Origin of the sequence: Halomicronema sp. CCY15110, from assembly GCF_016888165.1 — a bacterium.
Taxonomy (GTDB): Bacteria; Cyanobacteriota; Cyanobacteriia; order Phormidesmidales; family Phormidesmidaceae; genus Halomicronema.
This window is the reverse complement of the sequence record NZ_JACSWC010000320.1, coordinates 1-90,120: the sequence shown is the minus strand read 5'-3', so window position 1 is coordinate 90,120 and position 90,120 is coordinate 1. Positions and strand designations below refer to the sequence as shown.

General features: G+C 53.7%; 77 protein-coding genes and 1 pseudogene. 38 read left to right on the top strand and 40 right to left on the bottom strand.

Translation table 11 applies throughout. From position 1 onward, the window contains the following. Positions 1 to 105: 105 nt before the first annotated feature. Together JUK32_RS15375 and JUK32_RS15370 are read right to left on the bottom strand one after the other, a co-directional pair. Positions 106 to 426 carry a DUF1825 family protein gene (locus JUK32_RS15375; RefSeq protein ID WP_204139736.1) on the bottom strand — a complete coding sequence of 107 codons (321 nt, stop codon included), beginning with the start codon at positions 424 to 426 and terminating at the stop codon, positions 106 to 108. Positions 427 to 625: 199 nt separating this feature from the next. Continuing rightward, entirely contained in the window at positions 626 to 1,609 is a 984-nt protein-coding gene (locus JUK32_RS15370; RefSeq protein ID WP_204139735.1) for a J domain-containing protein, read from the bottom strand. 428 nt (positions 1,610 to 2,037) lie between these two features. Here JUK32_RS15370 and JUK32_RS15365 point away from each other — a divergent pair, with 428 nt between their 5' ends. Further along, a complete protein-coding gene (locus JUK32_RS15365) occupies positions 2,038 to 2,451 on the top strand; it encodes a hypothetical protein (RefSeq protein WP_204139734.1) in 414 nt (137 codons plus the stop codon). A 32-nt stretch (positions 2,452 to 2,483) separates the two neighbouring features. Continuing rightward, positions 2,484 to 3,044, top strand: coding sequence for a DUF655 domain-containing protein (locus tag JUK32_RS15360; protein WP_239112695.1), 561 nt, complete (start codon positions 2,484 to 2,486; stop codon positions 3,042 to 3,044). Positions 3,045 to 3,059: 15 nt separating this feature from the next. On the opposite strand, the gene mrdA is transcribed toward JUK32_RS15360, so the two are convergent. Then, positions 3,060 to 4,847, bottom strand: a complete 1,788-nt coding sequence (gene mrdA, locus JUK32_RS15355) for a penicillin-binding protein 2 (protein WP_204139733.1) — start codon at positions 4,845 to 4,847, stop codon at positions 3,060 to 3,062. 265 nt (positions 4,848 to 5,112) lie between these two features. Here mrdA and JUK32_RS15350 point away from each other — a divergent pair, with 265 nt between their 5' ends. The 7 genes from JUK32_RS15350 (at position 5,113) to JUK32_RS15320 (ending at position 13,988) form a co-directional block, all read left to right on the top strand. Beyond that, positions 5,113 to 6,237, top strand: a complete 1,125-nt coding sequence (locus tag JUK32_RS15350) for an ABC transporter ATP-binding protein (protein ID WP_204139732.1) — start codon at positions 5,113 to 5,115, stop codon at positions 6,235 to 6,237. Positions 6,238 to 6,381: 144 nt separating this feature from the next. Continuing rightward, positions 6,382 to 7,554: a PotD/PotF family extracellular solute-binding protein gene (locus JUK32_RS15345; protein ID WP_204139731.1), complete on the top strand. Its 1,173-nt coding sequence runs from the start codon at positions 6,382 to 6,384 to the stop codon at positions 7,552 to 7,554. An 11-nt stretch (positions 7,555 to 7,565) separates the two neighbouring features. After that, entirely contained in the window at positions 7,566 to 8,516 is a 951-nt protein-coding gene (locus JUK32_RS15340) for an ABC transporter permease (RefSeq protein ID WP_204139730.1), read from the top strand. Between the two features lie 12 nt (positions 8,517 to 8,528). Next, positions 8,529 to 9,335 carry an ABC transporter permease gene (locus JUK32_RS15335; protein WP_239112694.1) on the top strand — a complete coding sequence of 269 codons (807 nt, stop codon included), beginning with the start codon at positions 8,529 to 8,531 and terminating at the stop codon, positions 9,333 to 9,335. Positions 9,336 to 9,421: 86 nt separating this feature from the next. Next, positions 9,422 to 10,660: a circadian clock protein LdpA gene (gene ldpA / locus JUK32_RS15330; RefSeq protein WP_204139729.1), complete on the top strand. Its 1,239-nt coding sequence runs from the start codon at positions 9,422 to 9,424 to the stop codon at positions 10,658 to 10,660. Between the two features lie 35 nt (positions 10,661 to 10,695). Beyond that, positions 10,696 to 12,531, top strand: a complete 1,836-nt coding sequence (locus JUK32_RS15325) for a R3H domain-containing nucleic acid-binding protein (RefSeq protein ID WP_204139728.1) — start codon at positions 10,696 to 10,698, stop codon at positions 12,529 to 12,531. Between the two features lie 251 nt (positions 12,532 to 12,782). Then, positions 12,783 to 13,988 carry a tetratricopeptide repeat protein gene (locus JUK32_RS15320; protein ID WP_204139727.1) on the top strand — a complete coding sequence of 402 codons (1,206 nt, stop codon included), beginning with the start codon at positions 12,783 to 12,785 and terminating at the stop codon, positions 13,986 to 13,988. 216 nt (positions 13,989 to 14,204) lie between these two features. Here the strand turns inward: JUK32_RS15320 and JUK32_RS15315 are convergent, their stop codons facing one another. The 6 genes from JUK32_RS15315 to infC form a co-directional block, all read right to left on the bottom strand. Further along, on the bottom strand, positions 14,205 to 16,115 hold the full coding sequence (locus JUK32_RS15315) for an SLC13 family permease (protein ID WP_204139726.1): 1,911 nt from the start codon (positions 16,113 to 16,115) through the stop codon (positions 14,205 to 14,207). Between the two features lie 705 nt (positions 16,116 to 16,820). After that, positions 16,821 to 18,119 (bottom strand): hypothetical protein, encoded by a 1,299-nt coding sequence (locus JUK32_RS15310; RefSeq protein WP_204139725.1) that lies wholly within the window; start codon positions 18,117 to 18,119, stop codon positions 16,821 to 16,823. A 169-nt stretch (positions 18,120 to 18,288) separates the two neighbouring features. Continuing rightward, the gene (locus JUK32_RS15305) at positions 18,289 to 19,656 is read right to left on the bottom strand and encodes a cytochrome P450 (RefSeq protein WP_204139724.1); all 1,368 of its coding nucleotides are present in this window, start codon (positions 19,654 to 19,656) and stop codon (positions 18,289 to 18,291) included. A gap of 55 nt (positions 19,657 to 19,711) precedes the next feature. Continuing rightward, positions 19,712 to 20,617 (bottom strand): alpha/beta fold hydrolase, encoded by a 906-nt coding sequence (locus tag JUK32_RS15300; RefSeq protein ID WP_204139723.1) that lies wholly within the window; start codon positions 20,615 to 20,617, stop codon positions 19,712 to 19,714. Positions 20,618 to 20,673: 56 nt separating this feature from the next. Further along, positions 20,674 to 23,649 (bottom strand): HEAT repeat domain-containing protein, encoded by a 2,976-nt coding sequence (locus JUK32_RS15295; protein ID WP_204139722.1) that lies wholly within the window; start codon positions 23,647 to 23,649, stop codon positions 20,674 to 20,676. A gap of 55 nt (positions 23,650 to 23,704) precedes the next feature. Then, positions 23,705 to 24,229, bottom strand: coding sequence for a translation initiation factor IF-3 (gene infC, locus JUK32_RS15290; protein WP_239112700.1), 525 nt, complete (start codon positions 24,227 to 24,229; stop codon positions 23,705 to 23,707). Positions 24,230 to 24,732: 503 nt separating this feature from the next. Here infC and ilvN point away from each other — a divergent pair. After that, entirely contained in the window at positions 24,733 to 25,254 is a 522-nt protein-coding gene (gene ilvN, locus JUK32_RS15285; protein WP_204139721.1) for an acetolactate synthase small subunit, read from the top strand. Between the two features lie 15 nt (positions 25,255 to 25,269). On the opposite strand, the gene JUK32_RS15280 is transcribed toward ilvN, so the two are convergent. The 6 genes from JUK32_RS15280 to JUK32_RS15255 all read right to left on the bottom strand — a co-directional run bounded on the left by JUK32_RS15280 (position 25,270) and on the right by JUK32_RS15255 (position 29,715). Continuing rightward, complete coding sequence (locus tag JUK32_RS15280) at positions 25,270 to 26,475, bottom strand: class I SAM-dependent methyltransferase (protein WP_239112692.1); 1,206 nt, start codon at positions 26,473 to 26,475, stop codon at positions 25,270 to 25,272. A 9-nt stretch (positions 26,476 to 26,484) separates the two neighbouring features. Beyond that, positions 26,485 to 27,354 carry a tetratricopeptide repeat protein gene (locus tag JUK32_RS15275; RefSeq protein ID WP_309224554.1) on the bottom strand — a complete coding sequence of 290 codons (870 nt, stop codon included), beginning with the start codon at positions 27,352 to 27,354 and terminating at the stop codon, positions 26,485 to 26,487. A 94-nt stretch (positions 27,355 to 27,448) separates the two neighbouring features. After that, entirely contained in the window at positions 27,449 to 28,210 is a 762-nt protein-coding gene (locus tag JUK32_RS15270) for a MinD/ParA family protein (RefSeq protein ID WP_204139720.1), read from the bottom strand. A gap of 371 nt (positions 28,211 to 28,581) precedes the next feature. Next, the gene (locus tag JUK32_RS15265) at positions 28,582 to 28,887 is read right to left on the bottom strand and encodes a DUF2973 domain-containing protein (RefSeq protein WP_204139719.1); all 306 of its coding nucleotides are present in this window, start codon (positions 28,885 to 28,887) and stop codon (positions 28,582 to 28,584) included. 195 nt (positions 28,888 to 29,082) lie between these two features. Beyond that, positions 29,083 to 29,424 carry a DUF2605 family protein gene (locus JUK32_RS15260; protein ID WP_204139718.1) on the bottom strand — a complete coding sequence of 114 codons (342 nt, stop codon included), beginning with the start codon at positions 29,422 to 29,424 and terminating at the stop codon, positions 29,083 to 29,085. A gap of 45 nt (positions 29,425 to 29,469) precedes the next feature. After that, positions 29,470 to 29,715 carry a TIGR02450 family Trp-rich protein gene (locus tag JUK32_RS15255; RefSeq protein ID WP_204139717.1) on the bottom strand — a complete coding sequence of 82 codons (246 nt, stop codon included), beginning with the start codon at positions 29,713 to 29,715 and terminating at the stop codon, positions 29,470 to 29,472. 205 nt (positions 29,716 to 29,920) lie between these two features. On the opposite strand from JUK32_RS15255, the gene JUK32_RS15250 reads away from it, so the two are divergent. Then, a complete protein-coding gene (locus JUK32_RS15250) occupies positions 29,921 to 30,676 on the top strand; it encodes a DUF429 domain-containing protein (RefSeq protein WP_204139716.1) in 756 nt (251 codons plus the stop codon). Between the two features lie 19 nt (positions 30,677 to 30,695). Here JUK32_RS15250 and JUK32_RS15245 read toward each other — a convergent pair whose 3' ends face one another. The 5 genes from JUK32_RS15245 to JUK32_RS15225 all read right to left on the bottom strand — a co-directional run bounded on the left by JUK32_RS15245 (position 30,696) and on the right by JUK32_RS15225 (position 36,677). After that, positions 30,696 to 31,901, bottom strand: coding sequence for a glutathione S-transferase family protein (locus JUK32_RS15245; RefSeq protein WP_204139715.1), 1,206 nt, complete (start codon positions 31,899 to 31,901; stop codon positions 30,696 to 30,698). A gap of 82 nt (positions 31,902 to 31,983) precedes the next feature. Then, positions 31,984 to 33,549 carry a glycosyltransferase family 39 protein gene (locus JUK32_RS15240; RefSeq protein WP_204139714.1) on the bottom strand — a complete coding sequence of 522 codons (1,566 nt, stop codon included), beginning with the start codon at positions 33,547 to 33,549 and terminating at the stop codon, positions 31,984 to 31,986. After that, a complete protein-coding gene (locus JUK32_RS15235; protein WP_239112691.1) occupies positions 33,530 to 34,777 on the bottom strand; it encodes a hypothetical protein in 1,248 nt (415 codons plus the stop codon). Before JUK32_RS15235 ends, JUK32_RS15240 begins: the two co-directional genes overlap by 20 nt. A 306-nt stretch (positions 34,778 to 35,083) precedes the next feature. Beyond that, entirely contained in the window at positions 35,084 to 35,845 is a 762-nt protein-coding gene (locus JUK32_RS15230; RefSeq protein WP_204139712.1) for a phycobilisome rod-core linker polypeptide, read from the bottom strand. Between the two features lie 226 nt (positions 35,846 to 36,071). Continuing rightward, positions 36,072 to 36,677 (bottom strand): phycobiliprotein lyase, encoded by a 606-nt coding sequence (locus JUK32_RS15225; RefSeq protein ID WP_204139711.1) that lies wholly within the window; start codon positions 36,675 to 36,677, stop codon positions 36,072 to 36,074. 82 nt (positions 36,678 to 36,759) lie between these two features. On the opposite strand from JUK32_RS15225, the gene JUK32_RS15220 reads away from it, so the two are divergent. Then, the gene (locus JUK32_RS15220) at positions 36,760 to 38,670 is read left to right on the top strand and encodes a mechanosensitive ion channel family protein (protein ID WP_204139710.1); all 1,911 of its coding nucleotides are present in this window, start codon (positions 36,760 to 36,762) and stop codon (positions 38,668 to 38,670) included. A 29-nt stretch (positions 38,671 to 38,699) separates the two neighbouring features. Beyond that, complete coding sequence (locus JUK32_RS15215) at positions 38,700 to 39,638, top strand: alpha/beta fold hydrolase (protein WP_204139709.1); 939 nt, start codon at positions 38,700 to 38,702, stop codon at positions 39,636 to 39,638. Positions 39,639 to 39,679: 41 nt separating this feature from the next. Here JUK32_RS15215 and JUK32_RS15210 read toward each other — a convergent pair whose 3' ends face one another. From JUK32_RS15210 to JUK32_RS15200, 3 genes are read right to left on the bottom strand one after another with little or no spacing between them, the layout of a single operon-like run. Beyond that, positions 39,680 to 40,810, bottom strand: coding sequence for a serine/threonine-protein kinase (locus JUK32_RS15210; protein ID WP_239112688.1), 1,131 nt, complete (start codon positions 40,808 to 40,810; stop codon positions 39,680 to 39,682). 51 nt (positions 40,811 to 40,861) lie between these two features. Beyond that, complete coding sequence (locus JUK32_RS15205; protein ID WP_204139708.1) at positions 40,862 to 42,004, bottom strand: cell wall metabolism sensor histidine kinase WalK; 1,143 nt, start codon at positions 42,002 to 42,004, stop codon at positions 40,862 to 40,864. Next, positions 42,001 to 42,714 carry a response regulator transcription factor gene (locus tag JUK32_RS15200; RefSeq protein ID WP_204139707.1) on the bottom strand — a complete coding sequence of 238 codons (714 nt, stop codon included), beginning with the start codon at positions 42,712 to 42,714 and terminating at the stop codon, positions 42,001 to 42,003. Before JUK32_RS15200 ends, JUK32_RS15205 begins: the two co-directional genes overlap by 4 nt. Before the next feature lie 128 nt (positions 42,715 to 42,842). Between JUK32_RS15200 and tsaA the strand changes: the two genes are divergently transcribed. The 3 genes from tsaA (at position 42,843) to JUK32_RS15185 (ending at position 45,156) form a co-directional block, all read left to right on the top strand. Beyond that, positions 42,843 to 43,427, top strand: a complete 585-nt coding sequence (tsaA, locus tag JUK32_RS15195) for a tRNA (N6-threonylcarbamoyladenosine(37)-N6)-methyltransferase TrmO (protein WP_204139706.1) — start codon at positions 42,843 to 42,845, stop codon at positions 43,425 to 43,427. Positions 43,428 to 43,670: 243 nt separating this feature from the next. Further along, positions 43,671 to 44,162, top strand: a complete 492-nt coding sequence (locus JUK32_RS15190; RefSeq protein ID WP_309224553.1) for a CGLD27 family protein — start codon at positions 43,671 to 43,673, stop codon at positions 44,160 to 44,162. 40 nt (positions 44,163 to 44,202) lie between these two features. Beyond that, positions 44,203 to 45,156, top strand: a complete 954-nt coding sequence (locus JUK32_RS15185; RefSeq protein ID WP_204139705.1) for an asparaginase — start codon at positions 44,203 to 44,205, stop codon at positions 45,154 to 45,156. A 251-nt stretch (positions 45,157 to 45,407) separates the two neighbouring features. Here JUK32_RS15185 and JUK32_RS15180 read toward each other — a convergent pair. Further along, a pseudogene (locus JUK32_RS15180) lies at positions 45,408 to 46,201 on the bottom strand (IS5 family transposase). Positions 46,202 to 46,929: 728 nt separating this feature from the next. Here JUK32_RS15180 and JUK32_RS15175 point away from each other — a divergent pair. Together JUK32_RS15175 and hetR are read left to right on the top strand one after the other, a co-directional pair. Beyond that, complete coding sequence (locus JUK32_RS15175; RefSeq protein ID WP_204139704.1) at positions 46,930 to 47,868, top strand: hypothetical protein; 939 nt, start codon at positions 46,930 to 46,932, stop codon at positions 47,866 to 47,868. Between the two features lie 603 nt (positions 47,869 to 48,471). Beyond that, positions 48,472 to 49,392, top strand: coding sequence for a heterocyst differentiation control protein (gene hetR / locus JUK32_RS15170; RefSeq protein ID WP_204139703.1), 921 nt, complete (start codon positions 48,472 to 48,474; stop codon positions 49,390 to 49,392). Between the two features lie 95 nt (positions 49,393 to 49,487). Here hetR and JUK32_RS15165 read toward each other — a convergent pair whose 3' ends face one another. From JUK32_RS15165 to JUK32_RS15150, 4 genes are read right to left on the bottom strand one after another with little or no spacing between them, the layout of a single operon-like run. Beyond that, positions 49,488 to 51,569 (bottom strand): NACHT domain-containing NTPase, encoded by a 2,082-nt coding sequence (locus tag JUK32_RS15165; protein ID WP_204139702.1) that lies wholly within the window; start codon positions 51,567 to 51,569, stop codon positions 49,488 to 49,490. Positions 51,570 to 51,613: 44 nt separating this feature from the next. Beyond that, entirely contained in the window at positions 51,614 to 52,267 is a 654-nt protein-coding gene (gene sepF / locus JUK32_RS15160; protein ID WP_204139701.1) for a cell division protein SepF, read from the bottom strand. Between the two features lie 39 nt (positions 52,268 to 52,306). Then, positions 52,307 to 52,774, bottom strand: coding sequence for a hypothetical protein (locus JUK32_RS15155; RefSeq protein ID WP_204139700.1), 468 nt, complete (start codon positions 52,772 to 52,774; stop codon positions 52,307 to 52,309). Between the two features lie 35 nt (positions 52,775 to 52,809). After that, positions 52,810 to 53,376 carry a hypothetical protein gene (locus JUK32_RS15150; protein WP_204139699.1) on the bottom strand — a complete coding sequence of 189 codons (567 nt, stop codon included), beginning with the start codon at positions 53,374 to 53,376 and terminating at the stop codon, positions 52,810 to 52,812. A gap of 185 nt (positions 53,377 to 53,561) precedes the next feature. On the opposite strand from JUK32_RS15150, the gene JUK32_RS15145 reads away from it, so the two are divergent. After that, the gene (locus JUK32_RS15145) at positions 53,562 to 54,203 is read left to right on the top strand and encodes a helix-turn-helix transcriptional regulator (RefSeq protein ID WP_309224552.1); all 642 of its coding nucleotides are present in this window, start codon (positions 53,562 to 53,564) and stop codon (positions 54,201 to 54,203) included. Here JUK32_RS15145 and JUK32_RS15140 read toward each other — a convergent pair. Then, positions 54,193 to 55,230 carry a hypothetical protein gene (locus JUK32_RS15140; protein WP_204139698.1) on the bottom strand — a complete coding sequence of 346 codons (1,038 nt, stop codon included), beginning with the start codon at positions 55,228 to 55,230 and terminating at the stop codon, positions 54,193 to 54,195. The genes JUK32_RS15145 and JUK32_RS15140 overlap by 11 nt on opposite strands. A 1,173-nt stretch (positions 55,231 to 56,403) precedes the next feature. Between JUK32_RS15140 and JUK32_RS15135 the strand changes: the two genes are divergently transcribed. Both JUK32_RS15135 and JUK32_RS15130 read left to right on the top strand, forming a co-directional pair. Then, positions 56,404 to 57,870: a sodium:alanine symporter family protein gene (locus JUK32_RS15135; RefSeq protein ID WP_239112686.1), complete on the top strand. Its 1,467-nt coding sequence runs from the start codon at positions 56,404 to 56,406 to the stop codon at positions 57,868 to 57,870. A gap of 299 nt (positions 57,871 to 58,169) precedes the next feature. Continuing rightward, positions 58,170 to 61,811 carry an EAL domain-containing protein gene (locus JUK32_RS15130; RefSeq protein ID WP_204139697.1) on the top strand — a complete coding sequence of 1,214 codons (3,642 nt, stop codon included), beginning with the start codon at positions 58,170 to 58,172 and terminating at the stop codon, positions 61,809 to 61,811. Positions 61,812 to 61,834: 23 nt separating this feature from the next. On the opposite strand, the gene JUK32_RS15125 is transcribed toward JUK32_RS15130, so the two are convergent. From JUK32_RS15125 to JUK32_RS15115, 3 genes are all read right to left on the bottom strand, one after another. Further along, positions 61,835 to 62,386, bottom strand: a complete 552-nt coding sequence (locus tag JUK32_RS15125; protein ID WP_204139696.1) for an NUDIX hydrolase — start codon at positions 62,384 to 62,386, stop codon at positions 61,835 to 61,837. 77 nt (positions 62,387 to 62,463) lie between these two features. Next, positions 62,464 to 63,006: a 2-amino-4-hydroxy-6-hydroxymethyldihydropteridine diphosphokinase gene (gene folK / locus JUK32_RS15120; protein WP_309224551.1), complete on the bottom strand. Its 543-nt coding sequence runs from the start codon at positions 63,004 to 63,006 to the stop codon at positions 62,464 to 62,466. 142 nt (positions 63,007 to 63,148) lie between these two features. Then, positions 63,149 to 63,592, bottom strand: coding sequence for a hypothetical protein (locus JUK32_RS15115; RefSeq protein ID WP_204139695.1), 444 nt, complete (start codon positions 63,590 to 63,592; stop codon positions 63,149 to 63,151). Positions 63,593 to 63,731: 139 nt separating this feature from the next. On the opposite strand from JUK32_RS15115, the gene pyrE reads away from it, so the two are divergent. Together pyrE and JUK32_RS15105 are read left to right on the top strand one after the other, a co-directional pair. Next, on the top strand, positions 63,732 to 64,349 hold the full coding sequence (gene pyrE / locus JUK32_RS15110; RefSeq protein ID WP_204139694.1) for an orotate phosphoribosyltransferase: 618 nt from the start codon (positions 63,732 to 63,734) through the stop codon (positions 64,347 to 64,349). Between the two features lie 127 nt (positions 64,350 to 64,476). Beyond that, positions 64,477 to 65,361 carry an EamA family transporter gene (locus JUK32_RS15105; protein WP_239112685.1) on the top strand — a complete coding sequence of 295 codons (885 nt, stop codon included), beginning with the start codon at positions 64,477 to 64,479 and terminating at the stop codon, positions 65,359 to 65,361. A gap of 20 nt (positions 65,362 to 65,381) precedes the next feature. Here JUK32_RS15105 and JUK32_RS15100 read toward each other — a convergent pair whose 3' ends face one another. Continuing rightward, on the bottom strand, positions 65,382 to 66,005 hold the full coding sequence (locus JUK32_RS15100) for a hypothetical protein (protein WP_204139693.1): 624 nt from the start codon (positions 66,003 to 66,005) through the stop codon (positions 65,382 to 65,384). A 147-nt stretch (positions 66,006 to 66,152) separates the two neighbouring features. Between JUK32_RS15100 and JUK32_RS15095 the strand changes: the two genes are divergently transcribed. Then, the gene (locus JUK32_RS15095; RefSeq protein ID WP_204139692.1) at positions 66,153 to 67,664 is read left to right on the top strand and encodes a UbiD family decarboxylase; all 1,512 of its coding nucleotides are present in this window, start codon (positions 66,153 to 66,155) and stop codon (positions 67,662 to 67,664) included. Positions 67,665 to 67,935: 271 nt separating this feature from the next. Here JUK32_RS15095 and JUK32_RS15090 read toward each other — a convergent pair whose 3' ends face one another. Both JUK32_RS15090 and JUK32_RS15085 read right to left on the bottom strand, forming a co-directional pair. Next, positions 67,936 to 69,114 (bottom strand): citrate synthase, encoded by a 1,179-nt coding sequence (locus JUK32_RS15090; RefSeq protein WP_204139691.1) that lies wholly within the window; start codon positions 69,112 to 69,114, stop codon positions 67,936 to 67,938. 423 nt (positions 69,115 to 69,537) lie between these two features. Continuing rightward, positions 69,538 to 71,529: a caspase family protein gene (locus tag JUK32_RS15085; protein ID WP_204139690.1), complete on the bottom strand. Its 1,992-nt coding sequence runs from the start codon at positions 71,527 to 71,529 to the stop codon at positions 69,538 to 69,540. Between the two features lie 292 nt (positions 71,530 to 71,821). On the opposite strand from JUK32_RS15085, the gene JUK32_RS15080 reads away from it, so the two are divergent. The 5 genes from JUK32_RS15080 (at position 71,822) to JUK32_RS15060 (ending at position 77,084) form a co-directional block, all read left to right on the top strand. Next, entirely contained in the window at positions 71,822 to 72,250 is a 429-nt protein-coding gene (locus JUK32_RS15080; RefSeq protein ID WP_204139689.1) for a hypothetical protein, read from the top strand. A 465-nt stretch (positions 72,251 to 72,715) separates the two neighbouring features. Further along, complete coding sequence (locus JUK32_RS15075) at positions 72,716 to 72,883, top strand: hypothetical protein (RefSeq protein WP_204139688.1); 168 nt, start codon at positions 72,716 to 72,718, stop codon at positions 72,881 to 72,883. A gap of 506 nt (positions 72,884 to 73,389) precedes the next feature. Then, the gene (gpmI, locus tag JUK32_RS15070; protein WP_204139687.1) at positions 73,390 to 74,991 is read left to right on the top strand and encodes a 2,3-bisphosphoglycerate-independent phosphoglycerate mutase; all 1,602 of its coding nucleotides are present in this window, start codon (positions 73,390 to 73,392) and stop codon (positions 74,989 to 74,991) included. A gap of 117 nt (positions 74,992 to 75,108) precedes the next feature. Next, positions 75,109 to 75,351: a preprotein translocase subunit SecG gene (gene secG / locus JUK32_RS15065; protein ID WP_204139686.1), complete on the top strand. Its 243-nt coding sequence runs from the start codon at positions 75,109 to 75,111 to the stop codon at positions 75,349 to 75,351. Between the two features lie 257 nt (positions 75,352 to 75,608). Next, the gene (locus tag JUK32_RS15060) at positions 75,609 to 77,084 is read left to right on the top strand and encodes a CoA-acylating methylmalonate-semialdehyde dehydrogenase (RefSeq protein ID WP_204139685.1); all 1,476 of its coding nucleotides are present in this window, start codon (positions 75,609 to 75,611) and stop codon (positions 77,082 to 77,084) included. A gap of 47 nt (positions 77,085 to 77,131) precedes the next feature. Here the strand turns inward: JUK32_RS15060 and JUK32_RS15055 are convergent, their stop codons facing one another. The 4 genes from JUK32_RS15055 to JUK32_RS15040 all read right to left on the bottom strand — a co-directional run bounded on the left by JUK32_RS15055 (position 77,132) and on the right by JUK32_RS15040 (position 82,304). Further along, positions 77,132 to 77,578, bottom strand: coding sequence for a ubiquinol-cytochrome c reductase iron-sulfur subunit (locus JUK32_RS15055; RefSeq protein ID WP_204139684.1), 447 nt, complete (start codon positions 77,576 to 77,578; stop codon positions 77,132 to 77,134). A 294-nt stretch (positions 77,579 to 77,872) separates the two neighbouring features. After that, complete coding sequence (locus JUK32_RS15050; protein WP_204139683.1) at positions 77,873 to 78,328, bottom strand: ubiquinol-cytochrome c reductase iron-sulfur subunit; 456 nt, start codon at positions 78,326 to 78,328, stop codon at positions 77,873 to 77,875. 177 nt (positions 78,329 to 78,505) lie between these two features. Then, the gene (locus tag JUK32_RS15045; protein WP_204139682.1) at positions 78,506 to 80,200 is read right to left on the bottom strand and encodes a cytochrome c biogenesis protein; all 1,695 of its coding nucleotides are present in this window, start codon (positions 80,198 to 80,200) and stop codon (positions 78,506 to 78,508) included. Positions 80,201 to 80,384: 184 nt separating this feature from the next. Continuing rightward, complete coding sequence (locus JUK32_RS15040; protein ID WP_239112684.1) at positions 80,385 to 82,304, bottom strand: cytochrome c biogenesis protein ResB; 1,920 nt, start codon at positions 82,302 to 82,304, stop codon at positions 80,385 to 80,387. Between the two features lie 699 nt (positions 82,305 to 83,003). Between JUK32_RS15040 and JUK32_RS15035 the strand changes: the two genes are divergently transcribed. The 9 genes from JUK32_RS15035 (at position 83,004) to JUK32_RS14995 (ending at position 89,528) form a co-directional block, all read left to right on the top strand. Next, on the top strand, positions 83,004 to 84,005 hold the full coding sequence (locus tag JUK32_RS15035) for a globin family protein (RefSeq protein ID WP_204139681.1): 1,002 nt from the start codon (positions 83,004 to 83,006) through the stop codon (positions 84,003 to 84,005). Between the two features lie 27 nt (positions 84,006 to 84,032). Beyond that, positions 84,033 to 84,677 (top strand): cytochrome c3 family protein, encoded by a 645-nt coding sequence (locus JUK32_RS15030; RefSeq protein WP_204139680.1) that lies wholly within the window; start codon positions 84,033 to 84,035, stop codon positions 84,675 to 84,677. Beyond that, positions 84,674 to 85,486, top strand: coding sequence for a hypothetical protein (locus tag JUK32_RS15025; RefSeq protein ID WP_204139679.1), 813 nt, complete (start codon positions 84,674 to 84,676; stop codon positions 85,484 to 85,486). Before JUK32_RS15030 ends, JUK32_RS15025 begins: the two co-directional genes overlap by 4 nt. 113 nt (positions 85,487 to 85,599) lie before the next feature. Beyond that, entirely contained in the window at positions 85,600 to 86,253 is a 654-nt protein-coding gene (locus tag JUK32_RS15020) for a DUF3365 domain-containing protein (RefSeq protein ID WP_204139678.1), read from the top strand. Positions 86,254 to 86,705: 452 nt separating this feature from the next. After that, positions 86,706 to 87,437 (top strand): hypothetical protein, encoded by a 732-nt coding sequence (locus tag JUK32_RS15015; protein ID WP_239112683.1) that lies wholly within the window; start codon positions 86,706 to 86,708, stop codon positions 87,435 to 87,437. Positions 87,438 to 87,660: 223 nt separating this feature from the next. Then, the gene (locus JUK32_RS15010) at positions 87,661 to 88,140 is read left to right on the top strand and encodes a thioredoxin domain-containing protein (protein ID WP_204139677.1); all 480 of its coding nucleotides are present in this window, start codon (positions 87,661 to 87,663) and stop codon (positions 88,138 to 88,140) included. A 55-nt stretch (positions 88,141 to 88,195) separates the two neighbouring features. Beyond that, positions 88,196 to 88,414 carry a hypothetical protein gene (locus JUK32_RS15005; protein WP_204139676.1) on the top strand — a complete coding sequence of 73 codons (219 nt, stop codon included), beginning with the start codon at positions 88,196 to 88,198 and terminating at the stop codon, positions 88,412 to 88,414. A 5-nt stretch (positions 88,415 to 88,419) separates the two neighbouring features. Then, entirely contained in the window at positions 88,420 to 88,638 is a 219-nt protein-coding gene (locus JUK32_RS15000) for a hypothetical protein (RefSeq protein WP_204139675.1), read from the top strand. Positions 88,639 to 88,649: 11 nt separating this feature from the next. Continuing rightward, positions 88,650 to 89,528: a ChaN family lipoprotein gene (locus JUK32_RS14995; RefSeq protein ID WP_204139674.1), complete on the top strand. Its 879-nt coding sequence runs from the start codon at positions 88,650 to 88,652 to the stop codon at positions 89,526 to 89,528. Positions 89,529 to 89,717: 189 nt separating this feature from the next. Here the strand turns inward: JUK32_RS14995 and JUK32_RS14990 are convergent, their stop codons facing one another. After that, positions 89,718 to 90,035, bottom strand: coding sequence for a pentapeptide repeat-containing protein (locus JUK32_RS14990; protein WP_204139673.1), 318 nt, complete (start codon positions 90,033 to 90,035; stop codon positions 89,718 to 89,720). Positions 90,036 to 90,120: the final 85 nt, after the last annotated feature.

The following is a 90,120-nucleotide window of genomic DNA, read 5'->3' as shown; positions in this document are numbered from 1 at the left end:
CAACTCTCGATACTGGTAGGTTGAGCGAAGTCGAAACCGGATTGAACGGGTACTTTATTTAGTTGCAGATCCCTAAGCCTCTCAAACAAGCCGCAAGCAGCCGCGTTAATAATCACCAATTTCTGATTTCATTCGCTCTAGGGTCAGGTGCATTTGGTCAAACATTTGCTGCGGGGTCATCCCGGCTTGACCGAGTTGAGTTTTGAGCTGTTCCACAGTCATTTTTGCCATGAAATCGTCAGACAGCTCAAATCGCTTCATAAAAATGCGATAGCGCTCTAAAACGTCTTCCATTTGCTGGATATAAAGCTTCTTGCCTTCCCGGTCAAATTTGCCGTAGCGGCCACCCATTTCCACCAGGTTTTGGTAGTCCTGAAACAAGGACATCGCTTCCTGCTGGACAATCTCGGAGTCAAAAATTCCCATCACACTTACTAATCAAGTATTCGAACAAGCAATCAAACCCAAGGGCCTTATCGCTAATTTTGAGAAACACTAAATCGATGCCATCTATCGTAGCCATCATGACGTCGTTAACGTAGCGACGGCAGCTTAGTGGGGTACTAAACCAAGCGACACTATGACTGTAAGAGACGCCGAAACCTTCAGCAAAGGGTAGAAAACCCTACTTCTTTGACCGTTTGGAGGAAAACACGCTGAACAAGCCGCCCTTCTTGGCTTGTCCACTAGACTTAGCCGGGCTCTTACCGTGTCCATTAGGGCTCGCATGACCGTTATTCGCCGTGGTCGGCGTTGGCATGGTGATGTCTAGCTGCTTGGCGTATTTCTGGGCGATGCGGTTTTGGGCATCTAGCTTGAGGGCTTGGCGGATATGGACCTTGGCCATGCCGGTCATTTTTTGCAGAAGATAGGCTTGTCCCAACATTGTGTGGTAGTTGCTGTTAGTGGGTTCAATGCGAACGGCGTCGCGCAATTCTTGTACCGCTTCCGCGTAGGATTTGCTCGCGATGTAAGTTTTGGCCCGCGCTACATGGCGTTGACCGTAATCAACTTGTGTTTTCTCCGGCGTTGGAGAAGCCGACTGCTGAGTTGTGACAGAGGTGGGAGCGGCGGCCGACTGACTGGTTGCTGACATCAGACCAGTCCGCTTTTCGCGAATGACCAGATCGCCCATCTTGCGCCGCAAGTACACCAGGTTTAGTTCGGCGATCGCATCGGTTTGGGACGCAAAATGCTCTGTCGATGAATATTGCTCATCCGAGAGTTCCGTCAGCGCCTTTTCATAAAAAAGGTCAACCTCAGCTTCGTTGACGTGCAGCAATTGTTTAGACTGCGCAACTTTGGTGGTCAGTTTGTTTTCCCGAGTGAGTCGTCGCACCTTGAACCGCAGCGTCGCTAGTACTTCGGCCCGCCCTTTGTCTTGTTTGAGACGTTGATAAGCGGGGTTGACTAAGCGAGTGATCACGCTGTTGGTAAACTCGCGATCGGCTGCTTCAGCGCCCATTTGCTGGTCAGGGTGGAGGCGTTTGGCTACCTGACGATATCGCTTAGAAATGCGTCGCTCGTCTGCCGTGACGGCCACACCCAAAATGGCGTAAGGATCGGAGAACTGTTTGAGCCAATCAGGCGAGAAAGCCGGAGATGTCATGCAAACCGTACAAAAAGGGGGCAATCAAAGCAGCAAAGTGCCAACATTAGCGACCGGGAAGTTGCACACGAACAGGGGACTGAGCTGGAATTCTCTAGCCATGACTAGATTAACGCTTTGAGTGAGTGATGTTGACTTTTATATGTCGTTAATGAAGCAGTTGCGGCTATTAGTTAAGGGATGGTTAGACGCTTGAACTGCTGTTCGAGCAACCACTCACCGGGGGGCGCAGTCTGAGATTGCACTCCAGGCCTCTACGCTGACCCGACAGTAGCAGAGATTTTGCCTCATGGTGACGAAGCTTTTACCCATCACTTAGGGACACGGTGGCCCACCCTGTGACCACAGGGGAAGGCTGGTGATGTTTAAGGAGTCTCAACTCATTCTTCTTGCGCTACAGTAGGCTGACAGGAAGGTTTGAGGTCGGCATGGTTGGTCATCCCACGGCACCACCCCCGGTCAGCGGCAAAGCGCAGTCTCCCCAGCAATGGAAAATTGCGGCTGCTTTAGCCTTTGCGGGCGCGTTAAGTCCTTTGCCGATCCCGGTTTCGGGACTGCACAAGTTTTATTTGAGACAGCCAGTCTGGGGTGGCATTTATCTGTTGCTCGGGTGGACGGGCATTCCTCGGATTGCCTGTGCAGTGGAGGGGGTCTGGCTGCTAGTGCGATCGCAAAACGACACCCCGGCTCGCGATACCGTCTACGAAAGTGTGGCTGTCTCTGAGCAGACTCAGGCGATCGCGACAGCCCTGCGGGAACTCGAAAAATTGCGCCAAGAAGGACTCATTTCTGAACAAGAGTTTGAGCAAAACCGTCGGACTTTGCTAACTAAGCTGAGCTAAGCTAACCTACTTTCCCTGCCAGCGCTATCCCCATGAGTCGTTTTCCCTCGTCGTCTTCGTCGTCCCGCCCACGACTCCAGCGCTGGGCCAATCATTTTCATCCACTGAAGGCCAAATTGCGGCAAGATCCGATGTTACGGTTAGCGACCCTGGCGGATGTCGTGGTGGCGGCTGACCTCGGCGTTCGCATTGATGCCAACCAGGCAACCGTTGATGACTGGTTGCGGCTCCCTGGGCTGTCTATTCATCAGGCCCGCACGTTGGTCAAGCTAAGTCATAGCGGTGTGGTGTTTTACTCGCTGGATGATGTAGCGGCAGCGCTTGGTTTAGCGGTGCCACAGTTAGCCGCACTGGAGCCCATTTTGCAATTCTGCTTTTACGATGCGGCCAGTCCGATTGCCACGCTGCCCCCCTCGCTAAATCAGGCCACGATCGCTCAACTGCTGGCCTTACCGGGGCTGTCCAGTGCCATGGCCGAACGCATTTTGAATGAACGCCAGCGATCGCCCTTCACCAGTTGGAGTGACGTGCATCATCGCCTGCGGCTCACCGCCGAACAAACGAGCCAATGGATACATTACCTGCGGATTTGAGGGAGGCGCTAGCAATTACTTCTGCCAGTCTTTGTAGTAACCTTCCAGTACCTGTTTCACCATCGGGGCCGCGACCGCACCGCCGCCGCCGCCCGAGTTTTCTCCAAAGGCCACGACCAAAATTTCCGGATTATCGGCGGGGGCATAGGCCCCAAACCAGGTGTGGTTTTCATAGGGGTCAGCCTCTGCCGTCCCCGTCTTCCCCGCGATCGGGGGCACATTGGGCAAGTTCAACGCTTGGGCGGTCCCGGCGGTAATCACTTGGCGTAAACCGTCTTGCAAAATTTTGACCGTCGCGGGCTGTAGTCCCATCGGTTCCCGCCAGTCATCAGGGGTGCGACTGTCTTTGAGTAAGTGGGGGGTGACTAAGTAGCCACCGTTGGCTGGCACCGCAAACATGACCGCCACCTGGAGGGGGGACGTTTGCAAAAAGCCCTGGCCAATAGACATGTTGATGGTGTCGCCGACAAACCACTCATAGCCAATGACTTCCCGCTTCCAAGCATCATCTGGCACGAGGCCAGCACTTTCCTCCGAGCCGAGTTCAATCCCGGTTTTGCTGCCAAACCCAAACCGCCGCGTCCACTGGATCAGCGTTTCTCCACCGATACGGCGACCGATTTGATAGAAAAAGGTGTCGCTGCTCATCGCCATCGCCCCACGAAATCCCAAGGGGCCAAAACCGACGTTATTCCAATCATGAAAGGCGATGCCGCCAATGGTAATGGCTCCATAGGTCGGCAAAATGGTTTCGTGGGCAAAGGCTCCTGATTCGATGCCCGCAGCAGTGGTCACGATTTTGAAGGTGCTAGCGGGGGGAAACCCTTGCAGAGCCCGATTGACAAAGGGATAGCGTTGGCCTTGCAGTTGCGCCCATTGGGCATCGGTAATGTTGGTGGTGAAAATATTGGGGTCAAAGGTGGGGCGACTGACCATAGCGAGGATTTCGCCTGATTTGGGCTCGATCGCGACGATCGCTCCTTGTGTGTCTCCCAGGGCTTGTTCGACCAGCTTTTGCAATTCAATATCGATCGTCAGCTGCACGTCATTGCCCGAGACGGCGGGTTTGTCACCTAATACGCTGATGACGCGACCAGAGCTATCGACTTCGACTTGTTGCCCGCCCCATTCTCCCTGCAACATCGACTCAAAGGCGGCCTCGGACCCCATTTGGCCAATGATGTCGCCCAGGCGATAATCCGCATATTTAGGACTATCCAACTCTTCTTGGGTAATCTCGCCGGTGTAGCCCAAGACGTGAGCCGCCAAGTCACCGTTGGGATAGTTGCGTACAGCTTCCGCTTCCAGACGTACACCGGGTAATTCCTGGCTGAATTCGGCGATCGCCGTCGCTTGAGCCGGACTAATGCCCCGGGCGATGGTAATGGCCTCGATCGATTCGTATCCGGCTTGTTCGAGCCGTTGTTGCAGGTCTTCGGGCGGCACCTTGAGAATTTCCGAGAGGCGAGCAATCACCGTGGGCCATTCAGACTGGGGCAGGGCGATTGGCCAGATGGAAATGGCATGGGACAACCGGCTACTCGCGAGAATCTTGCCGTTGCGATCGAGCAATGCGCCCCGAGCGGGACGCTTGGGCACTAATCGAATGCGGTTCGTTTCGGCCCGTTGGCGGTTGAGCGGCCCTTCCACGAGCTGTAGCTGAGCCAGCCGTGTCCCCACTGCGCCAAACAACACGCCAGTGACGGCTAGCATCACCACCACCGCCTGAAAGTGCTTGCCAACAGTGCGATCGCTCTCTTTACCGAGTCGTAATTGAAACCGAGAAGGAAACTCTAGCGTCATCGTTCAGCTCTCGTTATCCTGGGCCGGAGATGCCATATCAACGTCTCAACTAGGATAGCGGGCTATCCTGAGTTTTAGGGTTTCCCCCTCGATCAGTGCCCACCGCGCCCAGCCGCGTCAAAGAAAACTTTGTCAAACTTCGTCTAACTGCCTTATAACAGTTTCAAACTACATATCATGATGCTGGCCGAGAATTTGCCGGGCATGCTGATATGAAGCAATACATTTTTCCGGATACTCTACTGCTGTTCAGGGGATCACCTTTATGTCACAGACAGTCTCTCCCGCGATATCTCAGTCTGCTGATCGGCGAGTGGCAGATGTTGAACTTTGTCAGGTATCAAAGTCTTTTGGAGAAGACACTGCGGTCAACACGATTGATCTGACCATTCAAGAAGGTGAATTTTTCAGTATTTTAGGCCCTTCAGGCTGTGGCAAAACGACGACGCTACGCCTCATTGCGGGATTTGAGCAGCCCACCACCGGGAAGATCATCATTCAAGGGCAAGAGATGAGTCGGACGCCGGCCCATCGGCGTTCCGTCAATACGGTCTTTCAGAGCTACGCCTTGTTTAACCACATGACCGTCAAAGACAACATTGCCTTTGGCTTGCGGATTAAAGGGATGGGGCGATCGCCAATGCAGCAGCGGGTCGCCGATGCCCTCCGCCTCGTCAAAATGGAAGCCTTTAGTAACCGCTATCCGGCACAACTGTCGGGCGGACAAAAACAGCGGGTCGCGTTAGCTCGCGCCTTGGTCAACCGTCCCGCCGTCATGTTATTGGATGAGCCCCTGGGGGCTCTGGATCTCAAGCTGCGTAAAGAAATGCAGGTAGAACTCAGCAACCTACATCAGCAACTCGGCATCACCTTTGTGATGGTGACCCACGATCAAGAAGAGGCCTTATCGCTGTCTGACCGCATCGCCGTGATGAATGATGGCAACATCGAACAAATCGGCTCTCCTAAAGAGATTTACGATCATCCCACGACGCCCTTTGTGGCTGACTTTATTGGCGACACGAATCTGCTGAAAGGAGTAGTGGCATTTGCCGATCACCACCTGCTGAAAATTCAAACCCCAGAGGGCACCACTGTCTTAGCGCAGCCTTCGGCAAATATGCCCGCCGACTTAAAGACTGCGGTGGTGAGTGTACGCCCGGAAAAAATTCATCTCAGCCAAGAACCGCCGCCGGATGAAGGAAACTGCTATTCTGGCTACGTCAAACATGTCATGTATCTGGGGACGCATTTGCATTGTGTGGTGCAGCTCCAAACCGGGGAATGCCTGACTGTGATGCAGCCCAGCCGAACCGGGCTCTCTTGGGCCTCAACGACGCCGATCTATGCCTCTTGGTTGCCCACCGATTGTCTAGCGCTGGCCGCTTGACAGGCCTCCCAATCAGGCAAAGTGTTGTCCGTTAAACAAAGTCAAAGGCCAGTGTCTAATAGTTTTGTTGAATAACTTTGTTTTGTCGAACAATTTTTAAGTTATGCAACCCCCAGCCGTTTAACTTCTGTGAGGAATTCTGCTATGCCCCGCAAGCGCTCTCTTTACTTGCCATCGTCGTCACGACGCCTCGGTTCCACTCGCCGACGGTTTTTACAGGGGTCAGCCGCCGCGATCGCTGGTGTCACGTTGTCTAATTGCCGCCAAAACCTGTCTAATCAAGCTGCTCCCGAAGCAGATCCGGCTGCCACCACCCCGGAAGAAGGCGGTGCTAGCGGTGGTGACAGCGGTGTCCTCCACGTTTACACGTGGGCTGATTACACCAGTGACGAAATGGTCAACGCCTTTACTGAAAAGACAGGCATTGAGGTCATTGTCGATATTTACGACTCCAATGAAACCATGCTGGCCAAGATGCAAGCGGGTGGGGGCGATGCCTACAGCATCATCTATCCATCGGACTACATGGTGCAGCAGATGATCGAGCTCAATATGCTCACCAAGATCGACAAAGAGCGCGTCACTGGCCTCGAAAATATTTTTGATAAGTGGCAAGATCCCGTGTACGACCCGGGCAACAGCTTTAGTACCCCCTTTGCCTGGGGCACTACGGGGCTGCTTTATAACACCGATATCCTTACCGACACGCCGACGGATTGGGATTATCTCTGGGAGAATAGCTCAGCTTTGTCGAAGCGCATGACGCTGCTAAACGATGTGCGCGAGACCATGGGGATGGTCCTCAAGTCCCTTGGGTATTCCTACAACTCCACCAATCCGGCGGAAATCGAAGAGGCTTACGAGCGACTGATCGAAATCAAGCCCGACCTGGCCTCTTTCATGTCTTTTGGCTATGAGGATGGCTTGCTGAGTGGCGACTTAGCTGTGGTGATGGCCTACTCCGTCGATGCCCTGTCCAGTATTGCCGAAGACGATACGCTGAACTACGTCATTCCTGAGAGTGGATCTTCGGTGTGGACAGATACGCTGGTCATCCCGACCACCGCGCCTAATGTGGATGCTGCTTACGAGTGGCTCAACTTCAACCTGGATCCGGCGATCGCCCAACTCAACACGGAAACCCTGTTCAACGCGACCCCGAACAAAGTGGCTTACGAAAATCTATCGGATGAGTTCAAGAACGACGAAAAACTCTTCCCGCCGGAAGATCTGCTGGCCAAGTGTGAAGGGATCGCCCCGGTTGGCGACGCCGCCGCAGTTTTTGACGAGTTTTGGACTCGCGCTACCAGCGCTTAGGAATTACAGCCATGAGTGCATCGCTGAGCAAGAGCCGATTGCAAGGACTAGGGACGACGATTCGCCATCGCTGCCAGCAGTTGCTGGGGCCGCTCGCGCTGTTGGGGCCAGCCGGAATCTGGCTCTTGCTCTTTTTAGTGCTGCCGACCTTACTGATTCTGGACATTAGCTTGGTACCAGACTTGCGGCCCGAAGACGTGGGCGGAGCCTATGGTTTAGGCAACTATTCCCGCGTTTTCAATCCCTTTGATCCGCGTTTTGACTCGGTTTATCTCCAGGTCATTTGGCGGTCAGTCTATTACGCGACGGTTTCAACGATCGCTTGCCTGGTGCTGGGTTTCCCCGTCGCTTATTGGCTGGCGATTATGGCTCCTCGCCGCTGGCGCAACTTTCTGGTCGTGGCGTTCATTTTGCCCCTGTGGACGTCGTCGTTACTGCGCTCCTACGCTTGGATTAGCATCCTGCGGCCCACGGGGTTGCTAAACACGTTTATTACCTGGCTGAGCGATTTGATTCCCGGTGTGGATTTGCCCACCCAGAATTGGCTGTATTCATCAGCGGCGGTGTTTGTGGGGCTGACGTACAACTTTTTGCCCTACATGGTGCTGATTTTGTACGCTTCGTTGGAAAAACTCGACATTTCTCTGTTGGAAGCCGCCGCCGACTTGGGCGCTAATCCCCGCCAAACCTTTTGGAAAGTGACGGTGCCCCAGACGTTACCGGGCATTGCGGCGGGCTGTTTGCTCGTCTTTATCACCAGCATGGGGGATTTTGTGGTGCCCACATTGTTAGGAGGCGCATCCAGCATGACCATTTCGCGGCTGATTTATAACCAATTTTTAGGCATTACCCGCAACTGGGGCTTAGGGTCTGCCTTGAGTATGATCTTGATTTTGGCCGTGAGTCTGGCGATCGCCCTCTTGCTGAAATATGGCGATCGCGACTCCGTGAAGGAAGCGTAGAGGAGCAAACACATGTCATTTCTAGGCGGCCTCAGTCTTCCCAAAACCTGGCAGGGTTGGCTCACCATCGTCCTGTTTGGCTTTATGTACGGCCCGATTATGGTGCTGGGTATTTACAGCTTCAATGATTCGCGGCGCTACACTTCGGTGTGGCAAGGGTTTAGCCTGCGGTGGTACGAAAGCCTGTTTCAAGACGCCCGGATCTTCCGCGCCTTGCAAGACACCTTGTTTGTCGCCATCGTAGCTGTGGCCATTTCCTCTGTGCTCGGCACCCTGATGGCGATCGGCCTGTGCAAGTATTACTTCCCCGGCAAGGGCATTTATCGAGGGGCGTCCTATCTGCCCCTGATCATTCCGGATATTTCCATCGCGGTGGCCACGCTCGTCTTTCTCGCCTCGATGGCTATTCCCCTCAGCATTTGGACGATTGTGGCCGCCCACATGGTATTTTGCCTGGCCTACATTGCCGTCGTCGTGTCCAGTCGCCTGGGCAGTCTCGACCCCAATCTAGAGGAAGCGGCCCTGGATTTGGGAGCCACTCCCACCCAAGCCCTCATCAAAGTACTGTTGCCGCAGCTCATGCCGGCGATCGTGGCGGGTTGCTTGTTGGCCTTTGTGCTCAGTATTGATGATTTGCTGATTTCTAGCTTTACGGCAGGGGGGGGAGCCAATCCCCTGCCCCTCGAAATTTTCAGCCGTATTCGCAACGGGGTCAAGCCTGATATGAACGCCCTGAGTGTGTTGCTGATTTTGGCCTCGGGCATGATTGCCGCCTTGGCTGAATACCTGCGCTACAAGAGTTCTACGTTAGATCGTTAGTCGGCATTGGTTGGGGATAGTACAAATAAACTTGAGAAATTTGCCAGAATCTCGTAATTTCGAACAGAAACGTTTAGCATGAAAGGGTGAAAAAGACCCATCCTTCTCTAATTTCTTTGCAGGCCGGTCGCTGGTTCAAACTCATTGGAGGAGCCAGTTATCAACACCTTCCTGCCATTCGCAATTTGGCCCTGGCTTATACTCTCGCGGGTGCTGATTGCATTGATGTCGCTGCGGATCCTGCTGTGGTTAGCGCGGTTAAAGAGTCGTTTCACGTCGTTTCGCAGCTGCCGCAAATTTCTAAAGGGGCGGAATTTCCCGCCCACAGAACTTCCTCTGAACTGCCGTTGCTGATGGTGAGCTTTAGCGATGGCGAGGATCCCCATTTTCGGAAGGCAGAGTTTGATCCCACTCGCTGTCCCCCCGACTGTTCGCGCCCCTGTGAAGCCATTTGTCCGGCAGCGGCGATCGCTTTCACCGCAGACACTGCTGGCGTCATTGCCGAGCGGTGCTACGGCTGCGGTCGTTGTTTACCCGTTTGCCCCATTCAGCAGATTGAAACGGTGACGCGGGCAACGGCGGTCGAGGCGATCGCCGCGACTTTACTAGAGCAAGTGGACGCGATCGAGATTCACACTCAGGTCGGCCGCTATGACGAGTTCATGTCGCTGTGGATGGTGTTGCAACCGCACCTGCATCACTTGTCCGTCGTTTCCATTAGTTGCCCTGAGCAAGCCGGGGTGATCGACTATCTGTGGCAACTTTATGAAGGCATCCAGCCGCTGCCGCTACCCCTCATCTGGCAAACCGATGGTCGGCCCATGAGTGGAGATATTGGCCGAGGCACGACCCACGCCACCCTGCGCTATGCCCGGCGAATGTTGCAATCGGGGCCACCCGGATATGTCCAACTGGCCGGGGGCACCAATGCCCACACCGCCGAGAAATTTCAAACCCTGGCCCGTGAAATGTCCCCGGTGAGCGCGACTGATGTCGCCGCTTGGCCGCTGACTGCGGCCGCTTTGCATTCTACCTTGGGCGGCGTGGCTTTCGGAAGTTTTGCCCGTCGATTGTTAAGTTCCGTATTGGCTGAGTGGTCCACTGAGCCGCTGTTTGCATCTGCCGTTCACCTTGAAGAGAGGCCGTCGTGTCATGATTCCGATTCCCTGGCGAGTTCGCTTTTGTCCCTACAGCAAGCGGTGCAGCTGGCTGCCAGCCTAGTCGCTCCCATCAAAGGAGCCGCTGGCAACGCATCGCCTTGGCCCTCTGATCAAGCGGGCGATCGCGCCAATGTTCTGGCTACCCCGGCGGAGCCACGACTGTAATTCCCCCATCGTAGAGTAGAGTTTTTTGTTAGGCTATGGCCCTTCACAACGACACCCCGTCTGTTGATTCTGCCCCAGTTGCTCCCAATCCGGTTTCTGGGCAAGCGTCTACTGCTCAAGCCGCTGTGTACGACGACCTCCAAGCCCTGTTGTCGATGTTGCCGCCTGATACGGCAGCGCAAATTCAGCGTCACGAACAAGCCGACCAACTAATCGAGGTAATTCTCGATTTGGGACGACGGCCCGAGGCCCGGTTTTTATCCGGAGCCGAATATCTCTCTGAACAAGTCGTGACGAAAGACGATTTGCAGCATTGCGTTGATCGGGTCGGGTACTTTGGCGGCGATAACCGCGCAGGTATCGAAAAAACGCTGCATCGCATCAGTGCCATGCGCAATCGTTCCGGTGATGTCATTGGCCTCACCTGTCGAGTGGGGCGGGCGGTCTTTGGCACTATCGGCTTGATTCAAGATTTGGTCGAGCGCGGCCAGTCAATTTTGATGCTGGGCCGTCCTGGCGTGGGCAAAACCACCGCCCTGCGGGAAATTGCCCGGGTGTTGGCCGACGACCTTGAGCGCCGCGTCGTGATTATTGACACCTCCAACGAAATTGCGGGTGATGGTGACATTCCGCATCCGGCCATTGGGCGCGCGCGGCGGATGCAGGTAGCCAAGCCAGAACTGCAACACCAGGTGATGATTGAAGCGGTAGAAAACCACATGCCCGAAGTCATCGTGATTGATGAAATCGGCACGGAATTGGAAGCGACCGCTGCCCGCACTATTGCCGAACGTGGGGTGCAGCTAGTCGGCACGGCCCACGGTAACCAGCTCGAAAACTTGATAAAAAATCCGACCCTGTCTGATCTGGTTGGGGGCATTCAGTCGGTCACGTTGGGGGATGACGAAGCCCGGCGACGGCGCAGCCAAAAGAGCGTGCTGGAACGTAAGGCTCCCCCAACTTTCGACATTGCGGTGGAAATGCTGGAACGGCAGCGCTGGGTCATTCACGAAGATGTGGCGGTGACCGTGGATTCGCTGCTGCGGGGGCAACAACCTGCCATCCAAACCCGCAGTGTGGATGCCGCCGGTGAGGTGGTGGTCACCAACGAGGCGGCCAAACTTAAGACGGCTCCCCTCAAAGGGCGATCGCCCAGTAGAGCCCAGCTGCAAGCGGGCGGTTGGCGAGCGTCAGGCCGCATGGTGCCGCCCCAACGTGGCACGGTTGAGCGGTTGCCCGTGAGCGCCGAGCAGCAAAGCTTTGAGGCGATGCTCGATCGCTCGCTGAACGAAGACGAGATGGTCTACGCAGCGGCGGGTGAATCCTTAGCGCTAGCGCCTGAGCCGACCGTTGGCCCCAATGGCGAAGATATTTTGCGGGTCTATTCCTACGGCATCAGCAAGCATCACCTGGATCAAGTGATTGCCACGCTGCGATTGCCCGTTGTGCTGACGAAAGATCTCGATGGTGCGGATGCGGTGCTGGCGTTGCGATCGCACGTCAAACACCATTCCAAACTGCGCCATATTGCGAAGGTGCGCGAATTGCCGATTCATACGGTCAAGTCCAACAGCATGCCGCAGATTGTGCGGACGTTACAGCGCATGTTGGATATAGATGACGGCAGCGTTCACGCCATGCCAAATCTCAGCCTGTTCTCGCCCAACGAAGATGCTGACGAGTTGGAAGCGCTAGAAGAAGCTCGCCTTGCCGTGGAACAAATTGTGATTCCCAAGGGTCAACCTGTCGAGTTGCTGCCGCGATCGGCCCGCATTCGCAAAATGCAGCACGAGTTGGCTGAGCATTATCGCCTCAAGTCTTCCAGCTTTGGCGATGAACCGAATCGGCGGCTGCGGATTTATCCCGCGTGAGGGGATTCTGGACGCATTATGCGTCCCGGTAAATGAACCGTAGCCTCCTCATCGCATCGTTCTCGCCAATCTTGCTGGTAGGTTGGAACGTAGACCACAACGGTCGGGGAGGCATGGGGATCGTTTCCCATAGCGACGGCTAGATCGTCGATCGCTTTAAGCTAGAATTTACGATGGACTTTTGGCCTTGGTATCACCTGAGACTAAAAGTCGGCAACAGGCAACGAATTGAGCATGACGGAGGCCAATTAATGGTGACTTTTCGGTGGTTTGCACTGTGCTTGTCGAGTGCGGTTTGCGGGGCGATGGCGAGCAGTGCCGCGGCGGCGATCGCCCCAGCGAGTTCCATCATTGAAACCTCGTCCTCCTTACCGTTAGTTTCAACACCGCTGGTGGCAACCGTCCCCCCGGTTGAACTGGCCCAAACTCGCAGCGCTAATCTTTCGGATGCGGAACAAGAAGCCTTGGATGAACTGCTCACCGAAGGGCAGGACAAAGTTGAAGCCGAGGACTATGCCGCCGCGATCGCCCTTTATCGAGAGGCGACTCGCATTGATCCCAGTAATGCCCGACTGTATTCTGGCATCGGCTATTTATATATGCAGCAGGGTGAGTACGCCGCCGCCATTGAGCCCTATCAGCAGGCGATCACCCTGGAGCCGGATAACCTGCCGTTTCGCTATGGTCTCGCTTATGCCTATGTGCAATTAGCGGACTACGAGAACGCGATCGCCACTTACGAGACTATTACGACCCTGGCCCCCTCCGAAGCCGATGCCTATTTGGGGTTGGGCAATATCTTCATTACCCTCGAAGACTATGATGCGGCTTTAGACACTTACGAACGTCTGGCGCGCCGTGCTCCGGGGAATGCCAATGCCTATGAAGCCCTCGGCACCCTTTATTTAATTCAAGCAAACTACGCGGCGGCACAATCGGCGTTTGAACGTGCCGTCCGGGCCGATGGTAACCGCAGTGAGCCATACGTGGGGTTAGCCGAAACGCAGCTGGCCCTCGGTAACTCTCAAGCCGCTTTTCAGAACCTCGAAAACGCCGTCAGGCTCGATCGTAATAATCCTCAAGCCAACTTTCTGCTGGGCGAACTGTCGATGGAAATTGGCGATGAAGCCGCTGCCTACAGCTACTATCGGCGCGCGGTCGATGCCGATCCGGAATTGATTCCGGCCCAGGCGGCAGTGGGTGCTTTTCACCTGAGAGAAGGTGTCTATCTCCAGGCCATCAGAGCCTATCGTCAAGTCCTCCGTGTTTTTCCCAACAATCCTGGAGCGCATTACAATTTGGGGCTGGCGCTCTGGGCCGAGGGCCTGGAAAAACAGGCCTTGTCTTCTATCAATCTGGCTCGTCGCCTTTATGAAGCAGATGAAGACTTTGATTCAGTGGAACGAGTTGATGAGTTATTACAACTTTGGAATGCCGCCGAAGAAGAAGCCCCGTAGGGGGTCGGCGAAAAATGACATCTAAGCCTCCCCTTGGCCAGGCTGCCGCTTGTACATAAGTTTCGGACTGCCTGCTGCCAGCGGTTTAGGGGGCGCATGCAGCCTGTCGAGGTATCAATCGAGATGTGTATAAGCCGTAGCCTTGGGAGGAAGAGAAGCTGCAGGCGGTGAGGTGGGGCAAAATGTTAAAACTCCACTTCTGAAACTGGATGAAGTTTAAAAGGGATAGATTTGCGGGGCTAAATACACGGTGATTCCCCAAAACAACAGATTTAAGGGAATCCCAATCCGCATGAAATCGGTGAACTTATACCCGCCAGGGCCGTACACCATCAAATTGGTTTGGTAGCCAATGGGCGTCGAAAAACTAGCCGAAGCTGCCACCATAATGGCAATCACGAAAGGCATATAGCTGACTCCTAAGCTATTTGCCACGGACAGGGCAATGGGGAACATCAGTGCGGCGGCGGCATTGTTGGTAATCATTTCGGTCAGCAGCGTAGTGATGCCATAAATCACGGCAAGGGCTACCAGGGGTTGATTGCCGGCAATTCCCAAAAAGCTAGTGGCGATCGCTTCTGCTGCCCCCGTCACTTGCATCGCCTCGCTAATGCCCAAAGCCGCCCCGATCACCAGCAGCACCGACCATTCAATACTTTGCAGCGCTCGTGTGGGGGCACAGCACCCGGTGAGCAGCATCAACATGGCTGCTAACACCGCCGCTTTTAACATGCTGAGCCACCCCACCCCAGCTAAGACCACCATCAGCAATAAAATGGCCAGTGCGATCGGGGCTTTTTCATGACGGAGTGGCTCCGAATCAGGCAAATCACTGACTAAATAAAAATCATTAGACATGCGTTGCCGTTCGATGAAGCGGGGGTGCGTTTCGAGTAAGAGCGTATCGCCCGGTCGCAGGCGAATATCACCGATTTTGCCCTGCACGCGATCGCCATTGCGGGCCACCGCCAACACCACCGCATCGTAACGGGAGCGAAATTGTCCTTCGCGAATGGTTTTGCCCACGAGCGAGCAAGTGTGAGACACCACCGCTTCAATCAAACGCCGCTCGGTGCGGGGAGTGTCTAGCTTAAAGACCTGATCAGTCGCTGGGGCCAAGCCGCGCAACCGATGTAAGTCTAAAATCGAATCGACGATGCCGACAAAGATCAGTTGATCATGTTCCCGTAGGATCTCACGGGGGCTGACCGCCGGTAAAATTTGCTGCCCGCGAGCGATTTCAGCCAAATAGAGCCCTGGCAAATGGCGTAACCCGGCTTGTTCCACAGTTTTGCCCGCCAGGGGGCTGCGCGGTGCCACCACCATTTCTACGGTGTATTGCCGCACATCGCTCAAATCGCCCATCGCTGGTTTACGGTTGGGCAGCAGCCAGCGTTGCCCAAAAAACAGAAAGCACAACCCCGCGATCGCACAGGGCAGTCCGACTGGCGTCAGGTCAAAAATTCGTAAGCCGGGATGGTCGGTCGCTTCGACCAATAAGCCGCTGACGACCAAATTGGTGCTGGTCCCAATCAAGGTACACAGACCGCCAAAAATCGATGCATAACTGAGGGGAATCATCAACTTTGAGGGACTGATCCGCAGTTTGCGACACCAATCGTTTACCACAGGAATAAACATCGCCACCACGGGCGTGTTGTTCAAAAAGGCACTCAGCACCATGATCGGTACGGTGAGGCGGACAAATGTGGTTGTACGCCGTTTGGGCAGGCCGAGCACTTGTTGAGAAATCCACGCCAGCGCGCCGGTTTGCTGCAATCCTGTCACCACAAAATACAGCACGGCCACGGTGATCATGCCGTCATTACTAAACCCCTTTAACGCTTCAGTGGTGGACAATACGCCACTGACATAGAGCACCGCCACCGCCCCCAAGAAGACAATCTCGGCGGGCAACGCGGTGATGGCATTGAGGACAAAAGCTGAAGCCGTGACGAGCAAGGTCAGCCAACCGGGCCACCCCAAACTCATCAACGGCGCATCCTGCGCGAGATATTGCAGGGTCGCGATCGCCAGTCCACCGATCAAGCCCAAAGCTAAGCAAATCAAGGCTTGCCGTTGTCGCCGTCGCGTCCACCAATATCGAAACGTTTGTTCTAATTGCATGAATTGTTTTGTACTACAGCCGTCGTTTGAGCGTTGCCAGCACAGCCATAAGACCTGAATGGGATGGCCTGTTCTCCCTGGGGAGCACCGACGCCATCAGTGAATTCCCGTACCGATAGTTATGCCCAAAACTTAAGCAAGGCGACCAGCAATTAACTTAAATAAATCCATGCTGATCCTATTTCAAAATGTCATGAAATGCGCTCAAGAAGTAGTTTTCTTAAAATGGTTGATACCTGTGCTGACATGTCTAGAGCCTAGTTCAAGCTGCAAGCCTGAATATCAGGAAGGCAATTTTAAACAAACCGTAAAGTGATGGGATCGCAAGCTGTTGGGCGACCTAAACCTTGGCGGTGCAATGTCTATCGGGCAGATTTAAGTCATTCGGTGGAGATGATTGGTTCCAGTAAAATATGTTTTTTGGTACCAGCATCAAACCATAAATCAGAGTGACCTAAGTTGGATTTTTCCCTGGCTCGCGGCTCAGATACTCAACCGAAACTATGGATGGAATTGCTCGCTGGGGCGGTGGCTGAGGCAGGGTCGGCGCAAAATATAGCTGAAAACACGGAAAGTTGATGCCGTCGGTCCCCCACCCGGTCTAGCCTCGGAGCAACCTTGCCTCATGCGTCTTTCGTCGAGTTGCTGGACTGCTGTGTCTGGATCGTTTTTGGGACCGGAGGGTGGCGTAGTCGTGGGCGGCGATTATTCTTCTGTTGTCTGGTTCGCAGGCGTTGCGAGTACGTCCCAAGGAATACTGTCGTCTTCGGAGGCTCGGATGGCAACTTGGGCCGCACCGACTCGGTTAAGATGGCTCGGATCCGCAAAGAACAGGTTTTGTCCGGGCCATTCATTCAGCAAATCGACCACGACAAAGTCGCCATTTTGGGCTTCTTGCTGGAGAAACTGCTGAAACTGTTGCTCATATCCCGATCGCGTTTCATCTAAATAATCGTCGCTGAGGGGCAGGTTGATAAACACGAGGGGAATGCTGTTGCTGCGGGCAAAAGCCGCGATCGCTCGGGTAGAAACGGCTTGTACCCCCTCTAAATTGAAGTTGAGGTAGGCGTCGTCATATGCGCCCGGCACGCGGGGAAAGCTCTGATAGTAACTGTCAGGATTGAACACGTCATTCACGGCTAAAAAGCCATATCCATTGATACTGCTGACGGGCATGGCCTGGGTTTTATCGCGAGTGGTATTGGCGGTATTGAGGGTTGCCGCGAGGGGAGTCTCGGACGCAAAGGTGGGGCGATCGCCTGCTTGCACAGCGGCAAATCCCGGCGACTCTAGGATTTGGGCAAAGGTGCGATCGAAGCGACCGCTGTTGAAAGAGCGCGACCCACCCGCCCAAATGATCATTTTGGGCATCTGCTCTGGGGTCAATAAATAGCGCAGGATAAAGCTCACCACTTGAGCTGTCGCACCATTCACGGCAAAGTTATACACCTTGAGGTTGGTATAGCCTTGTTGGGCTAACCGCTGCTCCAAAATTTGAGGATTCAGTCCCTGCAACGCCCGAGAGCTGCCGATGATCAGGATGTCGGGGTTATCGAAGGTGGCAATGTAGGACAAGTAGAGCGCCAACTGTTCGTCCAAAACGCGATTGCCCAACGGCGGAAAAACGGCCAGGCGCGCCGACTCTTCGACCCGCTGCAGCGCGATCGCTTGGTTGGCCAAATATTCGCGGGTCTTACGCTGGGCAAACAGCCACTCGGGGCTGTCGGTAGAGATGGCTTGTAATGCCTGAATGGCCTCCGACCAAGCCGTGGCCACGGCGCTCCATTCGCTGGCAGTGTTGGCAGACTGGGCCAGTTGTGCCGCCGTTGTCGCCGCCTCAAACGCTTGTGATAACAGAGCTTTTGACGACTCTGCCTGAGTCGGTTTAGCCTCCGCTAGCGTCGCTGGCGCTGATAATGGCGTCCTGACCGCGCGATCGCTCGTCGTGGAAACCGTTGCGGAACAAGCGAGTCCGGTCAACCCGCCCCACGTGATCGCACTCACTACGATCCATCCCCACTGTCGTTTGACCTGATGCATGGCACCGCCCGGATAATTCGCCTGCTACTGTGTCCAGTATCAAACAAGATCTGGTGAGTCGGCAGCAAAAAGTGAAATTCGGTGAAAAATAAATGGTCTAGACCAGAAATCGGTGGATGACGTCAGTTAGCCATTAAAGGGCCACGGGAGCGGGGACTGAACGAGGCCCCTGATAAATCATTTCCACCCCGTTTTTCATCCCCAAGGTGACGCCGCGACGCTCTGGGATGGCGGGGCGATCGCTCACGAGCTCAAAGTCGTAGTGCGTCAACAACGTGCCGAGGATGATTTTGAGCTCATACATAGCCAGGGCATAGCCAATGCACCGCCGCGCGCCGCCGCCAAAGGGCATAAATTCAAAGGCGGAATATTGTCGTTCGAGAAACCGTTCGGGGCGAAACTCGGATGGTTGGGGATACAAGTCTTCGCGGTGGTGCAGCAGGTAAATGCAGCCGACCAACAGGGTGCCGGGATCAATCGCGTGCCCCATTAGTTCAAGGGGCTGTTGGGCGACCCGCGCAAAGGTCAGCATCGCCACAGGATAAATCCGCAGGGTTTCATGGCAGACGGCTTCTAAATAAGGCAACTTGGTGAGCGCCATAGCGTCGTCGTTGGCCCCAGCAATGGCAATCTCGTCGCGAATTTTTGCCCGAATGTTGGGCTGATAGTGAGCCCAATGCAGGCCCCACGCGATCGCGGTGGCAGTGGTTTCGTGTCCGGCCACCAACAGCGTCATCAATTCATCGTGCAACTCGGCATCCGACAGCCCCTGCCCCGCTTCATCCTGCGCCATGATCAGCAGCGACAGCACATCCTGATGGCTGGCATCGACCGAGGCCCGGCGATCGCGAATCTCGGCATAGAGCAATTCATCAATTTCCGCTGTCAGACGGGCAATTTTGGCCCCAGGACTCCAGCTGCCATAGTTCTTTCTCAACACCGGAAAAAACACGACTGTCGAAGCGAGGGGCTTACTGACCATATCGAGCCGTTCGGCTAATAAACTTTCTAAGCGCCGACAGCGATCGCCTTCATGCAGGCCAAACACCGCTTGCAAAATTACTCGCATGGTCATTTTCTGAATGAGCTGTCGGGCTTGTAGAGCTTGGCCACGTTGTAGCTCGGCCATCACCTCTAGGGTAATTTGGCGAATCAGGTCGGCATATACCTTCAGTCGTTCGCCATGAAAGGGCGGCATGATCAGCTTGCGCCGTTGGCGATGTTGGTGACCCGAAAGCAAGATGACCGAGTGCTCTCCTAGCAGTGGCTTGAGGATGTTGTTGGTTTCGCCGGGGGCACTAATGGCGGCTCCCATGTCTTGACTGAGTACCGTTTTTATTGCTTCAGGATGATTCAGAAACACCCACTCCAGCACCCCCCAGCGAGCAAAAAATAAGTCGCCGTAGCGCCGATAGTTAGTCTCCATATAGTCCAATGGCCGAAAAATCCAATTGGCTAACTGCGCGTAGGGATAGGTTTGAGTAATGGGGACGGTGTTCATGGGGCGATAGATATGACAGTTATCCACAGCCTATAAGGTGTATTGCCTAACCGGGCTAGGGTGTAGTATTTTTTCCCAACTCGGCGGCGATCGCGGCGTTAAAAGTCTCCGGCTCCACGAGATGGGGCCAATGGTTGCCGGGAATCGTTTGCACTTCTAAATTGCTCAGGTATTGGTGATAAGGGCGCGTTTGCCAGGCCATGCGGTTTAGCCCTTGCTGCGGCAATAACAGGGTCGTCGGGGTCGCCAACGGCTCCGTCAACCCGGCGGTTTGCAAAATGTCGTCAAAGACGCCGTTGCGGGCGGCGATCGCAAACTTACTCCGCCATTGCCCATCCGTCTGCTGCGCCATCCCAGCGTGAAAAATGGCTTGCTGTTGGGCACTCCAGCCCCGATATTGCTTCAGTCCCTGGGCCACCGCCTGAGCTTGCTCCCGATCAGCAAACGGCCCCATCACCTTGAGGAAAGGCAACGTGCGATACAAGATGGGAAACGTAGGGCGAAAGGCAACGGGCAGGCGATTTACAAAAAAGGGATCGACCAGGATGAGGTGGCGCAAGCGCTGGGGATATTGCCGCGCCCACCACAGTGCCACTTTGGCCGCCCAAGAATGCGCGATGACCGTCGCGGTATTTAGCGGTAGCTGCACACAAAACTGCTCCAGATCATCGGCGATGAACCGAGCACCATAGGCCGAGGCCGGGGGCTTGCTGCTGTCACCGTGGCCCCTCAAATCAGGCGCGAGGCAACGGTAGCGATCGCCCAAATGCTGTGCCAAACTTTGCCACACCAAACTGTGATCCGCTAGACCGTGCAGCATCACCACAGGGAGCCCCTCCCCGGCTTCGCGATAAGCCAAAGTCAGGTCAGTGCTTAACTTCAGGTGTTGAATCGGAAACGATGCCTGGTTCAGTGGCACGCGCGGCGGCTCCTGCTCTCTACGCTCAGGTTGAACATTCATGCCCCAGCCTCTCGGTGCTGTTTGGCCTTTGGGCTCTCGGCTGAAATCAGTGGGCCTCAATCCACCTGTAATTCTGCCATCAGTTCTTTAACCTGATTGCTCACCAGTTCATTGGGGTCTTGGCGCATGACCGGCAGCAGCTCTCGCAACACTCGCGGCGAAGCCACCTGCAAATAGGACAGCACCGCTTCGCGGACAAAGCCCGTGGGATGCCTGAGACAGGCGACGGTATTTTCCGCACTCAGGCTCCAGCGTTGGGCCCGGGCCAAGTGGAAACAGCAGGCCAACGCCCAATCCGACAGAAAATAGCGCAAATCGAGGAGATAGCGCAGGCGATCGCTGGGCTGCATCTGCCGATAGACAAACAGATTACTCTCTCGCAGCACGTCCACTTTTTCGCCCCAATTCCGCCGATCCAAAATGGTCAAAATCGCCCGTTTGCTGGGAATGTCGAGGGTGTTATCCAAAATCTCGATGCCCCGCGCTTGGTTCGAAACACTGCCCCCCTGCCAACTCACTTGGGCCGCCTGAATCGCCCCTGGTGGCGAAATGAACCGCAACAGCATAAAAATGCGTTCTATCGCGTCCTTTTGCAACTCTTCCAGCGCCCGCTGTAACAGATTGGCCTCGCGCCCAGGGAGGACGGCATCCTCCAGATCGAGCAAGGCTCCACAGATTTGACCAATAAACGTCAGTTCCTGATTGATCAAATCTTCCACCCCGTCGCGCCCAAAGCGGTCTAACGCGGCGTCGATGCCCTGGTTACGCTTGAAGCCCGTCTCTTGCACCATGCGCAACAAAATCCGCAGCAGGGTGCGGCGGGTGCTCCCCCAACTGGTGATCAGATTTTGCAGCAGACAGTCGATCGCGGCATCGCTGCCCATGTTGCCAATCGCCTGCCAGGCTTGGTTGCGCAAACTATCGGGCCGATAGGGATCCAGCGCTACCTCTGCCAACATGTCCAAAGCGTCATTGCCGAGGCGGGTCAGGGCTTGGCTGGCTGCTTCCCGGGTCGATTTGTACTGCAATGCTTTCATCAAAGACGGATAGTATTCCTCCAGGTTGGTGGCCGCGATCGCCTCCAACAGCGCTCGTCTCACCCGCAGCGACTCATCCTGCAACAGATTGGGAATATAGAGTCGTAATGATTGTAAATAATCCGCTTCCCCCAGAGCGCGACATCCCATCACCCGCTCGCGCTCGTGCTCATGGGTCAGCATTTGGCGCAGGGTGTTCACGGCCTCATTCTTTTCGCGGGCGTTACCATGCTTCAGCATTAGCGAAGCCGCCGTCCCCCGCACCACCGGGTCAACGTCCGAGCTGAGATAAGACTGCAAACGCTCGATCGCTGGACTGTCGTCGGTAATCCAGATATACCGCAGCGCCAGCGCTAGAATTTCCGGTGGCTGCTCAGTCTTCAGCAATTCCCTGACGGTTTCGGCATACTCGCTTCCCGGATACTCCAGCATGGCCTCCAAGCTTTGCTTGCGCAGTGACAGGGGCAATGTCATCAGCCGGGGGGCCAATACCTCCCCCACACTTTGCGGATCCAGTTGGGAAAGGAGTTCAATGCAGGAGCGCTTTTCAGCTTCCGAGCCGGGCTTCTCTAACTGCTCGACAAAGGCTTTACGCAATGCCCGCAGGTTGGCCTCACTGCCGCTGAGCAAGCCCCGCTGGGCGCTTTTGACCAGGAGTTCTAAATATTGCGATCGCAAAAACAAAATCGCAATCAACCAGACCCCCGCTAAGAACGCAATCACCCCCAAAAAGAACTGCGCCTGCAACAGTTGACTCTCAAACCCGAGAAAATCGGCCCAGGCAATCACAAACAAAATAAACACGCCCGTGCCCCCCATTGCCAGCGGCTCAGCGATGCCCCCCACAAGCGATTGAAAAAGGGTGCGCTCACTGTCAGGAATCGGTTGGAACAACACCGGGCGCGTACTGGCAACCAGCGTGTAACGCAGCCACTCATCGAAAAATTTCAAGACGACGAGGCCCAAAAATAGTGCCGTGCCCCCCAACAGGCCAGGAAAGCTGCCAATCATCGTCATGAGGCTGATGCCAATAATCACCACGGGCAGTAGTGACAGCACCGCAAATACCCCCTGACGCTCAATCAGACGGCTAGAGGTAAACCACTGGGTTAAGAGTTCAATCAGGCCCAGCAAACCACTGAAAATCCCTAAAAAGGCGGCAATCTCATCCACTTCCAGATTGAGTTCGAGCTGCGTCAGGTATTCAAACTCGATTAAATACATAACGATTTGAGCCAGCACAAAAAAGCTGAACAGCATCACCACATATTGGCGAATGGTGCCGCGCGATCGCTGCGCTTTATGGTCATCTTGGCCAGCTTCTGCCTGTTGCTGTAGCGAATCTGGAAAGGCGTGCTCATAGTTGCGGCTAATCAGCCACAACACCCCAGAACCGGCCAGCATGATCAAAAATGCCAGCACCAGCACATTTTGCAAGCCGACAAAACTAACCAGGAAAAACACCGAAAACCCGCTCAGGACATCGGCCACCAAGTTGCCACTACTCACCAGCGGAAAGGTGCGCTTAATTTCTCGAATGTTGAACAGCTGATTCGCCGTGATGGAAACGTTGAGGTCATTCAGGCCGTAAATGGCTTCTGTCCACAAGCGCATTGCGAAAATGGTGATCGGCAACAGCGGCTCAAAAGCCAAGCCCCAACGAAATAGCAGCACCGGCCCAGCCATCAACACCGCAATGACCACAATGACCCAACGCAGGGGAAAGAACTTTTGCAGCCAGGAATAAATGACGCTGAGTCCAAACCCGACCCCCGCGCTAAAGATGTAAATCCACGGCAGCGAGTCTGGGCCGTAAGTATCTAAAAACAACGCCGCCGAACTGACTTCTAACCACAAAATCCCCATGGAGGTAGCGGTATAGAACGCGAACATCAAAAAAGTCCGCTTAGTCTCGTTGGGGCGCAGATTAATAATACGCAGCAGCTGTTGCTGCCACTGAGGCAGAGACGGTGAAGCAGTCCGGCTCGATTTCATATGCTAAATGCAGGGAACAGTCGGATCGCGATCGCCAATCCAGTTAGCTAAACGGCTACTTTTTCGGCGACAACAGCATCATCATATTCCGACCTTCCCGTTTTGGAGCCTGTTGCATTTCACCCACTTCGCCCAAATCATTAGCCATGCGGCGCAGCAGCTTTTCGGCCAAGTCTGAATGCTGAATCTCGCGTCCCCGAAACATCACGGTAGCTTTGACTTTGTCGCCAGACTTCAGAAAGCGATGGGCATTTTTGACGCGCACGTTGTAGTCGTGATCGTCAATTTTGTAACGCATCTTAACTTCTTTGACTTCGGCGTTATGCTGACGCTTCTTGGCTTCCCGAGCGCGCTTTTCTTGTTCAAACTTGTATTTGCCATAGTTGATGATGCGACAAACCGGAGGATTGGCTTTATCACTCACTAACACCAAGTCCAGATCCTGCTCTTCGGCCATCCGAAGCGCTTCATTCGGAGCCATAATGCCCAGCTGATCGCCATCGGCTCCAATCAGGCGAATCTCAGGGAAACGGATATTCTCGTTAATGGGCGGTAAGTTTCGAGGATTTCGGCTTCGCATGCGCGGCAAAGAATAAATAAAGAGAACAGAAGTCGTGAACTCAAAATTGATCGTTCTATAGCCTAATCGCTGTTTTTGATTTCGTCTAGAGGGAAAAATCCCCATAGCAATCAACTTCAGCACTCGATGGCAGAAACATCTTTACCGATACTAAGGGCGGAGCCCGAATCTGCACATCTATTCATTGCGAAGTCCGACAAAATGTTTACATATGCTACGTCCCTGGCGAGTGACTGGCAGGAGTCGGTTACCAGTGGTTAGCGATCGTGGCACTCTCCAACCACTGATGGCCTGGGGTGAGCGCTTCATCGATCCGCCTACTCAGCTGTCTAATACCGTCAGAAACACTTCCGCCCTCTTGCTCGAGCGTTCACGGCCAAGACGGGGCGAAGTATTTATATAACCCCCAAATTTCTGCTTAACAAAAGGCAGTCGTCAGGCTAGGATCATCTCTTGTCTTACAAACGCTACCGGCCTGTAGCAGCGGGTTTGTCGCCAACATCATGAAACATACATTGTCAGTTTTAGTCGAAGACGAGGCGGGGGTTTTGACTCGCATTGCGGGACTATTTGCCCGACGTGGCTTCAATATTGAGAGTTTGGCAGTCGGCCCGGCAGAGCAGATGGGCGTCTCTCGCATCACGATGATGGTGCCCGGCGATGATCAAATTATTGAGCAAATTACGAAACAGCTCTACAAACTGATCAATGTGCTCAAGGTGCAAGACATTACTGAGGTGCCCTGTGTTGAGCGGGAGTTGATGCTCATCAAGGTCAACGCTACGAGTGTCAACCGCTCAGAAATTTTGGAGTTGGTGCAAATCTTTCGGGCGCGAGTGGTCGATGTTTCGGAAGATGCTCTGACGGTGGAAGTGGTGGGCGACCCTGGCAAGATGGTGGCAATCGTACAGGTGTTGAGCCGATTTGGCCTGCGGGAAATTGCCCGCACGGGCAAGATCGCCCTGACTCGCGAGTCGGGGGTGAACACAGAATATCTCAAGTCTTTGCAGAGTAAGTTGCAGTAGCGATCGCTCTCGCCCTTACCTCAGCGGCGGCAGCGTGAGTCCTTTCAAGGTTTGCTGCTCAGGAGTTGTCAGCCCTTTGCCTTGAATCAACACGTTGAATTTGCCGACTCCCAGCGGATTCATCAATTGATGCAGCGCCTCCCGTCGTTGGAGGGCGTATCGCACCGCTTGGGGAGACGACGACTCAATTTGCATGAGTTGATTTAAGCGATCGCCCAGCCCTAACGCCATCAAAAATAATTCCTGTGGCACCTGTCCCAGATTACTTAATCCGGCGCGATCTCCCTGCCGTGCTAAGGCGGTGAAATCGACCTGGGCGGTGATGTCTTGCTGGCCGATATTAATGAGCGGGTCGTTGTGGTGGGCGTGTTGGTAATAGCATTGCAGCGTGCCTTGCGATCGCGCGGGGCTGTAGTAGCGTTCGGCTGAGTAACCATAATCAATTGTCAGGACATAACCCTGGTGGAGCTTGGTGGCCACTTGCTTCAGCCACTCCAAAGCAGCCAGGTTAACTTCTGTGGTGTAACCATCAGGATAGGTGTCCAGCGTAGGGACTGTTCCGACCCATGCAAAATAGGTGCTGAGTGCTGGTTGCGAGAGCGGCCCCAAGACTGTAACGAAAGGCTGATCGGTGCCCTCGCGATAGGTGATGTACTGTTCTTGCCAGCCGGTTGGCGTAAGGGTGACTCGATGCACGGGCAAGGCATCCACCAGTTCATTCGAAAAGCAGCAGCCAGTCACCGACGCCGCTGGCATATCTGTTAACTTGCGCCAATCAATGGGCACTGCTGCGGCTTGCCAGCGCGCTAGGCGGGCTTGCTGCACTTGACGCAGGGCCTCTGAGGTTTCGACCAGCGTGTAGTGAACAGCCGCAAAACAGTTGGGATATTGCCGCTGCAGATAAGTCAGGATGGTGTTAGCGAGCAGTCCTTGCCCTGGCCCCATCTCCACCAGATGAAACGGTTCAGGCTGACCGAGGTGGTGCCACATCTCCACCCATTGCTCGGCCAGGAGCTCCCCAAAATCTGGCCCCAAATGCACGGAGGTGGCAAAGTCGCCGCCCATGCCTAAAGGCTCGGTCTTGCTGGTGTAGTAACCATGCTCAGGATGATAGAGGGCCAGCGCCATAAAGTCGGCAAAGGGGATCTGCTGTTGGGGCGATCGCTGAATGCGATCGCGAATTACCGCACAGAGTTCGGGCTTACCCAGGGAGACGGCCATGGTCACAGGCTAAAGCTGCGCCAAGACAGCTTGTACGTCTGGATGGTTGAAAAAAGCGTCCGTGTCAGCAATCAGCTTGGGTCCCCACAGGTTATCCACTAAGAACTGCACATCGGCATAGCGACTGTCTTTTTCCAGCGCTGGAATGCCGATCGCTAGCGCTGCGGCGACATCCCCTTGGGCAAACTTGGCCACCGCGATCGCCAGCTCCGGCTCGGGTTCCATCGGCGCAATTTCCAGGGATTCTTCCCAGCGAGCGATCGCCGATTCCACCTTGTCCTGCTCGTACTCCACCAGGCCAATGTTGTTGACCGACGGCCAAAACTCAGGGTCCAAACCCACCGAGCGCTCGTATTGCGCGATCGCCGTATCAAAATCATTCAGCTTGAAATAGGTGTTGCCTAAATCAAAGAGCGCTCCGGGATTATCGGGCTCAATCGCTAAGCCTGATTCCAGAAAATCCGACGCCTTTTCATAATCACCTTTCCGAAAATGCGCCGTCCCCAGGGCAAAAAGTACCGCCGTATTATCAGCTTCTAAAATTTTGGCTCGACTAAGGGCAGCGATCGCCTCATCAAACTCTTCGACTTGCAGATAGAGGCTGCCCAAGAGACCCCACACGGCAGCACTGGTCGGCACTAGTTGAGCGGCCAGTTGAGCCTGTGCCAGGGCCAACTCATATTGCTGCAGCTGGGCTAATTGGGCGGCCTCTTGGGCCAAAGCCAACCCCTGCTCCTCTAGGCGCTCAGCCTCTAAGGGCAAGACATAAGGTAAAAGAGCCTGCGCCCGGACGGGCACCGCCACTGTCCAGAGCCCAACCGCCGTCAATGCAGAGAGTAAAGATGTCCGTATCAGCACAATGAGTCCTTGAATTCGCACCTAGCGCTTGCCATTTGTCAGCTTAGCTTATCCGATTACTTTCGCCATTGAGCGATCGCTCAAGGTAAATAGCGGAGCGGCGACTACCAGCTCCCTACTCAAGTAGCAACTCAGCAATGTCGGTATAAATCTGAGTCAGCGGATGATCGGGAAACCGGAGGCTAAAAATATCACTACTGCCCAGCTGCATCATCTCTTCCGTCAGCGGCACCACCGATGCCACCGGAGCACCATAAGTTTCTTCCACTTCCTTCTTTAAGGCGACAAAGTCAAAAGAAGACAGCGCCTTATTGACCAGCAGCAGCATTTTGGGCACTTCTAGCCGTCGAGCAATATCGACCGTGACGGCAGTGCCCTGAAAATCTTGGCGATCAGGACGCAATATCAACAATAAGATGTCCGAAATAGTAATGGATAGCAGCGTCTCTTCGTTCAGACCCGGATGGGTGTCGATAAACAGATAGTCTAAATTGAGCTGCTGAATTAACCCCTGGAAGCCATCGTTCAGTAGCCCGACATCATAGCCTTCACGTAGCACCCGAGCAATTTCCCCTGCCTTCAGACTGGAGGGAATTAAATAAATTGCGCTATTGCTGCCGCCCTGACCTTGAAGCTTATGGGTCACGTCATAGGCGGCATCTTCCACCGCACAGCGCCCCCATAAATAGTCATTGAGGGCCAAATTCATGTCACTTTCGTCAAAGCCAAACAACACATGAATCCCAGGAGACTGAATGTCAGTATCCACAATGCCGACTCGCTTGCCAGTGCGGGCCACGGAGGCAGCTAGATTCGCCGTTGTATTTGACTTGCCGGTGCCTCCTCGAAAGGAGTGGACAGACACCACCTTGACCATATGCCTACCTTCCAGGGTTATCGCGCTACTCTATCGTCACTCAAAAACTTAAGCATATCGGGAGTCACAGCGGTCATGCCTCAGTACTCTTGAAGCTTACCGTGTTTGATCGACGTCACATTGCTGTAGATGTGCCAGTTGTATCTGTGATAAGTGTATGGGAATCCTTCGGTTTATCTTGAAAATTAAGTGCCGAAATTCACAGTCATACCGTGACGCTTTGCAACGCTGAAGCGTTATCCCTTGCTGCTGTAGACCATTCAACTGTCGGCAGCAGAGCGAGTGATACACCGACTCAATATTGTTGCATCACTCAAATTCAGATTAGCTGAATTGCTTTGAGATGACGTAGCGCGCTTCTGTGCCAAGGGTTATACATCATCATCGGCAGTGTTCTCAGAACTGCCTTCATAAAGGGCATCTAACTGCTCTCGGGCATCTTCTAAGGAGATGGATTTCATCACCAATAAGGGTTCATCCAAAACTCGTCCGGTGTTGTCCAGCATTTCAGGGTGAGGGGCTGAGCGCATGCCATCGTTCTCGGGAACATTGCCAAAGCCCCGGTTGCGAGGGGCACGACGGGCGTCGGTGCCAAACATGATGATGTTGCGGATCAAGTTACTGACAGCCAACACCGATAGAACTGCGAATGCAATGATGTAAAGAGCGTGCAGCATGATTTCTGTGAGGTGGCTCCTAAAGGCTTTGATAAGGGTGGACAAATACCAGCGTGATTGCGGGCGATTCGTCTTCTGTACTCAGTGTATCGAAGGTCGAGGGTGATTTTCAGACGATCGCCGAAAACCTTGATGCTTGTTGTCACTCGTTGAGCAACAAATGCTTGTGATCCTGGTCTTGGTCAATGACATCAATTAATTTGAGTCTGGGCTGTCTGCATTGTGCTCTCGGATAAAGCGTGATGTCTGCCAGCATTTACTCACCAGCTGATGCCACTGCCCCACCACCGCCATATCGACGCCAGCGCGACCATCAGTCGCTAACAGCAGCGTCTTGGCGGTGGCGACCGCCTGTTGCGCCGTAGCCAACTCTTGTTCTAAGGTTTGGCGATCGCTGGCGGCCAAACAATTCGCTCGGGAAGACTTTAACAGCGTTTGAGTTTCGCCAAACCAGTACTGAAAGTCTGCCAGCAAAGGTTCTAAAACTGCCTGGACGATGGGTTGGTCGGGTTGGTTGGAAGGCTCAGTTGCTGACATCGTGACTCGTAATCTCAAAGCACCTATTGTCAGCGTAACAATCTTTTACCGTTGACTGCTTTGCTGCTCTTGCAGCGATTGCCAGCCCGCTTGCCAGGCGTGGCGATTTTTCAGTCCCTTCGCATTAATCCAAAATCGTACGTCGGGATCACACGCCGCCACCATCTCCGCGAACACTATGCCGTGCTCATTTTTGCGAGTCACCACGCGAAAGTGTCGCCAACCAAAGGTCTTTTCCTGGGCTGTCCATTTCGACCCTATAAGGTGTGGGTACTTTTGCTTTTTGGCCATTATTTAAGATGCCCTATGGTCTGCGATCGCTCTCCATGTATGATTCCAAAATATCAGCGATCGGGGTTGCCGATCTCATCAGCCGAGTGAGTGAGGTTGCCGATATCCGTAAATCTGGAAGCTGCTCCAAAGCCTCTGACCCGTCGCCATCGTCCACAATACAAGGGTCAATAGTCGAGCTGATCGGGTGAACCCAAGGTGCATCATGTATTTTGTCGGGATTGATTTGGGTTGGCAGTCTGGCGGCAGTGGCGTGTGTCTGCTGCAAGCGCAGCAGGAAAGACTACAGTTGCTGAGTTTCCATCACTGCGACAGCCGAGCAGCAGTGTTGACATTGTTGGATCAGCTCATTTCGCCGACGGCACCCGCGTTGATTGCCGTCGATGCCCCCACCCTGATTCCGAATGAAACCGGGATGCGGGAATGCGATCGCCTCGCTCACCGATATTTTGGCAAGTATGACGCGGGCTGTTATCCCGCCAACCGGGGACGCCCCTTTGCCCCCGCCTTACTAGAATTTGGCCTGGAGCTGGAATCCCGAGGCTTTCGTCACGCGCCGCAGATCATGCCCCAACAAGCCGGGCGTTACCAAATTGAGCTGTTTCCCCATCCCGCCACGATCCATTTATTTCGGCTGTCCAAAATTTTGAAATATAAAAAAGGACGTATTGCCGAGCGCCGACAAGCCCTCGCCCAATTGCGTACCTTGCAACTAGACCGGCTTGCCAAGCTGACACCCAGCCTGGCGCTGCGGGATAGTGATCTCCCCAAGTTGCCCACGGGTGGCAAAGCCCTGAAGGCGGCTGAAGATCAGCTAGATAGCCTGACCTGTGCCTATGCCGGAGCCCATTGGTGGTGGTGGGGTTTGGCGCGCAACTGGGTGCTGGGGGATGCTGCTGGCGGCTACATTGTGGTGCCGGCTCCGTATCCCGATCAAGTGGCTCCTGCACTTGGTGAATAACCCGATTGGCGGATTACCGTTAAACCGGGGCAAATTCCACCGGGTTTTGGTCGCGACGATGGCGTACGGGAATCGCTGGCCCCTGCCGGTCACCGACCAGTGCTGCGGTCTGTTCCAATGACGCTCGGAGCCGCTTGGCCGCGTAGATTGACATGTCACGGGGCACATTGATGCGATCGCGCAAATATCGCAGGCCCACGTCCGTTCCCTTGGGGGGCGGGCAAGATTCTCCAGTCATCAAATGTGTGAGGGCGCAGCGTAGCGCTTCATCAAAGCGTTGGTCGCGCGCTGGGTTTACCCGAATAAGGTTGCTCCGGTGCTGCAAAACTCGCTGTAACGCCTCAGCTCGCGACGTTTTCGGTTCAGGATAGCGGACATCCGGCAGGCCCAACCAAGGCCCCTGGTCAACTTGTTGCTGGTGACGACGCGCCTCGGGCGTTCCGTTCTCGTAGCAGCCCCCCATTTGTGGCGGCAAATCGTGGACGTGGGTATGGAAGTCGCTTTGGGTACCCCGATAGGTTGAACGGCTTTCTAACCCATCAAACCAATCCGACAAGCGTGGGTTGACCTCTCGCAGAGAGTAGCCTTTGTAGTAATAGAGGCTGGCGTTCATCCGCTCGACATAGGGCACAAAAATGATGTCAGCGGCGCTGAAGGTGTCAAGGAAAAATGGCCCTGGCGTTTGGCTGAGGGCGGCTTCTACCTCTTCCACCACGCGCAGGAACTGTTCGCGGTGATAGTCTTCTTCGCGCGGCGATCGCGCCGGATAGCACAGCCACCCGCACCAAGCCTGGAACAGTAACCGTTCCAGCTTACGCAGTGGCATCACCTGGGGAGATTGTAAGCCCCACGCCACGGGGCCAAAGGCTCGTTCCAACGCCATCAAAATGTCGTCGCTCTCAGTGATTAACTGACCATCGAGCTCCAGCGCGGGCAGCATCCCCGAAGGCACTTTGCGCTTATACCAGGCTTCTTTTTGCCCGTAGCAAAACATCGTGATCTTGTCGATGCGGTAGGGAATCCGCTGCTCTTCTAGCCAGAGCCAAACTTTTTGACAGTAGGGACACCAAGCATGATTATCGCGGTACAGCGTGACCCGAACATCCGCTTCCGAATGTCCAAAAAGGCGAAGTTTAGCTTGGGCATTGGTGGGGCCGTTGACGCGGTCGATCTCAAAGTCAGTGAGCGATTCAAGGTCTTGCCAACTCATGCACTGGATAGTCATAAAATCAAGCCTGGATAGAATGGGCAACTCCTTTACTTAATTTAACGCTTTGTTAGTCACCGTTGAATCAGCACGCGATCATTCAACGGCGATCGCTCGACTCGCAACTGACCCAAAACAGTCCGCCGGGAACGGGTAAGGCTTCAGGTTCACAGGCAAAGTGATTGAGCAGTTGCTCAGTGGGTTCAAACAGCAGCACTGTTTTGCTAAAAGTCGGCACTAGAGGCAGTTCAGGGGGCTGGGTCACCACCCAGGTCGTTGCGGGGGCCAAGTAATGGCTGAGCGAAATCACATTCCCTAGCGTGGTGCCTTGGGCCTGAGTCAAGATCGCTGGCTGCGGCCACTCATTAATGGCCGCAGCGATAGTGCGATTGTGATAGTTAAAGCCTTTGCTCCACCAAGTCGGTGCTTGGGCCATGGCCCACGAACTGGTAAACCCCATGCCTAAAAGTAACGCCACGCCCACAATAGCCAGCTGGCGGCGGTGCCGATATTGCCGTCCCAACCACCCCGCTACCGCCACCAGTGTGCCGACCAGTGCGGGCATAAAGTAGCGGGTGTGGCTGGACAGCACGCTGCCCCGTACCCAATCGCCCCCGATCAGGGCTGCCGTCGGCACTAACACCAGCGCCAGCACTAACAAACTAGACTCCTTGGGCAAATCTTTGGATAAAGAGAGCAAGATTCCCACCAATAGCAGCAGTAAAACGGGTGGCACCAGCCAAGAATAAGGATGCTCTAGCGGCAAATTCGGGTCGATAAATACTGATGCGAAGTGTAAGCCCCAAAGTTTGCTCATGACGTCGATGGGGTAACTCACTGCTGTGGTCCAATCTGTAGCTGATTGCCACGCTTGGCGATCACGCCACATTACTAGCAACCATGGTGAAAAGAGCCCTCCCGCCGCCGCGATCGCGATCGCCAGTTTGCGCCATTGGTGTTGAGACAGGGCTAACAGACCGTAAACCCCATGGGCCAGAACGATGAGTAGAGATAGGACTGATGTGTAAAATGTCAGGCTTAGGCATCCGGCATAGAGGCCCCAAGCCCGCCAATGGTGCAATCGCACGGCCCGGCGCAAGGCCCAAGTCGCGAGTACGGTGACCAATGACCACAGGGCGTACTGGCGCGCCTCTTGGGCATAGAGCAGATGCACGGGCGAGGCGGCCCACAATAAGGGCGCTATGATCGCGGCTTCCCAGACGGCAAAGAGTTCCCAGGCCAAAGCTGGCAAGGCGAAGAAGGTAATCGTGCTCGCCAGAACTGACAAGCTCCGGAAGGCCGTGACTGAAGTGCCAAAGACGTTAACCCACAGCCAGCAGAGCAGATAAAACAGGGGTGGATGTTCGGGATGGTCGATGAGCGATCGCCAAGTATTGGCAAATGTACTGCCCGGGGCAAAGGTCTGATATTGCAGAACGGTGCTAGTAGTGGTCGGCTCACCACTAAACAGTTGGGCCTCCACTTGTTCGCCGAGGTGTCCGGTCACCCGCAAAGCGGTGAAGACCTCATCGTGCCAAAACACCATTCGGTCTAACTGCCACCACCGCAAAGCTAAACCGATTAAAAGACAGAGCGCGATCGCCCCGAACCAAGGCGATCGCGCTTTCCATAATTGCTGTTTCAGCTTATGCGAAAGAATAGCCAAACTTGCCAAAATTGGTCAGCAGGGCAATGTTGGTATGCTCCAGCGTATTGACTAGCCAGGGCACGTCTTTACAAACGTACTTTTCGTGATGGTTAAACAAAACAGTTAACCGATTTTCTAGCCAGGGCTTCACCGCAGAGCAAAACAACACTACGCGCAAGAGCAATCCAACCGTCAAAGTCTGGCCAGCGTCATGGAGTAACTGCCAAAAGCGGCGAAAGACCGGCTGCTGACGCCCCTGGACGACGAGGAAATTGAGCAACTTTTGACAGGTCGTGATCACAATAAAGTCCGTCAGTCGCTGATCATCAAAATCACTCAGCGTCTCGCGCAGATACTGCCGCAGCGATCGCCGAAAATGGTTATTCACATACCGGGGATCAGCGTCTGCCAGCGGCGACAGTAAGTACTCCAAAAACTCTTCTTTGAAATCGCGGAAAGAGCGCACGGTTTTGCTGTAAGTACGAAACATCTGGGCTAAATCGCGATGGCTGCGATTTCCCTCGACCTTGCCGGTGTAATAGCTCAAGGCTTGAGCAAACTCATCTGAAGGCAATTGCGTTGGGTTTTGCACCGTTTTGCTGCCCTCCCGCTTTTGTTGGTCGCAGTAACGCGCGAGTTGCACCCCTAGCTTGGCCTCAGCTTCCTGTCGCAGCTTGCCGACCTGATTTTTCTGCTGCTGGTCGCTATCTTTCGTTAACAAACTGCTGTCATACAAAAAGGGATAACGCTTGAGCTGCTTGCCTACCGGCTGCTCGTCAATGGCGATCGGCGCGCCTGCGGCTGGGTCGTCGATTAAGTTGGCAAACCGTCGTAGGGCATCGTACTGCTCAGTTTGTGTAAAGAGACGACTCAGCTTACGGATGGTTTGGGTTTCAGCCATGGCGGCTGGAGTCGTCGGTACTTGCTCAAACATCTGCACTAAAGCTGGCACCGCCCAGTGATTACGTGGGTCAGTTGACCAGGGATTGGCGAGCGTATAGCTACAGCGGTTCAGCGTGTACTTAAACTCGCGTTCTGCATAGGGGCGATGGGCCAGTTCCACAACGATGTCCCAAATCGTTTCATCCGGGCAATAGTCCGCCTGAATGAACAATTGATGGAACTGTTGCAAAACCTCATCGGCATCTTGCTGCTGACGACATTGCTGCAAGAAACGATAAAGACGATTCTCAAGCTCAGCGGTGGAGGCATTTTGGTGGCTAGACCACGATTCGTAGGAATCCATAGGGCTCATGCTGGCAGACTACCCAATTTAGCGACGGGGACAGCGATCAAGCGACTAGCTAAAACTGCAATTAAATATATGCAACGATATGCGTTGCCTGCAGATTACCCGCAAAACCTTAAATCAGCAGATAAATGCAGACACTTTTCCGGCTGTCTACCGCCAATCATATCTGCAAGGTGGGCGCACGTCTGCTGCTTGTGACCATAACTGACTCTAGAACTGTGCAATGGGGATTGCAAAAAAGCACAAAAAAAGGGGGCAAACGCCCCCCAAACGAGTTCCCTTGAAGCAAATCTAGAGAGGCTAAGAAGCCACCTTGCGGTAAGGCACCGCAGTTGCAATGTTGATGTCGGCGGTAGTCACCCGAGCCGGAGCCTTGGAGTTGGGCTGGATTTTGCGAGCCATATCCAAAAATAGCTGCGGATTGCCCGCACTGGGGCGCTTGTCCTGAGGGACGAAGCGACGAACTTGAGACTGCCAAATCGACTGCGGAAAACCGAGGATAGAGCGGTAGTACTCGTCGTAGCGGGGCAGCTTCAAGTTGGTGGGCATTTCGCCTTCCTGGCGGCTCGCCAACACGCGACGGCGCTGATACGGCACCGCGTTAAACCCAAAGTTGCTGATGTATTCTTCACTGTCGAGCAGCTCATCAACGAACCCTTGAATGCCTTTGGTCGCGACAACGATAGACCAAGCGATTTTTTCGCGCTCGCTGTAAACCCGGCGGCCTAAGACACGCTCTACGCAATGCTCAACAAAGCGATAGTTATTGTTCTTTTCGTAGAAGCTGTTATAAAAGGTCTTCGACAAAAGCAGGCCCCGGATGAAATCACGAACAGTGATTTGCCCGTTGCGCAACTGGGACTCGAGAAAGGCTTCACGATCCCACTTGAAGGCGTAGAAGAAAATCTGACGATAAGCTGCCTCAATCAAGGCATCCATATCGGTAGAGTCTAAAAGGTCGTCGGTGCTAAAAGTGCGTGCTTGCTCGTCACCGCCAACGTCGTACCCTTCGACACGGGGGTTTTGACTGGAAGGGGAATAATTCAACAATGGAAGCGCCACGTCTGAATCTCCGATATCTGTAGAGTTTTTTACAATCGTTAGTGCCAATCATAGGGGATGGCGGTCAGCCACCCTGGCAATCCTGAGGAAATCATCACAGAGCTTAACATTCTGTCGAACCTAGGCGGGGCATTGATTTCAAGGTTCTATGATGGCTGGATGGGTGAATTAAAAACACCGCATCTGGGGATGCGGTGCGGCGAGCTTGATGTTTGGCAATGTTTCTTTACCAGCCGAGGGCGGAATACTGAGCGGCTGGAATGGCGATCGCTTCGGGCGCACTCTCAGGACTTGAGACCGGGCTGGACTCACTGGGAACATCGATCCGGGTTTCGACACAAAATGAAGCGGTGTTCGACAAGCCAATGACCGTACTGGTGCGGATGCGCGTGGTGGCGTTGGGGAACCAAAACCGTTCGACTGAACTCATCGTGGAGTAGTCCGTCGTCAAAATTAGGCCATCTTGGTCATCGACCTGATAATGGCCTACAACTGGCGAGGTTTCAGCGTAGCCCTTTTCGCGTAGCAGTTGCCCGGATTGCGCGGCGTCGGAGTCCGGGACTAGGACGAGTACGGTGGCCCCTTCTTGGGTTTGGCCTGCTTCATCCCACTGCATGGAGCCTTGCCAGCTCACTGCCGCGCCGCCGATGGCTCGGGCGGGATCAACATCGTGCATTTGACAAATTTCCACCACTTTCGGATCGGTAGCTTCGAGCACAGAAGCGGTGATTTCGAGCTGGCCGAGTTCCGTGCGGCGCATGGCGAGATGGTGGGTCGTGCGTTGGGAAATCCAGCGACCTTCACTCATCTGAAAGAAATCCATCGCTTCCATAGCTAAAGTCCGTCGTGAGTAACATGCAGTTTAGAGTTGTATCGATATTGTAAAGGGGAGTGTGTGAGGAGGTGGCAGAATCTTGAAGAATTTCCGTCGATTAATTCGGCTGCGATCGCTGCGCCGACGCCTGATACAGGGCCTTGCAGGCTTGCTCTTAGGACTGGGGTGTTGGACGATCGCCATGCCCATCGCGGTACCGAATGAGGTTGCTGCCCCTGGCGAGACCGCAGCACCGCCGGAGACCGCCCCCGAAGCTCCCCCGGCGGCTACAGATCCGCTTCTCGTGCCGCCATCGCAAAATCCGGTCATTAACCCTCTGCAAACGTGGACGCCACATCAAATCCGGGGATGGTTTACGGATAGTCAAGCTGAGCAGTCTGATATTGCGTCTATTCACCTTGACGGCCGCACTTTATTTCAGGTGGCGGCCCCCATTAATAATGAAGAAACTCTGAGTGCCCTGGAGCGGGCAACCGCCATTGAAAATGAGTTGGAACAGATCGCCGCGGATTTTTTGCGGGCCGATAATCCTGATGCCTTAACGGTGTCTTACGAAATTGATCAAGAGAGCAATCAACCGGTCATTTACGTCAATGGGCAAATGCTGATGACGGTGACCTACCTGGATGCGCGTCTGAACGGGGCGAATAGTCTGACCTTGCGGGCTCGACAAATCATGAATGACGTCGAGGAGGCACTAACTCGCTATTTTCAGCAGCGTCAGCCCGAATTTTTGTGGCGGCAGGTGCGCTGGGCGCTGGCGACGTTGTTGCTGACGCTGCTGGCGAGTTTTGCCATTAGTCATTTTGCCCGTCAGGTGAACGGGCGGCGGCGAGCGCTCAAGCAGGGAGCCTCATCCCCGGGGCGATCGCCCGACTCCGAAGCCAGGTCATTAGCGGCGTTGGGCAATGTGAATCACATGCGCACCACGCTATTGACCAAGCAGCGAATTAGTAGTCTCGGGATTATCCGCGAAGCGCTCCAGATTTCCCAGGTGTTTCTGTGGATTACCAGTGGGCTGGTGGTGCTGGGCTTTTTTCCTTACACTCGCTGGTTGCAACCGCTCATTGTGGATTTGATGCGGTTACCGATGCGATTGGTGTTGGCGGGGGTGTTGGCCTACGTCATGATTCAGTTAGCCAGTCTGTGGATTGACCGACTCTTTTTAATGTTCCAAGGCCGCACCGAGGCGCATTTGGAGCGATCGCAGCGCTTAATTTTGCGACTATCGACCTTTTCTCAAGTGATTAAAGGCGTGGTGGCGGTGGTCATTGTGGGTATTGCAGCCTTAATCATTTTGAGCTGGCTGGGTGTGCGCATCGGTCCCTTGGTAGCTGGTGCTGGTTTGATTGGTTTTGCGATCTCGTTTGCCTCCCAGAGCTTGATCAAAGACATCATCAACGGCTTTTTAGTCTTGGTCGAAGACCAGTATGGTGTCGGCGATGTGATTACGGTGGGGGCGATGTCGGGGTTTGTCGAAACGATGAACCTGCGCATCACGCAATTGCGGGCCACGGATGGGCAACTCATTACCATTCCCAACAGTCAGATTACCGTCGTGCAAAATCTGTCCAAGGAATGGTCACAGGTTGACTTGATGATTCCCGTGGGATTGACTGCTGATATTAATCAGGCTTTGCAACTGGTGGAAGATGAAGCGATCTTGATGAAGCAGGATGAGATTTGGGGGTCGCTGATTTTAGAGCCGCCGTTGTTGTTGGGGGTGGATGATTTGACCCACGCTGGGGCCACCATTCGCATTTGGATCAAGACGCAACCGCTGAAACAGTGGGATGTGGCGCGAGAATATCGTCGCCGCTTGAAATTAGCGTTTGAAACTGCCGAGATTCCTTTGGGAGTGCCCCAACAGGTGGTGCAATTGTCGGGCCCCCTGGCCCCCAGCCGAGTCATGATGAATGGCCACGAGCACACGGCGATCGCTGGCCCAACGACCGCTGACAGTGCCATTGATGTCGCCGCCGACGGCTAAAAGTATCCCCGCTCCCTCAGGTAGCCACTATGACTCTAGCAGTCCCAACTTTCACAGAACCCCCCATGGCCCAGCACCGCTATTGGTATTGGCGGGGCTGGCGCATTCGCTATTTGGTCATGCCCGCGCGATCGCCCCAGGTAGAGTTACCCCCGCTGCTGCTGCTCCACGGGTTTGGGGCAAGTCTGGCCCAGTGGCGCGACAATCTGCCTGAGCTGGCCCAAAACCGTACTGTGTATGCCCTGGATCTGCTGGGGTTTGGCGATTCTCAAAAGGCGGCCACGATCTTTAATACCGACCTGTGGAGTGCCCAGGTGCAAGCCTTTTGGCAAGCCTGGATTGGGCAACCTGTGGCCCTGGTGGGACACTCTTTGGGGGCGTTGGTGGCCTTGCACACGGCGGTCAAAACGCCAGAGATGGTGGAGCGGTTGGTGTTGCTCACTTTGCCCGCCGCCCGCGAAGAGTTGCTATCAGGTTGGATTGAAGCGGTTTCGCGCGGGGCGGAACGGCTCTTTTCGACGCCGTTACTGATTCGCCCCATTTTTCAAATCTTTCGCCGTCCGGGGGTGATTCGGGGCGCTTTGCGGGGGATCTATCAAGAACGCGATCGCGTGGATGAGGCGCTGGTGCAGCAGTTTGTGCAGCCGACGGCAGACCGGGGCGCGGCCCGCACCCTGTGTTATTTGGTGCGATCGCGCACGGAAATCCAATTCACTCCGGAAACCAAGCAATTGGTGCCGCAGCTCACAATGCCCACCCTGCTGCTGTGGGGTGAGGCAGATCGGGTGATTCCCCTCGCCTGGGGGCGGCAACTTGCGCCCCTCAATTCCCAGGTGACCCTACAAGTCATTCCCAACCTCGGGCATTGTGCCTATGACGAAGATCCGGCGCTCATCAATCGGCTCATCTTAGCCTGGTTAACGGCTTCACCAACGTCCCCTGCGACCGCTGTTGATCACCCTGATTGACTACACCCCGATTGACTACACCCAGGTTGCCGCATCCAGCCTCAAAAGTTGCGGCCGGGGGAGGCCGAACTCGTGTTCATCGAAAAGCCCGTGTTGGGAAACGCCTGAGAATCGGCTTTGTGATGGCGGGTGCGCCATCGGCGAATCGCGATCGCCTGCCGTTGAATCGGCGTTAAATATCCCTCTACCGCCCCCAACTCTGAATCTTGGGGAGCAGCGGCAGTTGTTGTCCGCGGCTGATAGCTGAGCCCCGGAGCCAGGTCGTCAAAATGCTCCTCCAGGAGCAGCGCCCGCATGACCGCCTCCACCGACTCATAGCGATCCGCCACATCGGGACAGAGCATCTTGGTCAAAACGGCCCCAAAATGGTCGCTCACCTCTACGAGATGCCGCCACAAAATGGCTCCCGTTTTGGGATCAGAGTCGAATTCGATCGGTGTTTTGCCAGTTAATAGAAAGAGACAGGTCATGCCCAAGGCATAAATATCGCTGGCATAGGTGGGCCGCAAAGCCTGCTGCTCGGGGGGAGCAAACCCCGGTGTGCCGACAAACTGCGTAATCGGAATCTGATAGCCGCCCTCACCCAAATCGCCAAGGCATTCGCGCACCGCGCCAAAGTCGATCAGGACGAGGCGGCCATCATCCACGCAGCGAATAATATTCGGGGGTTTGATATCGCGATGAATGATCTTGCAGCGGTGGATAAATTTCACTACGGGCAAAATTTCTCGCAAAAACTGCTTAACTTCCCGTTCGCTCTGCACGCCATCCCGGCGCACTTCCCGCGTCAAAACCTGCCCTGGCACATATTCCTGCACCAGGTAAAAGCCGTCGTTAATGGTGAAATAGTCCAGGAGTCGGGGAATCTGGGAATGGCTGCCGACCTTGGCTAAGACTTTGGCCTCTTTGCGAAAGCGCCGTTTGGCCCGCTCTAGCGAGAGGGGGTTACTGACCTTGGGGCAGAGCTGTTTGATGACACAGAGGGGACTGCCCGGAATGCCGCCGTCTTGGGCCAGATAGGTGACGCCAAAGCCGCCCGCTGCCAGCACTTTGACAATGCGGTAACGCTCCCGAAACATATGTCCCGGCTTATGGAGCTGACGACGACGTGCGGAACGCTGGGCAGCGCCTCGATAATCCGATAGTTGCAGTGGTGAATCCTGGATAGTCATATCGGAGTGGCCAAGGTGTCTGGGTTATCTCACCGGGTAGGCTTCCACAGATTACACGGTTTCTTCGTGAAGTGGGGGAGCCGTCGGCGCGGCGATCGCTGAGGCGATGGGCAAATTAAACCGGAAGATGCTGCCCTGACCGATCGCGCTTTCTACCTCAATATGCCCGCCGTGTAGCTCGATCAAACGACGACAAATGGTGAGTCCAATGCCTGTGCCGCCAGAGACGCGATCTCGAGAGCGATCGGCCCGCCAAAAGCGATCGAAGACGTGGGGCACATCTTCGGGGGCGATCCCCGGCCCGGTGTCGGCGATCTCGACCCACAGTTGTTTGGCCTCACTTTTTGCACTCACCCTGACCGTGCCCTCCTGAGTATGACGTAAAGCATTGCTCAAAAGATTCACCATTACTTGCTCAATGCGTTCGGCATCAGCCTGGGCTAACGGCAACTTTGGCGGGACATCGAGCTGAATCTGGACAGGCGCGTCGGGCAGTTGTTGGTCGGCAAATCGGCGCACGACGTAATTCAGAAGCTCTCGCAGATCAGTCGGCTGCGGATGAATCGGTAAATAGCCCGACTCTAGCTGCGACAGTTCCTGCAAGTCGTTGACCAACCGTTGCAGCCGCTGGGTTTCCCGCGCGAGGCGTTCGTACACCACCGGATCCGGGGCGATCGTGCCGTCGGCCATCCCCTCTAAATAACCCTTGAGAATCGTCAACGGGGTGCGAAGTTCGTGGGACAGGTCGCTGACTAAATCGCGCCGTCGCTGCTCCACGCTCTGAATATCAGCGGCCATGTGGTTAACGCTGTGAGCCAGGCGTGTGAGTTCCAGAATTTCATATTCGGGTAGCCGCCGATCCAAATCACCCGCCGCAAACGCCCCCGTAATTTCCTCCATTTCCAACAGCGGTTCGATGATGCGTTTGGACATCCAGTAGCTCAGGGAACTAGCTGAAATGCCCCCCACTAACGCCGCCCACAACATGCCCCGACCCCAGGCGAACTGAAACACATCGACCAGTTGGCCCTGAATTTGTGCGGCCCGAAAACTGCCCATTTCGACTCGCCGCAGCCGCAACACAAAAATGCGCGGGGTATATAGCCAGCCCACAGTCGTCAGGGTCAGCATGCCGATCGCCAGTACGATCAGCTGAGCACGAAATAGGCGACTGCGCAGGCTGGGTTTACTCATACGACATCCGGCTCGTCTTCAAATTTGTAGCCCACGCCGATCACGGTTTTGATAAACGTCGGGTGGGCCGCATCGGGCTCTACCTTTTTGCGCAGGCGCGCCACATGGGCATCGACAATGCGTTCGTCGCCGTAAAAGTCGTCACCCCAGAGTTTTTCAATGAGTTGTGGGCGGGTCCACACCCGCCCCGGATAGCTGACAAACGTAGCGAGCAGGTCAAATTCCAGCGTGGTGAGGGAAAGCATTTCGGGGTCACTGCCGGGTTGCGATCGCACCGCTTCCCGCTGTTGGGGATCAATCTGGAAATGGGGACTTTGCAACTGGGGGGATTGGCCGCCCTGGCGGAGACTGCGACGCAGCAGCGCCCGCACCCGCGCCACCAGTTCACGGGGACTGAAGGGCTTCACTAAATAATCGTCGGCCCCGGTGGAGAGGCCAATGATGCGATCGAGCTCTTCCCCTTTGGCGGTCACCATCATAATGTAAGGATCTTTTTCGCCGGGCTGTTGGCGGATGCGGGCACAGACCTCTAAGCCATCGAGTCCTGGCAGCATCAGGTCTAGCACCACCACATCGGGCTGAACCGTCTGCGCCATGTGCACCGCTTGGGCACCGTGGTGACACAGGTGGACGGTGAAGCCTTCTTTTTCCAAATACAGCTGGATCAGATGGGCGATTTCTTGTTCATCTTCGACAACCAGAATGTCCATGGGGGTTACTCAAGCCAGAACTCGTTGAACGGGGCAGTGACGCAGGGGCTGGGTGGGCGCTCGGTGCAGCCACAGTCGGCTCAATTCTAGCCCTATGCTAAAGGGCAGATGTCGATCTGTGGATGGCCATGCCCAAACTACCGCCCAAGGACTATATCGAGTCGGTCGATTGGCCGCAGACGGTGACCCTACAGCCCATTGGCTGGGTGCGATCGCCCTATACCGAGCGCCACGGTACGCCGCGCCAGTCGCAGCTCTCCCATCCCCCCGCCGACTACGAGCCCGCGATCGCCCGCATTGAGCTGTTTGAGGATGTCGTGCCCGCGATCGCCCTCAAAGACTTGGCTGGCTTTGACTATCTCTGGGTCATAGCCTGGCTGCATCTGAATCAACATTGGAATCCCACCGTGATGCCGCCGCGCGGGCCACGGGTGCGGCGGGGCACTTTGGCCACCCGCGCCCCCCATCGCCCCAATCCCCTTGGCCTCAGTGCCACGCGCCTTCTCCGCGTCGAAGGCAATGTGATTCATGTCGCGGGCATTGACTTTTTAGATCGCACCCCCGTGCTGGACATCAAGCCCTATGTACCCTATTGCGATGCCTTTCCCCAAGCCCAGGCTGGTTACGTGGATGCAGCGGAAGCGGCGATCGCGGCGGAAACGGACATCTTTGGCCAGGCCGGACACCCCCTGAAGTCGCCCCCCTCTGACTAAAGGCTCAGGAATGAGGAGCCAATAACATCCAAATTGCTAGGGCAGGTATCTTGCCTGCCTTGGGACAGCCGAGACGGCGATTCCAACTTATCCAACGCTCATTGCGAAGGGGTGGTCAGACCGTCCCAGCCGTCCCCTGCCCGCAATCAAAATTGCTTAATCTCTCGCCTGGTGGCGAGTAATTTTCACCATTGAAAATTCACGTTAAGGTAGCGAAGTAACTCTTACGCACTCACTGGCGCTGTGATTAAGTCTCGTTGCCCGGTTCCACCAGAACAGTTGCCCATTAACCAATACGAAGACATGCGCGACTCCTGGTTCTACGCCTGGGGCCGTCGAGAGTTGACCGGCTATCTCAAGCCCATCGTGATCCTGTGGTTGCTGAGCTGGGTGGTGACGGGGCCGATGGTGGGTGCGAGCTATGCCCCCGGGCGCTATCCCTTACCCTTTGGTTTGCTGGCGGCGGCGGGCGCGTTCATCTTGCCGATGCTATCGCTCTCGCAGCTGTATGTCGGTTGGCTGCACATCGGTCAGCGTCTCCAACAAGCCACCGTGCCCTACGAAGAGTCGGGCTGGTATGACGGTCACGTTTGGCCCAAACCGGAAGAGGTGCTCAATCGCGATCGCCTCATTATGGATTACCAGGTCAAACCCATCTTGCAGCGAGTTCGTAATACGTTGGCTTTGCTGCTGGGGATTGCAGTAGCATTGGTCATAGCTTGGAAAGTTCTGTAATTCATTGCCTTTATGACCTCTGTATGTGAGAGTCTTAGCCATGACTAGGGCCAAACGTTATCAATCTCCTGAACTCGAAGTTCAGCTCCTTCGCGAAGGCATTATTGAGTCGGTGCATATCGGTCATGCCGTCGTCTGTGACAGCCGGGGCCGCATCTTGTCCGTAGCGGGCGATGGTGATGCTGCTACCTTCATTCGCTCTTCGTTAAAACCTTTTCAGGCGTTGGCGGTGGCCGCTGCGGGCACCCTCGAACGCTATGAGCTAGACGATCGCGACCTGGCCATCATGTGCGCTTCCCACCAGGGCCGGATTGAACAAGTGCGCCAAGCTTTCCACATTCTCTGGAAAGCCGAGTTAGAACCCAACCAATTGCAGTGTCCGGTGCCCGCCGGCAAGCAAAGCTCGCTAGAGCACAACTGTTCGGGCAAACATGCGGGGATGTTGGCCCTCTGCCAGCAGCGTAACTGGCCCTTGGCTAGCTATTTGCAGCGCAACCATCCTTTACAGCAATTCATTTTGAACACCGTGGCCGAGCTGTTGAGTATGCCTGCTGATGAGTTCATCGGAGCGCACGACGATTGCGGCGCACCCACCTATCTCATGCCGTTGCGACAAATGGCCATTCTGTTCGCCAAGCTGGCCTCTGGCGACAATCTGGAAATGGAGCGCATCGTGCGGGCGATGACCCATCATCCAGAAATGGTGGCGGGTCCGGGCGCTTTTGATACTGAACTGATGCGCCTCACCGAAGGCGAACTGGTGAGCAAATCGGGGGCCGAGGGCATTCAATGCATTGGTCGTGTAGGGCAAGGCATGGGCCTGGCGATCAAGGTGCGGGATGGCAGCAAGCGAGCTAAACATGCGGTAGCGGTGCATCTGCTCAAGCAATTGGGGTGGGTGTCGCCCGATACGGCGGAGCAATTGGCCGAAAGCTTCATGATGCTGAGCCCTTACAAACGACTGGATGTGCAAGGCGATCTGGACCTGATGTAGGCCCTCTTGATTGTTATCATTTCCCTGGGTAACCCATTTTTCTCAAAAGCTTTATGGGTAAACTGTTTGTCCATTTAGCAGAAAGCTATGGGCACTCAGTTTTTACAGGAAAATACGTTCTGATCTAAATAGACTCCTCAGTGCTGTGTAGGTAAATAACGCATCGGTAAGGGGTTAACAGCCCCTCACTATTACACAAGCGTAGGAAATACATTTTAGAGGGTGTTTTAAAAGTTTTGGCGGGTCAAATTTTATGCCAAGCGCCTGACCATGATGCGGATCATGGCGAGGTAGATGAAGGTCTCCGAAGTCTCTGGCAACTGCTCATAATCGCGGACTAGGCGTCGACAATGCATCAACCAGCCAAAGGTGCGCTCCACCACCCACCGCTTTTTTAGCACCTGAAAGCCTTTCGTCTGCTTCGGACGCAACATCACCGGCACGACCCAACGACAGGTATCCATCACCCATCGCAAGAAATTCTCGCCCCTAAAGCCCCCGTCCGCCCAAATTGTCACTAGGCGTTGAATACTACGCGGCTCCAAGGCTGTGACCCGCTGCAATAAGGTTTTTGCCCCATCCCGTTCCGGGGTACTCGCGGCCGTGACGAATACCGCCATCACCAAGCCCAGGGTCTCGACCGCCAAGAAGCGCTTCCGTCCTTTAATCTGTTTCCCGGCATCGTAGCCGACGGCATCGTTTACCCCAGCGGCGCTCTTGACACTTTGACTATCAATAACGGCTTCCGACGGGCTCGTCTGCCGACCTTGCTCGATGCGATACCATTCGCGCATCCGGTCATGAATGTGTTGCCAGGTGCCATCTTTGCGCCAGTTGCGAAAGTACGTATACACCGTCTGCCATGGGGAAAGTCACCCGGCAGGGCACGCCACCGCACCTCTTCGACCAACACATACAGAATGGCATTAATCACCGCATAGACATCCACCGTACGCGGTCGTCCCCCAGGTTTGGCCGGCGGCGGCAGGTCACTGAACAAGTCAAATTGGTCACGGCTCAGGTTGCTGGGATATTCTTTAACCATTGGCTTTCTCAGGGCTCCGTAAATCAATACTCGCAGCCTACACTGAGAAAGCTTTTTTACTCATTGCCCGACTTTTAAAACACCCTCTAAGCTTCTTCACCCGTTTCATTAATTTCTGTAGGCTGCTTGATCCAAAAGCTCGTTACAGAAAAACATTTTCTTGAGCTGAAACCATGCAACCTGGTGGACTTGTCAACCCAGAAACCGAGTCTCTAGGAATATTGCTCTGATGCTCCAATAGCAAGACTAGCTGCTGTATAGCTTAGTAGATTTTCCTATGCAGCTAATCTTTTGATCTGCTCTCTGCGCCCGCAGGCAATACTCTTACATGTCAAGTTTCTAACAACAATCCTCAGCAAAACGGTGGTCAACACGATTGACTCCAAAATATCGTCCCAGATTGACCACAAAACACTTCATCCCCAAATAAGTTATTGAAGTGAAGCTAATTCACACAAGACACGGACCATCATCATTGCCAGCAGCTTTGAAATTGACCTGAAAACTATTAGCCAAGACAACTTTGGGGACACTTGGGGAATGCATCAGTTCCTAATAAGCAGCCCTATAATCACGCAAAGCTTTGCATTATACTGCGTTTTTTGAGAAATGCAAGAAAAATCCTAGAAATCATGCCCCGAAAGTGTTTATTCGGAAAAGACCCTCTATTCTGTGGGCCATTGCCCTAGCAAGCATAGGGCATGTTTGTCGTTTAAGGAAAAAACAAAATGGCCTTATCTCAATGTCAGATGTGTATAAACCTTAGTGCCTGTGGTTGCACCGTAAACCCTAGCTATCACAAGGCATACACCATTCTTTCTGGAGATTTAGAAGAAAGTTCATCTACCTTTGTTGTCGACCTCATCGAGCCCTGCGAAGACTGGGATGAGGCGGTTGAGTTAGATTTACGGATTAGCTTGAAAGCAATGGAATGCCTGTGCGATATCAAGTTGACGGCATCTCAAACAATACTTCTAGAACCTTTATTGGAAATTGCCAATAAGCTCACAGAGACTTCGAGGTTACACGTTTTAGCAGCTAATGGGCAGCAGCTCGGTGTTTATCCTATTCAAGAGCAAGAAACCGTTGAGGCTGATACATTCCATACCAACGGTCATGTACCGACGCTCGCGCGTAAAGAAAGCAGTCCAGAGGAAGTAGAAGAGACAGAAGCAGCATGCACTGAAAGCAACCTTGATGTAGACACCTTCGAGACAGAACTCTCTCAACTGCTTGAGGATGAAAAACATGAAGTTACCTTGTCAGGCGATAACAATAAGACACCTAAAGGATTAACTGGTGAGTCAACAGCAGATGAGAAGTCAAAATCTGGGCAAGAATCTGAAGTGAATACTGAAGACTCTCCCACACAGACAATATATTTAAGGACTAGCGACACAGACCTCGAAATTGAGCCAAGCGCTTCAAGTCCCTCTTTGAAACCGCAATCAAAGGAAATAGCTCGTTCTTCTCAGCCTGCGAATCAGCAGACTTCATCAACGGGTGAATTGGACAGTTTCTGGGTGACAAAGCGACCTCAAAGTTCTTCAAACTCATCGAGAGATCACAACAGCGGCCAACAAGCTAAGCGGTTAAATGACAGTAATCGCGGATCTGGCAGATCAAAGTCAGGGTTGACAGAGCCGGGAGTATTTTTTACGCTGTAGCATAATAAAAAATCTCTGGCCAAACGTAAAATCATTCACTTGGGCTATATCTTTAGTATAGCCCAAGTGAATTTTTATCCAAAAATATCAATTTTATAAACTGATACAGCAGTTCCTGAGCCCGTGAGGTACAACGTAATCCCTGAAGTCCTTGTCACGCTTGAGTTTTAGATCTAGACTTGTACCTCATCCAGCGGAGAAACGCTGTAGTTCCAATAGATAAGCTGTATCATGAGTATTTAACTCACTAAATACGTTTTTACCACTTCCAAGGCACAATCAACAGTTGTTTGCCAAAAGTCTACTATTGCATTTCTACATATAATCGCCATCCCAACCTTAGAAATAGAAACTAGAGAAAAATAATAAGCTTAAAAATTGGCCTCTCAAGATCATCAGATAGTGACTGAGATCTTGAGAGGCCAATTTAGCGAGTGTCTTTGTGGTCGCATAGAGATTCGTAATCAAACAAGAGTGTTGCTTTGCCGATTCGAAATTCATCAGGCTTATATCTAGGCAGAGTTTATCTACAACGACTTAGCTTAGAGTATAATTTTTTTATCAAAAACCTGTTTAATAAATTTTCAATAAATCAAATTTAGAATGAATAAAATAAATGAGTTGCTCGGCAATAGCCATTACAAGCTTGTAGAATCTGTGTTGTCTGATGACATAGATCATCTGCTGCTTTATATCGCTGTAGCATCGATGAAGTTTTCAGGCCATCGCTATGGCTCTTTCTTGGATGCGGCGACTACTGCAGCGAAGCTTGCCATATACACTACATACCTGGAACAAGATAGAAAGTTGCGCCGGACTGGTCTGATTCACCACGTTGAGACAAAGCGAGTTAAAGCAATTGTCAGGGAAGTCGAATCGGCGATCATAGATGGAGATGAGCTAAAGTCATTTGGTTCAAAAGAACCACGCTATTTGATTGGGTTCCCCCATATGTGGATAAAAAAGTACCCATACGTAAGTGGGCCTAGATTTAAGAACTACGAGATCACTAGAAGAGAGTTGACCTATCTTGAAAATATGTTGCCCCAGGCAACACCTTCGGCCTTAGTGCTCAGCAATCATCAGTTTATGGAAGTCTTAGAAGAGATGCATTCTTGCTATATAAGTGAAAAAGTGAACAATCAAGCCTCTGTTCTTAGCGATGCGATGGCAGAGCACATGAAATACTGTTTATTAAGTTCTGGGACGGTACTGAGAGTTAAGCTTGAACAAACGAACGAATCCGTTTTTTTGTTAGCAAAAACAACCTATTCTCCCAATCAATATAGCTCCAGGGTTGGAGAAGTTATTCGAGATACATTAGACTTCTTTAAGAGCATGAGGCTATGGGCTCAGAAGAGTCGAAATGTTTTTAGGGCACTTGAAATGCTGCAAATTAGACCCGAAGATCAGGAAGAAGCTTATAAAGAACTAGATGTTTTTCTCCTTGATTGGGCGAATAAGTATCACAGCGAAAATGGTGAATCGAGGATTTTGAACCTGACGGTTGGCCCTAAGTATTAAAGAAGACCAACATGAAATCGTGCAAACATTCTTTATTGAAAGAACAAGAAACTATTATGGCAGTAGATGCGCTTGGATTCACAGATTCTCTGAAATTATTGTGATGGTTTAAATTCGTGTTTAATTGGCATAAAAGATTTGCCTATTTTATCGACTATCTGGGGCGATATTTGTCTCGAATAATCTTTACACTTGAAGATCAAATCATACGCATACAAGTAGTCTTTCAAGGCTTCAATGTCTTCAGTTTCAAATTCAAGATCGCCAGGCTTCAAGTCAAGTAAAGTCAACCAGTACTGATAAAGATAATCAGAGATTTTTTGACGGCTCAGGCGAGCTGTGAGTTCATGTTTTGATTTATCCCTTAAGAAGATCAAAATATTTTCAAGCTTATCACTGAATTTTTGAATCTTTTCAGTGTCTTTGAGAGCATTTGAATTTAAAAGCTTCTTCGCCAGGCTATTTGAGATATTAATCAGAGCCAATTCATCTAAATATCTAAGTAGCTTGGGGTCTATCGTATAGGTTTCAATAGAGATTTTCTGTCTTTTCGAGAGAATGTTGTTGATCTGACTATTGCAGGAGAATAGAGTTTTCCTGAATTTACAGTTATCTTGGTAAGTGATAATGATGTCGATCAACACAGAAAGTATCAATCCTGTTTTTCTGCTATCTCTGACAGTATTTTGTGTGGTACTTGTCATTTCCTCAATTCGGTTTGCTAACTTTCTTAGTCGAGGCGTCATCAATAAAAAATTCATGTGATTGAGCATAGAAGAAATCAAAAAATCCGAGTTTTTAATCCCTGCAGCAAGGATAAATATGTTTCTCCATTGACGATCTGAAATATGACTCTCCAAAAAGATATTTAAATAATGATTCAAGAAAATAATGGAGTAAGCTGTCAAATATTCTTGGATACTTCGAAATGCAAAACGATAGCTGCCATCAGAGTTCTGCTCTAAAATGCCATGCTTATATTGAAATTCATGCAGCAGTTGACTCGGATTAGTAGAGTCAGTACTATCTAAATTTCGCGTTTCTGGAATACTGAAAGTTTCTATAACCTCTATCTTCAGAGATGCATTGTCTAGGTTTTGTGATGCCTTTAATGCCAGTCTCGACAAAATTTCTTCTTTGAGGTGGGCAACATTATCAGAAGTGTCAATTCCTTTCTCTCTAGACCAGTCAATCAGTAGCGTTTTTAATGCATTTTCATAGAGCACTAAAACATTCGAAGACGACGCATTCGCTTTTGAGAAAGAGCTACACGTAATTGTGAGCAGCAGTGGGCTCCTCAAGAAATCAAGCGGAAATAAGGCCCTCTCCCTAAAAACTTTCAATAAGAGCTTCCCAAATGAATCATCTTGACAATCAAACCATTTGTTAATGAAAGATAATATCTCAGACTCTCCAAAGGGATGTACATAAGAAGAATTAAAGCCCAGTAAATTTCCGAAAGGAATTTCCTCTTTTCTTGCGAGGATATATCTATTGCTGGGAAATCTCTCTACTAATGCACTCACTTCACTTAGGCGAATTGATTGCTGAGACTGACTTAAATCATCAACACTGTCAATCAGCAGTAATAAGTCTCCCCTCTTGAGAGTGGTTTCCGCAAAATTGTGAGCATCTGGAACTCCAGCGATTTCAAATTCTTCAACAATTATTTCATGAATTTCTCTGTCCGAATATAAGTGACTGTTCAAATCTAGATAAACAGGAATCTTATTGTGAATATAAAGACAGTTCTCATCTTGGCTCAATGCTTCTAAAGCAATGTATTTGAGGGTTAATGTCTTACCTGAACCGACTTTTCCAACTAAGATTAGATACTGATTTTCATTTACACGATCAAAAATTGATCTGTAGCAGACTGTGTCATCAATAGCCAACTCTGGTTTGAAGACTTTAGACCGATAACTTTCCTCTGCAGTGGGCTTATGATGACAGTCTGAGCAAGGAATTGGAACGTAGATCTCACTCAGTTCCCGCTCAGTGTTGCTTCCAGACAATCTCACCTTACCGTATCTTGATTTGAAGTTGTTCTGATATTGCTTGGAGGTTTCATAGATAAGTTGTCGAATTTTTAAGTCAACCTTTTCCCATATTTTGTTGTCCCAGGCACAGGAGAATGAGATTAGTAGTAGCTTTGAAATCAATTCAGCGGTAAACACTTTATTACTCTCCACTGCCATGAGCTAAAAATACTGGACTAGGCTTAGCAAGCCTCCACCAGCAAATGATCTTGAAGTGGGAGATCGTTTGCATAATGTTCGGTCAAATCACCAGTCTCTAATTCTTCATTGGTGATTCGAATTGTGTTAGGGGCAAATAGAAAAGTATCTTCGCCCACTCTCTCAGCAGATCCATCAATAATGCTGGTGCCACCAGAAATGACATCTAGAACTCTCTGCTTTTCTCTAACTGCCGTGCAAAGTAAATTGACGATAACGAGCTTTCTTTCGCCTAATTCTTTTAGGGCCTTTCCAACTTCGTCGAAGGTTGTCAGGTTAATAATGGCGACTTCACATGGCTGTTTTTCCAGACCAGTAAAATTCTTAAAACTTGTTTGCGGCAGTGGAATAGTGGATGCCTGAGTTCGCTTAGGAAGTGGAGGGCTGACATTGCGATGGTTACGCTGAAAGTCAACGATCTGAGCAGGGAATGGAACCTGACTCATGGAACTACCCTGAGGGCTTACACGGTCATCATTATCAGGAAAAAACGTCGGTTCTTCAGAAAGTCTAGGATGCCGACTCGTTCTGACAATCTCTTCATTTTCTTGGAGCCAAAGATCATTATAGTTAGCATCTTTATCCTCTGGTTCTAACCAGCCAAGCGCATCTAGTACGCCTAAAATCATCCTTTTCATGCTGCCTCCTTGAGTAGATTAGATTAGGCTTGGCATCAGTCAAAGTTGACTGACAAGTTTGGCACATGCGGCAATATTTGGATTTGGGGAATGCTTTCGAGTAGTTATCTTGGTGAATTTCAAGTCTCGCTCTAACTCAGAATCACTAGCTGTTCGATGGCTTGATGCGGGCTGCTGATTGGCTAATTCGGGTACATTCTTGCGGTTTTCGTAAAGTTCAAGTTCTGCGAGCAAGGCTTTGACTATTTTTCTGCAGAAGTAGTCCGCAAAGTCGTGATCAAAGTTTGGCAACGCTTTTCCTCGAGAACACCAGTTATCAAGGATTCGATTTACTGAACTAGCTTTATATCGACCTTGATATAAAGCTTCTACGACTGCAGCTAGAACCCACTTGTTGGGATATAAATCTAGCCATTCCTTAATCACTAAAGGTAATGATCCACCGTTCAAGTCGAACCCATAGTGAGTCAGCATAATGGCGGTAGTTAAGGCCGGATCTTTTTTCATGGCTCACCTTTCTGACATAAATAAGTACTGCAGGCTTATACCTTGCGCCCTGTGAAGATGCTCATAAATTCATCAGATCGAGGTTTTCTTTGCACTGAACTCCAATCAGTGGTGTGGGCAAATCCCAGATTATGAAGATTTTGAATCGTAGCTTTGATACCTGCTGGGGTGCCGATCGCGAGCAACTTGCACTCAGAGTTGCCATTTTTCACAGTTTTTCTCTTCGTGTGGCTTAACTTAACGTGGGCCTGTGAAATGGGAACCAATTCCCCCAACCGGCCAGACCCACGATCGCCAGAACACGTAGGAACGTCTCTCGAAGGCGGTTTCATACTCGATGCCAGCATGGTCTTTTCCTCAGTCAAGGCTTGGCTAATTTCGTGATGGGCGAAAAAGCGGCTTTCGATATTACAAACAGGGTGACAGCGGTAGTAGGGACCATACTTACCAGACACATGGGCGTCAATCTCCCACCAGTGACCATCTTTGAGAAAACGCGTGCCGTCTGCCACTAGGCCCTGCCGATGATCTGATTTGGTCTGCTCAGATTGGCGTTGACTGGAGTTGATGAACTGACGTGGAGTCTTTACCTGCTTCAACATAAGGCGTTCCTGTTTTGAGACTTCTTAGATGTCACCCACGGGGAACATCGACACCATTAATCTACATGAGACGTAGAAAAAAGTCAACACGAGAAGCAAAATAAATCTACGCGTGACGAATAAACGCGCCTTTGAACTACGATTGCAATGTCAGTGGGGTCTTCCATTTCCCTGGAGGGTAAGTCGTGATTCTGTGGAAGCTGAACGAAGTCATGTCAGCTCGAGGAGTGCGGAATAAGGAGTTAGCGCTTGCGCTAGACATTACGGAGAATTCCGTCTATCGACTCAGGAAATCTGAAGAGATGCCCAGGCTTACGCCTGATCGACTCGAGGGAATTTGCTTAGCGTTGCAATGTCAGCCAGGAGAGTTACTGGAATGGGTGCAACCTGCCAGCCAACAGGTACAGTCCATCCCCAGGTTGGTCGACGCTGCCAGCAGCACAATCTCTGATTCACCTTCAGCGGTTTTAGTTGAGCGCAGCCAAGTGGATAGCTATAGTGCAATGTCAAAAGCAGCCTTACAGCGACTCAATGAGTTTTACCCGCAGATACTGGCACTTTCTTGGCGAGGCTATCGGCAATTTGGCCCAGGAGCAGTCGTGGTCACGGATGCTGATGAGGGACTTCAGATCGCATATGTCGAACAGAAGACTCTATCTGATCCTGGATGTCACGCAGCGGTGGAGCGTACTCGCCCTGAGTTGGCCGCCGTGGTGCTGTACTACCAAAGTCAAAGCTATGACGCAGAAGACTATGAGGTATTGAGACTGACTGGGCCAAAAACTCCGCCAGAATATCATCGTGCGTTAGATAACTTTACTCAGTAGCGATGCCGTGAACCGATAGCAGTTGATCTTTAGCTCGGGCTGCCATCAGGACTTCGGTTTGGGCATAGAGCAAGTTACTAGAGTACTCTAGTATTTTTCGCTGGGCCATTTGATAGTGCTCACTTTCCGGAGTCACGCTGTCCATCAAGGAAATCGCTTCTAGCCATGTTTGTGCCACTTGCTGCCAATCGGCCTCAGTACTGGCCGATTGAGTTAGCACAGCCGCTGCCATGGCCGCATTGACAGCTTCACGGAAAGAATCCACCTCAGAGCGTGCATACTCTAGATTGAGTTGGTAAACGGCACTCTTTTCCCGAGCTTCTGCTGCCAGTTGATCATCCGATGAAGCCTCTGCCAGATGAGCGATCGCCATTTCCCAGTGGCGTACAACTTTTTGCCACTCATCGGGCGCAATGGCTTCTTGCTGTAATGCCATAGCCGTTTCGGCCTCGTCCACACCCCGCTGGAAGACGTCTTGGGATTGTGCAGGTGTTTGTAGTTGATTGGATTCTTCTAGCAACTCAGGTTTTCTGAACCTGAGCATGGTGAAGTCGCTTAACAGGTCTTTATGAGCATTGAGACTTTGGCGAAACGAAGTTAATTGCGACACCACCGAAACGTGAAGCGAGTCAGTCAACTGTCCCCACTGTTCACAAATCTGTCCTTTTTGGCATTGGCGCAGGGCCAAAAAACTGCCAGACGCCACGATTGAGACACAAATGCCAGCTAGCAGTAGTCGCAGGGTTTGTGCGGACTCTTTTCGCATCACTCGTCGTTTTGCTAAGTGACCGGGCAATTCATCTATTTGCCAGCGGAGCTGCTTCAATTCATGCGCGGCTTCGCTCAATTCTTCCTGACTAGGCTCTTTTCTGCGGGACGGTCTAGCAAAATCAACCTGGGGCAACGCTTTGGGCTTTACTTTGTTTTCCTTATCAGCAGGAATCACTTCAGAAATAACCACTTCTGGAGTCTCAAAATCCGAGAAATAAACGTCAATATTGACCTTGTTTCTGACATCTTCCGTCATTGATGCATCCTTCCTCAATGAAACTGATGCCATTCATAGTTAAATTATTTCCGCTGGCGGCAAAAGAGGGAGAGACCCACCACAAAGCTGGTGGGACACCATACAGATGCCAGGGGTCCCACCCCTAAAACATGAGGTCTCACCCCCTTATGTCGAGGGCGACACCCCACAAACCGACATTCAAACATGAAGAAAAAATAAAGTTTCAAACCTTTGAAGCTATTTTGTGAATTTACCTCCGGCGATCTAAATACAGCGATTCCAGATAAGCAGCTTAATAAACAGACACTAGATATCGTTTTTCCTCCAAAGTCATAGACACTCAGCGCATAGGTCAAATGTTTTACACGAGAAAACCTTAAGAAAACCTTAAGAAAACATCAGGCATGGTTTAATTGCCACCCATGACCAGATCGCAATGATTTCTCAGAGGCGGTTGCCTATTTTGCCGTTAGCTCCTTGTCGTAAAAAGGCGGCAGCCTCTAGTGCTCTGTCAGTTCTTGACTTTTGGGTTAGGCATACTCGCTAATATCCGATTCCCTTCGGGAAGGCACGGCCTACGAAAAGCTCAGGATGAGCAGGATCCGTACTTGCGGGCTGAGCCTGTCGTTCCCGCAGTGGCTCCCTGCGGGAGCAAGACCTGATTTTTAGTCTGACGCTCACTAGTCTTTAGGGTGAATGAGGACGCGGTAAGGCTTGACCTCAAAGGTGTCTCGAATTTATGGATAGCTCGCCCTAGAAAAACAGCCCTGGGCGAGTTGAAGTCTGCTCTAACAGGTGGTTTTATTAAGCCGGTAGCTGAGCAGAAAATTGAAAAGGCCGACAACTATAGCTTGACTCATTCCCAAAAACTACCTAATGGCCAAGCAAGACATTGCGGGTGCCAAATCCAGAAACTAAGGCGTCTATATGAAGAGCGTTTCACTTTGGACTCGCATCCTCGTGTCACGCCCCTCATCGTTTTGCTATGGGCATGAGGGGCGTATTTTTGGGGGATTTCCCAGCAATGCCAAATCGTTATGAAGTTGAACAGAATGAGGATTGGTGTAAGTCCAGAAGCTGACAAAGAAAGGGCTGACCTAAGGGTTCGAACTCGACTTGCTATGCAATACGTCTGCTCAGCGAAGCCATCTTAGTCTTGATAATCTGAATATATTGACATTGGAGAGATTCTTGCTGAAGTCGTTGCCTTTTGATGTCACGCTCTTCTTGGATGCCATCGCGAATAGTCTTGATCAAGCGCTCAATTTCAGTGTCAATGTCTTAGAACGGACGCTGTTTTTCAGTATTGGCGGTTTGCCTCTCGTCATTTTGTGGCTGTTAATCGGAGCCACCTATTTCACCCTGAGAATGGGGCTGATCAACATTCGGGCCTTTCGCCATGCGATCGCGGTCACCCTGGGCCGCTACGATGACCCGAACGAACCGGGAGAAGTGAGCCATTTTCAAGCGATCGCGACGGCCCTCTCCGCCACGGTGGGATTAGGCAACATTGCCGGGGTGGCGATCGGCATTCAACTCGGCGGGCCGGGGGCGGTGGTGTGGATGACTTTGGCGGGCTTTTTGGGCATGTCGAGTAAGTTTGTGGAATGCACCCTGGCGCAGCAATATCGCACAGTCCGCGAAGACGGCACGATTGCGGGGGGGCCGATGTATTACCTCTCCCAAGGGCTGGACAAATTGGGGTTGCCATCACTGGGTCGGTTTTTAGCGCTGGCCTTTGCCTTGCTCTGCGCGGTCGGAGCTCTGGGCGGGGGCAACATGTTTCAGGCCAACCAGACTCAATCCGCGATCGCTCAAATTTTTCCGCTGGTGGATCACTATCCCTGGGCCTATGGCTTGATCTTGACGGCCCTCGTGGGGGTCGTCATTGTCGGCGGCATTCAGCGCATTGGCACGGTAGCGGGGACCATTGTGCCGACGATGGCGGGGTTGTACGTGCTGTCAGGCGTCTGGGTGCTGTTGGCGAATTTGCCAGCGGTGCCGGGGGCGATCGCCCTGATTACCCATGAGGCATTTAGCCCTCAAGCGATCGAAGGCGGCATGATTGCGGTCATGGTGCAGGGGTTGCGCCGGGGGCTGTTTTCTAACTCGGCGGGGGTGGGGTCAGCGGCGATCGCCCATGCGGCCACCCGCACCAAAGAGCCCGTGCGCGAAGGGATTGTCGCCTCCCTCGAACCGTTTATCGACACCATTGTGATTTGCAACCTGACGGCCCTGGTCTGTGTCGTGACCAATGCGTATCAAACGGCACCCGACGCGGCGTTGGGCTTTGAGCTGGTGGCGATCGCCTTTGGACAAGCAGTTTCCGGCTTCTCCATCATGCTGACCGTGGCGGTCTGTCTCTTTGCCTTTTCCACCATTATTTCTTGGGGCTATTACGGCGAGCAGTGCTGGCGCTACCTGACGGGCGATCGCTGGTTGGTGGCCTATCGGGTCATTTATGTTGCCGCTACCTTCGTCGGTACAGTCACTCAGCCCAGCGCGGTTCTGGCCTTTAGTGACATGATGCTGTTTGCGATCGCCCTGCCCAACCTGCTGGGCTGTATGCTCCTGTCTAACCAGGTGGCAGTCGCCCTCAAAGACTATTGGCAACGGTTGCAGACCGGCCAAATGCCCGTGCATGGCATGAAGATTTAGATCAGGTTCTTAATTTCACGTCGCTAGCTGGGCAAACAGGTTGAGGCGATCGCTGGCGGTCGGCTCAGTATAATCACTGTAGTCAGAGAAAAATTATTTACTTTCATGTCAAAACCTTAAGTTTTGGCAACTCTGATGAGTATGCTATGACCAAAGAAAGTTGTTAAGAGCAAACATGTGCTCGCAATGCCTGAGCTCAATCTTTGCTAAAGCCTGGATTCGCAAGCAGTTCGCTCGGTTTCCTGTCATCGCCACTGCATGAATGTCACAGTAGCAGCGTTTAATCGCTAAATGAAGATATGCCAGGCTACCCCCCCTCTTTTGAACAAGCGGGCAATGATTGGAGTCAAATTTGCTCAAGTCAGTTATCAGCGCGACTGCTGAACGCCATTAACCAAGCCGTCATTGCCACGGATGCCGCAGGCTACATTCGCTTTTGGAATCGGGCCGCTGAGAGCCTTTATGGGTGGACGCAACGCGAAGTTTTAGGTCAGCCCATCTCAGCAGTGACGCCAGCTGTCAGTGCTCAGCAGCGATCGTCAGAGGTGTTGGCTAAGCTACGACAGGGCCAAACTTGGTCGGGGGAGTTTCCAGTGCGCGATCGCCACAACCGCGAGTTTATGGCGTTAGTCCATACTGCTCCGGTTTACGATGCGGAAGAAAATTTGCTGGGTCTAATTGGGGTTTCCTCCGATATCAGTGAGTTAAAAGCAACTCAAGCCCAACTCACCCAGCAGACCCAGCAAGCCGAGGCGTTGAGCCGGGTGATTGATGCCATTCACCAATCCCTAGATCTTGATACGATCTTTGCAGTTTCGGCTGCTCACATTGCCGAGCTGTTGAAGGCCCAAGTGAGCATCGTGCAGTATTTGCCGGAACGTCAATGTTGGATACACCGCATTGTTTTTAATGCCGATCAGGAACCGGTGACTAAAGCCCACGATGTGATTCCTGATCAAGATAATCCTTTTGCCGAACGGCTGAAGCGATTAGAGGTGGTGCAAGTCAACGATACGCGCTCAATCCAGGATCCCGTCAACAGCCAACTGGCTCAGACCGACCCAGGAGCTTGGCTATTGACGCCCATTAGTATTGGCGAAAAAGTGTGGGGCAGCCTGACCCTGGGACGGCTGCACCAGTATGTCAACTGGTCAGCGGAAGATATTCACATTGCCCAGGGCGTCGCGGCTCAACTGGCGATCGCGATCGAGCAAGCCGAAACCTACCAGCAGCTCCAGCAAGAACTCGGCATTCGGCAGGCGAATGAAGAACGCTTGCAACAATACGAACATATCGTCTCGGCCACCCAAGACGGCCTGGCTTTATTGGACTGCAACTATGTCTATCAGGTGGTAAACCAGGTCTATTTAGATTGGAATCAAATCTCTCGCCAGGACATCATTGGCCACTCGGTCGCTGATTTACTAGGATTAGAGACCTTTCAGACCGTGATCAAGCCCCAATTAGACCAGTGCTTGCAGGGCCAAGTCGTGCAATACAGCGACTGGTTTACCTTCCCAGGTGCCAATCGGCGCTTTGTTGGGGTCACTTACGCCCCCTTTGTCGGCGATGATGGCAAAATTTCTGGGGTGGTTGCCACCTCACGCGATATGACTGACCTGCAGCTGGCCCAAGAGACCTTGCACCGTCAGGCCCAGCAAGAGCGGGCGGTCAACGACGTGATCAAACTGATGCGTCAGTCATTTGAGATCGAGTCCCTGTTTCCCTATGTGTTAGAAGACATTTGCACCCTGCTAGACGCCGATCATGGCGCGATCGCTCGCTACGAAGCAGGGAAACAAAGTTGGCTGCACATGGCGGAATATCGAGCCAGCGACACGGCCCCGACCTGTTTAGGCTTACGGATACCGGATGCTGAAAATCCTGTGTCTGCGGTTCTTAAACAAGGCGATGCGATTTGTATTGACGATAGTAAAACGCTGGCAGACAACTTACACCGACAGCTGGCAAAGCAATTTCCCGGTGCCTGGCTGATGGTTCCCTTGCAGATTAACCAGCGGACTTGGGGCAGCTTAACCCTCAGAAAAATCTGCCCCAAGTGGGTGCCCGAAGCGGTCGGCCTGAGTTCCCGCATTGCCGATCAACTGGCGATCGCGATTCATCAATCAGAGCTGTTTCACGCGGCCCAAGCCGAACTGCAAAAACGTCAGGCTACGGAACAGGCGCTCCGGGATCAGCAGTCTTTTTTCACGTCACTGTATGAGCAAGTCACCTTGGGAATTGCGTTTTGTCAGTCTGACGGCCAAATTGTGCAGGCCAATGCCAAGTACTGTGCCATGACCGGCTACGGCGAGCAGGAGTTGCAAGCCATCTCGCTGAGTCAGCTGATTCACCCCGACGACCAAGGTTTGTACCAGGAACTTTTATCCCCCATCGATTGCTCGAAAAAGTCAGGGTTCACCCTGGATACGCGCTTTGTGTGTCGTGATCAGTCGGTGCTCTGGGTGAATTTAACGGCATCGGTGATTCGGGATGAGCAAGGCAATTTTGAGGTGCTGGCCGCCATCATTCAAGACATTAGCGATCGCAAACAGCTCGAAGTGGAGCGACAGCAGGCAGAAGCTCAACTGCGCCACAACGCTTTGCACGATGCCCTAACCCAACTGCCGAATCGTAATCTGCTGATGACTCAGCTAGAGCGATCGCTAGAACGGGTAAAGCGGCCTCCCCATCAAGAATTTGCGGTGCTGTTTCTGGACCTCGATCGCTTTAAGTTGGTGAATGACTCGCTGGGGCATGTCGTTGGTGACCAATTGTTGACCCTGGTGGCTCACGCGCTGAGTCGCCTCGTCCGCCCCGGTGACTTAGTGGCTCGCCTCGGCGGGGACGAGTTTGTCATTTTGCTGGAAGCGGTCAACGGCACCTCAGAAGTCCTGATCGTGGCCCAGCGGCTGCTGGATCTGTTGCGGCGTCCGTTTCCCATTGCGCGGCGAGAAGTGTTGGTCACAGCGAGCATTGGCATCGTCATGGGTTCCTTGGCTTACCGCAGCGCCATGGAGCTACTCCGCGACGCCGATATTGCCATGTATCGGGCGAAAGCGAATGGCAAAAACAGTTACGCCATGTTTGACCCGATGTTGCATGCGCAGGTGACCGACCGTCTGCAACTCGAACAAGATCTGCGGCAGGCGATCGCGAACCAGCAGCTAGAGCTGTACTATCAGCCCATTGTCAATCTCAGTGATGGCACCATTTACGGTCTGGAAGCCTTGGCCCGTTGGCCGCATCCAGAGCGCGGCCTGATTGCCCCCAGCGAATTTATCCCCATTGCCGAAGAAACGGGACTGATTGTGGAGATTGACCAATGGGCCATCAACAGCGCGTGTCATCAGGTGAAGCAGTGGCAAACTCGCTATGCCACTGCTCAAAACCTGAAGGTGAGTGTGAATTTATCGGCCCAGGATTTGCAAACGCCCAACTTGGTTGACAATCTGAGGCAGGCGCTTGAGGGATCAGGGCTAGCGGGTCAATATCTGGTGTTAGAAATCACGGAAAGCCTTTTGGTGGGGGACTCGCCCCAGCTATTGCAGCTAGTGACTCAGATTCAAGCTCTGTCAGTGCAGTTGGCGATCGATGATTTTGGCACGGGCTATTCATCGCTCAGTTATTTGCACCGCTTTCCCCTCAGTGCGTTAAAGATTGACCAGGCGTTTACGTCCAATATGCGGTTAGCCAAGGTCAACCAAGAGATTGTGGAAACGATCGTGGCGCTGAGCGATCGCTTAGGGATGTTTGCGATCGCTGAAGGCGGCGAAACCTTAGAGCAGCTGGAGCGATTGCGCCAAGTCGGCTGTGAGTATAGTCAGGGCTTTTATTTCAGCCAGCCGCTGCCGGCCCCGAAGATCGACGACTTACTCAAAATTCCCCATCCCTATAAAGATCGGGTACCCCAATCGTCACCCCGTCCCTCTCAGCACTGACCCGCCGCGACATGACGGCAAGACTATGCCGCTAATAACGCTTTCGCCAACATATAGCTAGCGATGGATTTAGCATCGACGCCTTCGCCATTAGTCACTGCCTGCTCAAACTCGGCTGGCGTGAGATAGACGACCTCAATGTCTTCGTCCGCATCACCCGCTGGCGGCTGCTCGATTTTCTCCAGGTCAGTGGCCAAAAAGGCATAAATAAATTCGTCAGAATATCCCGGAGCCAGGGGAAAGTTGCCCAAAGACTGCCAGGATTTGGCGCTGTAGCCGACTTCTTCCTGAATTTCGCGCTGAATGGTTTGCAACGGCGTTTCATTCACTTCGACTGTCCCGGCGGGAAACTCTAGCAGGCGACCCTGCACGGCAAAACGATACTGCCGCACCAATACCAATTGCCCCTCGGCTGTCACCGGAATCGCCAGCGCCCCACCGGGATGACGAATGCACTCCCATTCGCCTTCGGCCTTGTTGGGCAAGCGGAGGCTGTTAATTTCAAAGTTAAACTTGCGTCCTTTAATCAACAGACGCTGTTTGAGCAGTTGGGGCGGTTCGTTACCGAGTGGCATAGAGGGTGGCTAAGGTAAAGTAAATGACCGTAGCCCTAGCCGACAAAGCTGGGCCGCGTGTTGTGAGGAATAGACTATCACAGTCCCCCAGAGGAGGCCTGGAGGCAAATTTGGGCATCGGGCAGGCGGTGAATGCCGTCCGCCGGGAGGGTGGCGCAAATCTCGGCGATCGTTTGTCCCGATTGGGGATGTCGCCAGTCGGGCGCGATTTCTGCCAGGGGCACCATCACAAAGGCCCGCTCCCACATCCGGGGATGGGGCAGTTCTAAACTCGGGGTTTGGAGCTGCTGATCTTCCACCAGCAGTAAATCCAAGTCGAGGCGACGTGCGCCCCAACGCTCTCGCCGGACTCGGCCAAATTGCCCTTCGATCGCTAACAACAATTGCAGCAGTGACTCTGGTGCGAGGGAACTCGCCAATAATGCACAGGCGTTGAAATAGTCGGGCTGGGGTGGCCCCACAGGCGCGGTTTGATAAATGCTGGAGCTACGCAGGACGGTGACATCAGGATGACGCTCTAGCGCTGCGATCGCTCCCTGCAAAATCGCCAAAGAGTCCCCGAGGTTGCTGCCGAGCGCGATCGCGGAACGGTTGACGGTCATGGGCAACGATTCAGCCAAATCAAATTCCTTTCCACAGGCCCAGCAATCATCGCTGTAAAGGCAGGCCGCAGGTCTCAATCTACCTGATCAACTCAGCCTAGTGGACAAAGCGAGCGATTCCCGGTCGCTGCGGCTGAAGTCATACCTGCTAGGTAATGGTTTATTCAAAAATAAACTCACTACCGGAAACCGCCCCTCCCGTAGTGGTGGGCAAAAATTGCACGGACGTGTTGTAAGGACTCATCAAATCAGGCACGCGCAGGGTCGGGTCGGATTGTGTCTGGAGTTCCAGCATGTAATTGTAAGCGTTAAATACGTCATACCCGTCCTGCATGATGTTTTGCTCAGGAAAGCCGCCCACACCAAACATCGTGCTCAACTGACCACCTAAGGAGCGACGCTGATTAAACGAAGGCGAATTGTTGAAGAAAATTTCATTCGCGGCCTCAGGAATGTAGGCGGAGCGAGTCGTGGGAGGCTCGTCAGCTTTGGCTACGGAGGCGATCGCGACTGCCGACATCGCAGCTACAGTCACAGTCAAGGTTCGGACGATAAAGTTGGCCATGTCGCTTTCCTCACTCCAGTAAATCGACGGCGTCAGCATTCGGGAAAGTTTTGCTGCGCTTGATGAGCATTTTGAGGCGTAAACTATGTTGGGTGTTCGCCTAACTAGATCCGCCTGTACGCACGTCATTTATAGCGCAGCCTGCTAAAAACGGCGCATTTTTATTAACTTTGAATCTATGACTTTGAGCAATCCCCCTTCAGTTTTGGGCCTGACAACGTTGCCGCTAGCGGCGGTGCGCGATCGCCTGCTCGATCTCTTTTGCGAGGTGGCCTACAAGGAGGGCGATTTCACCCTATCCTCTGGCCAAAAAAGTACTTACTACATCAATGGCAAGCAGGTGACGCTGCATCCGGCGGGCGGGATGATGATGGGCCGATTACTGCTCGATCTTATTCCCCGGGAAGTCGCGGCTGTTGCCGGGTTGACGCTAGGGGCCGACCCGATGGTGAGCGGGGTCAGCATTGTGGGAGCTTACAGCGATCGCCCCATTACCCCATTAATTGTGCGTAAAGAAGCCAAGGGGCATGGTACTCAAGCCTATATCGAAGGCCCCACGTTGCCCGCTGGCGCGTCCGTCATCGTGCTGGAAGATGTGGTGACTACGGGCCAGTCCGCGTGGAAAGCGGTGGAGCGGCTGCGGGGGGCAGGCTACACCGTCGATACCATCCTGGCGCTGGTGGATCGTCAGCAGGGCGGTCGTGAGTTCTATGAATCGAAGGGACTGAAGTTTGAGGCGTTATTTGCGATCGCTGACATCAAGACGCGCTATGTCCAACGCCAAAAACTCAGTTAACGGATCCGGCATCAGGACGCAAGCCGTTGTCTGGTAGCCATTACCGCCGTCTTGATCGCGTCGTTGGCGACGTCGTTGAGCACAATTTTTACTTAAGAAGCTGACTTTTGAGTCATTCAGGAGACCGATGATGAGTTTGCGGCACACGCTGTTAGCGATTGTGGCGGCCTCACTATGGGGCTTTACGTTTGTCGCCATCAAAGTGGGACTAGGAGAATTTCCGCCACTGCTGTTTGCCGCGCTGCGGTTTGTGGTGGTGGCGTTTCCCGCCATCTTGTTTGTGCCGCGTACGGGCATTGCGTGGCGGTGGATTGTGGCGGTGGGGTTGGCGATGGGGACTTGCCAATATGGCTTGCTGTATGTCGGCATGGAAAATGGGATGCCCGCCAGCCTGTCGTCCCTGGTAATTCAGTCGCAGGCGTTGTTTACCCTGGTGTTTTCGAGCTGGGTGTTGCAGGATGTGCCCCGCCGTCAGCAGTGGCTGGGGGTCGGGTTGGCGCTGGCGGGCATGGGGGCGATCGCCTTCGATCGCAGCGGCCATGCGTCCTCTCTGGGGCTGCTGCTGGTGGTTGGGGCAGCGGCATCGTGGGCCGTCGGCAATATCTGTATCAAGTTAGCGCAGGTGAGCAATGGCTTTCGCCTGTTTGTGTGGATGGCGGTGGTGCCGCCATTGCCGCTGCTGGGATTATCGATGCAGTTTGAGTCTGGTCAGTGGGCCGCGTTGAGATCGCTCACCCCCTTGGGCATCGGCGCAATTTTGTACACGGGACTGATCGCCTCCCTGCTCTGTTTCGGCTTTTGGGCCTATTTAGTCCAGCATTATTCGCCCAACCGCGTGGCCCCCTTTTCGCTGCTGGTGCCGATTTTTGGCATGGCGTTTTCGGTGTTGCTGCTGGGCGACAGCTTAAGCCAGTGGGAAATGATGGGGTCGCTGCTCGTCTTCATCGGGCTCTGCTGCACCCTCATGTCTCCCGCTCGCCCATCGCAGTTGATTGAGCCTGAAACCGACTAAATTGGCTGGAATGGGCGGCTTCACCGTTGGGCCGGAGCGGCATCAGTTGGAGTCGCTGACGGGGTGGCAGCGGTGGCCGAGTCGGTGGCCTCGGTCGGGTTGCTCACATTGGTAGCTGGGGCGATCGCCTCGCGCACCTCGTACCAGTTCAAGTTGCCGTCGGGATCGACCTTCACCACCAGCGTCATGATCTGTTCTGCATCCAGCACCACGCCGCCCACCACCTCGCACTCAAATTCTGTCCCCGGCTGATTCAGCCGATACAGCGCTCCACAGTCCACGTTGGCGCGTTTCGCAAAGGCTTGGGCAAAGTCTTGCTGGAGGGTGTCTTCCACTTTGGCCATATTCAAAATTACGGCAGAACTCGGCACATCCCAGGCGATGCTGCCCTGGGCATCTTGCTGCACGACATTGATGGTGAATTCGCCTTCGGGCCGCAAATAGCCCACACAGCGAAAATATGCCCCCGACTGTTTCGCGACATTGGTTGGACAGCGGACTTCGGCCAGGGACAGTCGCCGACTCTGGCTTTCAATTTCCGCCTCAATTTCTTGTCCAATGGCGATCGTGTCGAGCCGATTAAAGCAGCCCGTCAGCGTCAAACAACTGCCTAGCAGCACGATGCCGCGAATCATTGATCGCATCTGTCTCTATCTGTCCGACAACATAATTTTCTCCTACTATACGGAGTCTTCGCGAGCCCAGGGTAAAGATCCCGTTAACGGTTTTCCGGGAGCAACGGTCGATTTCCCCCATAATGAAATCAGGATAGCTTTACATTTCTTTAAATCATGGCAAAAGACCTGCAAGCGTTTTTGAAGCTACTGGAAGCACGCGGACAACTGCGACGCATTACGGCCCCGGTCGATCCGGATTTGGAAATCGCTGAAATCGCGAATCGACTGCTGTTATCCGGCGGTCCGGCGCTGCTGTTTGAAAACGTGAAGGGCGCGGAGATGCCATTGGCGATCAACGTGCTGGGGACGCTGGAGCGGGTCTGCTGGAGTTTTGGCCTGGAGTCGCCGCAGGAATTGGAAGCGATCGGCGAGAAGCTGGCGCTGCTGTATCAACCGCGCCCGCCCAAAAAGTTTTCCCAGGCAGTGGAAATGGGCAAGGCCCTGTTCGACGTGGTGAAAGCCAAGCCCGATCGCGACCTGTTTCCCCCCTGTCATCAAGTGGTGCTGAAAGGCGATGAGGTGGATCTCAACAAACTGCCCCTGCTCCGCGTCTACCCCGGCGATGCGGGCAAAGTGATCACCTTGGGCCTCATGGTGACCAAAGACCCCGAAAGCAAAATTCCCAATGTGGGCGTCTATCGCCTGCAAATGCAGTCAAAAAATACGGCGACGGTGCAGTGGCTGTCGGTGCGCGGCCCCAGCCGCCATTTGCGCAAAGCTGCCGAGCGCGGCGAAAAGTTGGAAGTCGCCGTCGCCCTCGGCGTTGATCCGCTGTTGATTCTCGCGGCGGCGACCCCGCTGCCCATTGACCTGTCAGAGTGGCTCTTTGCCGGACTCTACAGTGGCAAAGGGGTAAATCTGGCGAAATGCAAAACCGTTGACCTGGAAGTACCGGCTCTGTCCGAAGTGGTACTGGAAGGTACCATCACGCCTGGTGAAACGGAGGTCGATGGCCCCGCTGGCGACCACATTGGCTATTACGGCCCCCAGCGCGACAGTGCTCCCCTGCTGCGATTTCACTGCATGACCCAGCGCAAACAGCCGATTTACATGACGGCGTTTAGCGGTCGTCCCCCGAAGGAAGATGCCATGATGGCGCTGGCGCTGAACCGCATTTACACGCCCATTTTGCGGATGCAAGTGCCGGAAATCATCGATTTCTTTTTGCCGATGGAAGGGCTGAGCTACAAAGCCGCTGTCCTGTCGATTGATAAAAGCTATCCGGGACAAGCGCGACGAGCCGCCTTTGCCTTTTGGACGGCGTTGCCCCAGTTCACTTACACGAAATTCGTCATCGTGGTGGACAAGTCGATCAACATTCGCGATCCGCGCCAGGTGATGTGGGCGGTCACGTCCAAGGTGGATCCGGCGCGGGATGTCTTTATCCTGCCGGACAATCCGTTTGATAGTCTCGACTTTGCCACGGAAAAGCCGGGCTTGGGCAGTCGCATGGGCATCGACGCCACCACCAAGGTCTATCCCGAAACCGATCGCCCCTGGAGTGATGAGTTGGTGCCTGACCCTGACACCGTTGCGCTAGTTGATCGCCGCTGGGCTGAATATGGTTTGGCCGACTTGAACTTGCAAGATGTCGATCCCAATTTATTTGGGTATGACATTCGGTAAGGGACTTGCGCGTAAAAAAGATCCCCATGAACCGAGTTTCGACTCCGCTCAACTCTCGATAATGGTAGGTTGAGCGAAGTCGAAACCGGATTGAACGGGTACTTTATTTAGTTGCAGATCCCTAAGCGCCGCTGACCTGATATTTGACAGGGTGCAAACAGCAAAAAAATAAAAATCCCTCCACGTCTGTGAAGGGATCGGAGTTCCTGAAAATCGTCACTGGATATAATATGCGCCCTCATTCCCACCGTGCCCAGGGGGGAGAGACCCCTTAGGGGCGTTTGCCACCCATCACATCGCGGTCCCAGATTTGCGGCCGCTCATGCAGGGCCACATATTTTTGATCGTGGCTGCCCGTGTAAATCTGCGTCGGACGAAAAATCCGGTTTTCGCGAATCTGCTCCTTCCAATGGGCCAGCCAGCCCGCCACCCGGGCGATCGCAAATACTGGCGTAAACAAATCCGTGGGAATGCCCAAGCGGCGATAGACCAGCCCGGAATAAAAGTCCACGTTGGGATAGACGCCCTTCTCACCCAAGCGCTCCGTGACGACCTGTTCCAGCTCTAGGGCAATTTCGTAATAGTCATCGGCCCCAAACTTTTCAAAGAGCTGCTCGGCCAGCTTTTGCAGAATGTTGGCCCGTGGGTCTTTCACCTTATAGACTCGATGGCCGAACCCCATGATCCGGCGTTTCTCTTTGATGCACTGATCAATGTAGGGGCGGACATTTTCCACACTGCCGATCGCTTCCAGCATGTCGATGACTTCTTCATTGGCCCCCCCATGCAGCGGCCCCGCCAACGTGCCCACCGCCGACGCCACGACCGCATAGGGGTCGGTCAGGGTCGAGGCAGTCACCATCGCCGAAAAGGTTGACGCATTGATCGTGTGCTCGGCATGTAAGGTCAGGCAAATGTCAAAAATCCGCGCGGCCAACGGGTCAGGCTCTTGCTCATTCAGCATGTAGAGAAAGTTCGCCGCATAATCCAAGTCGTCGCGGGGCTGCACCGGATCATTCCCCTTGCGCATGAGCTGAAACGCCGCCACCATCGTGGGGATCTTCGCCATCAGCCGCACCACCGCATTTTGAATGTAGAGCGGATCGTTTAGCGCCCGTTTGGAATAGAACAGCCCGAGGGCGGCGGCACAAGCCTGTAGCGCATCCATCGGGTGCCCGCCTTCGGGAAAGCACTTCATCATGTCGCGAATGCGGTATTTAAGTCGCCGATGGTGGCGGATGCCATACTCAAATTCGTCGAGTTCGATCTTCGTGGGCAAACCGCCCCAAATCAGCAAATAGGCGGTTTCTAAAAACGTGCCGTGTTGGGCTAAATCCTCAATGCGGATGCCGCGATACTCTAAGATGCCTTGCTGGCCATCGACGTGGCTAATCGCTGACTGAGTTGCTGGAATTCCCTCCAGACCGGGTTTGTAGTCACAAACTGTCATCGTCGCATCGCTCCCATACATTGACTGACGCCGTCAGTTGCCCAATCGCAGTCACCCGCCCACTTGACAACCCTCACGACTTTTAGATGGGGGAGGCGATGGGCGTCAAATAGGGCGCTGTGACGTTGGACAAGTTTCGCTGCAGACCTTACCAATAGCAGCATGCCAGCCGGGCAATCTGTCTCGTTAGCAACCGCTGACAAGACAAAAATGGGTGGTGGGGTCTGGACGGTGTCTTAGCGTCACCCTATTATGCAGCGTGGCGGAGCGGAAAAACAGTCACCCGCGATCGCGATCGCCCGCCAGCAGTTCCTCATCCGTTAGCGGCGGTGCAGGAACACAGGCCGCACCCATCCACCCTGCCACCCATCCACCCTGCCACCCATCCACCCCACTCACCCAGAATGCAACTTTTACCGCCCCTTACTGGGCCTGCCACCGTTGAATTTCTTCTTGCGCTGGCCCATAGGCGTCGGTACTTTCGGGCACCAGTCGCGCCGCCCCGATCGCGCCCCCCAAGTCGCCCTGCGCCGCCCGCGCCCGGGCGATCGCGAGAATATCCTGGCCCCATTGCTGCATGCGGGCGCGGGCATCTTCATAGCCCGGTTGGCCCGGTTCGATTTGCTCCAGGGTGCGCACGGCGTCGTTATAGCTGCTGGCTTGTCCCGGCTGTAGCGAATTTTGGGTCTGTTGAATCAGTTCTTGATTGGCGATCTGCTGCTCCCAGCCTTGGATGCGCTGCGCGGCCAGAGTGGTGAGTTCGGGCTGATCGTCGGGCACCAGCCGCGCCGCCGCGATCGCGCCGACAATGTTGCCACTGGCAGCGCGGCCTTCCGCCAAGTCGAGAATGACGCCGCCCCAGCGCTGAATATCGGCTTGAGCCTGCTCGTAGTAAGGGTCTTCTGGCGGCACCTGACGCGCCTGTTCGATCGCGTCGTTAAACATCGACGCCGACGTGGGCTGTAGTACCTGACGCGCACTGTTGAGAATGGTCTGGTTGCGGACTGCCGCTTCTGCCACTTCGCTATTGGCTGCTTGCAGCAGATCCTGATAGCGATTGTTTTGCACTTCGGGGGGCACTTGACCCAGCCAAGCCCGCGCCTCGCCATAGCGCTGCTCAGCCAGCGCCTCCTCAGCTCGCTGGAGGGCCGTATTCCCGCGCTCAATCGGGTCTTCTTGCTCTGGAGGCGGTGCGGTGGAGACCGCAGCGGGATCACCTTCAACGGGGGGGGGATCTGCTGCGGGCTCGCCATCTGGGGGCGCAGTTTCCCCTGCGGGCTCGGCGGGACCTTCGGGGGCATCATCCATCACATCAGCGGGCGCATCGCTAGCCGTCGGTTCGCCGTCCCCAAAGAGCAATGGCTGAAACCGGAAGAACATCCCGGCTAAAAACGCGATCGCTGCCGCCAACGCCCCCCATTTCCACAGGCCACTCAAACCGCCAGCCGCCGAGTCCTCTGACGCCGCAGTTACGGGTTCTTGGTTATGGGTTGGCGGTGTGGGGAATGGTTCATCCTCCTGAGGAGGTGTGGGTGAAGCATCCTCGGTGGATGGTTGATCTTCTGCGAACGAGGGTGTCGGCGGCGGTGGGGTCGCAGCATTCGCACCGAGTCCGGCCACCATTGCCCCGTCGTCGATCGCCGTCAGATTTTCCGTCGGCGAGAGGTTCGCCAGCCCGTCCGCAGGCACCACCATCATGAATTTTTGCGTTTGTGGCACCACCATCACCGGATTTTGCACCGGGCGACAGTGGTGTTCGCAGAGTTCGGGGACGCGATCGCCTAAATATTCCCCCAGCTGCGAGGCGGTCACGCAGCCGTGATACCGCAGCCCCTCCAGCATGGCCTTGGTAAATAGGCCATGGCGGACATACATCGTCTCGTGGGAGAACTGCTCAGGCTGGCAGGACAGGAACGTCGTAATGCCGTAGTCCTTAGCCAGGGTAAGGGTTTGAGCGCCAATATCGCGATGGCCGACCGCGCCCTGACTCCGATTCATGTCCATCGCCAAGACAATCTGATCGGTCTGCGCCTGACTTAAAATCTTGAAAATTTGCGAGACCGGGATCGCCGTTTCCGACAAATTGGTGGGTTCCGAATCCAGCGTCATCCAATAGTCTTGACCGGCTTCCGTCAGGGCACAACCGCTAAAAAAGACCCAGAGCAAATCGCCTGGCTGTACCTGATCGCGGCAGAGCGTTTCCAGTTGGTGTTCAATTTCTTGGCGCAGCGGCATGTAGGCGTGGGGCTCAATCGCCGCTGACACATCGGTCAACAGGGTGCATTGGTTGACCGGCACCCCCACCTCGTCCACAAAAAAATTGCGGAGTCCCACGGCGTCAGGCTGCGCGTACATCAACGGTTGCAGCGCTTTGTACTGGTTAATGCCGATGAGGAGAGCCCATTGATTTGCCATGACTTGCCCTTCACCTTGACTCGTTATGAACAGTGCGATCGCCCCAGCCTCTAAGACGGCTAACAAAACACTTGTCAGCGCTAGCGTCTACCAGAAACGAGCTGAGACGATGCCCATTCTAGCGACGAGTCTCAGTTTCGGCGCTGCTACCGCCAAAGATTAAGACAAAAAAATAATTTTGACGCGATAAGATTGACGAGACTTCAGACAATGGCTAGATTTAAGGCGCTTTGGGCGGTGCTGCATCAGCCTTCATGCCTTAATTATTGCCGCGCAGGGGGAACTCATGACCATGCAATCTTGGCGTCGAGCCTTAATGCTGAATAGCCGACAACTATTAATTAACTGCCTCGCGGCCCGCTGGCGATTTCGCCTCAAGCTGGGCAGCATTACTGCGATCGCGTTAGCCACCGTCGTGAGCACGCCACTAGTGGCCCAAGCTTATACCGCCAGAGTGACCCTATTCCTGACCCGCGACCAAGGCGAAAGTTACGCAACCTTTTTGCGGCGGTGTGAAGCGATCGCCCGCGCAGGCATCCAGCGCAGCTTTGATGCCGATCCGTTAACCTCTGAAGTTGTGCTCACTATGGTGGGCGAAAATCAAGGTCTGGCCCTCCCCGTGATGGAAATTGCCGTCACCCGCAGCGAGTGGGAATGGCGTCCCGACGCGCAATACTGGGCGCGTTACTACAACAACGCCTCCACCCTGCTAGACCTGTAATCAAGCGATCCCGTAGAAACTGCCAGGTGGCAGCGAATGGAGCGGTAGATTCAGTGCCGATTCAATGGTTAATTCCGGTGAATAATCGCGAGTCAGCCAGTAGCCCGCAGTCAGGGAGCGGTTAGCCAGGGCGCTAGTTTTCCAGCAGGTCAATGTGCCCGATGAGGGCAGCGAAGTGAGGCGATCGCGATGATGGCAGCGTCTGCTCCGGTGGGGCCTTGGGATATCGAGGGCGAAATTGACAGGGGCAGTGGATCGGGGGCTCTCAGTTACCTGCGCAATCGATGATGTCGGGGAGCTTAGGTGGGTCACGCGCTCAGCTCAGGAGGCGATGTTGAGCCCATCATGACCCTGTATGCCCCACCCGTCACCCCATCGTCATGGCGATCGTCATGGCGATCGCGACTGATGAATTTCATCCGACGCCGCCCCGCCAACCCCCAATAACCTGCTCCCTAAATTTGCGTGGCCACCCTCAAATTACCCCACCCCAAAAATGACGGCTATTTGCAAACCGGGATGCACATTTGCCTCACCAACTATTGTGAACTAGGCGGCGAAGGCGGCATCTGGACATCATTTCAGACCCTGACCATCCAGTCATTGGCCCCGCCCTCCGGCGCGCTGGATTAAGGGGGCATCGCCAAAGCATCATGTGCTCTAAACCACTACGGCATGCGTCATACGGCCGAGCCGCTTACCCGGTCAACTGCCTCAGCATTGACCGGCGCTAACCTCTTTGCCCTGCGGAAGTGAGATATGAAGAGTGGGCCAAAAACAGACAAATTTACGCAGTCGCCGTGCCCTTGAGATTTTGCGACCTTGTGGTCAAAAATGAGCATAAAAATCACCAACGACTAATTTTTTCTCTCTCGACAGGGTTTTCCTGAGAAATCGTTGATAAAGTTGACGGAAACTGCTTTCAAATCAGGCTCATTGAGCGTTTCTCAGAATTAGTCCTGCTTGCAAATTAGACAAGAGCTGATAAGCTCTGAAAAATAAGATTCAATTCTCAAATCGACTATCGTTTTCTGTTGCAAACATAAAAATTGCTTATTTCCGCAGGTGATTATACCTAAAAACCTGATGGTATGATTTCTTCAGAAATTGTCTAGTAGTTGCAGGAACCCTATAAGCCAATGACTCAAGCGCCTATTCCACCGATGGTGCTCATTATCCTAGACGGGTGGGGATATCGAGAAGAGGCTGACGGCAACGCTGTGAGTGTTGCCGAAACTCCGGTGATGGACAGTCTCTGGCACGCCTATCCCCATACCCTGATTCGGACATCGGGCAAAGATGTTGGTCTGCCCGAAGGGCAAATGGGGAATTCGGAAGTGGGTCACCTCAATATCGGGGCCGGTCGGGTCGTTCCCCAAGAGCTGGTCAGAATCTCCGATGCCATTGAAGATGGCAGCATTCAAGAAAACGAGACCATTTTAGAGCTGTGCCAAACGGTGCGCTATCGCAACAGCAAGCTGCATCTCGTGGGGCTGTGTTCTGATGGTGGTGTGCATTCTCACCTCAATCACCTGCTGGGCCTGCTAGAGATGGCTAAGGCTCAGGACATTTCTGAGGTCTGTATTCATGTCATTACCGACGGTCGGGATACCAAGCCGACTGATGGCTACCGCTCAGTGCAGGCCATTCAAGACTTTACCGAGCAGCACGGGATTGGTCGTATTGTGACCCTGAGTGGTCGCTACTATGCGATGGATCGTGATCACCGCTGGGATCGCATCAAAAAAGCCTATGACGTGATGGTGACTGATGGCGATGGCGACGGTCGCGCCGCCGTCGAAGTGATGCAGGACGCTTACGCGGCGGAAATTACGGATGAGTTTATGGATCCCGTCCGCATTGCGCCGGGGGCGATTGAAGCCGGTGATGGTGTATTGTTTTTCAACTTCCGTCCAGACCGGGCGCGACAGTTGACCCACGCCTTTTTGGACCATGAGTTTGATGGGTTTGAGCGATCGCTGATTGAGCCCCTCAGCTTTGTCACCATGACGCAATACGACTCGCAGTTGACGGCAGCGCAGGCGGCCTTTTCGCCCCAAAACCTCAACCGTATTTTGGGAGAAGTCATTGCCGATGAAGGGTTAAAGCAATTCCGCACCGCAGAGACGGAAAAATATGCTCACGTTACCTACTTCTTTAATGGCGGGTTAGAAGAGCCGTTAGCGGGCGAAGACCGGGAGTTGATTCCGAGTCCCCAAGTGGCGACCTACGACAAAGCTCCGCCCATGTCGGCGTCTCTCGTAACCAATACCGCGCTCACCGCTATTCAGAAAGGCATTTATTCGCTGATTGTGATCAATTATGCCAATCCGGACATGGTCGGCCACACGGGTAACTTAAACGCCACGGTGACGGCGCTGCAAACCGTGGATACGGAACTGGGGCGGCTGCTAGAAGGCATTAGTCAGGCCGGTGGAACGGCGATCATTACCGCTGATCACGGCAATGCCGAGTACATGTGGGATGAAAACCACAAACCCTGGACGGCCCACACCACTAACCCGGTGCCCTTCATCCTGGTCGAAGGGGAAAAGCTCACAATTCCTGGCCACGGCACAGAGGTAGAGCTGCGTACGGATGGTCGTTTGTCTGACATTGCGCCGACGATTCTGGATATCCTGAATATTGACCAACCTCAGGAGATGACAGGGCGATCGATGCTGCTGAATTCTGCAGTGGATATCAAGGCGAACCGCACGCCCGTGCATGTAGGGCTGTAAAAGACGTTGTTGGCCCCACCGCTTGGGCAAACACACGCCGCAAGTTAGTATGTTTAGAGAAAGTGCCGCTCGGCAGAACGGTCATTTCCTAAGTGTGATGTTTGGCGCAATTAATCTATGGCTATAGTTTCGATCATTCAAATAGTCTGGACGGTATCGGCAATCGGTTTGTCGGTGTTAGTGTTGCTGCATAGCCCCAAGGGTGACGGTTTGGGCGCTTTGGGCGGGCAGGCACAATTATTTACCAGTACCAAAAGTGCTGAGACGACCTTAAATCGAGTCACCTGGACATTGACCGCATTGTTTATGGGACTGACGGTGGTGTTAAGCGCGGGTTGGCTGACGCCCCCGGCGGGCTAAGGGCCGTAGCCGCAATCACGCCATTATTCGCAACAGACCCTGTGAAGCGCAATGCTTCCAGGGTTCGTTTGTTAGAGTCTCAATTTTCCGCTGGCATCACGCCTTGGTTTGCGTCCCACGACAATCACCGAGCTAAGTCCGGCAGCGAAATTCCTAAGGGTGATGCGAGGTGTCCCCAACAAAGTGATACCTGATCGGGCTGCAACCACTTTTGACAATTCATTGTTCACGCGAGCAGGGTGCTCACAAATACCAAGATGTCTGACGCTATCCTCAAAAACTACATCAACGGTGAATGGCGACTTTCTGAAGCGAGCGATCGCCTTGCCGTGTACAACCCGGCGACAGCTGACGTGCTGGCCGAGGTGCCGCTCTCCCCAGGCACGGAGGTTGATCACGCGACTGCCGCCGCTGCTCAAGCCTTTACCACTTGGCGGCGAGTGCCTGCTGTGGAACGGGTGCAGCCTTTGTTTAAGCTCAAGAGCCTGCTGGAATCGCACGCCGACGAAATCGCCCGACTGATTACCCAAGAATGTGGCAAAACTCTGAAGGAATCGCGAGGGGAATTGCAACGGGCGATCGAGAACGTCGAGGTGGCCTGCGGCATTCCCACCGCCATGCAGGGTACGTTTTCCGAAGATATTGCTCGCGGCATTGATGAGTTTATGATTCGCCAGCCGCTGGGAGTCGCGGCGGCGATCGCCCCCTTCAACTTTCCGGCGATGATTCCGTTTTGGTTTTTGCCCTATGCGATCGCCTGCGGCAATACCTACCTCGTCAAGCCGTCCGAAAAAGTGCCCCTGACGATGCAGAAAATCTTTGAACTGATTGACCAAGCGGGTTTTCCACCGGGAGTAGTGAACCTGGTTAACGGGGCGAAGGAAACGGTGGATGCGATTTTGCAACATCCCGAGATTCGCGCTATCAGCTTTGTGGGCTCTTCGCCGGTCGCCCGCTACATCTACAGCCAGGCGGCGGCCCACGGCAAACGGGTGCAGTGCCAGGGTGGCGCGAAGAATCCGATCATTGTGCTGCCCGATGCTGATATGGACATGACCACTCGCATTGCCGCCGACAGCGCTTTTGGCTGTGCGGGGCAGCGCTGTCTGGCGGCCTCGCTGGCAGTCACGGTGGGCGCAGCACGGGAACCGTTTACGGCGGCGATCGCGGAAACTGCCGCGCATCGCATCACCGGCAATGGCTTGGATGCAGCGGTGCAAATGGGGCCAGTGATCACCGCCCAGAGCCGCGATCGCATTGAGGCCCTGATTCAACAAGGTGCCGATGAGGGCGCAAAAGTCCTGGTGGATGGTCGCCAGCCACAAATTGCCGGGTTAGAGCAAGGTCATTTTGTCAAACCTACCATTCTGCAAGATGTGCCGCCCGATGGCGCAATTGCCCACACAGAAATCTTTGGCCCGGTGTTGGGGCTGATGCATGTGGAGACGGTAGAGGACGCGATCGCTCTGGTGAATCGGAGTCCCTGGGGCAACATGGCCTGCCTGTTTACCAGCAGCGGGGCCGCCGCGCGCAAGTTTCGCTCCGAGGCCGAAGCGGGCAACATCGGCATCAATATCGGGGTGGCCGCGCCCATGGCCTTTTTCCCCTTCAGCGGTTGGAAAGACAGCTTCTTTGGCGATCTCCATGGGCAAAGTCACCATGCCGTCGAGTTCTTCACCCAGACTAAGGTGGTGATTGAGCGCTGGCCCAAAGAGTGGAGCCGCCAGTTCTGATCGATGGCGCTGTTGCTGACCATGCTGGGAGCTAGTTCCCACTTGACTTACACTTTGACCAAGATTTGATCCCCTTCAATTTTGCTCTCAAACTGCGCTAACGGTTCCGCAGATGGGCCTGAGGCGACTGTGCCATCCAGGTTGAAGAACGAGTCGTGGCAAGGGCAGACCAATTCACCTTCCCCCCACTCAACGGTGCAGGCCGCATGGGGACACACCGCGTTGAACGCGATCACCGCGTCCGCTGTGGCCGGATCGCGAATTACTATCACCCGAGCTCCTTGGAATCGCACGTTAGCCAGGAATCCAGCCGCATCGAGGTCGGCAACGGTGCCAATGACCGCAAAGCCATCCGCCCGAACGGTGGCTTCGCTGTCTGCGGGTGCATCCGTCGGCGCGTCTGCTGTATCTCCCTGACAAGCCGCGATCGCGATCGGTAGCGAACTCGCAAGCGCCCCCACGCCCAGCCAATTTGCAAACTCACGTCGATTCACTGCTCAGTTCCCTTTTTGATGATTAGTTCAGTGATCCAAACACAAATCACAGACCACAAACTGTAAGCATTGCCGCTTTTCTATGCGGCGTCACTGAGCAATGAGATGAAACCCCCTCATCCCAAACCTTCTCCTCGGATAAGGGTGTTTCCTCGAATTCGGCGACGCCGATATAAAATCACCTGTCCCACCCACGGCGAGGCAGAACAGGTGATTCAGACACATGATCATTGGTGGCGATCGCGGCCTAGCAGCGCTGGGACTCGCTAGCCCCAGAGTTATTAGGGGGCATGCCTAAACTCTGACCAACACTTGGTCGCCTTCGATTTTGGCTTCATAAACGGGGAGCGGGGAACTTGCGGGCCCGGAAGCCACAGTGCCATCAGTACTGAACATTGAGGCGTGACAAGGACAAGCGAACGCACTGCCGTCCCAATCGACCGTGCAACCCTGGTGCGTACAGAGGGAATCGACGGCAATCAGGGTGTCAGGATTATCCGGAGAACGGGTGACAACCACCTGAGTGCCCTGGAAATTGCTGCTGGCCAACGCCCCAGCTTCATCTAATTCGGCAACCGTGCCAATGGCCTCAAACCCATCTTCGGTCGGGGCTGCATCAGTGGTGGCGGTCTCGTCAGCCGTTTCCTCAACCGGGGCTTCAGCCGTACCACCGCAAGCGGCTAAGGCGACTGGCAGCGACGTTGCTAGGGCTCCTACGCCCATCCAATTTACAAACTCACGTCGATTCATCGAAATTTTCTCCTCTCAAAGGTTTGATATGACAGTGTAGCCAGGTTTTGGGTGTCAGGTCAGGATCAGCCGTGGGGGCGCACTGGCCACAATTTTCAGGTCAATGACATGCGGTTGCGCCCCGCTATTCCAACCCAGAAACCCTTTTGCCGACCTTGAAACTCTAACGCTGTCAGTTTACAGATTTTCGACGGTGGTCAGCGGCTCGGAGCGCTTAAACCAACCGTAATGGCGGGCCGCAGTCGCAAGTACCATCAGCAGATCCAAGCCAACGACGCTGGCAATCAGTAGTTCCGAACCGCCGGTGCCAAAGCCGTAGCTGTGAAGCCCCGTACCCAACACGAAGTTTACGCCGTACCAAGCCATTAACACTGCATTAAACGACACGATACTGGCCACGTGAATGCCGAAGTCGCCAATCCAGCCGACCAACCGACCGTGGAGCGGTGCAAGGTAGCAGAGCAACGCAATGAGCGCCCAGGTTTCTTTGGGATCCCACCCCCAGAAGCGGCCCCAGGAAAAGTGCGCCCAGATGCCACCGAGGATGATGCCTGCGGTCAGCAACAGCACGCCCACTTGCAAGACTCGATAGTTCAACTGCGACAGAGTTTTGATGCGCTGCTTGGCTTGGGGGGTAAACAAATAGTTGAACAGGGCCACGTGACCGACGCCGAGGGCCAGGGCGAAACTGGCGTAGCTGAGGGTGATGGTGGGGACATGGATGCTGAGCCAGAAATTGTCGCGAAGGACCGGCACCAGGGGGGCAATGCTGGGGTCGAGCACGGCGGGCAAACTATCGGCCAATACCAGACACACCACCGAGAGGGGGGCTGCTGCCAACAGGTAAAAGCGCTTTTGGGAAAAAACTTCCAGCAGTAGGGCGATCGCCATAATGCCAAACCCGACCCAGACCACCGACTCATACATGTTGGTGACGGGAGGGCGATCGGCAATCTGCATCCGCAGGAAGAAACCGTAGGTCTGGACGACAATCCCGGTCGTGAATAGCCCGATCGCGGTCCAGTAAATATTCCAGCGTTTGATCCACTGGCTGACGAGCAATACGGTGAAGGCGATCGCGTACAGTTGCCACGCCTTGGCAAAGGGGTGGAAGTGGTTGAAATACACTTCCCGGCCCATCACCGCATCGGTAGGATAAATATCCGGGCTCAGCTGCTGGAGGCCGGCCTTGAGCTGCTCGGCCAAAGAGGCCACCATGGGAATGTGGGTCGCGCCGCCTTGCAATAAGGTCTGCTGCATCATGGCAAAAGCTGCCAAGAGCGGGGCCGCCTGCTCTGGTGAATAAAGCTTGGTGGTTTCGTCGAGGCTGCCCCATTTACCCTTGCGATCGTCGGGATGCGGCACAATGGGCAACTGGCGATCGCCCACCGACTGATACAGCAAATTCAGCCGCCCTTCGATCGTCAGGGCCTCACGCTCATTGCGACTGAGATCGACCTCGTTCAGTTCTTTGCGATGGGCCTCACCGACGATCGCGGCTAATTCCCGATTGGCCATCAGTTCCTGAAAGGTGAACTGCTTGCGCTCGATATCCAGCCCAGCGGCTTCCTTCAGCGGTCGATAGCTGACCAGCACAAACGGCTCTTCGTTCCAGTTACGGGTGTTGAACCACATAGCCAGGTACGTGCTGAGCGCATCTTCTCGGGTGCCCTCAGCCGATTGGTAAGTGGTGGAGCCGTGAATTTTGGCCACGGTTTCCTGCGCCACAGTATCCAGAGGCTTTTTGCGCCCATCCAGCTGTACGGTCAGCGATCGCAGCGAGTCTAGCCCGTCGGGCTGCCACTGACTGATGGGCCACACCAGCAGCAGGGCTCCCAACACCAGACCAATTAGAAATGTCGTCAGTTTCATAGCGCTCTCAGAAGTTCAGAATGCAAAAGTTCAGAATGCAGAAGTTACATGTGTTGTTCAGAGTGCGGCAGCCGGAGCATCAAAGGACGGAGTGGGAACTGTGGGGAAGCGGCACCGGTCAACCTCATTTGCCTGCGATGGTCTAATCGCGCCCCACCCAGCTACCCAATCACCCAGCTACGCTCTATTTGCCAAACACCGCCAAGATCGGAATCGTCCCCACGGCTTTTTCTTCAGAGCCTTCATCCATCGGTGGCTCCGGTTCGGTTTGGGGCGATCGCGTCCACTGTCGCCACCGTTTCACCAGGCTTGGCCCGTAGAACATGACGACAATTCCCAGCACGACTAGCAACGACCCAGTCCAGGTCAGAGCGGTCACCCACCAGGGTTCGCGCTTGAGTTGCAGGGTGGACTGTTGCAGATCGCCGGGATTCCAAGAGGCTTGGGCCAGCTTCCAACCCCGAAACCAGGTGGGATGGTTCATCCACACGGAACGCGGCGCGGCGGTGTCCGTTTGGGGGTCAAACAGCGTAATGTCGCTGGTCCACATCGCCACCGATTCACTTCCTTCGTTACGCTCCACAATGAACTCATTGAGCTTCACGTAGAAGGGGAGCTCCAGCAGCTTGGGGGTGAACGCCGCAAAATACTCGCCGTTAGCGGTAGCCAATGCGGTGGGTTCGCCCCAGGGCAGCCAAAAATCTTGACCATCGGGGGTCGCTACATGCAGTGCGGGAGCGCCTTCGGCGGCCATCGTACCGGCAGCCACTGGCATCACGGGCACAATTTGGCGCTGCACTTGGGCGTGATCTAGCTGCTCCACCAGAGAAATCTGAAAATCAGCCCAGCCTGGCGATATCGATTGTCCGGGCGGCAACTCACCCGACTTAAAGCCCTTAGAAGAGGCGGCAGCGTAGAAAATCTGATGATCGGGAGCGGCCACCAGGCGAAAATAGTCGGTCGGGGTCGCCGCTGGCGGTTCATAGGTCAGGGCTAATGCAATCTGATCATTCGATCGCACCGGTGGCAGTCCAGCTTTGCCAAATACGAACCAGCGCTCTTGCTCGTCACCCTGGGTCACCAACAGCTGCACTGCCGGATTCCGAAATTGGTCGGACGCTGAGGTGGGCTGACCGTCGCTGCCGAGGCGAAAATCTGGCCAGACGTTGACCACCGTTAAAGCCAAGTCAGGACTCAACGCTAGCGTTTGCCCGACCGTTGGCTCTACATCAATCGTGCGATCGCGGCTTTGGCCAGCAATTTGACGAATTGCCAACGTTCCCATGGGATTTTGCTCTGGGCTAGGAGCCCGCAACAGCTGCTGTAACTCCGCTTCGTCGGACGCGGCAAACAGCTCCAAATGGGCTGGGCCAATGTCCATCTGACTGTAGGCAGCCGGCGCGACAGCAAGCCAACGCTCTAAAGTTTGCCCCATGCGATCGCTGTGCAGTTGTACCTTGACGGCCAGATTGTCCACCACGCCATCATTGGTAAACTGCACCGTCTTGATGGCGTTATCGCTGTAGCCCAGCAAGGACAAGCCCCCAAACTGACGGGGATAAACGGCACCGTCGGGCTTGATAAAAATGTCGGTTTGTTGCCGCGTCTGGTCAGGGGCGACAACCTCTAGCAAATCGCCTTCGATCCGAATCTGGCTGCCAGGGGCACTATCAGTCCGCACCAGCAACATCCCTTCAGTACTGAGATGAATGACTGCCGCTGACCCGGCAATGATGACAATGAGTCCCCAATGGGTCAAAGCGAAACCGATTTTTCGCGGGCCTTTCCAGGGAAATCGACTGAGGGTTGAAATCCCTAAATTCACCGCCAGTAGGAACATCAAAGCTCCAAACCAGGCGCTTTTATAAATCTCTCGCTGCACTGTTGGCGAACCGACTTCAGATTCGTAAAAAGTCGCCCCGATCAAAATAACCGCGATCGCAACTAACAGCGGCACTGCCAGGCGAATCGATCCTAAAAATCGGACAAGTTTGGATTCCATGGCAAAATCTAGCAGAGCAAAACCATCACAAAGAAGCTGGTAAATAGACTCGACGAGGGCCGCGATCGCTTCTGTATTAGCAACTACAAAAAACAGTTGCAAATTCTCTCTATGCATCAATAGCATGCGTTTTCTGCATAAGAGAAAAGCGAGCATCATCGCGAAAAAGTCATCTCGCAACCGATTTTTCGCCCCGGCCAAAGGCTTTCGACCTGAGTTAGACCACATCGTAGGCACAACTCTTCTGGGTTCAAGGCCAGCAGCGCCGATCGCAAGCGGCTGGTCTTGAACCCTCTCCCCTTTCAAAATAGGGAGCAATGCCAGCTTGTCAAACCGATGCCGTTGAGGGCCTTCATGACATAGGCCTTGCCACTCACTTCCCATAAACCTCATCAAATCACGGTAGGAACTTCAAGGAGAATGAGTGAACCGCATCGAATTGATGCGAAAGTCGAATGGTCAATTGTTTTTTAGTCGTTTTTGTTACAAAAAAAGCCTTTACATTTCCCTTACGTTGAGCACAATCAAATCAATATCATCAGCAAATGGCGAATTAATTAGCTCTGACAATTTGCCTCCAGGTTGATGCGAATCAAAGATTTGACTGACGGCATTTGCTAGCAATTCAGCAATGTGATTGCCGTGCAAATCAAGATTCAGAAAACTCAAGTAACCAATCTGGTTTGGTGGCCAAAGGCTTCACAAGTTTTTGTCTTGAAACGGCCAAGATTGGTTCTCTGATTTTTGCTTTTTTTGGTGTTTGTGTGAATTTGCTTAAGCTAGGAGATTTGGAGAACGTTTATGGCTTCTGATTTGCAGGTTGAGCTCTTAGAAAGCAGTTTTGAGAAGGCTAAACCCCAAGCGAAGGAGTTTGTTGCCAGTTTCTACGAAAATTTATTTACTGATTATCCGGCTGCTAAGCCCTTGTTTACCCATACCAATATGGCTAAGCAGGAAACGATGCTGTTGGAGTCCCTAGTCTTTGTAGTGGAGAACTTGCGCCAACCAGAGTCTTTGAGTAAGGCGCTCAAGGGTTTAGGGGCACGGCACATGAAGTACGGTGCCTTGCCCGAGCATTACCCATTGGTCGGCAACTCTTTGCTAAAAACCTTCGGCCAGTACTTAGGCGATGACTGGACTCCAGAGACTCAACAGGCCTGGACCGATGCCTACGGAGCCATCACGACAATTATGCTCGAAGGCGCTGATTACTCCAAAGAGGACGTTCAGTTAGAGCCACCGTCTGCCGCCGAGGTGGATGAAGCGACCGGGTTAAAGATTCAACTGCTAGAAGAGAGCTTCGGCAAAGTCGCTCCCCAGGCTAGCGAGTTTGCCAGCCGCTTTTATAACAACCTGTTCACTGACTATCCGGCGGCTAAGCCTTTGTTTACCCATACCAATATGGCGAAGCAGGAAAAAATGCTGCTGGAGTCTTTGGTGTTTGTGGTGGAGAACCTGCGCCAGCCAGGAGCCTTGACCGGGGCCTTAGAAGGGTTGGGCGCTCGCCATGTCAAGTATGGCGCCTTGCCAGCGCATTATCCGCTAGTGGGTAATTCATTGATCAAAACCTTTGAACAGTTTTTGGGTAGTGATTGGACAGATGAAGTTAAGCAGGCTTGGGTGGAGGCCTATGGGCTAATCACTACAGTCATGCTGAAGGGGGCCGACTATGACCAAGCGGACGTGCAACTGGGGACGACCGCCGCTGTAGAAGCACCGGACAGCAATATCAGCACTGGGGCGGCAGCCGGCGTCATTGGCGGCGGCGTCATCGCTCTGATTGTCCTGTTCTTGTTGGTTTAACGCGGAGGATTGCACGGAGCAAGATCGATGGCGTTGAGAGGCCAAGCATTAAGATGGCGATCTTTTTTTAACCTAAAGACCGCGATCGTCCTGGCGTGTATTGCCTTAGTGGCCTGGTTTGGAGCAGCCTTTGCTTTAGATAACAAGCAAGTCTTTTTGCCAGGAGAGACCTCTGTGGGTCACTACATATTTGAAACCTCTTGTGCCTCTTGCCATGAGGGATTTAAGCCAGTGAGTAACGAAACTTGTATGCGCTGTCACGAGGCCGAAATGGCGGAAGACAAGCATGGGCCGAGCAAGTTTCGGGATCCCCGTTGGGCCGGGGAGTTGGAAAAAATTGAAGCCCTGACCTGCACCACCTGTCATAACGAGCATGTCCATATGTTTGGGCGGGGGGTGCATTTGCAACCCGACCTGTGCATGAATTGCCACCAAGGCATTATTGAGGGCGGCCTCAAGAGTCATGACGGGTTTGCGGCCGATGGCTGCTGGACTGCGGGTTGCCACAACTATCACGATCATCGTTCGATCTCGACTGGCTTTTTGATTGAAAACATCGATCAGCCGCCGATGCTACCCGTACAGCAACTGCCCGATCGCTCGGTGTTCACCAAGGTGGAAACCGCCCCGAATCCTGATCTCACGCAAGAGTTTTTGGGAGGTGGGACATGACTCTGATTCGTTCATTGGGCCGCCTCGTCGTCATCGTCGGTATTCTGCTAGGGCTCACCTGGGGCGATATAGACTCGGCTTTAGCGAGCCCGGTTGACCAAGCTCAGATCGATGAAGCCACCCAGCTTTGGCAAACTAGTGCCCACGCTTTTAATGAAATCAATTGTTCCAGCTGTCATGAGTCAAAGGAGACGAAGGAATTTGTGGCGCAGCCCGGTGTGGAAAGTTGTCAAACCTGCCACGAGCAGGATGTTGATACCTTCTTACTCGGTCAGCACGGCATTCGGATGTTGGAAGGGGAGACACCCCTCACGCCCGCAATGGCTCGACTCCCGATGCAACCGGATGCGATGAATCGACAAATGACGTGTAATAGCTGCCATGACGTCCATTCGGTCAACACGATGCAAGCGGCAGTGGATTCTTGCTTGAGCTGCCATAGCGACAATCATTCGTTGAATTATGGCAACTCCCGCCATGCTGACCTCTTTGCGGTCGATCGCAATTTGCCTCGCCCCTCAGCGAACTCGGTCAGTTGTGCTACCTGTCACCTACCGCGCCATGAAACGGGCTCAGGCGATAACGCGATAACGCTGGTCAACCACAACAACACCTACACGTTGTTGCCTCGCGATCGCATGGTCAAAGACGTGTGCATGAACTGCCACGGCATGGAGTACAGCTACAACAGCATTTTTGACGATGACTTGGTGGAGGCTAACTTTGATGCCCCGCCGACCCTGGCCCTCGAAACCTTTGAGTTGGTGCGCGACTTTGAGGCGCGTCGCACCGATCAAGGGGATGGTTAGGGCGATCGTCAAATCCAGCGTTCGTATCCTACGAACAATTTCACCCCACACATCACGATCACGTAACTTTTGCAACTTCGTTTGCTGATTTCTAAACAGAGGAGACAAGCCCAATGGCACTTGTAGAAAAATGGATGAATACCCTGCGCACTCGCACAGTGGCTTTCATTGCGATCATTATGGCCGTTTCGGTCACGGCTGTTGCTTGCGGGGGCGGCGGTACTACCGCCACCGCGACGCCAGGCATTTCGCCTGAGCTCGTGGCTGACTACATTCACACGGTGATGGAAGCTGACCGGACTGCATATACTCGCCACGTGGTGAGCCGAGTGAACATGTTGGAAGGTAAAGAAAACCCTGATGGGGTAGTGCCCGTTGAGGCCACAGAAGCCTGGCAGCAAGGTTCAGGCATTCCCCTACCAGCCCAAATGTTCCGACTGGGTTCTGAGATTGCCAACGAGAAAGGGTATTTCACCTATAACTTGATTTCTCCCTGGTATATCAACGACAGCCACGCGCCGAAGAATGACTTTGAGCAAACGGCGATGGATGCGGTAATTGAAACTGGCGAATCTTATAAGGATTACCAGGAAGTCGGCGGTCAGCAGTTCTTCTCGGCGCTATATCCCGATATTGCGGTCGCAGAAGCTTGCGCCTCCTGTCATAACACTCACCCCGTTCACATGGAACGTTATCCCGACAAGCAGTTTGTGGTGGATGACGTCATGGGCGGCGTGGTGATCAACATTCCCCTGGAAGGAGCTTAAGCGCTAATTTCCAATCGGGATCTTAGGGAATCGGAACCTTGTATTCAAGTTTTGGCCAGGACTGGACGATGCTAGGTGGTCGTTCAGTCATTCCCTAAATGCTAATGGTGATTGACGTTTACCCAGTGTGAATCACCGCTAACGCTAGTTCCCAGGTAACTAGCACTTCACGTCTCCTAGTGAAGCCAACTAGAGGGGGGAGTGACACCATCTCCCTTCTCTAGCTCCCTGGGTCAGTTAGCAGTTACCACTGCTCTTGAGACATGACTTTTTATGACCACAACGGATCGGCCCGAGGTTCACAGTTAGCAATTCAGGTTGCCACCTGTCGCTATAGTCCCCAAGGGACTTAAGGTTTGCTTGAGTTTTTCCCTGGGAGTCAGCCCCCTGAGGCATTGACCACGGACTGGTAACCTCGCCTTCCTGTTTTTCTATTGCATTTTTCTTAAGTCATGAGCAAGCCTTTTCACTCCCGCGATATTACCGATACGACCCAACTGTCGGCAGCGACCAACTCTAGTGCTGGGGATGACCTGGTTACGCCAGCTGCGGCGATCGCGCCGCAGCGCCGGAAACCGATGCGGCCTCGGGGTATTCAGCCTGGGTTCAAAGTCTTAATCGGGTTAACGCTGTTAACGGCGCTCTTGCTGGTGCCGTTTGCCCTAAGCGATGCCTATTTTGATTGGTTGCGATCGCAATCGTTCGATCTGCATCAGTTTATTCGCGGTGAGCTTTATAAGCAGAGCACAGGCTATGCCACCCTCCTGTTTGTGGTTCTGGAAATGTTGTTGACTGTCCGGAAGCGGGGACGCGGGTGGATTGCCAGCATCAAACTACCGGGATCAATGATGTTTTGGCGCAGCCTCCACATCTTTGCGGGGGTCGCCCTGCTGGGGGTCGTGCTGATTCACACCTTGGGGGCCAATGGCCTGAACTTTAACGCGGTGTTTCTTTGGGTCTTTTTTGCCACTACGCTGACGGCGTTGGTCGGGGTCGTGGCCGAAACCGGCGTCTTAGAATCTACCCGCAGTTATTTTGGCAAGTTACCAGGGTCTAGCACCGTGCTAACCAAAGGCCCTCTCATCCGTGGCTTACGGGCTCTGTGGCTCACTAGCCACATCTTTTTTGTGGCGGTCTTTGCCGTCATGCTCGTATTTCACATCGCTCTGGCGTATTACTACTAATCGTTGCCATGACAGCTTTATTCCAGTGGTTGGGCAACCGCGTTGAGCGGTGGGTATCGCAAATCATCCTGGCGTATTACGACTAAATCCCATGACTGACCAGATTCGTTTGCTGGAAGATAGCTTTGCCAAGGTCAAGCCCGAGGCGATGGCGTTTTCTAATGGTCAGCGACCCGCGATCGCTCCCTGCTGAAATCCTGAAATTCATCATTCCCATCCCACTATGACCGTGAATCGTATTTCTGCTACTTCCGATGTGAATCGCCGCAGCCTGTGGGCGATCGCACTGATCGCGACGTTTGCGATCGCGGCCTTTTGGCTCACCCGTCCGGTGACCGGTGCCCAGAGCCTTTCCCCCGTATCGGGCCTGATGACGCTGAAAGCGAGCGCTCAAGCGGCGATGCCCTACGAGTCCGCGATCGCCAATGGCCGACCCACCTTGATCGAGTTTTATGCCGACTGGTGTACCACCTGTCAGAGCATGGCCCCCACCTTGCAAGCCATCCATCAAGACTATGGGGCGTCTCTAAACTTCGTCATGTTGAATATCGACGACCCCCAATGGCGCGCCCAAGTGCAGGCGTTCAACGTGACGGGGGTGCCGCATCTGGTGCTACGCAAAGGCGTAGGGGAGGTGGCCGAAACCTTTGTCGGCAAAGTGCCCAAATCAGTTCTTACTCAAAGTCTACAGCCCCTGTTTTAGGCAACTGAGCAACCGCGTTATTCCACCCTAATGACCGTTATTGAGGAACTGCATCATGTCTCATCGATTGATGAATCGGCAACACCGCGATCGCACCGCTCCCCCAGACTCTATACCCACAGGCGCACAGATTAGCCGCTATGTCTCAGGACTGCATCACCACATGGTGCAAACGGCCCAACCGTGGCGACAGACTGCCAGTAACGCTGGCTTAGTCCGCCACGAAACCCAGTACTCTCGCTATCTTGCCAATTTTTCTTCATCCGAGGGTTGACGATTATGGCCATTCTCAATCGCTTGCTAAACCTGTTGAAACTGCTGGAAGAACTGGTTGCATTTAGCGAATTTTTAACCACCCCCGTCGGCACCATTGGCATCTTTTGCTTACTGAGCTATCAAGCCTTTGCCCTGATGGGGTGTGATGTCACCACGGCCACGATTTTGGCGAGTACGGCAGCACTGACTCTATACTGCACAATGAATCGGCCAACTTATTAATTTCTGGCATCATGACACGACGTTTTCGGCAATGGGGCTTTGGCTGGGCCATCTTGGGGGCCGTGTTTATCACGTCTCCTTTGGCCTGTTCCGCAGATGACGCCCTTACGTCAACTGAACAACCTGCCGCGATTTCCAGCGTGCAAGACGACACCTTTGCCGCGTTGCGAACAGCCGATGTGGTGTACTTGGGTGAGCGTCACGATAGCGCCGCCGATCATGCTGCCCAGCTAGAAATTATTGAGGCACTGCACGCCGAAAATCCCGATCTTGCGATCGCCCTAGAGATGTTTCAGCGGCCGTTTCAGCCCGCGATCGATCGCTACTTGGCGGGCGAAATCACTGAAGCGGAACTGGTAGCCCAAACGGAATATCTGGAACGGTGGGGCTTTCCCTGGGAATTTTATGCCCCCTTTCTGCGTTTTGCCCAAGCGAATGACCTGCCCGTGCTGGCCTTGAATGCCCCAGCAGAAATCACCCGGCAAATTGCGCGGGAAGGCTTGGCGAGCCTGGCGGGGGACGACTTTCGCTACATTCCCCCGCTAGCGGACATCGACACCAGCAATGAAGACTATCGAGACTTTGTCGCTGCCGCCTTTGGGGCTCACGGGGCTCACGGCGACTTCAATCTCGACAACTTTTTTGCCGCCCAAGTGACCTGGGATGAAACCATGGCGATGACGATCGCAGACTTCAAAACCGCCAATCCCAATACGCAGGTGGTGGTGTTGGCAGGTAATGGACACGTCATCTACGGTCACGGCATTCCCGATCGCGTGCAGCGCCGCCTGGGCGATGACTTGACTCAGCACATCGTGGTACTCAATCCCATCAACTTTTTTGAAGAAGAAGGGGGCGCGATCGCCGACGCCTTCTGGTACAGCGAGTAGCTTGCAAAGGTGGCATCCCCAAGCTTTGGGATGGCGAGGCGTGTCCTCTGATCAAGTCATGGACCGCCGAAACCGCTATCCAAACGGGAGGGTAAAACCTGACTTATCCCATCACAAGGCCAGGGCCAATACTCACCCACCCTGCGACCCAACTACCCTGCGACCCAACGCCCTGACTACTCCATCACTCTACCGATCTACATTCAGCGCGCCCTGCTGCCGCAACCACCGCTTTTGCTCATCCGCTAAACCAGAGGCATCGGTAAATAAAGCCCCGCGCACGATCGCCTGATCAAAGCAAGCGCCATTGAATTGGGCCTGTTCAAAGTTCGCCTCACGGAGATCGGCTCCGCTTAAATTCGCCAAACTGAAGTTCGCTGATTCGCAATTGGCTCCGTAAAGCGAGGCTTGACGCAAATCCGCCCCCATCAATACCGCATTCCACAGATCAGCCCAGTCGAGTTGCGCCGCGATCAACACCGCGCCCGTCAAGTCCGCTTCTGACAATTCACAACTGATACCAATTCCCTATGAGGTGAAGCAGAATATAGGAGTACTGATTTCAAGCACAAAAGATGGCTCGTCCACTCAA

Coding starts and splice junctions, on each gene's coding strand:
- JUK32_RS15375 (WP_204139736.1), bottom strand. CDS start 426: ATGGGAATTTTTGACTCCGAGATTGTCCAGCAGGAAGCGATGTCCTTG.
- JUK32_RS15370 (WP_204139735.1), bottom strand. CDS start 1,609: ATGACATCTCCGGCTTTCTCGCCTGATTGGCTCAAACAGTTCTCCGAT.
- JUK32_RS15365 (WP_204139734.1), top strand. CDS start 2,038: ATGGTTGGTCATCCCACGGCACCACCCCCGGTCAGCGGCAAAGCGCAG.
- JUK32_RS15360 (WP_239112695.1), top strand. CDS start 2,484: ATGAGTCGTTTTCCCTCGTCGTCTTCGTCGTCCCGCCCACGACTCCAG.
- mrdA (WP_204139733.1), bottom strand. CDS start 4,847: ATGACGCTAGAGTTTCCTTCTCGGTTTCAATTACGACTCGGTAAAGAG.
- JUK32_RS15350 (WP_204139732.1), top strand. CDS start 5,113: ATGTCACAGACAGTCTCTCCCGCGATATCTCAGTCTGCTGATCGGCGA.
- JUK32_RS15345 (WP_204139731.1), top strand. CDS start 6,382: ATGCCCCGCAAGCGCTCTCTTTACTTGCCATCGTCGTCACGACGCCTC.
- JUK32_RS15340 (WP_204139730.1), top strand. CDS start 7,566: ATGAGTGCATCGCTGAGCAAGAGCCGATTGCAAGGACTAGGGACGACG.
- JUK32_RS15335 (WP_239112694.1), top strand. CDS start 8,529: ATGTCATTTCTAGGCGGCCTCAGTCTTCCCAAAACCTGGCAGGGTTGG.
- JUK32_RS15325 (WP_204139728.1), top strand. CDS start 10,696: ATGGCCCTTCACAACGACACCCCGTCTGTTGATTCTGCCCCAGTTGCT.
- JUK32_RS15320 (WP_204139727.1), top strand. CDS start 12,783: ATGGTGACTTTTCGGTGGTTTGCACTGTGCTTGTCGAGTGCGGTTTGC.
- JUK32_RS15315 (WP_204139726.1), bottom strand. CDS start 16,115: ATGCAATTAGAACAAACGTTTCGATATTGGTGGACGCGACGGCGACAA.
- JUK32_RS15305 (WP_204139724.1), bottom strand. CDS start 19,656: ATGAACACCGTCCCCATTACTCAAACCTATCCCTACGCGCAGTTAGCC.
- JUK32_RS15300 (WP_204139723.1), bottom strand. CDS start 20,617: ATGAATGTTCAACCTGAGCGTAGAGAGCAGGAGCCGCCGCGCGTGCCA.
- JUK32_RS15295 (WP_204139722.1), bottom strand. CDS start 23,649: ATGAAATCGAGCCGGACTGCTTCACCGTCTCTGCCTCAGTGGCAGCAA.
- infC (WP_239112700.1), bottom strand. CDS start 24,229: ATGCGAAGCCGAAATCCTCGAAACTTACCGCCCATTAACGAGAATATC.
- ilvN (WP_204139721.1), top strand. CDS start 24,733: ATGAAACATACATTGTCAGTTTTAGTCGAAGACGAGGCGGGGGTTTTG.
- JUK32_RS15280 (WP_239112692.1), bottom strand. CDS start 26,475: ATGGCCGTCTCCCTGGGTAAGCCCGAACTCTGTGCGGTAATTCGCGAT.
- JUK32_RS15270 (WP_204139720.1), bottom strand. CDS start 28,210: ATGGTCAAGGTGGTGTCTGTCCACTCCTTTCGAGGAGGCACCGGCAAG.
- JUK32_RS15265 (WP_204139719.1), bottom strand. CDS start 28,887: ATGCTGCACGCTCTTTACATCATTGCATTCGCAGTTCTATCGGTGTTG.
- JUK32_RS15260 (WP_204139718.1), bottom strand. CDS start 29,424: ATGTCAGCAACTGAGCCTTCCAACCAACCCGACCAACCCATCGTCCAG.
- JUK32_RS15255 (WP_204139717.1), bottom strand. CDS start 29,715: ATGGCCAAAAAGCAAAAGTACCCACACCTTATAGGGTCGAAATGGACA.
- JUK32_RS15250 (WP_204139716.1), top strand. CDS start 29,921: ATGTATTTTGTCGGGATTGATTTGGGTTGGCAGTCTGGCGGCAGTGGC.
- JUK32_RS15245 (WP_204139715.1), bottom strand. CDS start 31,901: ATGACTATCCAGTGCATGAGTTGGCAAGACCTTGAATCGCTCACTGAC.
- JUK32_RS15235 (WP_239112691.1), bottom strand. CDS start 34,777: ATGGATTCCTACGAATCGTGGTCTAGCCACCAAAATGCCTCCACCGCT.
- JUK32_RS15225 (WP_204139711.1), bottom strand. CDS start 36,677: ATGGAAGCGATGGATTTCTTTCAGATGAGTGAAGGTCGCTGGATTTCC.
- JUK32_RS15215 (WP_204139709.1), top strand. CDS start 38,700: ATGACTCTAGCAGTCCCAACTTTCACAGAACCCCCCATGGCCCAGCAC.
- JUK32_RS15210 (WP_239112688.1), bottom strand. CDS start 40,810: ATGACTATCCAGGATTCACCACTGCAACTATCGGATTATCGAGGCGCT.
- JUK32_RS15205 (WP_204139708.1), bottom strand. CDS start 42,004: ATGAGTAAACCCAGCCTGCGCAGTCGCCTATTTCGTGCTCAGCTGATC.
- JUK32_RS15200 (WP_204139707.1), bottom strand. CDS start 42,714: ATGGACATTCTGGTTGTCGAAGATGAACAAGAAATCGCCCATCTGATC.
- tsaA (WP_204139706.1), top strand. CDS start 42,843: ATGCCCAAACTACCGCCCAAGGACTATATCGAGTCGGTCGATTGGCCG.
- JUK32_RS15185 (WP_204139705.1), top strand. CDS start 44,203: ATGACTAGGGCCAAACGTTATCAATCTCCTGAACTCGAAGTTCAGCTC.
- JUK32_RS15175 (WP_204139704.1), top strand. CDS start 46,930: ATGGCCTTATCTCAATGTCAGATGTGTATAAACCTTAGTGCCTGTGGT.
- hetR (WP_204139703.1), top strand. CDS start 48,472: ATGAATAAAATAAATGAGTTGCTCGGCAATAGCCATTACAAGCTTGTA.
- sepF (WP_204139701.1), bottom strand. CDS start 52,267: ATGAAAAGGATGATTTTAGGCGTACTAGATGCGCTTGGCTGGTTAGAA.
- JUK32_RS15155 (WP_204139700.1), bottom strand. CDS start 52,774: ATGAAAAAAGATCCGGCCTTAACTACCGCCATTATGCTGACTCACTAT.
- JUK32_RS15150 (WP_204139699.1), bottom strand. CDS start 53,376: ATGTTGAAGCAGGTAAAGACTCCACGTCAGTTCATCAACTCCAGTCAA.
- JUK32_RS15140 (WP_204139698.1), bottom strand. CDS start 55,230: ATGACGGAAGATGTCAGAAACAAGGTCAATATTGACGTTTATTTCTCG.
- JUK32_RS15130 (WP_204139697.1), top strand. CDS start 58,170: ATGCCAGGCTACCCCCCCTCTTTTGAACAAGCGGGCAATGATTGGAGT.
- JUK32_RS15125 (WP_204139696.1), bottom strand. CDS start 62,386: ATGCCACTCGGTAACGAACCGCCCCAACTGCTCAAACAGCGTCTGTTG.
- JUK32_RS15115 (WP_204139695.1), bottom strand. CDS start 63,592: ATGCTGACGCCGTCGATTTACTGGAGTGAGGAAAGCGACATGGCCAAC.
- pyrE (WP_204139694.1), top strand. CDS start 63,732: ATGACTTTGAGCAATCCCCCTTCAGTTTTGGGCCTGACAACGTTGCCG.
- JUK32_RS15105 (WP_239112685.1), top strand. CDS start 64,477: ATGATGAGTTTGCGGCACACGCTGTTAGCGATTGTGGCGGCCTCACTA.
- JUK32_RS15100 (WP_204139693.1), bottom strand. CDS start 66,005: ATGCGATCAATGATTCGCGGCATCGTGCTGCTAGGCAGTTGTTTGACG.
- JUK32_RS15095 (WP_204139692.1), top strand. CDS start 66,153: ATGGCAAAAGACCTGCAAGCGTTTTTGAAGCTACTGGAAGCACGCGGA.
- JUK32_RS15090 (WP_204139691.1), bottom strand. CDS start 69,114: ATGACAGTTTGTGACTACAAACCCGGTCTGGAGGGAATTCCAGCAACT.
- JUK32_RS15085 (WP_204139690.1), bottom strand. CDS start 71,529: ATGGCAAATCAATGGGCTCTCCTCATCGGCATTAACCAGTACAAAGCG.
- JUK32_RS15080 (WP_204139689.1), top strand. CDS start 71,822: ATGCAATCTTGGCGTCGAGCCTTAATGCTGAATAGCCGACAACTATTA.
- gpmI (WP_204139687.1), top strand. CDS start 73,390: ATGACTCAAGCGCCTATTCCACCGATGGTGCTCATTATCCTAGACGGG.
- secG (WP_204139686.1), top strand. CDS start 75,109: ATGGCTATAGTTTCGATCATTCAAATAGTCTGGACGGTATCGGCAATC.
- JUK32_RS15060 (WP_204139685.1), top strand. CDS start 75,609: ATGTCTGACGCTATCCTCAAAAACTACATCAACGGTGAATGGCGACTT.
- JUK32_RS15050 (WP_204139683.1), bottom strand. CDS start 78,328: ATGAATCGACGTGAGTTTGTAAATTGGATGGGCGTAGGAGCCCTAGCA.
- JUK32_RS15045 (WP_204139682.1), bottom strand. CDS start 80,200: ATGAAACTGACGACATTTCTAATTGGTCTGGTGTTGGGAGCCCTGCTG.
- JUK32_RS15035 (WP_204139681.1), top strand. CDS start 83,004: ATGGCTTCTGATTTGCAGGTTGAGCTCTTAGAAAGCAGTTTTGAGAAG.
- JUK32_RS15030 (WP_204139680.1), top strand. CDS start 84,033: ATGGCGTTGAGAGGCCAAGCATTAAGATGGCGATCTTTTTTTAACCTA.
- JUK32_RS15025 (WP_204139679.1), top strand. CDS start 84,674: ATGACTCTGATTCGTTCATTGGGCCGCCTCGTCGTCATCGTCGGTATT.
- JUK32_RS15020 (WP_204139678.1), top strand. CDS start 85,600: ATGGCACTTGTAGAAAAATGGATGAATACCCTGCGCACTCGCACAGTG.
- JUK32_RS15015 (WP_239112683.1), top strand. CDS start 86,706: ATGAGCAAGCCTTTTCACTCCCGCGATATTACCGATACGACCCAACTG.
- JUK32_RS15010 (WP_204139677.1), top strand. CDS start 87,661: ATGACCGTGAATCGTATTTCTGCTACTTCCGATGTGAATCGCCGCAGC.
- JUK32_RS15005 (WP_204139676.1), top strand. CDS start 88,196: ATGTCTCATCGATTGATGAATCGGCAACACCGCGATCGCACCGCTCCC.
- JUK32_RS15000 (WP_204139675.1), top strand. CDS start 88,420: ATGGCCATTCTCAATCGCTTGCTAAACCTGTTGAAACTGCTGGAAGAA.
- JUK32_RS14995 (WP_204139674.1), top strand. CDS start 88,650: ATGACACGACGTTTTCGGCAATGGGGCTTTGGCTGGGCCATCTTGGGG.